Annotated in this window: 113 protein-coding genes and 1 riboswitch (1 of these 114 running past the window's edge); of the genes, 39 read left to right on the top strand and 74 right to left on the bottom strand. The window is 40.9% G+C overall.

The features are described 5' to 3' along the window. The 5 genes from H5186_RS10030 to H5186_RS10010 form a co-directional block, all read right to left on the bottom strand. Positions 1–1,599, bottom strand: the 5' portion of a protein-coding gene (locus H5186_RS10030) for a leucine-rich repeat domain-containing protein (protein ID WP_182794427.1). Its footprint begins 3,924 nt before the window's first position; the window shows 1,599 of its 5,523 coding nt (coding positions 1–1,599); it begins with the start codon at positions 1,597–1,599; its stop codon lies off the left edge, out of view. Positions 1,600–2,094: 495 nt separating this feature from the next. Further along, complete coding sequence (gene acnB, locus H5186_RS10025) at positions 2,095–4,692, bottom strand: bifunctional aconitate hydratase 2/2-methylisocitrate dehydratase (RefSeq protein ID WP_149980473.1); 2,598 nt, start codon at positions 4,690–4,692, stop codon at positions 2,095–2,097. 276 nt (positions 4,693–4,968) lie between these two features. Continuing rightward, positions 4,969–6,033: an OmpA family protein gene (locus H5186_RS10020; protein ID WP_149980472.1), complete on the bottom strand. Its 1,065-nt coding sequence runs from the start codon at positions 6,031–6,033 to the stop codon at positions 4,969–4,971. A gap of 463 nt (positions 6,034–6,496) precedes the next feature. Then, complete coding sequence (locus H5186_RS10015) at positions 6,497–7,912, bottom strand: YdiU family protein (RefSeq protein WP_182794426.1); 1,416 nt, start codon at positions 7,910–7,912, stop codon at positions 6,497–6,499. Positions 7,913–7,920: 8 nt separating this feature from the next. Further along, on the bottom strand, positions 7,921–8,622 hold the full coding sequence (locus H5186_RS10010) for a DNA-3-methyladenine glycosylase I (RefSeq protein WP_149980470.1): 702 nt from the start codon (positions 8,620–8,622) through the stop codon (positions 7,921–7,923). Positions 8,623–8,812: 190 nt separating this feature from the next. Then, a riboswitch (Lysine riboswitch) is annotated at positions 8,813–9,006 on the top strand. A gap of 132 nt (positions 9,007–9,138) precedes the next feature. Here H5186_RS10010 and dapA point away from each other — a divergent pair. From dapA to H5186_RS09985, 5 genes are all read left to right on the top strand, one after another. Next, the gene (gene dapA, locus H5186_RS10005; RefSeq protein ID WP_182718988.1) at positions 9,139–10,023 is read left to right on the top strand and encodes a 4-hydroxy-tetrahydrodipicolinate synthase; all 885 of its coding nucleotides are present in this window, start codon (positions 9,139–9,141) and stop codon (positions 10,021–10,023) included. Between the two features lie 15 nt (positions 10,024–10,038). Continuing rightward, complete coding sequence (locus tag H5186_RS10000; RefSeq protein WP_182735693.1) at positions 10,039–10,779, top strand: 2,3,4,5-tetrahydropyridine-2,6-dicarboxylate N-succinyltransferase; 741 nt, start codon at positions 10,039–10,041, stop codon at positions 10,777–10,779. After that, the gene (locus tag H5186_RS09995) at positions 10,779–11,984 is read left to right on the top strand and encodes a PLP-dependent decarboxylase (RefSeq protein WP_182794425.1); all 1,206 of its coding nucleotides are present in this window, start codon (positions 10,779–10,781) and stop codon (positions 11,982–11,984) included. The genes H5186_RS10000 and H5186_RS09995 overlap by 1 nt, the downstream gene beginning before the upstream one ends. 5 nt (positions 11,985–11,989) lie before the next feature. Beyond that, the gene (locus H5186_RS09990; RefSeq protein ID WP_182768011.1) at positions 11,990–13,111 is read left to right on the top strand and encodes a succinylglutamate desuccinylase/aspartoacylase family protein; all 1,122 of its coding nucleotides are present in this window, start codon (positions 11,990–11,992) and stop codon (positions 13,109–13,111) included. A 285-nt stretch (positions 13,112–13,396) separates the two neighbouring features. Next, the gene (locus tag H5186_RS09985) at positions 13,397–14,437 is read left to right on the top strand and encodes a phospholipase A (RefSeq protein WP_149980465.1); all 1,041 of its coding nucleotides are present in this window, start codon (positions 13,397–13,399) and stop codon (positions 14,435–14,437) included. A 52-nt stretch (positions 14,438–14,489) separates the two neighbouring features. Here H5186_RS09985 and H5186_RS09980 read toward each other — a convergent pair whose 3' ends face one another. Continuing rightward, positions 14,490–15,383: a bifunctional GNAT family N-acetyltransferase/hotdog fold thioesterase gene (locus H5186_RS09980; protein WP_145237973.1), complete on the bottom strand. Its 894-nt coding sequence runs from the start codon at positions 15,381–15,383 to the stop codon at positions 14,490–14,492. 217 nt (positions 15,384–15,600) lie between these two features. On the opposite strand from H5186_RS09980, the gene H5186_RS09975 reads away from it, so the two are divergent. Continuing rightward, complete coding sequence (locus H5186_RS09975) at positions 15,601–16,290, top strand: spermidine synthase (RefSeq protein WP_182718985.1); 690 nt, start codon at positions 15,601–15,603, stop codon at positions 16,288–16,290. Between the two features lie 13 nt (positions 16,291–16,303). Here the strand turns inward: H5186_RS09975 and dtd are convergent, their stop codons facing one another. Genes dtd through H5186_RS09960 form a run of 3 tightly spaced genes read right to left on the bottom strand, consistent with a single transcriptional unit; the run spans position 16,304 to position 18,608 of the window. Beyond that, entirely contained in the window at positions 16,304–16,741 is a 438-nt protein-coding gene (gene dtd, locus H5186_RS09970; RefSeq protein ID WP_182794424.1) for a D-aminoacyl-tRNA deacylase, read from the bottom strand. Further along, positions 16,729–17,682, bottom strand: a complete 954-nt coding sequence (locus H5186_RS09965) for an alpha/beta fold hydrolase (protein ID WP_182794423.1) — start codon at positions 17,680–17,682, stop codon at positions 16,729–16,731. Before H5186_RS09965 ends, dtd begins: the two co-directional genes overlap by 13 nt. 32 nt (positions 17,683–17,714) lie before the next feature. After that, complete coding sequence (locus tag H5186_RS09960) at positions 17,715–18,608, bottom strand: virulence factor BrkB family protein (RefSeq protein WP_145237963.1); 894 nt, start codon at positions 18,606–18,608, stop codon at positions 17,715–17,717. 88 nt (positions 18,609–18,696) lie between these two features. On the opposite strand from H5186_RS09960, the gene H5186_RS09955 reads away from it, so the two are divergent. Continuing rightward, on the top strand, positions 18,697–19,353 hold the full coding sequence (locus H5186_RS09955) for a DUF2959 domain-containing protein (RefSeq protein ID WP_145237960.1): 657 nt from the start codon (positions 18,697–18,699) through the stop codon (positions 19,351–19,353). 177 nt (positions 19,354–19,530) lie between these two features. Next, on the top strand, positions 19,531–20,622 hold the full coding sequence (locus H5186_RS09950) for an MBL fold metallo-hydrolase (RefSeq protein ID WP_182718982.1): 1,092 nt from the start codon (positions 19,531–19,533) through the stop codon (positions 20,620–20,622). Here the strand turns inward: H5186_RS09950 and H5186_RS09945 are convergent. Then, positions 20,617–20,892: a hypothetical protein gene (locus tag H5186_RS09945; protein WP_182718981.1), complete on the bottom strand. Its 276-nt coding sequence runs from the start codon at positions 20,890–20,892 to the stop codon at positions 20,617–20,619. The two genes, H5186_RS09950 and H5186_RS09945, sit on opposite strands and share 6 nt — an antisense overlap. A gap of 194 nt (positions 20,893–21,086) precedes the next feature. Here H5186_RS09945 and H5186_RS09940 point away from each other — a divergent pair, with 194 nt between their 5' ends. Continuing rightward, on the top strand, positions 21,087–21,815 hold the full coding sequence (locus H5186_RS09940; RefSeq protein WP_182794422.1) for a CBM9 family sugar-binding protein: 729 nt from the start codon (positions 21,087–21,089) through the stop codon (positions 21,813–21,815). 446 nt (positions 21,816–22,261) lie between these two features. Here H5186_RS09940 and typA read toward each other — a convergent pair whose 3' ends face one another. Continuing rightward, positions 22,262–24,085 carry a translational GTPase TypA gene (gene typA / locus H5186_RS09935; protein ID WP_182740376.1) on the bottom strand — a complete coding sequence of 608 codons (1,824 nt, stop codon included), beginning with the start codon at positions 24,083–24,085 and terminating at the stop codon, positions 22,262–22,264. Positions 24,086–24,603: 518 nt separating this feature from the next. On the opposite strand from typA, the gene glnA reads away from it, so the two are divergent. The 5 genes from glnA to H5186_RS09910 all read left to right on the top strand — a co-directional run bounded on the left by glnA (position 24,604) and on the right by H5186_RS09910 (position 29,707). Next, positions 24,604–26,010, top strand: a complete 1,407-nt coding sequence (gene glnA, locus H5186_RS09930) for a glutamate--ammonia ligase (protein ID WP_182718979.1) — start codon at positions 24,604–24,606, stop codon at positions 26,008–26,010. A 132-nt stretch (positions 26,011–26,142) separates the two neighbouring features. Next, the gene (locus H5186_RS09925) at positions 26,143–26,655 is read left to right on the top strand and encodes a DUF4124 domain-containing protein (RefSeq protein ID WP_246175485.1); all 513 of its coding nucleotides are present in this window, start codon (positions 26,143–26,145) and stop codon (positions 26,653–26,655) included. A gap of 90 nt (positions 26,656–26,745) precedes the next feature. Then, positions 26,746–27,816 (top strand): nitrogen regulation protein NR(II), encoded by a 1,071-nt coding sequence (glnL, locus tag H5186_RS09920; protein ID WP_145237942.1) that lies wholly within the window; start codon positions 26,746–26,748, stop codon positions 27,814–27,816. Positions 27,817–27,834: 18 nt separating this feature from the next. Next, the gene (gene ntrC, locus H5186_RS09915; protein WP_145237940.1) at positions 27,835–29,220 is read left to right on the top strand and encodes a nitrogen regulation protein NR(I); all 1,386 of its coding nucleotides are present in this window, start codon (positions 27,835–27,837) and stop codon (positions 29,218–29,220) included. Positions 29,221–29,248: 28 nt separating this feature from the next. Beyond that, positions 29,249–29,707 (top strand): cyclic nucleotide-binding domain-containing protein, encoded by a 459-nt coding sequence (locus tag H5186_RS09910; RefSeq protein WP_182718978.1) that lies wholly within the window; start codon positions 29,249–29,251, stop codon positions 29,705–29,707. Here H5186_RS09910 and H5186_RS09905 read toward each other — a convergent pair. Further along, complete coding sequence (locus H5186_RS09905; protein ID WP_182794421.1) at positions 29,704–30,366, bottom strand: hypothetical protein; 663 nt, start codon at positions 30,364–30,366, stop codon at positions 29,704–29,706. The two genes, H5186_RS09910 and H5186_RS09905, sit on opposite strands and share 4 nt — an antisense overlap. 56 nt (positions 30,367–30,422) lie before the next feature. Further along, a complete protein-coding gene (locus H5186_RS09900; RefSeq protein WP_182718976.1) occupies positions 30,423–30,710 on the bottom strand; it encodes a hypothetical protein in 288 nt (95 codons plus the stop codon). A 257-nt stretch (positions 30,711–30,967) separates the two neighbouring features. Between H5186_RS09900 and H5186_RS09895 the strand changes: the two genes are divergently transcribed. The 5 genes from H5186_RS09895 (at position 30,968) to H5186_RS09875 (ending at position 36,017) form a co-directional block, all read left to right on the top strand. Continuing rightward, on the top strand, positions 30,968–31,351 hold the full coding sequence (locus H5186_RS09895; protein WP_182740374.1) for an RNA-binding S4 domain-containing protein: 384 nt from the start codon (positions 30,968–30,970) through the stop codon (positions 31,349–31,351). Positions 31,352–31,434: 83 nt separating this feature from the next. Further along, positions 31,435–31,854, top strand: a complete 420-nt coding sequence (locus H5186_RS09890) for a hypothetical protein (protein WP_149980456.1) — start codon at positions 31,435–31,437, stop codon at positions 31,852–31,854. A 197-nt stretch (positions 31,855–32,051) separates the two neighbouring features. Continuing rightward, positions 32,052–34,799, top strand: coding sequence for an aconitate hydratase AcnA (gene acnA, locus H5186_RS09885; protein ID WP_182794420.1), 2,748 nt, complete (start codon positions 32,052–32,054; stop codon positions 34,797–34,799). Between the two features lie 125 nt (positions 34,800–34,924). Continuing rightward, positions 34,925–35,161, top strand: a complete 237-nt coding sequence (locus tag H5186_RS09880) for a hypothetical protein (protein WP_149980454.1) — start codon at positions 34,925–34,927, stop codon at positions 35,159–35,161. Continuing rightward, positions 35,145–36,017, top strand: a complete 873-nt coding sequence (locus tag H5186_RS09875) for an ABC transporter substrate-binding protein (protein ID WP_182718974.1) — start codon at positions 35,145–35,147, stop codon at positions 36,015–36,017. The genes H5186_RS09880 and H5186_RS09875 overlap by 17 nt, the downstream gene beginning before the upstream one ends. Here H5186_RS09875 and H5186_RS09870 read toward each other — a convergent pair. The 5 genes from H5186_RS09870 to H5186_RS09850 all read right to left on the bottom strand — a co-directional run bounded on the left by H5186_RS09870 (position 36,014) and on the right by H5186_RS09850 (position 41,783). After that, entirely contained in the window at positions 36,014–36,544 is a 531-nt protein-coding gene (locus H5186_RS09870) for a DUF4124 domain-containing protein (protein WP_182740372.1), read from the bottom strand. The genes H5186_RS09875 and H5186_RS09870 overlap by 4 nt on opposite strands. Positions 36,545–36,589: 45 nt before the next feature. Then, complete coding sequence (locus tag H5186_RS09865) at positions 36,590–37,327, bottom strand: transporter substrate-binding domain-containing protein (protein ID WP_182718972.1); 738 nt, start codon at positions 37,325–37,327, stop codon at positions 36,590–36,592. 104 nt (positions 37,328–37,431) lie between these two features. Then, a complete protein-coding gene (locus H5186_RS09860; protein WP_182740371.1) occupies positions 37,432–38,172 on the bottom strand; it encodes a phosphoadenylyl-sulfate reductase in 741 nt (246 codons plus the stop codon). A 42-nt stretch (positions 38,173–38,214) separates the two neighbouring features. Further along, positions 38,215–39,912: an assimilatory sulfite reductase (NADPH) hemoprotein subunit gene (gene cysI, locus H5186_RS09855; protein WP_149980449.1), complete on the bottom strand. Its 1,698-nt coding sequence runs from the start codon at positions 39,910–39,912 to the stop codon at positions 38,215–38,217. A 62-nt stretch (positions 39,913–39,974) separates the two neighbouring features. Further along, positions 39,975–41,783 (bottom strand): assimilatory sulfite reductase (NADPH) flavoprotein subunit, encoded by a 1,809-nt coding sequence (locus tag H5186_RS09850; RefSeq protein WP_182768007.1) that lies wholly within the window; start codon positions 41,781–41,783, stop codon positions 39,975–39,977. Between the two features lie 407 nt (positions 41,784–42,190). Between H5186_RS09850 and H5186_RS09845 the strand changes: the two genes are divergently transcribed. After that, positions 42,191–43,822: an endonuclease gene (locus H5186_RS09845; protein WP_182794419.1), complete on the top strand. Its 1,632-nt coding sequence runs from the start codon at positions 42,191–42,193 to the stop codon at positions 43,820–43,822. A gap of 600 nt (positions 43,823–44,422) precedes the next feature. Here the strand turns inward: H5186_RS09845 and rpsQ are convergent. Genes rpsQ through rpsJ form a run of 11 tightly spaced genes read right to left on the bottom strand, consistent with a single transcriptional unit; the run spans position 44,423 to position 49,389 of the window. Then, positions 44,423–44,680, bottom strand: coding sequence for a 30S ribosomal protein S17 (gene rpsQ / locus H5186_RS09840; protein WP_016709053.1), 258 nt, complete (start codon positions 44,678–44,680; stop codon positions 44,423–44,425). Continuing rightward, positions 44,680–44,871: a 50S ribosomal protein L29 gene (gene rpmC, locus H5186_RS09835; protein ID WP_054552371.1), complete on the bottom strand. Its 192-nt coding sequence runs from the start codon at positions 44,869–44,871 to the stop codon at positions 44,680–44,682. The genes rpsQ and rpmC overlap by 1 nt, the downstream gene beginning before the upstream one ends. After that, positions 44,871–45,284: a 50S ribosomal protein L16 gene (gene rplP, locus H5186_RS09830; protein WP_002957890.1), complete on the bottom strand. Its 414-nt coding sequence runs from the start codon at positions 45,282–45,284 to the stop codon at positions 44,871–44,873. The genes rpmC and rplP overlap by 1 nt, the downstream gene beginning before the upstream one ends. A gap of 12 nt (positions 45,285–45,296) precedes the next feature. Further along, the gene (gene rpsC, locus H5186_RS09825; RefSeq protein ID WP_054206128.1) at positions 45,297–45,998 is read right to left on the bottom strand and encodes a 30S ribosomal protein S3; all 702 of its coding nucleotides are present in this window, start codon (positions 45,996–45,998) and stop codon (positions 45,297–45,299) included. Between the two features lie 11 nt (positions 45,999–46,009). Beyond that, complete coding sequence (rplV, locus tag H5186_RS09820) at positions 46,010–46,342, bottom strand: 50S ribosomal protein L22 (RefSeq protein WP_004588690.1); 333 nt, start codon at positions 46,340–46,342, stop codon at positions 46,010–46,012. Positions 46,343–46,356: 14 nt separating this feature from the next. Further along, positions 46,357–46,635 (bottom strand): 30S ribosomal protein S19, encoded by a 279-nt coding sequence (gene rpsS / locus H5186_RS09815; protein ID WP_010561269.1) that lies wholly within the window; start codon positions 46,633–46,635, stop codon positions 46,357–46,359. A gap of 15 nt (positions 46,636–46,650) precedes the next feature. After that, positions 46,651–47,475 carry a 50S ribosomal protein L2 gene (gene rplB / locus H5186_RS09810; protein ID WP_007376192.1) on the bottom strand — a complete coding sequence of 275 codons (825 nt, stop codon included), beginning with the start codon at positions 47,473–47,475 and terminating at the stop codon, positions 46,651–46,653. 17 nt (positions 47,476–47,492) lie between these two features. Then, a complete protein-coding gene (rplW, locus tag H5186_RS09805; RefSeq protein ID WP_054206127.1) occupies positions 47,493–47,795 on the bottom strand; it encodes a 50S ribosomal protein L23 in 303 nt (100 codons plus the stop codon). Beyond that, on the bottom strand, positions 47,792–48,397 hold the full coding sequence (rplD, locus tag H5186_RS09800; protein WP_054206126.1) for a 50S ribosomal protein L4: 606 nt from the start codon (positions 48,395–48,397) through the stop codon (positions 47,792–47,794). The genes rplW and rplD overlap by 4 nt, the downstream gene beginning before the upstream one ends. Positions 48,398–48,414: 17 nt before the next feature. Next, complete coding sequence (gene rplC, locus H5186_RS09795) at positions 48,415–49,050, bottom strand: 50S ribosomal protein L3 (protein WP_054206125.1); 636 nt, start codon at positions 49,048–49,050, stop codon at positions 48,415–48,417. Positions 49,051–49,077: 27 nt separating this feature from the next. Beyond that, positions 49,078–49,389, bottom strand: coding sequence for a 30S ribosomal protein S10 (gene rpsJ / locus H5186_RS09790; protein ID WP_002957900.1), 312 nt, complete (start codon positions 49,387–49,389; stop codon positions 49,078–49,080). Between the two features lie 419 nt (positions 49,390–49,808). On the opposite strand from rpsJ, the gene plsB reads away from it, so the two are divergent. Beyond that, a complete protein-coding gene (plsB, locus tag H5186_RS09785; protein ID WP_182794418.1) occupies positions 49,809–52,253 on the top strand; it encodes a glycerol-3-phosphate 1-O-acyltransferase PlsB in 2,445 nt (814 codons plus the stop codon). A gap of 14 nt (positions 52,254–52,267) precedes the next feature. Here the strand turns inward: plsB and tesB are convergent, their stop codons facing one another. After that, positions 52,268–53,125 carry an acyl-CoA thioesterase II gene (gene tesB / locus H5186_RS09780; RefSeq protein ID WP_145237887.1) on the bottom strand — a complete coding sequence of 286 codons (858 nt, stop codon included), beginning with the start codon at positions 53,123–53,125 and terminating at the stop codon, positions 52,268–52,270. 76 nt (positions 53,126–53,201) lie between these two features. Between tesB and H5186_RS09775 the strand changes: the two genes are divergently transcribed. Together H5186_RS09775 and H5186_RS09770 are read left to right on the top strand one after the other, a co-directional pair. Next, on the top strand, positions 53,202–53,660 hold the full coding sequence (locus tag H5186_RS09775; RefSeq protein WP_182761254.1) for an EVE domain-containing protein: 459 nt from the start codon (positions 53,202–53,204) through the stop codon (positions 53,658–53,660). Positions 53,661–53,747: 87 nt separating this feature from the next. Further along, a complete protein-coding gene (locus H5186_RS09770) occupies positions 53,748–54,779 on the top strand; it encodes a cytosolic protein (protein WP_149980444.1) in 1,032 nt (343 codons plus the stop codon). Positions 54,780–54,841: 62 nt separating this feature from the next. On the opposite strand, the gene H5186_RS23045 is transcribed toward H5186_RS09770, so the two are convergent. Both H5186_RS23045 and H5186_RS09765 read right to left on the bottom strand, forming a co-directional pair. Continuing rightward, the gene (locus H5186_RS23045) at positions 54,842–55,051 is read right to left on the bottom strand and encodes a hypothetical protein (protein WP_149980443.1); all 210 of its coding nucleotides are present in this window, start codon (positions 55,049–55,051) and stop codon (positions 54,842–54,844) included. Further along, positions 55,051–56,118, bottom strand: a complete 1,068-nt coding sequence (locus tag H5186_RS09765) for a potassium channel family protein (protein WP_182794417.1) — start codon at positions 56,116–56,118, stop codon at positions 55,051–55,053. Before H5186_RS09765 ends, H5186_RS23045 begins: the two co-directional genes overlap by 1 nt. Before the next feature lie 169 nt (positions 56,119–56,287). Here H5186_RS09765 and H5186_RS09760 point away from each other — a divergent pair, with 169 nt between their 5' ends. Next, positions 56,288–57,238, top strand: a complete 951-nt coding sequence (locus tag H5186_RS09760) for a chemotaxis protein CheV (RefSeq protein ID WP_149980441.1) — start codon at positions 56,288–56,290, stop codon at positions 57,236–57,238. 165 nt (positions 57,239–57,403) lie between these two features. Beyond that, positions 57,404–58,717, top strand: coding sequence for a short-chain fatty acid transporter (locus tag H5186_RS09755; protein ID WP_182718558.1), 1,314 nt, complete (start codon positions 57,404–57,406; stop codon positions 58,715–58,717). 51 nt (positions 58,718–58,768) lie between these two features. Here H5186_RS09755 and H5186_RS09750 read toward each other — a convergent pair whose 3' ends face one another. Next, positions 58,769–59,785 carry a metalloprotease gene (locus H5186_RS09750; protein WP_182718563.1) on the bottom strand — a complete coding sequence of 339 codons (1,017 nt, stop codon included), beginning with the start codon at positions 59,783–59,785 and terminating at the stop codon, positions 58,769–58,771. Positions 59,786–59,929: 144 nt separating this feature from the next. On the opposite strand from H5186_RS09750, the gene H5186_RS09745 reads away from it, so the two are divergent. Then, positions 59,930–61,150 carry an EAL domain-containing protein gene (locus tag H5186_RS09745; RefSeq protein WP_149980438.1) on the top strand — a complete coding sequence of 407 codons (1,221 nt, stop codon included), beginning with the start codon at positions 59,930–59,932 and terminating at the stop codon, positions 61,148–61,150. Here H5186_RS09745 and H5186_RS09740 read toward each other — a convergent pair. Then, the gene (locus H5186_RS09740; RefSeq protein WP_182718562.1) at positions 61,147–62,223 is read right to left on the bottom strand and encodes a CNNM domain-containing protein; all 1,077 of its coding nucleotides are present in this window, start codon (positions 62,221–62,223) and stop codon (positions 61,147–61,149) included. The two genes, H5186_RS09745 and H5186_RS09740, sit on opposite strands and share 4 nt — an antisense overlap. A gap of 156 nt (positions 62,224–62,379) precedes the next feature. Here H5186_RS09740 and H5186_RS09735 point away from each other — a divergent pair, with 156 nt between their 5' ends. Next, a complete protein-coding gene (locus H5186_RS09735) occupies positions 62,380–64,875 on the top strand; it encodes a S9 family peptidase (RefSeq protein WP_182794416.1) in 2,496 nt (831 codons plus the stop codon). A 154-nt stretch (positions 64,876–65,029) separates the two neighbouring features. Next, complete coding sequence (locus H5186_RS09730) at positions 65,030–65,737, top strand: response regulator transcription factor (protein WP_149980436.1); 708 nt, start codon at positions 65,030–65,032, stop codon at positions 65,735–65,737. Positions 65,738–65,750: 13 nt separating this feature from the next. Here the strand turns inward: H5186_RS09730 and H5186_RS09725 are convergent, their stop codons facing one another. The 3 genes from H5186_RS09725 to dinF form a co-directional block, all read right to left on the bottom strand. Continuing rightward, the gene (locus H5186_RS09725) at positions 65,751–67,265 is read right to left on the bottom strand and encodes a YifB family Mg chelatase-like AAA ATPase (protein ID WP_182731733.1); all 1,515 of its coding nucleotides are present in this window, start codon (positions 67,263–67,265) and stop codon (positions 65,751–65,753) included. 33 nt (positions 67,266–67,298) lie between these two features. Further along, on the bottom strand, positions 67,299–67,913 hold the full coding sequence (locus H5186_RS09720) for a trimeric intracellular cation channel family protein (protein WP_145237840.1): 615 nt from the start codon (positions 67,911–67,913) through the stop codon (positions 67,299–67,301). A gap of 116 nt (positions 67,914–68,029) precedes the next feature. Continuing rightward, positions 68,030–69,364: an MATE family efflux transporter DinF gene (dinF, locus tag H5186_RS09715; RefSeq protein WP_182731732.1), complete on the bottom strand. Its 1,335-nt coding sequence runs from the start codon at positions 69,362–69,364 to the stop codon at positions 68,030–68,032. Between dinF and H5186_RS09710 the strand changes: the two genes are divergently transcribed. Then, a complete protein-coding gene (locus H5186_RS09710) occupies positions 69,341–70,372 on the top strand; it encodes a polysaccharide deacetylase family protein (protein WP_182794415.1) in 1,032 nt (343 codons plus the stop codon). The two genes, dinF and H5186_RS09710, sit on opposite strands and share 24 nt — an antisense overlap. A gap of 64 nt (positions 70,373–70,436) precedes the next feature. Here the strand turns inward: H5186_RS09710 and H5186_RS09705 are convergent, their stop codons facing one another. The 13 genes from H5186_RS09705 to H5186_RS09645 all read right to left on the bottom strand — a co-directional run bounded on the left by H5186_RS09705 (position 70,437) and on the right by H5186_RS09645 (position 82,940). After that, positions 70,437–71,468: a chemotaxis response regulator protein-glutamate methylesterase gene (locus H5186_RS09705; RefSeq protein WP_149980432.1), complete on the bottom strand. Its 1,032-nt coding sequence runs from the start codon at positions 71,466–71,468 to the stop codon at positions 70,437–70,439. A gap of 10 nt (positions 71,469–71,478) precedes the next feature. Further along, positions 71,479–72,096 (bottom strand): chemoreceptor glutamine deamidase CheD, encoded by a 618-nt coding sequence (cheD, locus tag H5186_RS09700; RefSeq protein ID WP_182718552.1) that lies wholly within the window; start codon positions 72,094–72,096, stop codon positions 71,479–71,481. Beyond that, a complete protein-coding gene (locus tag H5186_RS09695) occupies positions 72,089–72,910 on the bottom strand; it encodes a protein-glutamate O-methyltransferase CheR (RefSeq protein ID WP_182718551.1) in 822 nt (273 codons plus the stop codon). Before H5186_RS09695 ends, cheD begins: the two co-directional genes overlap by 8 nt. Positions 72,911–73,031: 121 nt before the next feature. Further along, positions 73,032–75,719 (bottom strand): methyl-accepting chemotaxis protein, encoded by a 2,688-nt coding sequence (locus H5186_RS09690; RefSeq protein ID WP_182794414.1) that lies wholly within the window; start codon positions 75,717–75,719, stop codon positions 73,032–73,034. Positions 75,720–75,766: 47 nt separating this feature from the next. Beyond that, positions 75,767–76,252 (bottom strand): chemotaxis protein CheW, encoded by a 486-nt coding sequence (locus H5186_RS09685; protein WP_149980428.1) that lies wholly within the window; start codon positions 76,250–76,252, stop codon positions 75,767–75,769. Beyond that, on the bottom strand, positions 76,249–78,336 hold the full coding sequence (locus H5186_RS09680; RefSeq protein ID WP_182718549.1) for a chemotaxis protein CheA: 2,088 nt from the start codon (positions 78,334–78,336) through the stop codon (positions 76,249–76,251). The genes H5186_RS09685 and H5186_RS09680 overlap by 4 nt, the downstream gene beginning before the upstream one ends. A gap of 15 nt (positions 78,337–78,351) precedes the next feature. Next, entirely contained in the window at positions 78,352–78,714 is a 363-nt protein-coding gene (locus H5186_RS09675) for a response regulator (protein WP_145237813.1), read from the bottom strand. Between the two features lie 9 nt (positions 78,715–78,723). Further along, a complete protein-coding gene (locus H5186_RS09670) occupies positions 78,724–78,996 on the bottom strand; it encodes a lipid asymmetry maintenance protein MlaB (RefSeq protein ID WP_149980677.1) in 273 nt (90 codons plus the stop codon). Positions 78,997–79,164: 168 nt separating this feature from the next. Continuing rightward, positions 79,165–79,788 carry an SCO family protein gene (locus H5186_RS09665; protein WP_182718548.1) on the bottom strand — a complete coding sequence of 208 codons (624 nt, stop codon included), beginning with the start codon at positions 79,786–79,788 and terminating at the stop codon, positions 79,165–79,167. Continuing rightward, positions 79,785–80,693: a heme o synthase gene (gene cyoE / locus H5186_RS09660; protein WP_182794413.1), complete on the bottom strand. Its 909-nt coding sequence runs from the start codon at positions 80,691–80,693 to the stop codon at positions 79,785–79,787. Before cyoE ends, H5186_RS09665 begins: the two co-directional genes overlap by 4 nt. Before the next feature lie 8 nt (positions 80,694–80,701). After that, the gene (locus H5186_RS09655; protein WP_145237805.1) at positions 80,702–81,691 is read right to left on the bottom strand and encodes a heme A synthase; all 990 of its coding nucleotides are present in this window, start codon (positions 81,689–81,691) and stop codon (positions 80,702–80,704) included. Between the two features lie 17 nt (positions 81,692–81,708). After that, complete coding sequence (locus H5186_RS09650) at positions 81,709–82,203, bottom strand: transmembrane cytochrome oxidase associated protein (protein ID WP_182718545.1); 495 nt, start codon at positions 82,201–82,203, stop codon at positions 81,709–81,711. Beyond that, complete coding sequence (locus tag H5186_RS09645; protein WP_145237798.1) at positions 82,200–82,940, bottom strand: SURF1 family protein; 741 nt, start codon at positions 82,938–82,940, stop codon at positions 82,200–82,202. Before H5186_RS09645 ends, H5186_RS09650 begins: the two co-directional genes overlap by 4 nt. Before the next feature lie 12 nt (positions 82,941–82,952). Here H5186_RS09645 and H5186_RS23310 point away from each other — a divergent pair, with 12 nt between their 5' ends. Beyond that, a complete protein-coding gene (locus tag H5186_RS23310) occupies positions 82,953–83,267 on the top strand; it encodes a DUF2909 domain-containing protein (RefSeq protein WP_149980424.1) in 315 nt (104 codons plus the stop codon). Here the strand turns inward: H5186_RS23310 and H5186_RS09635 are convergent. From H5186_RS09635 to H5186_RS09610, 6 genes are all read right to left on the bottom strand, one after another. After that, a complete protein-coding gene (locus H5186_RS09635) occupies positions 83,167–84,042 on the bottom strand; it encodes a cytochrome c oxidase subunit 3 (RefSeq protein ID WP_182739924.1) in 876 nt (291 codons plus the stop codon). The genes H5186_RS23310 and H5186_RS09635 overlap by 101 nt on opposite strands. Before the next feature lie 35 nt (positions 84,043–84,077). Beyond that, the gene (locus tag H5186_RS09630; RefSeq protein ID WP_182794412.1) at positions 84,078–84,605 is read right to left on the bottom strand and encodes a cytochrome c oxidase assembly protein; all 528 of its coding nucleotides are present in this window, start codon (positions 84,603–84,605) and stop codon (positions 84,078–84,080) included. Next, the gene (gene ctaD, locus H5186_RS09625) at positions 84,605–86,203 is read right to left on the bottom strand and encodes a cytochrome c oxidase subunit I (RefSeq protein ID WP_145237784.1); all 1,599 of its coding nucleotides are present in this window, start codon (positions 86,201–86,203) and stop codon (positions 84,605–84,607) included. The genes H5186_RS09630 and ctaD overlap by 1 nt, the downstream gene beginning before the upstream one ends. Continuing rightward, positions 86,203–87,345 carry a cytochrome c oxidase subunit II gene (gene coxB, locus H5186_RS09620; protein ID WP_182718542.1) on the bottom strand — a complete coding sequence of 381 codons (1,143 nt, stop codon included), beginning with the start codon at positions 87,343–87,345 and terminating at the stop codon, positions 86,203–86,205. The genes ctaD and coxB overlap by 1 nt, the downstream gene beginning before the upstream one ends. Before the next feature lie 421 nt (positions 87,346–87,766). Continuing rightward, positions 87,767–88,384 carry a transcriptional repressor LexA gene (gene lexA / locus H5186_RS09615; RefSeq protein WP_145237778.1) on the bottom strand — a complete coding sequence of 206 codons (618 nt, stop codon included), beginning with the start codon at positions 88,382–88,384 and terminating at the stop codon, positions 87,767–87,769. A gap of 74 nt (positions 88,385–88,458) precedes the next feature. Beyond that, a complete protein-coding gene (locus H5186_RS09610; RefSeq protein WP_182739926.1) occupies positions 88,459–89,253 on the bottom strand; it encodes a hypothetical protein in 795 nt (264 codons plus the stop codon). A gap of 121 nt (positions 89,254–89,374) precedes the next feature. On the opposite strand from H5186_RS09610, the gene H5186_RS09605 reads away from it, so the two are divergent. Beyond that, the gene (locus H5186_RS09605; RefSeq protein ID WP_149980420.1) at positions 89,375–89,818 is read left to right on the top strand and encodes a PaaI family thioesterase; all 444 of its coding nucleotides are present in this window, start codon (positions 89,375–89,377) and stop codon (positions 89,816–89,818) included. On the opposite strand, the gene H5186_RS09600 is transcribed toward H5186_RS09605, so the two are convergent. Continuing rightward, positions 89,815–90,195, bottom strand: coding sequence for a hypothetical protein (locus H5186_RS09600; protein ID WP_145242456.1), 381 nt, complete (start codon positions 90,193–90,195; stop codon positions 89,815–89,817). The genes H5186_RS09605 and H5186_RS09600 overlap by 4 nt on opposite strands. A gap of 167 nt (positions 90,196–90,362) precedes the next feature. On the opposite strand from H5186_RS09600, the gene H5186_RS09595 reads away from it, so the two are divergent. Beyond that, on the top strand, positions 90,363–91,079 hold the full coding sequence (locus H5186_RS09595; protein ID WP_182794411.1) for a hypothetical protein: 717 nt from the start codon (positions 90,363–90,365) through the stop codon (positions 91,077–91,079). A gap of 112 nt (positions 91,080–91,191) precedes the next feature. Then, positions 91,192–91,845, top strand: coding sequence for an endonuclease (locus H5186_RS09590; RefSeq protein WP_145242452.1), 654 nt, complete (start codon positions 91,192–91,194; stop codon positions 91,843–91,845). A 67-nt stretch (positions 91,846–91,912) separates the two neighbouring features. On the opposite strand, the gene hmpA is transcribed toward H5186_RS09590, so the two are convergent. Both hmpA and H5186_RS09580 read right to left on the bottom strand, forming a co-directional pair. Then, positions 91,913–93,094, bottom strand: a complete 1,182-nt coding sequence (hmpA, locus tag H5186_RS09585; protein ID WP_182739928.1) for an NO-inducible flavohemoprotein — start codon at positions 93,092–93,094, stop codon at positions 91,913–91,915. A gap of 10 nt (positions 93,095–93,104) precedes the next feature. Further along, positions 93,105–94,337 (bottom strand): NnrS family protein, encoded by a 1,233-nt coding sequence (locus H5186_RS09580; RefSeq protein ID WP_182739929.1) that lies wholly within the window; start codon positions 94,335–94,337, stop codon positions 93,105–93,107. Between the two features lie 166 nt (positions 94,338–94,503). Here H5186_RS09580 and norR point away from each other — a divergent pair, with 166 nt between their 5' ends. Together norR and rsgA are read left to right on the top strand one after the other, a co-directional pair. Continuing rightward, positions 94,504–96,072: a nitric oxide reductase transcriptional regulator NorR gene (gene norR / locus H5186_RS09575; RefSeq protein ID WP_182739930.1), complete on the top strand. Its 1,569-nt coding sequence runs from the start codon at positions 94,504–94,506 to the stop codon at positions 96,070–96,072. A gap of 234 nt (positions 96,073–96,306) precedes the next feature. After that, a complete protein-coding gene (gene rsgA / locus H5186_RS09570; RefSeq protein ID WP_145242444.1) occupies positions 96,307–97,356 on the top strand; it encodes a ribosome small subunit-dependent GTPase A in 1,050 nt (349 codons plus the stop codon). A gap of 84 nt (positions 97,357–97,440) precedes the next feature. Here rsgA and H5186_RS09565 read toward each other — a convergent pair whose 3' ends face one another. Next, positions 97,441–98,337 carry a LysR family transcriptional regulator gene (locus H5186_RS09565; protein WP_145242443.1) on the bottom strand — a complete coding sequence of 299 codons (897 nt, stop codon included), beginning with the start codon at positions 98,335–98,337 and terminating at the stop codon, positions 97,441–97,443. Between the two features lie 126 nt (positions 98,338–98,463). Between H5186_RS09565 and H5186_RS09560 the strand changes: the two genes are divergently transcribed. Beyond that, on the top strand, positions 98,464–99,033 hold the full coding sequence (locus tag H5186_RS09560; protein WP_145242441.1) for an NADPH-dependent FMN reductase: 570 nt from the start codon (positions 98,464–98,466) through the stop codon (positions 99,031–99,033). A gap of 5 nt (positions 99,034–99,038) precedes the next feature. Here H5186_RS09560 and H5186_RS09555 read toward each other — a convergent pair whose 3' ends face one another. Further along, on the bottom strand, positions 99,039–99,485 hold the full coding sequence (locus tag H5186_RS09555) for a TerB family tellurite resistance protein (protein ID WP_145242439.1): 447 nt from the start codon (positions 99,483–99,485) through the stop codon (positions 99,039–99,041). 96 nt (positions 99,486–99,581) lie between these two features. Here H5186_RS09555 and H5186_RS09550 point away from each other — a divergent pair, with 96 nt between their 5' ends. Beyond that, the gene (locus H5186_RS09550; RefSeq protein WP_145242437.1) at positions 99,582–99,953 is read left to right on the top strand and encodes a hypothetical protein; all 372 of its coding nucleotides are present in this window, start codon (positions 99,582–99,584) and stop codon (positions 99,951–99,953) included. Between the two features lie 3 nt (positions 99,954–99,956). On the opposite strand, the gene H5186_RS09545 is transcribed toward H5186_RS09550, so the two are convergent. From H5186_RS09545 to H5186_RS09515, 8 genes are all read right to left on the bottom strand, one after another. Next, complete coding sequence (locus H5186_RS09545) at positions 99,957–100,550, bottom strand: hypothetical protein (RefSeq protein WP_149980414.1); 594 nt, start codon at positions 100,548–100,550, stop codon at positions 99,957–99,959. 125 nt (positions 100,551–100,675) lie between these two features. Then, the gene (locus tag H5186_RS23035) at positions 100,676–101,092 is read right to left on the bottom strand and encodes a hypothetical protein (protein ID WP_259400318.1); all 417 of its coding nucleotides are present in this window, start codon (positions 101,090–101,092) and stop codon (positions 100,676–100,678) included. Positions 101,093–101,183: 91 nt separating this feature from the next. Next, positions 101,184–101,642: a hypothetical protein gene (locus tag H5186_RS23030; protein WP_259400317.1), complete on the bottom strand. Its 459-nt coding sequence runs from the start codon at positions 101,640–101,642 to the stop codon at positions 101,184–101,186. Between the two features lie 118 nt (positions 101,643–101,760). After that, the gene (gene leuD / locus H5186_RS09535; RefSeq protein WP_182718532.1) at positions 101,761–102,360 is read right to left on the bottom strand and encodes a 3-isopropylmalate dehydratase small subunit; all 600 of its coding nucleotides are present in this window, start codon (positions 102,358–102,360) and stop codon (positions 101,761–101,763) included. After that, positions 102,360–103,760 (bottom strand): 3-isopropylmalate dehydratase large subunit, encoded by a 1,401-nt coding sequence (leuC, locus tag H5186_RS09530; RefSeq protein WP_145242429.1) that lies wholly within the window; start codon positions 103,758–103,760, stop codon positions 102,360–102,362. Before leuC ends, leuD begins: the two co-directional genes overlap by 1 nt. 75 nt (positions 103,761–103,835) lie before the next feature. Beyond that, entirely contained in the window at positions 103,836–104,912 is a 1,077-nt protein-coding gene (gene leuB, locus H5186_RS09525) for a 3-isopropylmalate dehydrogenase (RefSeq protein ID WP_182794410.1), read from the bottom strand. Further along, on the bottom strand, positions 104,909–106,462 hold the full coding sequence (gene leuA / locus H5186_RS09520; protein WP_145242424.1) for a 2-isopropylmalate synthase: 1,554 nt from the start codon (positions 106,460–106,462) through the stop codon (positions 104,909–104,911). Before leuA ends, leuB begins: the two co-directional genes overlap by 4 nt. 551 nt (positions 106,463–107,013) lie before the next feature. Continuing rightward, positions 107,014–108,228 (bottom strand): ankyrin repeat domain-containing protein, encoded by a 1,215-nt coding sequence (locus tag H5186_RS09515; RefSeq protein ID WP_182718531.1) that lies wholly within the window; start codon positions 108,226–108,228, stop codon positions 107,014–107,016. A 142-nt stretch (positions 108,229–108,370) separates the two neighbouring features. On the opposite strand from H5186_RS09515, the gene H5186_RS09510 reads away from it, so the two are divergent. Together H5186_RS09510 and H5186_RS09505 are read left to right on the top strand one after the other, a co-directional pair. Beyond that, on the top strand, positions 108,371–111,061 hold the full coding sequence (locus H5186_RS09510; protein WP_182794409.1) for a hypothetical protein: 2,691 nt from the start codon (positions 108,371–108,373) through the stop codon (positions 111,059–111,061). Then, positions 111,058–112,413: a tetratricopeptide repeat protein gene (locus tag H5186_RS09505; RefSeq protein WP_182767851.1), complete on the top strand. Its 1,356-nt coding sequence runs from the start codon at positions 111,058–111,060 to the stop codon at positions 112,411–112,413. The genes H5186_RS09510 and H5186_RS09505 overlap by 4 nt, the downstream gene beginning before the upstream one ends. 72 nt (positions 112,414–112,485) lie before the next feature. On the opposite strand, the gene H5186_RS09500 is transcribed toward H5186_RS09505, so the two are convergent. The 5 genes from H5186_RS09500 to H5186_RS09480 form a co-directional block, all read right to left on the bottom strand. Next, entirely contained in the window at positions 112,486–112,929 is a 444-nt protein-coding gene (locus tag H5186_RS09500; protein WP_182718528.1) for a hypothetical protein, read from the bottom strand. A gap of 155 nt (positions 112,930–113,084) precedes the next feature. Next, the gene (locus H5186_RS09495) at positions 113,085–113,333 is read right to left on the bottom strand and encodes a hypothetical protein (protein ID WP_182761237.1); all 249 of its coding nucleotides are present in this window, start codon (positions 113,331–113,333) and stop codon (positions 113,085–113,087) included. A 1-nt stretch (position 113,334) separates the two neighbouring features. Next, positions 113,335–113,931 carry a hypothetical protein gene (locus H5186_RS23025; protein WP_259400316.1) on the bottom strand — a complete coding sequence of 199 codons (597 nt, stop codon included), beginning with the start codon at positions 113,929–113,931 and terminating at the stop codon, positions 113,335–113,337. Between the two features lie 177 nt (positions 113,932–114,108). Next, on the bottom strand, positions 114,109–115,047 hold the full coding sequence (locus H5186_RS09485) for a hypothetical protein (protein WP_259399437.1): 939 nt from the start codon (positions 115,045–115,047) through the stop codon (positions 114,109–114,111). Next, on the bottom strand, positions 115,047–115,343 hold a 297-nt coding region (locus H5186_RS09480; protein WP_404936441.1), incomplete at its 5' end, for a hypothetical protein. The genes H5186_RS09485 and H5186_RS09480, both read right to left, overlap by 1 nt.

Raw genomic sequence — 115,343 nt, 5'->3', positions numbered from 1 at the left:
TTCGCCGCCGTCATCATAGTTAACAATTAAGCTATGGCTGTTTAGCTGCCAAGTAAACGCTTCGCTACTATCAACAACGCCTGTACCGTCAGCATAAAATTGCAGGGTTTCAGGTAGGTTGGGATCGTAGCTAGTATAAAAATCATTATCTTGTACATGAAGTGCCCACTCACCTACCAGCTGTTCAGCTAATAATGAAATGGTTTTATTTTTATATATTAGATTCGTCGTATATGTTTCATCATCTTCAGTCGTCATTGTAACTGAACCGCTGTTGCTATTAACAACCGTTCGCTCTGTTGAACGCGTCACTTCGATGGTTCTAAACACATCGTTTTCAGCCAATACAGTAAAGCTGAATCCAGTTAAAACTACAGACTCTGAACTTTCTGCATCTGAATTTTGATAAATCGTAACTTTTTCAGCAAAGTCTAATGTATAAACGCCTGCATTTTCAGCCCAAGAGATCGCACTACTGGTATTAGAGCTAAACTGCCCGCTTCCATCAGCCCTTAAGCTAAGGTGGAATGCTGTATTGGTATGATAACGAGGTGAGTTAATAATATAATTACCCTCGAGCGTACCTGTTGCGCCGGTTACGAGAGCATCATCTTCTTTAATTTCTTTTTTGGTTTTTTCGATGATTTCAGGATCTTTCTCTATCACTTCTTCTTCAAACTGCTTCGCGACTTGTTCATTCGCAACAAGCTCCAGCGTGCTATTAATACCTTCAGGTAATTGATAATCTGGATTATCAACAACAATCTTAATAAGTGTTGCTAGCTGAATCTTCTCATCCGCATCAACATTTAACAGTGCGCTATTAAGCTCTTCTTCACTCGCAGGCTCTGTACCATCACGTGTTAAAAGTGCAAATTCAGCAGTGGTAACATTAGTGATATTGACACTAAAATTATCATTACTATCAAGCGTATTATCCTCGCCCGCTTGTGCTAAAAGCTTTTCAACTGAACTTAGCTGCGATACAAACTCAACACCTGGGTTTAAGGCATCTAGTCCTTTCGCTTTTACTCTTACCAACTTTTTAGTTGATGACTCATCGATATTTAAAACCGCTGTATAACGACCACTATCATTTGCTTGAACCTGGAACGATTCACCACCAACAACAATTTCAAGTTCAGCATTTGCAATTGGCTCATCAGTAACAAGCCCTGTTATGGTTACATTGGATACTTTACGCTTGATGAGCACCGCTTGAGAGGATGATGCTGAAGCACCATCATTATCAGTAACCGTTACAGTAAAATTAACCGTAATGTCTTCACTGATATCGGGGGAAGTAAAGCTCACTTCAGCACTGGAAAGACCATCACTGATAAAGTCAAAGCTCGCATCGTGGCTCCAACTATATGACGAAATTTCACCATCAGTATCATTTGCTGTCGCTTTAAGAGTGAATGTTTCTTGTTCTATTTGTTCATCTGCAGCCGTTAGTGTAACTATTGGGCCTTGGTTAACTGGGTCAACAGGTTTTGGCGTTGTACTACCGCTATCATCACCTCCGCCTCCACAGCCAGTTAAAAATAGCGCACTGGCTAGTAAGCCTATGCGTAGCTTTATTTCAAAAAAACCCATTTTATTCCCCTTTTAAATGGATGCTATTGAGGGAGCTGTGTTTAAATCATTTCCCTTTAATAATTTAAAAAAGCCTTAGCTTAATGTGGCTTTAAAATTTTGTTTTCGGTTCTTATAACTTTTTATATTTATACTTTAAGAATTACACCTCAGAAGCCTCAAGCTCGAATCATCATTCTCAAGTTATTAAATCTCCCAATCCCCTGATTCTCATAGGCTAATTATTCTTTCGTACACTAAAGATATTGATGCTGCGTAATTTGATGTGGTAAATGAAATTGAAATTAGCTAAGGAGTTTACGATGGTGCCTTTCATTGCTGATTGATTATTTTAATAGCATGAAGGAAGTTATCGCCTTTTCCATGGCAACTAATAACATATGTTAATTTTTTATTGGTAAGATTCTAGACTAAGAAAACTTTTCGTCAAGTGAAAATGAACAAAGGCTTAACAAAAACCCACATATTGTGGGTTTTTTTGCAACAAGTAGACTTTTAAACAGCTTGTTGAATAATCACGTTGTCTGCTTTTTTAGTGTAAGCAGGCATGCGATGGAAGTTCAAGTAACGGTATGTATCTGATGCTGTTGCATTGATCTTCGCAGCATATTCTTGATACTCAGCAGATGTTGGTAACCTACCTAAAATTGCAGCGATTGCAGCAAGTTCAGATGAAGCTAAAAATACGTTTGCGCCATTACCTAAACGGTTCGGGAAATTACGTGTAGAGGTAGACACAACTGTTGCTTGATCTGCAACACGTGCTTGGTTACCCATACATAGTGAACAACCTGGAGTTTCGATACGTGCGCCAACACGACCAAAAATACCGTAATAACCTTCTTCTGTAAGTTGGTCTTTATCCATCTTAGTTGGTGGAGCAACCCAAAGCTGAGTCGGTAATTGACCTTTAAAGCCATCAAGCAACTTACCAGCAGCACGGAAGTGACCAATGTTAGTCATACAAGAGCCGATGAATACTTCATCAATTTTCTCGCCTGCAACATCAGAAAGAAGACGCGCATCATCTGGATCATTTGGTGCACAAAGAACTGGCTCTTTAATTTCGGCTAAATCGATATCAACTATATGAGCGTACTCAGCGTCTTTATCAGCTTCCATAAGTTCTGGGTTAGCTAACCACTCTTGCATTGCTGTAACACGACGTTCAATCGTACGTACATCACCGTAACCTTCAGAGATCATCCACTTCAGCATCACAATGTTTGATTCTAGGTATTCAGAAATAGATTCTTTAGATAACTTAACAGTACAACCTGCCGCCGAACGCTCTGCAGATGCATCAGATAATTCAAATGCTTGCTCAACAGTTAGGTGCTCAACGCCTTCAATTTCTAGTACACGACCAGAGAATTCGTTAATTTTTCCTTTTTTCTCAACGGTTAATAAGCCTTGCTTAATACCGTAGTAAGGGATTGCATGTACTAGGTCACGTAATGTGATACCAGGCTGCATTTCGCCTTTAAAACGGACTAAAATTGATTCAGGCATATCAAGTGGCATTACACCAGTTGCTGCTGCGAATGCTACTGCACCCGACCCAGCTGGGAATGAAATACCTAATGGGAAACGTGTATGTGAATCACCACCAGTACCGACGGTATCTGGTAATAACATGCGGTTTAACCATGAGTGGATAATACCGTCACCTGGGCGAAGTGAAACACCGCCACGGTTCATGATGAAATCAGGAAGCGTATGGTGAGTATTTACATCAATAGGTTTAGGGTAAGCTGATGTATGACAGAAAGACTGCATTGTTAAATCTGCAGAGAAACCTAAACAGGCTAAATCTTTAAGTTCATCACGCGTCATAGGACCGGTTGTATCTTGCGAACCAACAGTTGTCATTTTAGGCTCACAGTATTGACCTGGGCGAATACCAGCAACATTACATGCTTTACCAACCATTTTTTGCGCTAGTGTGAAGCCTTTATCAGAAACTTCTGTTGCTGTTGGTACTTTAAATACATCTGTTGCACCCAAGCCAAGAGATGTACGCGCTTTGTCAGTTAAACCACGACCAATGATTAGTGGGATACGACCACCAGCACGAACTTCATCTAAAATTACCTCAGATTTAAGTTCAAAAGTAGAAATAATTTCATCAGTACCGTGACGCTTAACAACACCTTCGTAAGGGAAGATATCGATTTGCTCACCCATGTTAAGTTCATCAACATTTAATTCGATTGGTAATGCGCCTGAATCTTCCATTGTGTTGAAGAAGATTGGCGCAATTTTATTACCTAAACATACACCGCCAACACGCTTGTTTGGTACAAACGGGATATCATCGCCCATAAACCAAAGTACAGAGTTAGTTGCTGACTTACGAGAAGAGCCAGTACCAACAACATCACCTACGTAGGCAAGTGGTAAGCCTTTCGTTTTTAGTTCTTCAAGTTGTGTAATTGGACCAACTTCACCAGCTTTATCAGGTGTAATACCGTCACGTTCAATTTTTAGCATTGCTAAAGCATGCAATGGAATATCAGGACGTGACCAGGCGTCTGGCGCTGGTGATAAATCATCAGTATTTGTTTCGCCTGTTACTTTGAATACCGTAACTGAGATTTTTTCAGCAACCGCAGGTTTATTGGTAAACCATTCTGCAGCAGCCCAAGATTCAATAATTTGCTTAGCGTATTCATTACCCGCTTTTGCTTTTTCTTCAACGTCATAAAATGCATCAAACATTAATAACGTATTTGCAAGACCTTTAACAACGATTGGCGCAAGCGCTTCTTCGTCAAGTAGCTCAATCATGGGGGCGATGTTGTAACCGCCAAGCATTGTGCCTAATAGTTCAGCTGCTTTTTCTTTTGAAATTAGTGGTGAAGTTGCCTCACCTTTAGCAACTGCGGCTAAAAAGCCAGCTTTGATGTAAGCTGCGTCATCCACACCTGGCGGCACGCGATTTACTAATAAGTCTAAAATAAACTCTTCTTCACCTGCAGGTGGTGTTTTAACTAGCTCGATAAGATCAGCCGTTTGCTGAGCATCCAATGGCGCTGGTACGATACCTAACGCGGCACGTTCTTCTACGTGTTTACGATAATCTTCTAGCACAATATTGCCCTCTTGGTGACGTGAAAGTATTCAGTAATACACATTCTCGCGAAAAATTACTCAATACTTATAGTATTCTGACGATTAATTATAAAGCTTTTAAATATAGATGAAAATCCGTGCAATCAAGCAAAATTCTATACTCATTATAAATACTGTGAATAACCAATTAGGAAAAAACCATTCACATGAATGTTAATTAACTGCGAATCATTGCTATTTTTTAGGCATAAAAAAACCCAGCATCTTGCTGGGTTTTTAATAAATCAAATGCTATTAACGCTTAACTTTCACGCGCTCAATTGACTTAAGGTGTGCTTCTACACGACGGTTTTCCGCGTGTGCAGCAGGTGTGTTGTCTGTATTTTTAAGACGCTCTTCGCCTAGACCAACAGTAGTAATACGATCTTCAGCAATGCCATCAGCAATTAGCTTAGCAGCAACTGCATCAGCACGCTTTTTCGATAACCACTTGTTATACTCAGCTTTACCAACAGCTGAAGAATGACCTTCAAGTAATACTGTTGTGTCTGTATGCTCTTTTAAGAAGCTAGCAACTTGGTCAATACCGCTGTCATATTTACCAGCAACTTTTGAGGCGTTGTTAGGGAATGTTACTAACAAGCTTTTAGTTACTTCACGGTCTTCATATAAAGTACAACCTGTACCATCAACAGCATCTGTCATTGGTGTGTTTGCACATTGGTCATCTGCATCAGGGATGTTATCACCATCGCTATCTACCGGGGCAACTGCTACAGGTACTACTGTAGCTGGAGCTGGAGCAGCTTTAACTGGCTCAGCAGCTGAACTTTGCTTGCCAAATAAATAGCTAAGACCAAGTTTAGCACCTACATCTGTGTAACCACGGTCAAGACCTTGATAAATAGATGTTTCAGCATTAAATGCGAAATTATCAGTGAAATAATGTTGGTAACCAGCACCTAGATTAGCAAAAGTTAGGTTTTCTGTAATATCGATTTTCTTAAGACCGAAAATACCATAGAAAGGACCGCCGTTGATGTGATAAAGACCATCAATACCTAAACGGTCGCCGTCCATGCTTGTTGCGTTCATGGCAGGATTTGCATTTGAAATGTCAAAATCCATATCAGCATATTCTAGACGTGCACTCCAGTAATCGTTAAAACGATAACCAATTTCTGCACCCCAACCAGTTGAATCATCAACGTTGGTACCTGCGCTTCCACGGACATTTTCCCATGAAGCATCGTAATAATCGCCAAAAGCACCGATAAAGAAACCTTCTTTTTCAGCAGCGAAACTTGAAGCGCTAGTTGCAGCTAGTGCTAAAGCAATAGTAAGTGATTTTAATTTCATTGTTTCCTTCCCATTTTCACAATTAAAATTGTAGCTAAGAGACCCTAGCTCAATAAGTTTAACCATAGAGTACCGTATCTTTAGTTAATCATTACTTAACGAAAATATTTAAATGCATATTTTGCAATTTAACTATTTATTAAAATAAAGCGCCCTACATTATAGTTCAGATAAAAAACTTTACCTAACTTGCACATCTATCGATTGTCAGCATTGTAGTTGCTATCACTGCAATTTCAGCCACAACGTTTCTAATATCTTTGGCTTTAATAATTTAAATGCTTAAGCTAATGAGTGCATTATATTGGTTAATTTTAAATCAACAAGTAGTTAAGCATATTTATTTCTTATAATTATTAATAAATAACAGCTTTTAACTAAAGATCTGGATGTATAAGTCACATCAATTCATTAATCGTCGCTCAATTTACGAACAATACGCCTAACAATCAGCACTGCGTTATTATGTTCCGCAGAATGTTTGGTAATTAGTATCCCCATCAACAGGCGGGGAGTACCAAAATGCAGGGCTTGCCAACAATTGGTAAGGCGACCTCAAGGCCGTTAAATATTCATCTAACATGCTGCTTTCACCAGTACTTTCATACTGCTGTATTATGCTTTCAACAATATGATTACGCGGGATCAAGCGTGGGTTGGCTTGGCGCATCAGCTGATAGCTTTGCGTATTTGTTCTGGCTAACCACTTAATAGACCAACCAGCCAAGTCACTCGGAATGGCAGTCTGACCTTGCAATGATTCTGTTAAGGAGTCAAAAGTATTGGTGTAATCAAGCTGATGGGTTTTCAGTAAAGTTAATAACTCGGATACTAATTCAGCATCGCCATCTTGATGACCATCAAAGCCCAACTTTTTCGCCCACATCTGTGTAAAGGCTTGATGAAACTGCTCAGCAAAACCATTTATTAATGGGCTTAATAGCTCAACAGCCAGCTCTTCGTCATCGCTAATTAAAGGAATTAAACTTTCAGCTAAACGTGCACAATTCCAATTAGCAATATTAGGTTGATTGCCAAAAGCATAGCGACCTTGGCGATCAATAGAACTAAATACAGTATCAAAATCAAACTGATTCATCATTGCACAAGGGCCATAATCGATGGTCTCACCACTGACGAGCGTATTATCAGTATTCATTACTCCATGAATAAAACCAACGCGCATCCAGCTAACAATCAGGCTAACTTGCTTTTCAATTACCGCACTTAAAAATGCCAAATAACGCGCAGAGCCCGTAGACTTTATCTCAGGATAATGACGCTCAATAGCTAAATCAGCTAAGGCTTTTAAACCAGTAACGTCACCTTGCGCAGCTAAATACTGAAACGAACCGACACGTATATGACTACTAGCAACGCGGGTAACAATGGCTCCTTGTTGTGGTGGTTGACGGTAAACTGTTTCACCACTGGCAACAACTGCCAAACAACGTGTCGTCGCTATGCCAAGCCCGTGCATTGCCTCACTCATTATATATTCACGTACCGCAGGACCGATTGCACAACGGCCATCACCTCCACGTGAAAATGGCGTAGCACCAGAACCTTTGAGTTGAATGTCCCAAAGCTGTTGCTGCTGATCAGTGACAGCCCCTAATAAATGTGCTCGCCCATCACCTAAACGCGGTGAAAAATGTCCAAATTGATGCCCTGAGTAACCTAATGCCACAGCAGCAACATCGCTGTTATTAAGATTACCAGAAAAAATTACCGCACGTTCTGATGTGACAACCTCAATATTAAGCTGCCTAGCTAACGTATCGTTCCACAGCAGTAAGTTTGGAGCAATAACAGCACTTGGCTGATCAGCCACAGCAAAATCATCAGCAATCTGGGTGTAACGAGCAACTAATTTCATAGTATTCCTTAAGCTTGGGTTGTTTGTATACCAACGCGATTATCGCCCACGCTGTATGCAACTAACAGACTGAGCTCTTGTAGGCTTAATCCGCTTTGTTGCTGCAATTCATTAAAAAAATGTTGAGCGCTGGCAAGTGACTTTTTAGTTTGTAAACCGCCATCAATTATTTTATGAGCACGGAGATAACTTTCTACATCACGCGATAATAAAAAAGTATCTTTCCCTAAGGTTCGCAATGCATAAGGGCCGGTGTTACCACCTAAACGCGCCCCATGCTTTTTTAAATACCCCCACAAACCAATAATATCGTCGCTCGGCCAATCTGCAATAAACTGACTAAAACTGCCATGTTCACTTGCCACTTCATGGATCATATACGCATTTTCTGGGATCGTTTGCACTTTTTTAAAGTTACGAACGATTCGCTCATCGGTGGCTTTTTGCTCAAGCATATCTGGCGGCATCATTAATAATTTAGCCACACTAAAATCCCAAAATACTTCCCGAAAACCTGGCCATTTATTGTTGATCACTGACCAATAAAAACCACTTTGAAAAATTTTGCGGGTAAACTCTTCAAGCCATGCATCATCAGGTAAAGCAGTTAATTGCTTTGCATTTTGAGGGGCAACAAGTAATTGCTGTAACATTACTTCGCTACCTTTTCGCTGTGCCGCTCGTTGATATATATCTTGAAATTTTTCCATTACTCACTACCACTGCTTGTTATTACGCTTACTGTAACGCTATTTACGTTGTAAAAAAATGTCAGGAGCACATTGCAGCTAAAAATAAACTTAAAAATATCCAGCCTTGACACCTAGACGGCTAAAATGCTTTAATCTTTCGCATTACCCCTATTAAAGGTTTGAGTTTTAAACGATAAAACTTACACCATGGGCTAGAAGAGGTGCGTTATTCAGGTAACGTATGTGAGGAGCACATACTCCAGTGATCATACGTGAGGGGAATTAACGCCGAGAAGTAACACTTTTTGTGAAGTTTTACTTCGGGCGACTGGGTTGAATCCCAGCGACTGTCACCAATAACAGCTTGGCTGTTAAAATATTTGGTGGAGAGCTTCTGGTCTTAGCGTAATAAGGCCATAGCGCCCTATTATATTAAGCCCATTCGCTCTTCGAATTATTAGTTCGAACGACGTTAATGTGGCTCCAATCATAAAAGCTTATTAACTCCTCGAATCACTTATAAGTTCGTGAGAGATGATCAATAACTTCAATTTAAATGACTACCCTTTGTGGACGGCACTCGTCACGCCATTTACTGACGCTGGTGAAGTCGACTATGCCACTCTTGATCAGTTAGTTGCACAGCAGCAAGTGGCTGACAATGGTATTTTATTACTTGGTAGCACCGGCGAAGGCCTCGCACTAACACTCAAAGAGCAACAAGCGATTGTTGAACACGTGTGCCAATTAACGCCAACAGTACCGCTGATGGTTGCAGTAGGCGGTATAAATCTAAAGCAACAACTTGCCTGGGTTGAATACTGTAATCAGTTACCCATTCATAGCTATTTACTGGGCACTCCCCTATACGCTAAGCCCGGCGTGGTAGGCCAAACACATTGGTTTGAAAGCTTACTTAATACCAGTAAACATCCTTGCATGCTTTATAACGTACCAGGGCGCAGTGCTGTTGATATTCCATCGGCCGTAATTAGCAACTTGAAAGACCATAAAAACTTGTGGGCACTCAAAGAAGCCAGTGGCGACATTGCTAAATTTGAAGGTTTTAGAAAAGTCGCACCTAATTTAGCTATTTTTAGCGGTGACGATGCACTGATGCCTTACTTTGCCCAGGCTGGCGCAAAAGGTTTAGTCTCTGTGGCTGCTAATGCATGGCCTGTGCAAACCCATGAGTTTGTAAAACGAAGTCTCAGCGGTCAACACCCCAATTTATTTGCCGACTGGTCACAAGCCATTCAAAGCTTGTTTGCTGTCGCAAACCCTATCCCCGTCAAAGTATTGATGCATTTACAAGGGCGAATTAACAGCCCGTACTTACGTCCACCTTTGACGCATCTTGAGTTAACGCAAACTGATTGTATTAACAACGCAAACAACACCATTTTATCTTGGCATTAAATACAGGTTTTTATAATGAGCTGGTTAGAACTACTAAATAATTTAGAATCGGGCGCTGTGCGCGCAGCAACACAAGACGACAACGGCCAATGGCATGCTAACGTTGCAGTAAAACAAGGTATTTTAGAAGCGTTTAAAAATGGCACTAATACCGAATTTCCAGGTGGCTTTGTTGATAAACACAATTTAGCACCACAAGGTTTTGCAGCCGATGCTGGAGTGCGTATGGTACCTGGTGGCTCAAGCGTTCGCCGTGGCGCACACGTTGCTAAGGGCACGATTATTATGCCACCAGCATATGTAAACATTGGTGCGTTTATCGACGAAGGCACGATGGTTGATAGCCACGCGTTAGTGGGGTCGTGTGCGCAAGTAGGTAAAAATGTACATTTAAGCGCTGCAGTACAACTAGGCGGTGTACTTGAACCTATTGGTGCAAGCCCGGTGGTGGTAGAAGACGATGCATTCATCGGTGCAGGTTGCGTGATTGTTGAAGGCGTAGTAGTGAAAAAAGGCGCGGTGCTCGCACCAGGTGTACGCTTATCAGCAACTATTCCTGTTTATGACTGTGTTAATGAGCGCCAGCTGGCTAAAGGCGAGCCTATTCCTGAATACGCGATTGTTATTCCAGGCTCTCGTCCAGCTTCTAATACTTGGGCCCGCGAGCAAGGATTAAGTATGTCGTGTGCATTAATTGTAAAATACCGTGATGAACAAAGTGATGCATCATTGCTGCTTGAAGAGGTTTTACGTTAATGAGCTTTTTGAGCACGCCAGTTAAAACCGCCATTGATGAGCTATCAACTACGCTTGATACACCATTTTTTATTTACGACCTTGATACATTAAACGCACACTTAACGCGATTAGTGGCGCAAACTGAGGTAAAACTGTGGTATGCCGTAAAAGCTAATCCATTATCTAAAGTCATTCAAAGCTTAGATAACGTGGGTTTTAACTTTGATGTAGCAAGTAAAGGCGAACTTGAGCAAGTTCTGGCACAAGGTATTAACAGCGAGCGCGTGCTCAATACAGGGCCTGCCAAAAGCCCAAAACAAATTAAACACTTTATTGCGCGCGGCGTACGTACCTTTGTTGCCGAAAGCCTTAATCAAGTACGCTGGCTTAACGAGCAAGCAAGCTTACAAAACTGTCAGTTACAGGTATTACTGCGAGTGCAATTACGCTGGCCTGAAGGGGAAAAAAACCCACTTGGTGGCGATAGCCTTACTCCATTTGGTTTAAGTTGCGATGAATGGCAAGCGCTAAATACTAGCGACTACCCAGCGCTTAATTTTGACGGCCTGCATATTTTTCAGTGGGGCAACATGCTTAGCAGCGACAAACTCGCTGAACTTTGGTCACAAATGATTACGCCGTTAACAAAGCTTGCCAACGACTTAGGTATTCACTTAAAAGTACTCGACTTAGGCGGTGGTTTAGGTATTCCTTACACTCTTGATGCACCAACCTTAAGTTGGGATGCGCTCATTGATGCATTAGCTAACATTAAACATGCCGCAGGCGTACAAGAACTCTGGATGGAGCTTGGCCGTTATGCTGTGGGCGAATGCGGTCATTACGCAACGCCTGTCGTTGAGCGAAAACTTAACTATGCCCAACAACAAGTGATCTTAAGCGGCGGTATTAATCATTTATTGCGCCCTGCAGTCACCAGCCAAGATTTCCCAGCACGATTATTACGAGACTCAACTGCTGCATACCAAACTATGAGCTTATATGGGCCATTATGTACAGCACTTGATTACTTAGGTGAACACCAATTACCTAGTGATTTAAATGAGCAAGACTGGTTGGTGTTTAGCCAATGTGGCGCGTACGGCTTTACCGAAAGTATGCCGTATTTTTTATGTCATGAGCTAGCAGCTGAATACACATTACAAAATGGCGAGCTTAACTGTATTCGCACAGCTGAAGATGCCAGCTACTACTTAAGGTAATTGAGATGAGTACGACTAAAGCTATAAGCCAAGAAAACATAGTAGTTGGTGAAGTTGCCAACGGCCTACCGCTCACAATTCCTGTCTATCGTTTAAAAGGCGATGGCACTGGGCCAAGTGTGTATGTGCAAGCTAATATGCACGGTGCAGAAGTACAAGGCAATGCGGTTATTTACCAATTACTTGAGCAGCTTAAGCACCTTGAACTCAAAGGCGATATCACCCTAGTGCCTTACGCGAACCCAATTGGTTGCAATCAAAAATCGGGGGAATTTACCCTTGGTCGTTTTGATCCAATCACCGGCACCAACTGGAACCGCATGTATCACTGTAATAGTAAGCTCGCGAGCCAATTTGCTGAGCAATATAGTGATGCCGATGAGCAAACCTTAAAAAGTGCGTTTAAAGCCGCACTGATTGATGAAGTAGACCAACAACTCAGCGGTCCAGCTTATCGCCTAACTACAGGCAAACGCATTGCACTTAACTTGCAAAAGTTGGCACACCAAGCTGATATCGTGCTCGACTTACACACAGGCCCCATTTCGAGTCAGCATTTATATTGCCCAGATTATGCCAAGGCCAGTGCCAACTACTTTAATATTCCTCATGTATTAATCATCCCTAATGATTTTGCAGGAGCAATGGATGAAGCAAGTTTTTGCCCATGGTGGCAATTAACCGAGGCATTAGCTCAACAAGGGCGTGAGTTTAAAGTGCAGGTTGAAGCTTTTACGGTCGAACTCGGCAGCCAAGAAAAAATCGATTTAACTGCGGCCCTTGATGATGCTAATAGTATTTTAAGTTACCTAAATCATAAGCAGGTATTCGTTGATGCCCCCTATCAGCCAAAAGTAATGAAGCGCTACGGCTGTGATTTAAATGATTACCTTGCTTACTATGCACCTATGGGCGGCATGGTTGAGTATATAGCGCCACTTGGCGGCCATATCAAAGCTGGCGAGCCGATTGCTAGAGTATTGCGAATGGAGCGCTACCTAGCAGAGCAACCATTACAAACCCTAACACTTGATTGTGACGCCATCGCGATTTTGCATTTTGCTTCAGCAAGCGTAAACCAAGGCACCGAACTATATAAATTCTTTACTAACGTATTTGAGCTTTAATTTTTATATCAAGCTCAACCCTTCTCATTGCGTGAGAGCACGACTATCCAATTGGAAAAAGTGCATTGAACAAGCGGCTTCGGCCGCTTTTTCTTTGTATTTATGGGCAAAAAGCGCCACAATCAACTAAGTTCAGTAACAATTCACTGATATTCAGTTAAAGTAAATGCTGGATAAATGTATGGGATAGGTATCTTAGTCGTTTTATGATACTGAAATTAGCCTATTCTCATTTACGAAAAACACAATAGCTACTCTCTATTTGATTTTATCAAAGGAATAATAATGACTTGGCACTATGGGATCCTATTTACTGCACTATTATCAAGCTCTGCATTCGCACAATCAGAATCAACAGCAAAAACCAACGAGCAAGATGATGATGTCGAGCTAGTAAAGCAATGTATTTTAAATGAGGCAATTGGCGGGGCTGGCGAGATGACGCTAGCACAACTGCGTGAAAAATGCTCATCACTTGATGAAAGCAAACAACTTACCGCACTCGATAAGCGCCAAGCACGCGAAGAAGTAAGTAAAGAAAACCGTAATGTTATTACCCCACACAAACGTAACTACATTTTACCTGTTTCTTATGTATCCCACCCAAACAATAGCTCGTTTGAAGCGTATGACGAACTAACCGGTGAAAAACAAGATGAACCACTCGATAACTTAGAAGCAAAATATCAGCTTTCAATTAAGGTACCTATTTTCGATGATTTTTCTGATGAAGACCAGGCTATATTTTTTGCCTTTACATTACAGTCATATTGGCAGCTTTATAACAAAGAAAGTTCCTCACCATTTCGTGAGACCAACTATGAGCCTGAAATTTTTTGGGTTAATTATTTAGATAAAAAGCACGTTCCATGGGGCGACGAAATGGCAGTAGTCCTTGGTATTTCGCATCAATCTAACGGTAATAGTCAGCCTGATTCGCGCTCATGGAACCGTATTTATGCAAACTTTTTGTGGGAAAACGATGGCTATGTGTTTAGCTTTAAACCTTGGTACCGTATTTCAGAAAGCGAGAAGGAAACGCCATTAGATCCAAGAGGTGATGATAACCCTGATATTTACAAATACATGGGTTACTTTGAATTTAGCGGTGCATATCGACTTAATGATCATGAATTTAGTTTTATGACCCGCAATAATTTAAATTCAGATAACCGCGGTGCAATTCAGCTTGATTGGTCATTCCCATTATGGGGCCGAGTTCGCGGTTACGCCCAATACTTCAACGGCTACGGTGAAAGTTTAATTGATTATAACGCTGACATAGAACGTATTGGCGTGGGTATATTATTAACTGATTTACTATAAAAAAAGGCCAAGCAATTGCTTGGCCTTATCTTTTGTTTGCTCTGAATTCTAACTACTTAATAATTCTAAATGTACCTTCAAACTCAGCAACCAGTAACTCACCATCGTAGATTTCCACTGGCACTACATAGCTCGCTTTACCTTCTGACTCTAACTCGGCTAATTTACCCTTACAGCCGCTTAAATCAACGCTGCCACGTGGGTCGTTATTAAGCGGTTTTAAATATTTAATATTAGCATCAGCTAACACAATATTACCTTCAAGCCCGGCTTCTTTGAGTGCTAAATAAGTCGCGCCCCAGCCGGTTAACGTCGCTAAACTATAAATAGAGCCAGCAAACATAGTGTTATGCAAGTTTAAGTTCGCATTTAAATCTGCACTGGTGGTAAATTGCCAATCAGTGTAACTTTCAACTTTAATGCCCATAGCATCGCTGATCGGAATAGATTCGCGCCAGGTATTTTGCAGAACTTGGGTCCAATTGGGATGGCGGAACCAGCCTGGCTCAGACGGTTTTTGTTTCACCATTTTCCAGTGTTGTACATCATCGTAAGCTAAGTGAGCCTTTTCTTTTAATTCATAACCATGACGTTTGTAAAATTCTAATGCTCGTTCACGAGCGAATAAAACTAACTCATCGGCGTCTTGAGTCCAGGCTATTTTCTCGAGCTCATGCAATAAACGGCTACCAATGTGTTGATTACGGTTACCTTGTGCAACGGCCATATAACGGACTTGCGCTTGTTGTTGATTATTAAAATGCAGTCGTGCAACACCTAACACTGCCCCCTCTTTATTTTTAATAAAGCGATGCTCAGCATCTTGCTCTAAATCATCCTGCTCAGAACCACGCGGTTCATTCCAAGGCGCGCGCAATACTTGCCAACGTAATTGATAATACGCTTGCCAATCTTCGCTACTTTGTGGTGTTGTCACCTGAAACATAATCACTCCTGTTGCTACCAAGGCCGCAAACGCTTGCTAATTCAAGATGCGTTTATCTAACTAAAAATGCGGTCAGTTATTATTTGCAAACTACCATACTCCATCTGGTAAAAACTTGGAATACGACTTTGGTGAGCAACGCAAAATAACTGCTTTACCTGTAAAACTTGATAGACATATTGGCACTTTAGATTGACTCGTCTATGCTGATGTAACTATGGAACATTTTTTTGAAGACAACGGGGCAGTAAAACACAGCTTTATCGAAGATTGTCACCGTATCGGGCAACTACTCTATTGGCACAAATATGGCGCCGATTGCATTCAGGTACGCCAACATAAGCAGTTACGTTGGTTATTGATCAACGAAACACTACAGTCAGTGGTCGAGAAAAGCAGCCCAAGCCATTTGCTGTTTCCGCATTTGCAATATTTAGCGCAATTATGGCAACCACTCCCGGCACCAAACGCCGTACTTGAACTGGGCTTAGGTGGCGGCGCTATCCGCAATTACTTACAACACACCTACCCTGATAGTCAGCTACTTTCTGTAGAGAAAAATCCGAATATCATTCATTGCTATAAGCGTTTTTTTGGTGGTGAGCATGCATCGAATTTACGCTGTTTTGATGCTGAAGCTGTATTAGAGCATGGCCCACAATACGATTGGATCATTCTTGACCTATTTAGCCAATTAGATGCGCCGTTATTTTTATACAAACACCGCTTTTATGAAAAACTGCGCTGTGCTTTAACTAAAAATGGCTATTTATTTATTAATTTTTTATCTGGTCATGAATCACAATTAAAGCAGTTAGAACATTTGCTGATCACCACTTTTGGTAAAATACCTGGCATCGAAAAAATTCCAGGTTATGCCAACAACATCGTGGTGATCAGAAAATAACTGCTAGCCTTAACTACACTGTTAAATTAAATGTCACCGGCCCATCATTACATAAACTGACTTGCATATCCGCAGCAAATTGCCCTGTAGCTACGCTTAACCCCATAACTCTAGCTTGGCTAACAAAGTATTCGTATAGCTGATTAGCTTGTGCAGGTGTGGCTGCTGATGAAAAACTTGGCCGCATGCCTTTTTTAGTATCTGCCGCCAGAGTAAATTGCGATACCACCAATAACTCACCTTGAATATCTTGCAGGCTTAAATTCATTTTGTCGTTTTCATCGCTAAATACGCGGTAATTGCTAACTTTATGTAGCAGCTTATCAGTGCTTTGTTGATCATCATGCTTTTCAACTCCAAGCAACAATAAAAGCCCCAGCTCAATTTGCCCAACCACCTGACCATCCACTTCAACTTTTGCGTGTTTTACGCGCTGAATTAATCCTTGCATCTATTCCTCGATAATTTGATCCACATAAGATCGGCTGCACGCCGCACTGCCGCTAAATATACATTACTATCAACACCATGCCCAACACCATCTAAAATAAGTAACTGTGCGTTGAGTTGCTCAGCTAAATGCTGTACGGCATTAAAACGACACACTAAATCATGCCTGCCATGAATAAACCAAGTAGGAATTTTACTAATTTTTTTATAGTGTTCACCAATGAAGTTATCAGTAATAAAACACTGAGCAGTAAAGTAATGGACCATTAAACGCGCCATATTAAGCCCCAACTGTGGTGAACTTAACCCCCATTGATGTTGCTGTTTACCATGGCTTAATACGTTTTCCCATTGGCACCATAATTTAGCAAAGTGATTTGCATTAATTTGATTATCATCATTTAATTGCCGCCGATAAAACGCAAAAATGCTGGCAACATCAGGTAACTCCTGAGAAAAACGCGCATATAATTCAGGATAAAAATGTGCAGCAGCACCATGACGACTATATAGCCACTGAAAATCGGCTGAAGTAGCTAAAAACGTGCCTCGTAAAATTAACCCATGTACATGTTGAGTGTGTTCGATGGCATACAGCAAACACAGAGTTGCTCCCCACGAACCACCGCTTAACACCCACTTTTCTAGTCCTAAGTAAGTGCGTAAATAATCAAGGTCAGCGACCAGTTCTGTGGTTGTATTAGCGCTAGTTAAATGAGGCGTTGATTGCCCGCAGCCGCGTTGGCTATATAAAATAATACGATAACGGGTAGGATCAAAGAAACGGCAATTATCAGCATGTAAACCTACGCCGGGCCCGCCATGGCAAATTACCACCGGCAAGCCAGCTGGATCACCGAACTCTTGTACATGAATTTGGTGCCCACTTCCCACACTCAAATGAAAATCATGGTATGGGGTAATATTTGGATATAACTGCATAATGCCGATTCTCCTATCAGCGATGCAGTGAATTACTTATTAGCATCGCCCTCATCAAGGATAATATCGGGTGTATCTTCGATATTTTTAGGGCCAATACATACTGTAAACTCTGCACCGAGTAACACAACCACCCACGACAAATACACCCACACAAACAAAATTGGAATAGTTGCCACCGCACCATAAATCACTTCGTATGAAGGAAAGTGACTGATATAAAGTGCAAAACCCTTTTTAGTTAATTCAAACAACAAGGCTGCAAATAAAGCACCTGGTACTGCAGCTTTAAAAGATACGCGAGTATTAGGCACTAAAGTATAGAGCATAATAAAGCCAGCCATAGAAATTAAATAAGGCAGTAATTTTAATAAAAAGCCACTAAAGCCCGGAATACCCTGATCGGCAAATGATACTAACGACACAATATATGAAGTAACACCAATACTTGCGCCTAATAACAATGGCCCTAAACTCAACACCATCCAATATACCGCGAAAGAAATCATCATTGGTCGCTTGGTTTTAATCCGCCAAATTCGATTCAGTGTCGCATCAACATTACGGATCAGTAGCAATGCTATCGCTGCAAGAAAACCAATACCTACAGCAGTCATTTGATTCGCATTACCTGCAAAAGACGTTATATGCTCTTTAATTACATCTGATGAGGTGGGCACAAAGTTAGTAAATAAAAAGTTTTCAATAGCAATACGGGTATCTTCAAAGCCAGGAAAAGCCGAGAAAATAGCCACGCCAACTGCAATTAAAGGAACCAATGAAAGTAAGGTTACATAGGCTAAATAACCAGCATTTACAGTAATTTGGTCGTCAATACAGCGATTAATATACTGCATCCACCACGTTGGCTGCTGACGTATAAGTACCCTCAACTGCTGTTTATAATGTGCGACCTTTTCATTCATAAAGTTAACTTTCTGCTAAAATAGTTTTGATTATCATAGCAATCCACCACATAATTTACAGCACTAACGGATTTAAAAAGGGATCTCGATGAAAAAACTGACTTTACTCAGCGCACCAATATTGGCCTTATCACTGGCTTTATCTGGCTGCCAATCTGCATATTACTCGGCTATGGAATCAGTTGGTGTGCATAAGCGTGACATTTTAGTGGACCGCGTAGAAGCAACTAAAGAGTCTCAAGAAGAGTCTCAAGAGGAATTCCAATCTGCACTTGAGCGTTTAACAACATTGATTAACTTTGATGGTGGAGATGTACAAGCAGCCTATGACCAACTCAATGATGACTACGAATCTAGCCTTGCGGCTGCTAATGACGTTACGAATAACATCAACAAAGTTGAAGATGTAGCTGAAGCATTGTTTGAAGAATGGAGCGATGAATTAGAACAGTATTCTAACGCCTCACTTAAACGTGAAAGTAATAAAAAGCTCACCGCAACCAAACGTGACTTTGATAAACTATTACGCTCTATGCGTAATGCTGAAAGCAAGATGGAGCCGGTACTGTCATCACTGCATGACAATGTTTTATACTTGAAGCATAACCTTAATGCACAAGCTGTATCAGCCATTCAAGGTGAATTCACTAATCTTAAGCGCGACATCAAAGTGTTAATGGATGACATGAACAAGTCGATTGCTGATTCAAATAAATTTATTGAGCAAATGAGTAAAGCAGGCTAAATCAGCTGTGAGTTTGCCTGTCACTTATCAAGAGCGCTAGTTTGCTAGTCGCAAAGTAATCAAAGCCTACATTTATGTAGGCTTTTTTGTTGTTATATCTTGTTACTTTTTAAGTGTTTTTTCATCGGCTATTTTTGCTACAATTCTACCTAATTAGAATTATAAAAACATTAAACAATGAAAATACGTGCAGTTAGTTTAATTATCGCATCAAGTTTATTAGCTGCGTGTAGCACTGCCAATCATGTGCAAAGAATTGCAGGCGCTGATACTGTTGTGCCACTTCATCAAGAGGGTGAACAGGCTGGGCGCTACCACAACCTCTATCCAGGGAAAAAAACCTATCCGATTAGCTGCGAAAGTGATTGTTACCCAAGTAATGCTAACTTGATATGTGAAACTCCGGGTGAAAACTGCCTCTATCAAGGCGCGCAACTAGCACCACAACTAAATACCGGCTACACAGTTCGCTGGCTCGGTCACGCCGGGTTTATGATCAACACTCCTAACGGCCAGCAAGTTGTATTTGACCCAGTAAAAGAGCAATTTGACTCCCCTGTTGATTTAGCTTTTCGGCTTGCATCTGGGTTTTATCGTAAACCTGGGGACTGGCTTAGCGAAAGCGAACTTAACAATCTAGACGCAGTAATTTATTCTCATATTCATTACGATCACTTCAATAAAGCAGACATTGAAAGCATCGGTAATAAACCTCGCTACTTAACACCACTTGGTATGGCAGATAACTTTCCTACCGGTGGTTTTAATATTAGCGAAATGGCGTGGTACGCAAACACTAACATTGATGATTTAACCATTCATGCGCTACCTGCACATCATTTTAGCGCCCGCGTGCTGGTACCTTTTATTTATGAAGATCGCGATAAAGATTTATGGAATGGCTGGTTACTTGAGCAAAATGGCAGCACTTTATTTTTTGCAGGCGATACTGGCTACTCCCAACATTTTAAGGATATCCAACAAAAATACGGTGATATTGATATCTGTTTAATGCCGATTGCCTCTTATTACCACGAAGAGAATGGCAACTGGTATCGTTATGTACATACTACTCCTGAGGATGCCTTAACAGCTGCACAGCAGCTTAATTGTAAAGTTATGATACCTTGGGGCTATGGCAACTCAAGTTGGAAGATGGGCGATCACAGCAGCCATTCTGCATTGCTGCGCTTATTGCATATGTATGATGAGATGAAGTCACAAATCCCGCTGTATATTTTAAATGAAGGGCAAAGTGTCGCACTATAAAACAATACTTGGGTACTGATACGATTGCTCTTCCGCCTTACATTGACCATCACCGAGAGAGCGATGTATTGGCCCAAGTAACATACTAAAAAAACCATTAATTATATTCGCTGTTTGGTGTGTCTCTGAGCTATCAAGCGAGTGGTTCTGCACTTGCCGTTGCTGACTTTGCGCACTACCAACAACAAAGTCACAACCTGAGCTCATTACTTGCGACGAAGTACAGCCAGATAACAACATAGCCACAATCAACAACAATACGTTAGCCACAATTATTCCTTTTATATTAATTCTAGTAGTGCCATTACTTTAGCTGTTAATTACACTCAACAATGTAAAAAACTGTACTCACTTACGATCCATTACTACCAGTAATTTTATACCTGAACATTATGTCTGTTGTTTTCAATTTTTGTTTCAGTCACTATTAAGCCATAAACAAAATAAGAAACTTTGAGAATTAGATGAAAACAGCCGCGCTTACCTTAAGCCTATTAATGAGCAACGCCGCTATGGCTATCGATGTAGAGCATACAGCAACACCAATTACTATTGACGGTGTATCTGAAAGCGCATGGGACCAAGCAAAATGGCAGCCTATGCCTTTTCTTATGGATGGCACCTTGCCTGACTCAGATAAAGACTTTATAGGCCGCTACAAGTTACTTTGGGATGAAAACCACCTGTATTTACAAGCCGATATTGTGGATGATGTACTAATTGATACCCATCCAGATCCTACCGATAAGTACTGGGACGATGATGCCTTAGAAGTGTTTATTGATAGCGACGCATCTGGCGGTAACCATCAGTTCAATCATACTGCGTTTGCCTATCACATTGGTCTTGATAACCAAGCTGCCGATTTCGGAGCTGATAAAAAACCCCATTTATACACAGATCATTTAATCAGCCACTGGCAACGAAACAGTACCGCCCCATATAACATCACATGGGAAGTAGCCATTAAGCTCTACCCGAATGATTTCCAAGAAGGCGCGCCAAACACCCCGCTTAAGTTAACGGCAAAACAAGTAATCGGCTTTATGCTCGCCTACTGCGATAACGACGGCAGTAAAATTCGTGAGCACTTTATGGGTTCGCATGAAGTACAACCCGTAAATGGCAGCCGCAACCTAGGCTATATCGACGCCAGCGTATTTGGAAAGATTACGTTATTACCGAAAAAGTGATAGGAGTTGGCGAGTCAACTAGAGTAAAGTTATCAAGTTAAGCAAGGTTGGGTTGAGCGCAGCGAAACCCAACGAAAAAATACCCCGCTAACAAAAACAGGGGCTTTGCATTATCAGCTACTTTAAAAGCCCTTCCTCTTTTACTGCTCATTTTCTTCTCCTTGTGCAAAAAATCTTTAAGTCAGTTATTCACAAAGAGGATAAGAGGCGCTGCACTTTTAGAGGAAAGAGGTTATGTTGCATGGTTTATAAAATCTAGCGGTTTTTACCTAATAGCTATACAAACACCAATCTAGCCAACTACGCTGTTCTAATCTGACAGCTGACCGCTTATAGCTTACAGCTCTTCCCCTCACAAACTTTACTCTCGCTAACTAATAACCACAAAAAAGCCGCTGTATTTTGTAATACAGCGGCTTTTAAAATCATTGTTCTAAATTAATAGATTATGATTTAGGCGCACGACCCGCACGTTTACGCTCATTTTCAGTTAAATGACGTTTACGAATACGGATGTTTAATGGCGTTACTTCTACTAACTCATCATCAGCAATGAACTCAAGCGCTTGCTCAAGTGAATAGTTAAGTGCTGGTGTTAATGTTTGTGCTTCATCTGTACCAGATGCACGAACGTTAGTAAGTTGCTTACCTTTAAGCGCGTTAACTGTAAGGTCGTTATCACGGCTATGAATACCGATAACCATACCTTCGTAAACTTCAATACCGTGACCGATGAATAAACGGCCGCGCTCTTGTAAGTTAAACAATGCGTTAGTTAGTGCTTTACCTGTTGCATTTGCAATCATTACGCCGTTCTTACGAACACCTAGCTCGCCACCTTTGTGCGGACCGTAGTGATCGAAAGTATGGTACATAAGGCCTGAACCTGATGTAAGCGTCATGAAATCAGTTTGGAAACCGATTAAGCCACGGCTTGGGATCATAAAGTCCATACGCATACGACCTTTACCATCTGGTGCCATGTCAGTAAGCTCGCCTTTACGAAGACCGATTTGCTCCATGATAGAACCTTGGTGCTCTTCTTGACAGTCAATCGTTACTGTTTCATACGGTTCTTCAAGAACGCCATCAACAGTACGTAAGATTACTTCAGGACGAGAAACCGCTAGCTCGTAACCTTCACGACGCATGTTCTCGATTAAGATACCTAAGTGTAATTCACCACGGCCAGAAACACGGAAGCTATCTGGGTTTGCAGTATCTTCAACACGAAGTGCTACGTTGTGTACTAATTCTTTGTCTAAACGTTCACGAATATTACGTGATGTTACAAACTTACCTTCTTTACCACAGAAAGGAGAGTTATTAACAGAGAACGTCATTGTTACTGTTGGCTCATCAACACTTAGTGGTGGTAATGCTTCAACATTAGTAGGACAACAAACAGTGTCTGAAATCTTAAGTTCGCCGATACCAGTAACAGTTACGATGTTACCAGCATAACCACGTTCAGTTTCGATACGCTCAAGACCTAGGTAGCTTTGTACAGAACCGATTTTACCGTTACGTTTAGTGCCATCAGCACTGATGATAGTAACTTGTTGGTTTACTGCAACAGAACCACGCTTGATACGGCCAACACCGATTACACCAACATATGAGTTGTAATCAAGTTGCGAAATCTGCATTTGGAAGTCACCTTCAGGATCTGCATCCGGTGGTGATACTTCGTCAACGATCATCTTGAACATAGGTTCCATGTTCTCTGATGGCTCGTCTAAATCTAATGTTGCCCAGCCGTTGATTGCTGATGCATAGATAACTTTAAAGTCTAACTGTTCGTCAGTTGCGCCTAGGTTGTCGAATAAATCAAAGATTTGATCCATAACCCAATCAGGACGTGCACCTGGCTTATCAATTTTATTGATAACAACGATTGGCTTTAAGCCTTGCGCGAATGCTTTTTGCGTAACGAAACGCGTTTGTGGCATTGGACCTTCTTGAGCATCAACAAGTAGTAATACTGAGTCAGCCATCGAAAGTACGCGTTCAACTTCACCGCCAAAGTCGGCGTGTCCAGGGGTGTCTACGATATTGATATGGTAGTCATTCCATGAAATGGCTGTGTTTTTAGCCAAAATGGTAATACCACGTTCTTTCTCAATGTCGTTTGAGTCCATCACGCGCTCTTCGTTACCGCCGCGTGTTTCTAATGTACCTGATTGCTCAAGTAGTTTGTCAACCAATGTTGTTTTACCGTGGTCAACGTGCGCGATAATCGCTATATTTCTTAACTTTTCGATGCTCATATTTTTACTCAGAGAAATTAATTCTCAATGATCCTGCAAGATCTACGCACTCACCTGCGTTTTCACGAGATGTCCCAGCATAGGATTTAAAAGGGCGCATATTATCCCTCATTAATGACATGGATGAAAGTTTATCCAATATATATTTCACAACTTTCTTCATACTTCTAATAAGTATCTGTTTTATATATGACATTTTAATTAATTTAATTTTTCAATTTGTCACTATTTTGCTCATTCCTAGCTATTATTGTCATAATTTGGCAGTATTTGGTGAGTAAGTTAGCTTTATGTTGGTGTTTATAATCTATACAATTTAGCGCAAAGAGAAGTGACCACACTGACGCACCAAAATGATCACAAGCCGATCCAATATGGTGCAAAATATATAACAGCTGGATGTAGAACTTATTTTTTAACCTTAAAAAACAATGCACTATAAAAATGGCATAAAAGCCGCTTACTATAAAAGCAAAAGCAATTATGCAGCAAAATAAAACCCAACAGTTGGAGGACACATGTCACAATCGGTTTTAGATTTTATTAAAGAAAATGACGTTAAGTTCGTTGATTTACGCTTTACTGATACCAAAGGTAAAGAGCAACATGTTTCTATTCCTCATCACCAAGTAGATGAAGATTTCTTTGAAGACGGCAAAATGTTTGACGGTTCTTCAATTGCTGGTTGGAAAGGCATTAACGAATCAGACATGGTATTACTACCTGTTGCTGAGTCTGCTAAATTAGACCCTTTCACAGAAGAAGCTACTTTAATTTTACGTTGTGATGTTGTTGAACCTGGCACATTACAAGGTTATGAGCGTGATCCTCGTTCAGTTGCTAAGCGCGCTGAAGAGTACATGCGTTCTACTGGTATTGCTGATACCGTGCTATTTGGTCCTGAGCCAGAGTTCTTCGTATTTGATGACATCAAATACAAAACTGATATGTCAGGTTCAATGTACAAAATTGATTCTAAGCAAGCAGCTTGGAACTCAGATAAAAGCTACGAAGGCGGCAACACTGGCCATCGTCCAGGCGTGAAAGGTGGTTATTTCCCTGTTGCTCCAGTTGATGATTTCCAAGATTGGCGTTCAGCGACGTGTTTAGTTCTTGAAGAGCTAGGTCAAGTTGTAGAAGCGCATCACCACGAAGTGGCTACAGCTGGTCAAAACGAAATCGCAACTCGCTTTAACACTATGGTATTAAAAGCGGATGAAATCCAAGAAATGAAATATGTTATCCATAACATGGCTCATTTATATGGCAAAACAGCTACCTTCATGCCTAAGCCAATAGTTGGTGACAATGGTTCTGGTATGCACTGTCACCAGTCTTTAGCTAAAGACGGTGTTAACTTATTCGCAGGCGACAAGTACGGCGGTCTTTCTGAAGAAGCGCTTTACTACATCGGTGGTATTATCAAGCATGCTAAAGCAATCAATGCTTTTGCAAATGCGTCTACTAACTCTTACAAACGTTTAGTACCAGGGTTTGAAGCGCCAGTAATGCTTGCATATTCTGCACGTAACCGTTCTGCATCAATCCGTATCCCAGTGGTTCCATCAGAAAAAGGTCGTCGTATCGAAGTACGCTTCCCAGATCCAACAGCTAACCCATACCTTGCTTTCGCTGCAATGCTTATGGCTGGCCTTGATGGTATCAAAAACAAGATCCACCCTGGCGATGCAATGGATAAAGATTTATACGACTTACCAGCAGAAGAAGCAGCAGAAATCCCAACAGTTGCAACTTCACTACAAGAAGCGCTTGCGTCTCTAGATGCTGACCGTGAGTTCTTAAATCAAGGTGGTGTATTCACTAACGATTTAATCGATGCTTACATTGCGCTTAAGTCTAAAGAAGTTGAAAAGCTTAACATGACGACTCACCCTGTTGAGTTCGAAATGTACTACAGCTGTTAATTAGGCTGTAGAAAAATTATCTTATAGATAATATATGTGTGTTCTCAAGGCCCGTTCTGCGGGCTTTTTTTATGGCTAATTTTCCCATTCTCCACTAAAGTTTAATTAGTGCAAAAAATGCAAGGTGACAAGGTGAAAAAGACGCTTTTATTACTAGTAACTCTGATTTTAATCAGCTTTTATGGCTATTCTGGCGATAAGAAAATTTATTCTTGGAAAGATAAAAATGGCGTATCAGTATTTTCAGATACTCCTAAACCAGGTGCGCAAGAAATCAAGCTCACCAATCAAAGTTTGTCGATGCCGACTGTTGATACAAGCATTTTAGATGAACAGCAACCAGCGGCTGTGAAAAGCTATAAAGCGGTTATTTCTTCCCCTGCCGATCAAGGCACTGTTCGTGAAAATACCGGTTCAGTGTATGTAACTAGCCGTATAACACCACGCTTTGAGAATGGTTTTAAAATTCAACTACTAGTTGATGGCGCACCGTACGCAGAACCTAGCAATATCAGTACTTTTGCTCTGCGCGAGGTAAACCGTGGCGAACACACATTGCAACTGAAGCTATTTGACCCACAAGGCTCTGTTGTCTCTGTTAGTCCAGTGAGCACATTTTATATGCATAGAGCATCGTCTTTATAAAAACCATGTATTTCTATCAAAGACCATAATTTACTTAAAATATTTGTGCTAAGCTGCTAACAATCATCAACGCACTAAAATGGTGCAATCATGCCCGATAATAAAAATTTTAACCCTGAGTTACTAACTAGCATTTGGCAAAACCTGTCAACGGCAGTGATCTTACTTGATCAACAATTCACCCTTATTTACGCTAATAATAGCGCCAGTGAACTGTTAGGATTAGGCCCTAAACGTATCCTCAATCAACCGTTTGACAGTCTTTTTAATTACCATTCCATTGACCTTAAACGCATTGCACAATACTCTTTGGTAGATGGTGTAGATTGCCACCAGCACAGAGCTGACGTGGTTTTTGTTGATTCTCGTCATGCCAAACTGGCAATTAGTTCGCGTCGCGTGAAGTTACAAAATGAGTATTTTATTTTATTCGAGTGTCGCCAAACTGATGATGAAATTCGCCACGATCAAGCTTCTAATCAAATGCATCAATATCAAGCAGCACGTAACCTAATTAGAGGGCTTGCTCATGAAATCAAAAATCCTTTAGGCGGAATTCGCGGAGCGGCGCAATTATTGCAGTATGAGGTTGATCAGCAAGAACGGGATGAATGTGCAGAATTAATTATTGAACAAGCCGATCGCTTACGAGAGCTTGTTGACAGGCTACTGGGCCCGAATCAATTACCACAAAAGTCATACGGTAATATTCATCAAACCTTAGAGTCTGTAATTAAACTAAGTACATTAGATAATTGCGCCAATATTAGCTTGGAGAAAGATTACGACCCAAGTATACCTGATGTCTATATTGACCAAGGTAAAATTCAGCAAGTAGTACTTAACATCGTTCGAAATGCACAACAAGCGTTAGTCGGTGGTGGCGTGATAAAAATTAAAACACGTATTAATCACCAGCAACGTCGCCCCGGAAAAGCCCCTAAAAAGGCACTGCTGATCCAAATTTCAGATGACGGACCAGGTATCGATTCCAGCATCAAAGAGACATTATTTTACCCGATGATCACTAACAAAGAAGGTGGTTCTGGCTTAGGTCTCTCGATTGCACAAACCTTGATCGATCAACACAACGGCTATATAGAATGCGATAGCTGGCCAGGTCATACAGAGTTTAATATATATCTGCCTTTTGCGGATTAATCGGTTTTTGGAGTTTGCATGAAAACAGTTTGGCTGGTTGATGATGATGCATCTATTCGCTTTGTACTTGAAAAAGCACTAACTCGCGCAGGATTTAATGCTGAAAGTTTTTCTAATGCACAAGACGTGCTGTCAGCATTAAAGTTTAGCCAACCTACGGTACTGGTGTCTGATGTACGTATGCCTGGTATGGATGGTATGGCATTATTAGAACTGATCGCTGAACAAAACCCAGGCTTGCCAGTGATCATCATGACTGCGCATTCAGATTTAGATTCAGCGGTAAATGCGTTTCAAAAAGGTGCTTTTGAATACCTAGCTAAACCATTTGATTTAAATGAAGCCGTTGCGTTAGTAGAAAGCGCGTGTCGCGCTAACTCAACTAAAAAAGTAAAACGTAAACCCGCACCACCTAAAAGTGCCCATATCATTGGCGAAGCGCCAGCCATGCAGGAAGTATTTCGGGCAATAGGTAAGCTGTCAGCATCAAGTATGAGCGTACTTATCAATGGTGAATCTGGTACCGGTAAAGAATTGGTAGCCAGTGCTTTACATAACCACAGCCCACGCAAAGAAAACCAGTTTATTGCCTTAAACATGGCAGCTATTCCAAAAGAATTGGTTGAATCAGAGCTATTTGGCCATGAAAAAGGCGCTTTTACTGGTGCTGATAGCGTACGTAAAGGTCGCTTTGAGCAAGCCAATGGCGGTACGCTATTCTTAGATGAGATTGGTGATATGCCGCTGGATGTACAAACCCGTTTGCTGCGTGTTTTAGCTGATGGTGAGTTTTATCGTGTTGGTGGCCATCAAAGTATTAAAGTTGATGTCCGGATCATTGCCGCGACTCACCAAAACCTTGAAGACTTAGTAAAACAAGGCAAATTCAGAGACGATTTATTTCATCGCTTAAATGTTGTGCGCCTGCGCCTACCTGCACTGCGTGAACGTACCGAAGACATTGAACGCTTAGCACAGCATTTTTTACATAAAAGCGCCAAAGACTTACAAGTCGAAAGCAAAATTCTCAGCTCAAAAGCCACCGACTTACTACGCTTGTTCAACTGGCCTGGCAATGTTCGTCAACTAGAGAACACCTGCCGCTGGCTTACTGTTATGGCTCCCGGCGAGCTTGTGAGTGAGCAAGACTTACCTCCAGAGATCTTAGCAATTGACGAGACTCAACAAGAGGGTGATTGGCTTGATGCCTTTCAACAATGGCTTAACCTAGAGCTTAAGCAAGGCAAAGAAAACATCTGGCCTAATGTACAAGCGCAATTAGAAACCCGCCTAATTAAAACCGCATTGGCAAACTGTGCAGGACATAAACAAGAAGCCGCAGTAAAAATAGGCTGGGGCCGCAATACATTGACCCGTAAATTAAAAGAGCGCAATATCAACTAACTTCCCTGCTCAAACGAAGGAAAATAAGTTGAAGTTAATCGAGCATATTCCATTAATAAAGCAGATGGAGATACTTAATAGGCTGAGTTTTTTTAGAGAGTTCAGCCTCAATGAGCGCCAAGTATTACTGGAGTCATTCAGTCACTTATACTTAATCAATAAAGATCGCTTTGTGTTTAAACAGTTTGATAACGACAAACAACTGTATATCGTGCTCAGCGGCGCTATTGTGGTATTTAAACATAGTCATTTGATGGATTTAGGCACCATTGAACCCGGCGAATTTATTGGTGAAGGTGCGTTTATAAATAACCGCGAGCACAGCACCAGTGCTCGTGCTAAAAGCGATACCATAGTACTGGCGATTACCAGCGAAGCACTAATACGTTTACCAAATGTGATCCGCGAAAAAATTAAAGACCGCATTATCGAAGGGATGAGTGGACGTATTGCTAAATTAAGCGATTACCTCGAGTCACGCGGCTAATCCATATACACAACCTGTAGCGAACAGTTTAACCATTGCGGCCCTGCAATGTGTGCGTTATAGCGAAATGTATCTGAGGGTTTTTCACCAAAAGGCGTTGCAACCAAAGGGGTTGAATGCGTGTATGACTGCGCAGTATCTCTATAATTGATGACTAAATAATTTTCATAACGCTGCCAAACTAACTGAGCGCGGGCACCGTTTAGTAAAGTAAATTCAACCAAGTTATCAAAAAATCTGACTTTAAGGTTATTGTAGCGGTCTTCAACGCAACCAGTAGTATGCAGCTGTTGCGGCATCTCAAAACCTTGCTCTATTTGCTCACCACGTAAGTAAAAGCCAATATTGCCATCGCTATAGTGATGACTTGCCGCCGACACATAGTGTATCTGTGGCTGATAGCCCATTGCTTGCATAATATCAGCAAGCTGCTCGGTTTCAGCTGTAAGTAACTTATCTTCGGAAGTTAACAGTGTCGCAGCGACAAACTCTTTGGGGATTGGTAATTGAATAAACTGATACGGTAATGGTTGTTGCTGTAAGCGTATTGTTAGCTGTTGTTTTTCTAGCTCTGTTAACGCTTGCGTGTACACATATATTGTTGGTTGTTGGCACGCAGTTAGTAATAACAACATGCCAATTAAAATGCCATATTTCATAGTCACCTCAAATAGATTACATCTGTAGTCTATTTGGGGTGACTATTTATAGCAAGTTAATTTACCTGGCTTTTGAGCCAAGCATCCACACTTTTACGGGTATATAGAATATCCTTGAACAAGCGGTGACGTTGAAACTCAAGTAGTTTTTCTTTACTATTTTCACCACAACTTAATTGGCTGTGATTGTCGTTAAAACGTGAAATTAAAGAAAAACCACGATCTGACCTATCAGGCGCTTTTTTTACAATCTTGCTAAGTTCAGACCTTACATCATCAGCGGTCATAAACCCTGAACCCTCCAGGCCCATTAACTCTTTTTTCATGGCTGATCTAACACCCATTTTAAATCTCCAGTACTGCGGCATTTGTAATAAAATGACCAACTAAATATCGAATACGACACGAATAGCAAATTACAGGCCAGCTACTGACGCGGATACTACGCTTGAATTACTACCGTTTTTTTAAAGACGGTAGAAAATTCAAAAAAGTTTCAGGTTAATTCTATTTAATGCCCTGTATACTTTTGGCAGCTTGATGCAAAAGTCGCGCACAGCCTTTATACTACAGGCTGTGCCCTACCTTAATGAGATCAAACATGAACGACGAATATATTGAAATTGAATTAGAAGAAGAGCCAATTGAGCTATGCAAACTCTTAAAAGTTCTTGATTTAGTCGAAGGTGGCGGCCAAGCCAAAAACCTTATCACTGAAGGCTATGTTGGCGTTAACCATGAAATTTGTACAATCAAGCGGAAAAAATTATACAGTGGCGACATTCTTGAATTTGATGGTGAGCAATTTCAACTGACATTAAGCGAAAGTGCTATTCCAGCAGAGCGCGCTGTTACATCAACGCAACCTGAACCACAACAAAGTGCAGAGCCTGCTACTAACGCGCCTGCTAAAGCTAAGCGTAAACGTACCAAAAAACCAAAAGTGGATGAAAAAACAGGCCGTCGCCCTATTTCATTCGGCTAATCCAATTTAGACTACGTGCAACTTGTAAAAGTAGCCGTAGTCGCCTTTAATAACTTTTTAAATAATAGTTTAAAAGGTAATGTATGACTCCTCCGCACTGGTTAAAATCTGTCGCTTGGGCAGCCCTTATTTGGAACTTGCTAGGGGTAATTGCATTCATTATGCAAATGCTCATGACTCCAGACATGATAAGTAAACTCCCTATAGAACAACAAGCTGCATATTCAAACACACCAATTTGGTCAACTATTGCATTCGCTACCGCGGTTTTTGGTGGGGTATTAGGCTGTATTTTATTATTACTTAAAAAAGCCCTTGCTCGAGTGCTTTTTGCGCTCTCACTCGCTGGGATTTTTATCCAGCAATTTTATAATTTCATTGTTATTAATAGTATTGAATTACTCGGTGCCAGCGCGGTGTTTATGCCAATATTCGTAGTCGTAATTGCAATTATCCTGCTACTGCTAAGCCACAAAGGCAAACAGCAAGGTTGGCTACTGTAAAACACGCTATTGAGTTGCTATTGTTTTACTGCTGACGCTTGAAATATAAATTTTCAGCATCATATATACCCTATTACTTGTATAAAAATCGTGCAAAGACACACTGGTATGTACTTTGCATTTTAATTATTCAAAGAGAGGTTACATTTACCACTTAAGTACCATTTAAGGATATTCATCTAACTTAGGGGCACATAATGAACAATAGTTTTGACACCCAAAAACAACTCACTATCAACGGTGAGCAGTTTCATATCCATTCACTGCAAGGTTTAGGCGATAAAGCCAAGCGACTGCCATTCTCGCTCAAGATCCTACTCGAAAACTTACTGCGCAATGAAGACGGCGTAAATATTAAAAAACAAGATATTGAAGCGTTGCTAAACTGGGATTCACAAGCCAAGCCCAGTGCTGAGGTAGCATTCACACCCGCCCGCGTGGTGATGCAAGATTTTACTGGCGTACCAGCAATCGTCGATTTGGCCGCAATGCGTGATGCTATGGAAAGACTTGGCGGCGATCCTGCGAAAATAAACCCATTATCCCCTGCGGAATTAGTTATCGACCACTCAGTACAAGTAGACGGTTATGGTGAAGATGGCTCATTTGATTTAAATGCCAAGCTTGAGTACGAACGCAATAAAGAACGTTATGAGTTTTTACGCTGGGGCCAAACAGCCTTTGATAACTTAAAAGTTGTGCCACCAGCAACGGGTATTGTTCACCAAGTGAATTTAGAATACCTTGCTCGCGTTGTCTTTAATGAAGAGCGCAATGGGCAAAAATTTGCTTACCCTGACACCTTAGTCGGTACTGATTCACATACCACTATGATCAACGGCTTAGGCGTACTTGGTTGGGGTGTAGGCGGCATTGAAGCAGAAGCTGCAATGCTAGGCCAGCCAATTAGCTTACTGATCCCGCAAGTGGTGGGTATGAAGCTCAACGGCCGTTTACCGGAGGGCACCACAGCGACCGATTTAGTGCTGACCGTTACTGAAATACTGCGTAAGCATGGCGTTGTCGGTAAATTTGTAGAATTTTATGGCGATGGTCTTGCTGATTTACCACTGGCCGACCGCGCAACCATAGCCAACATGGCACCGGAATACGGCGCTACCTGTGGTATTTTCCCTATTGATGATGAAACAATTAATTATCTTCGTTTAACCAACCGTGATGAAACACAGCTAAAACTGATAGAAGACTACGCAAAACACCAAGGCCTATGGCGTAACGATGGCGATGAAGCAAATTACACCGACAAGCTCGAATTAAATCTAAACGATGTAGTGCCAAGCCTTGCCGGTCCGAAACGCCCACAAGACAGAATTGCCCTTGATCAAGCTGGCGAAGTTATTGCCAATCATTTAAAAACCTTTCAAGATGAACGTCTTGCTAAACGCGACAATAGTGATGAACAGCAATCACGTATCGAAAGTGAAGGCCCTGTCACTAATCCTGATGAGCCAACCAACGAAGCGCAATTTATGGGCGCAGCAAAGGTTAACTTTAAAGGCCAAGAATTTGAGTTAAAAGATGGCGCTTGTGTAATTGCTGCCATTACTAGCTGTACCAACACTTCAAACCCAAGCGTTATTTTAGCTGCGGGTTTAGTCGCGCAAAAAGCTCGCCAATTAGGAATTAACGTAAAACCTTGGGTAAAAACATCACTGGCACCTGGCTCGCAAGTGGTCACTGACTACTTAGAAAAAGCAGGCTTGATGGACGATTTAGATGCCCTTGGCTTTAATTTAGTGGGTTATGGCTGCACTACCTGTATTGGTAACTCAGGTCCGCTTGCCGATGAGATCAGTGAGGCAATTCAACAGCACAAATTAGTAGTAAGCTCTATTTTATCGGGTAACCGTAACTTTGAAGGACGTATTCACCAAGATGTGAAAATGAACTTTTTAGCCTCACCACCTTTAGTTGTCGCCTATGCGATTGCAGGTCGTACAGATATCGATGTTTATAACGAACCACTTGCGCAAGATGCTAATGGTAACGATATTTACCTGAAAAACATTTGGCCTAGTGTCAGCGAAGTGAATGAACTGGTGAAAAAAACCGTCACTAAAGAAATGTTCGCTACCAGTTACGGTAATGTTTATAAGGGTGATGATCGCTGGCAACAAATCAAAATTCCTGATGGTAAACTTTATGACTGGGATGATGCCTCAACGTATATTAAAAAAGCGCCGTTTTTTGATGGCATGACGACAGAACCACCAGGCATCCCTACTATTACGGGTGCTCGCTGTTTAGCAAAACTTGGCGATTCCGTCACTACTGATCATATATCCCCTGCTGGTGCAATTAAAGCAAGCGCGCCTGCTGGCGAATACTTACAAGAAAATGGCGTAGATAAATCGCAATTTAACTCATACGGTTCTCGCCGTGGTAATCATGAAGTAATGATGCGCGGTACATTTGCCAATGTACGCTTAAAAAACTTGCTTGCACCAGGCACCGAAGGCGGTGTAACGCGCACTCAACCTGATGATGAGCTTGCCAGTATTTACGATGCTGCAATGGCGTATCAACAGCAAGGCGTGCCACTCGTTGTGCTTGCCGGTGCTGAGTATGGTACGGGTTCATCACGAGACTGGGCAGCGAAAGGTTCGCTATTATTAGGTATTAAAGCGGTCATTGCGCAAAGTTATGAACGTATTCATCGCTCGAACCTAATTGGCATGGGCGTGCTACCACTGCAATTTAAAGCAGGTGAGAGCCATGAATCACTGGGGTTAACAGGTCAAGAGCAGTTCGATATCGAAGGTCTCTACGATAAAACCAAGGAAGTTAGTGTCGTTGCCACCAATAGCGAAGGCAAAAAACTAAGCTTTAGTGCCGATGTCCGTATTGATACCCCCAAAGAGTGGGATTACTACAAACATGGCGGCATTTTACAGTATGTATTGCGTAATATGTTAACTAGCTAATTAATCTATAATATTAGGGCTTTGCAAAATTAATTTGCTTAGCCCTTAATTTTTTGATGTAAAACAAGTCAGCTTACTCATTATTAACTACACTTAATTCATCTTATCATTAACGCCTGCATACTATGACCGAGCAAAAGATCATCAAAGTACTAAAAGTATTTATTGTCCTTGGCATATGCCTTATTGTGACTGGACATTATTTATTAGTGTCTGATCTGTTTGGTGAACAAAATAGTATTCATGGCATTATTATCAGCGCCGCTTTTATTGCTATTGGGGTGCTATTTTCTCTGCCTACAAAAATTTACCTCACTATTGTTTTAATGAACATAGAGGCTGTACATGACCAACATGTATAGCAGCAAGGTCTTGCAATTAATCAAACCATTTAACACCTCTAAAACTTTATTAATAGCGGCACTTTTAGTGCTTTGCTTACCCACTCAATTACGTGCAAATGAAAAACTGATTATTGCATCCGGTAATTTTGCACCTTATTTCATGCAAGATAACGTAACCGGTAATGGTTACTTCGATCAGCTTGTGGTTCAAGTGTTACGGATACAAGGCTATCAAAACCCGCAGTTGGTGCCGTTAAATAATGATGCTATTCAACGCTACTTCAACAATAAAGTCGCTGATATCGCGATCAACTATACGGCACAACCAGCTGCACACGCCTTTACTTCTCGTTATCGTGTGCGATTTATGAACCGCGTGACCATGCTCCGTTCTGCATGGACCGAGAAAGTAACTACGCTGAACGATTTGAAAAATTTAAGAGTCGGTAGTTTTATAGGGGCGAGCGATATCTTTGGTGCTGAGTATAAAAACATGGCGACACAGGTATTCACTCACTATAGTGAAGTAGGAAATCAACAAGCCCTAAATAAACAGTTACTTACCAATAAGATCGATGTCCGTATCGGTGATTATTTAATGCTCTACTGGCATACATCAACAAACACCCAACTTGACCCTACAAGTTTTATATATCGCGATATTTTAAACTATCAAGGCTCTTACATTGTTTTTCAAGATAAGTCTGTCAGAGATAATTTTGATGAAGGCCTGACAAGGTTAGTTGCTTCAGGAGAACTAATGATAGCTACTGAGCGTTGGTTAAAAGCTTATAACCTGCCAATCATTAAGCAACAATTTTTTGTAACACAGCCCGAAAAAACACAGCAAAACAACGCTATTGAAGCAAATTAATGCGTCTCATCTAACGATTTAGTGCGATGCTCTAACTGTTCTTTCACTTGCTCTGCATCTTCAAACAGCTTTTTCATCACCACGGGATCATAAACACTGCTTGAGTTTGGCATTAAAGACATATTAGTTGTTTTTGAGGTACCTTTTAAAATAGACGTATCTTCTGCGGCAGTTACCGTAATATCACGCGGATCTAGAATTACTTTTTCACTTGTACCGTTAGGATTAGGCTGATCGGAGTAATGCCATTGCCCTTGCTGATCTTGCCATTTATAAATAACGGTCGTTGCTACTGAGCTTTCATCGGTAATTGATTCAACAACTTTTTGACTAGTCTCACTGACCAATTTGGCAGCTATAGCAAAGGTGTCACTTGATAACTCAACCATTTGCTCTGTTAGCTGATTTGATTTACTACTAATACCATCACTGGTTAACCACGTTTGGCCATCGGGTCGTTGCAAGTAAAATAATGCCGCGACACTGATCAGCAATACCATAATCGCTAGGTACGCAAAATACTTCATCTTCAATCCTTTGAGTTAAATTTTTTTCTTTCTATTTTCTTACTATCATTGATAGCGAGCTATGATTTTAGCTAGGTCACCATTATCTTTCAAGCTTTGTAAAAAATCATTAAATTCTTTTGCCCGCTTCTTGCCACGCTCAGTATGTGCAAATTGTAGCTGCAAAGGCGCCTCACCGACATTAAAAGCACTTACACCAAGAGCTGAGAATTTAGGGTATTTATTGACGTACCAATCAAAAACCGCGCGCGACATAATAGTAAAACGTCTACTAATATGGTTATCATTATAAAGACTCTGTAATACATCTAGATCCGAATAAAAGTTCTCACGATGTAGGATTTGATCACGCACCAATGGCTCATATTCAGGATATACATAACCAAAGCGCCCTAGCAGTACACCATTATGCAGCACTTTTTCATCTTGAAAATCACTGGGGTTTGCACCATGGGTCACCACCATGACATCTTCAACCATCACAATTTCTTGACTCCAATAATACTTATGGGCTGTCAAGAGCCAACTTTCAGATTCCATACGCGCATCAACCTCACCATTACAAACCATTTTCTCCGAGCGCATTTCAGGGACATATGTATACTCAATAGTAAGGGAGTGCTGCTCAGCAAACTGGGTTATTAACTCATTCAACAGTCCTTTTTTAGCGCCTCCAATAATGTGATATGGGGGATAATTCTCATCAGGTAACGCAACACGAAAGGTGTCAGCAAAAGAGTGGTTTGGAAAAAATAAAAACAAGATAGCAAAGTATCTATTCATCAATGATGCACACAAAGCTAATGGCTACTTACTTTATACTGTAGTCAAAAAAATAAAGCACAGCTAGTAGGCTGCGCTTTAGGAATTTAATGATAACCGTAAGATTAGATCCCATCACCATCAATGTGTAGGCCACATTCGCGGTTTAGACCAAAAAAACGGGTCTCTTCTTCGGTCATACCTGGCTCTAGTTTACGCGTAGTATGCACATCGCCCATTGACACATAACCTTGCTCCCATAATGGGTGGTATGGTAAGTCATGTTTAGTCAGGTACTGATAAACATCGCGATTTGACCATTCAATGATTGGATAAACCTTTACCGTGCCACGGCTAATTTCAACAACTTGCTTGTCAGCACGTGTCGATGATTGGTCACGACGCAAGCCGCTAAACCAAGTACCTGCATTTATATCTTTTAATGCGCGAGTCATTGGCTCAACTTTATTAAGCTGGTTATATTGTTTAATACCCGCTTCGCCTAGCTCCCATAACTTACCAAACTTGGCTTCTTGCCAAGCTGGGCTTAACTGCGACTTATACACTTTCAAATTTAGTGATAAGCGTTCGGTCATTTGCTCAATAAACTGATAAGTCTCTGGAAATAAATAACCTGTATCAGTTAGCACCACTGGAATATCGGCTTTTTGTGACGTTACTAAATGCAACATTACCGCGGCTTGAATACCAAAGCTTGATGATAAAAACTGCGTATCTGGCAAGTTTTCCAGTGCCCATGCTACACGCTGTTCAGCGCTCATATCTTTTAATATGCCGTTAGCATCAGCAAGCAGTGTTACTTGGCTTTCTTTATCAAGCTGTAAAATGTTTTTAAATTCACTCATAGTAAATTCCAAACCTTAGCAAGCGCGAACGCTTGCTTTAAATTATGCGTAGAAATCGGTGACTGAGACTTTAACTTCAGCAACAATGCCTTTGCGGATCACAAAATCACCAAAACATTCGCCGTCGTTACGCTCACTTGCCCATTGACCTATTAATTTATCAAAGGCCTCTAAATACACGTCTTCACCGACATTCTCTAAATACAACTTAGGAATACGAGTACCTTCAAGATTGCCACCTAAGTAAACGTTATATTTGCCAGGTCCTTTACCCACCAACCCTGCTTCAGCCAACATTGCGCGGCCACAGCCATTCGGGCAACCAACAACACGCATGATAATACTATCATCAGGAATACCGTGTTTAGCAAGCAGCGCTTCAGTTTTTTCAATTAAGCTTGGTAAATAACGCTCGGCTTCCGCCATCGCTAAAGGGCAAGTCGGCAGTGAAACACAGGCCATTGAGTTTTTTCGCTGCTCTGAATCTTTGTCATCAATCAAACCGTGTTCACGCGCTATTTTTTCAATTATTGCTTTTTGATCAGCAGGCACACCGGCAATGATCAAGTTTTGATTTGCCGTCATACGAAAATCACCTTGGTGAATTTCAGCAATTTTACGACAACCTGTTTTCAGTGGTTTACCCGGAAAATCTAAAATACGACCACTTTGGATAAATAAGGTTAAGTGATGCTTACCATCAATACCTTCAACCCAACCAATGCGATCGCCACGATGAGTAAACTCATAAGGGCGGCTTGGTGCAAATTTAACCCCTGCACGTTGCTCTACTTCCGCTTTAAATACATCAGTACCTACACGATCTAAGGTGTATTTAGTTTTTGCATTTTTACGGTTTGAGCGATTACCCCAGTCGCGCTGTACAGACACCACATGCTCAGCAATTTTTAGCGTATCTTCGAGTGCGATAAAACCAAAATCATCGGCTTTACGTGGATACGTTGCAGTATCGCCGTGAGTCATAGCAAGACCACCACCTACTAGCACGTTAAAACCAACTAATTTACCGTTATCAGCAATCGCGACAAAGTTTAAGTCATTCGCATGCACATCCACTTCGTTGTTCGGTGGAATAGTCACTGTGGTTTTAAACTTACGTGGTAAGTAAGTTGAACCTAAAATTGGCTCTTCTGTGGTTTCGCTTTTTTCGCCGTTTAGCCAAATTTCAGCATACGCTTTAGTTTTTGGTAACAAGTGCTCAGAAATTTTCGCTGCCCACTCATACGCTTCTTGATGCAGCTCAGATTCAACCGGATTAGTAGTGCATAGTACGTTACGGTTTACATCACCCGCTGTTGCGATTGAGTCAATGCCCACGCTATCCAACATTTGGTGCATGCCTTTTATATTTGGCTTTAACACACCATGAAACTGAAACGTTTGGCGAGTTGTTAAACGAATACTACCGTAGCTGGTTTTTTCATCTGCGAACTTATCAATTGCTAACCATTGCTCTGGCTTGATGATACCGCCAGGCATACGTGCACGTAACATGACGTTGTGTAATGGCTCAAGCTTTTGCTTAGCACGCTCACCACGAATATCACGGTCATCTTGCTGATACATCCCGTGGAAACGAATTAACTGAAAGTTATCCGCAGTGAAACCACCGGTGATCTCATTTTTTAAGTCTTGTTCAATTGTGCCACGTAAAAAGTTACTTTCTCTTTTCAAGCGCTCGTTATCAGAAAGCTTTACGTTTTTATCTTGTTCGCTCATGTTTAATCCTAAATTTGTTACAGTGACGGCTGTTAGCTTTTAATAAAATAAACAACGTGCGCTTAGTACACGTCTTTCTGATAGCGGTTAGCGCTGCGCAAATCTTTCAAGTATTGATCTGCATCTTCATAGCTCTTACCTGTGTTCTCGCTAATAATATCAACCAACGCATTGTGCACGTCTTTTGCCATTCGATTAGCGTCACCACAAATATATAAATGCGCGCCCGCTTCTAGCCATGCAAATACGTCTTTGCTGTTTTGGCGTAGCTTGTCTTGCACGTAGACCTTCTCTGCTTGGTCACGGCTAAACGCCACATCAACTTTACTTAGTAGCCCTGATTTTAAGTAACCTTGAATTTCTACTTGATATAAGAAATCTTGGGTAAAGTGTGGGTTACCAAAGAATAACCAGTTTTTACCGGATGCTTCGCGGGCATCACGTTCTTGTAAGAAAGCACGGAACGGCGCAATACCAGTACCAGGGCCGACCATGATCACTGGCGTTTCGTCGTTAGCAGGTAAACGGAAGTTATCGTTATGCTCGCTATATACTTTTACTCTACAGCCTTCTTCGGCACGACGTGCTAAATAACCCGAACAACCACCTAAGTGCTCACTACCGAATGCCTCAAATTCAACTAGACCAATGGTTAAATGCACTTCATCTTCAACCTCAGCTTGGCTTGAAGCGATAGAATATAAACGCGCTTGTAGTTTGCGTAGGCAATCAACTAAAGTTTGTGCTTCAAGCTTGGCTGGATTTTGGCGGATCACATCATAGATTTGACGAGGCTCGATGTATTCACGCATTGCCACTTTATCTTCAACCAGCTTTAATAACTCAGGTGTGCCTGTCGCTATCGCGTACTTTTCCACAAAACCTGGGTATGATTGAGTCAGCTCTAACTTTTCAATTAAGGCATCACGAATGCTTAGCTCTTCATCAGCGATTTTAACTTGGCTTGCAGCATCAATTTGCGTCAGTGTCAGTACTTCATCAACCAGTGCTTCATCATTTAAGAAGTACACACCCAGCGAGTCACCCGGTGTGTAAGTAATATCAGACCCTTCCAGTGAAATCTCAACATGGCGCACATCTTTGGTTGAATCTCGACCGGTGATCTTTTGCACTAGGCTAAGCTCTGCTGGAAATGGGTTTTGCTTGGTATATTGGCTGGCAGCTGTTGCTGGTGTACCAAATGACACCACTTGCCCACCTGTTGCGCCTTGCTGTGCTTTTAAATCAGGTTCAAATGCATCAAGTGCTCCGCTGATCCAGCTGGCGGCTTCATCATCGTAATCAACGTCTAAATCAGCACGCTGGTAAATGGTTTCTGCACCGAGCTTATTTAAGCGCTGTTCAAAGTCTTTTGCTGTTTGACAGAAGAACTCATAGCTTGAATCACCTAAACCTATAACCGCAATTTTAACGCCATCAAGCTTAGGTGCTTTTTTGGTTGCTAAAAACTCATGTAATGTTTCGGCATCTTCCGGCGGCTCACCTTCACCGTAAGTAGAAACAACGACAGTTAAGAATTTTTCTTTTTTCAGGGCCGTTGGTTTGTAATCAGCCATGCTAACTAACTTAACAGCTAAACCACGAGACTCCGCTTGCTCTTTGAGCTTAGTCGCTACACCTTTTGAATTACCGGTTTGTGAGCCATATAAAATGGTCAATGCAGCTGCATCTCCAGCACTTGGCGCAGCACCTACAACACCACCTAAGGCCGCCGTATTGGCATTCGCAGCAAGATAGCCACTTACCCAAGCTTGCTGAATTGGATTAAGCTCAGCCACTAAACCTTGCAGCTTTTGTACTTGCTCTTGCGATAGCGGACTTGCCGCGGCATTGAGTTGACCTAACAACATGAATTAATTCCCCGTAACCCTGAAAGTTATCTGCAAAATGATCACTGATTACAGTAATCACTTTGCCTAAAATTTGTGTCGCCTTTAAGGCAAATAACTCAGGCCCTAAAGATTTCTCTGAGTGTGAAGAATAACGGGGTACGCGCCAATAAAAAAAGAATAGAATCTGCTTTGTTATTCCATTTAGTTATTAATTTATAAATTAACCAGTAAAAACAGATTAAAAGGTAAAAATAACTGCTGATGATTTCAGCACCACGCTTAGCCGATCAGAAATATCATACAAAAATTTATTCACTTCATTTTTTTCAAAATGCAAATTAACTTTTTTGCAACAAACCTCGAGTAGGCTATAGTGGATTTGGCCACATTCTGTGCGCCGACTATAAATACAATAAGGAAACACTATGTCACACGGGGCATATAGAAAACTCATACTCAGCAGTGCTATGTTAGCTACAGCACTTCCCTGCATGGCCAGCATTAATAATGGTGACTTTGAAAACTGGTCAAGTAATAGCCCAAACGGCTGGAGTACGATTGACTCAGGCATTACACTATCAGCTTCAAATACCATAGTGAATTCAGGATCTCTTGCTGCAAAAGTAGTGGTTAATACCGCTAGTCAAAGCAATACTGATTTACTGCAAGAAGTTACTGTTGAGGCCGGCAAAAGCTACTTATTCTCAAGCTGGGTTTATCACACCGAAGGCGGCATTAAAGCGCGCTTAATTGCCGACGGCTATCAAGGCTATTCAAATCCAGCGTTATTAAATCAGTGGCAACAAATAAGCTATACATATACAGCAACCAGCAATGCTACGATTACCGTGGGCCTGCGTTTTTACGATGTCAGCGGCTTTGATGGCAGTGAAACTATTTATGTGGATAGTTTTACACCAGGTTCTAGTGATACCACCCCACCGCCACCAGTCGGTTGTGCTGATAACACCGTTAACTTAGCACTGACAACTGATAACTATGGCGAAGAGACTAGCTGGCAAATCACTAACGCCCAAGGCATAGCAGTTGCGTCAGGTGGCAGTTATAGTGGCAACAACAGCTATACAGAGCAAGCTTGCTTAGTTGATGGCGATTACACATTTAGTATTTTTGATAGTTACGGCGACGGTATTTGCTGTTCATTTGGTAATGGTAGCTACGCGCTAACATCTGCCCAAACAACATTGGCTAGCGGCAGTAGTTTTCAAAGCAGTGAAGCAACTCCCTTTATACTTGGTGATAATACCAACCCAGAAACGCCGCCCAGCGAGCCAACTGGCTACTATGTTACAGTACAAGGTTTAACGGGCTATACACTTAAAACCGCGCTTTATAACATTATTAAAGGTCACAACTCACAAGGTTATTCAGCTATTTGGAGTTTTTACGATCTTGCTTCACGGGATAAGTACTTTGAAAATGACAATTCAATACTCGATCGCTATTCAGAAAATCCCACCGGTCAAGACAGCTATAACTATGTCGCTGTAAGTGATCAATGCGGCACTTACAATAGTGAAGCTGATTGTTATAACCGCGAACATTCATTTCCGAAAAGTTGGTTTGGCGGCACAAATGAGCCTATGAACTCAGACGTACATCATATTTTTGCAACCGATGGTTATGTTAATTCAAAACGTAGCAATTACCCATTTGGCGAAGTAGGCAGCGCCAGTTTCACCTCAAGCAATGGCAGTAAACTTGGCAGCGCAGCAAGCTCGATTAATTACTCAGGCACAGTATTTGAGCCAATCGATGAGTTTAAAGGTGACTTTGCTCGCGCCTACTTCTATATGGCAACCCGCTACGAAAACGTCATTGGTACTTGGCAAAACAACACCACGGCTAGTAATGCCGTGCTTAACGGCTCTAGTAACCAAGTGTTTGAGAATTGGGTAGTGACTATGTTGGTTAATTGGCATAACGACGATCCAGTCAGTCAACTTGAACTAGATAGAAACCAAGCCGCTTATGAGCATCAAGGCAACCGCAATCCATATATCGATCATCCAGAATTTGTTGAGATGATTTGGTAAAGGTCAGCGGTCAGCGGTCAGCGGTCAGCGGTCAGCGGTCAGCGGTCAGCGCAGAAAAACATCAGCCTTTGCACTTGCAAAGGCTTTTTTGCTCTCTAATTTTATAACCCAATTTATGCAGTAAGAATATAATTAATGCTCTTTTGTTTGTCATTGTTGGGCATCTTTTTTGTTGCTCAACCCATGCTAACGCAGCAGTTGCAAATTCACTGTTATTTGCAATTGAGTGATCCACCGCTTCTGCAAGCTTCACAATTTGCAAAATAGATTGTCTATATTCGGTAAGGCCTAGGCTTAGAAGGTAATTTTGAATCGGACACATAGCATTTAATCAGAGTGAAAAAATACAGCATAAAAGCTGGAGCTAGGTTAAGGTCAAGTAGTTTTTTATCAGGGAAATTTATCGACGTGCTTTTTCTATGGTATGAATTTTTATACCTGCATATTCGTGACGTTCTTTTCTTCAAGGCCCTCAATAGACTCAGGCGTTCAACTTCACTCCGAGCGGCTTACGGCTTAAAACTTACCGCTTATAGCTTTTTAAAAACAAAAAGCCCCAGCTAATGCCGGGGCTTTTTATAAAACAGACTTAATTAAAAATTAAGCTTGTTTTGGACTAGAAATAACGTCTACTAATGTCCAAGACTTAGTCTTAGAGATTGGAGCGCATTCACGGATAGTAACAACGTCACCCGCTTTTGCTGTGTTATTTTCGTCATGTACGTGTAATTTAGTCGTACGTTTGATGAATTTCCCATAGATTGGGTGCTTCACGTAACGTGCGATAGCGATAGTGAAAGATTTTTCCATCTTGTCGCTGATTACAGTGCCTTGAAGAGTACGAATTTTATCACTCATTATTGACCTGCCTTCTGGTTAATAACTGTTTTTACACGCGCGATATCGCGACGTACTGTTCTTAGCGTGTGAGTTTGAGCTAACTGACCAGTGCTTGCTTGCATGCGCAGGTTAAACTGCTCACGAAGAAGACCTAGAAGTTCAGCATTAAGCTCTTCTACGCTTTTATCTTTTAGTTCGCTTGCTTTCATCACATTACCGTCCGAGTTACGAAAGTTGTTTTGAATGGCAGTTTACGAGCAGCAAGGTCGAATGCTTCACGAGCAAGCTCTTCAGAAACACCTTCCATTTCGTAAAGTACTTTACCAGGCTGAATTTCAGCAACCCAATATTCAACAGAACCTTTACCTTTACCCATACGAACTTCAAGAGGCTTTTCTGTGATCGGTTTGTCAGGGAAGACACGGATCCAGATTTTACCTTGACGTTTCACGTGACGTGTCATGGCACGACGAGCTGCTTCGATTTGACGAGCAGTCATGCGGCCACGGCCAGTAGCTTTCAAACCGAAAGTACCGAAGCTTACTTTGTTACCGTTTTGCGCTAAACCACGGTTGCGGCCTTTGTGCATTTTACGGAATTTTGTACGTTTTGGCTGTAACATTACTCGCTACCTCTACTTAGCACTTTTTTTGGCTTTCTTTGGTGCGCGTTTAGCTGGCTTCTCTTGCTCTTGTACTAGTGGTAAACCACCAATAACTTCGCCTTTGAAGATCCAAACTTTAACACCAATGATACCATAAGTGGTTAAGGCTTCAGAAGTTGCGTAGTCGATATCAGCACGAAGAGTATGTAGAGGTACACGACCTTCACGATACCATTCTGAACGTGCGATTTCTGCGCCGCCAAGACGACCGCTAACTTCAACTTTGATCCCTTTAGAACCGATGCGCATTGCATTTTGTACCGAACGCTTCATAGCGCGACGGAACATAACACGACGCTCTAGTTGAGAGGCAATGCCGTCTGCTACTAGTTGTGCATCTAGTTCTGGTTTACGTACTTCAGAAATATTGATCTGAGCAGGTACACCAGCAATCTTAGTTACCGCTTGACGTAATTTTTCTACGTCTTCGCCTTTTTTACCGATAACAACACCCGGACGAGCCGTGTGAATTGTTACGCGGATTGATTTTGCTGGACGCTCAATAACGATTTTAGACACAGAAGCCGCTTTCAATTCCTTAGTAAGGAATGTACGTACTTTGTGATCGCCAAAAAGCTGTGCAGAGAAATCTTTTGAACTCGCGTACCAGGTAGAAACCCAAGGTTTAGATATACCTAGGCGAATACCAGTAGGATGAACTTTTTGTCCCATTACTTATACTCCTAGCTATCTGAAACCACAACAGTGATGTGGCTTGTACGCTTAAGGATGCGGTCTGCGCGTCCTTTAGCACGTGGCATAATACGTTTCATTGTTGGACCATCGTCCACAAAGATCGTTGTTACACGTAGCTCATCAATGTCAGCACCTTCGTTATGCTCTGCGTTAGCAATAGCAGACTCAAGTACTTTCTTAACTAATACAGCCGCTTTCTTAGGGCTGTACGCCAGGATTTCTAGTGCGCGATCGACAGGTAACCCGCGGATCTGATCTGCAACTAGACGTGCTTTTTGCGCCGAACCAGAGGCGAATTTATGTTTAGCTAATGCTTGCATTTATCATTCCCCTCTTAACGTTTCTTCGCTTTCTTATCCGCAGCGTGGCCACGGTAAGTGCGAGTTGGTGCAAATTCACCTAGTTTGTGACCGATCATTTCGTCAGAAACGAAAACTGGTACATGCTGGCGACCATTATGGACAGCAATGGTCAATCCGATCATGTTAGGTATGATCATTGAACGACGGCTCCAAGTTTTAATTGGCTTCTTGTCACCGCTTTCCAAAGCTTTCTCTACCTTCTTCAGCAAGTGTAGGTCTATAAAAGGACCCTTCTTGAGAGAGCGTGGCATGGCTATTCCTCAATATTACTTAGTACGACGACGTACTATAAATTTATCCGTACGCTTGTTCTTACGCGTCTTAGCACCTTTAGTCGGCTTACCCCATGGAGACACAGGATGACGACCACCAGATGTACGACCTTCACCACCACCGTGTGGGTGATCAACCGGGTTCATGGCAACACCACGAACTGTCGGACGAATACCACGCCAGCGATTTGCACCTGCTTTACCAAGTGAACGAAGCATATGCTCAGCATTGCCTACTTCACCTAGCGTCGCACGACAATCTGATTCAACTTTACGAACTTCGCCTGAACGAAGACGTAATGTTACATACTGACCATCACGAGCAAGGATTTGAACGTATGCACCAGCAGAACGTGCGATTTGAGCACCTTTACCTGGTTTTAATTCTACGTTGTGAACAGTCGAACCTACAGGCATATTGCGCATAGGTAATGCATTACCAGGCTTGATTGGTGCATCAACACCAGACTGGATTGCATCACCAGCTTTTAAGCCTTTTGGTGCGATAATGTAACGACGCTCACCGTCTGCATATAATACAAGTGCGATGTTTGCGCTACGATTTGGATCATATTCTAAACGCTCAACAGTGGCTGGAATGCCATCTTTAGTACGTTTAAAATCGATTAAACGGTAATGCTGCTTATGACCACCACCGATATGACGAACCGTAATACGACCATTGTTATTACGACCACCTGATTTAGAGTTTTTCTCTAATAGTGGTGCGTATGGCTTGCCCTTATGTAGATCTGGGTTTACCACTTTAACTAGGTGACGACGACCCGCAGAAGTTGGCTTACACTTTTGAAGTGCCATAATTCTAACTCCCCTTATTACTCGGCGCCGCCGACAAAGTCTAGTTCGCTGCCTTCTTTAAGAGTAACGTAAGCTTTTTTCCAGTCGCTACGACGACCGAAACGTGCGCCAGTACGTTTTGTTTTACCCTTAACATTAAGTGTGCGAACACCAGTTACTTCCACTTCAAAAAGCTTCTCTACAGCTGCTTTAACTTCAGCTTTAGTTGCGTCATTTACTACTTTGAAAACGATAGTGTTGTTTTCTTCAGCAGCAATAGTGCTTTTTTCAGAGATATGTGGAGCAAGGATCACTTTTAAAAGACGTTCTTCACGAATCATGCTAGCGTCTCCTCAAGTTGCTTAACAGCAGCTGCTGTAATAAGTACCTTATCGAAAGCGATTAAGCTTACAGGGTCGATACCAGCTACATCACGCGTGTCAACCTTGTACAGGTTACGTGCCGATAAAAATAGATTCTCATCTACTTCTTCAGTTACGATTAGAACATCTTTAAGCTCAAGTTCTTTAAGCTTAGCAACTAGTTCTTTAGTTTTTGGTGCTGCTAGAGCAAAACTTTCAACAACGATTAAACGCTCTTGACGAACTAATTCAGATAAAATGCTTTTGATCGCACCGCGGTACATTTTACGGTTTACTTTTTGGCTGTGGTCTTGTGGTTTAGCTGCGAAGCTAACGCCACCTGAACGCCAAATTGGACTACGGATTGTACCAGCACGTGCACGGCCAGTACCTTTTTGAGCCCATGGTTTTTTACCACCACCGCTTACTTCAGAACGTGTCTTCTGAGCACGAGTACCTTGACGAGCACCTGCTGCGTATGCAACAACTACTTGATGTACTAATGCTTCGTTAAACTCACGTCCAAAAGTAGCTTCAGAAACTTCAAGACCGCCAGAAGCGTCTTTAATTGCTAATTCCATCACTAAATCTCCAGGACTTATGCTTTAACAGCAGGTTTAACGATAACGTCACCGCCGATAGCGCCAGGTACTGCACCTTTAACTAAAAGCAAGTTACGCTCAGCGTCAACGCGTACTAGTTCTAAGTTTTGAGTCGTTACACGCTCAGCACCCATATGACCGGCCATTTTCTTACCTTTAAACACCTTACCAGGTGATTGGTTTTGACCGATTGAACCAGGAGCACGGTGAGATAGAGAGTTACCATGTGTAGCGTCTTGCATGCTGAAATTCCAGCGCTTAACACCACCTTGGAAACCTTTACCTTTAGAAGTACCGGTTACGTCAACTTTGTTGATTTCGTTGAATAATTCAACAGTAAGCTCAGCGCCTACTTCAAAATCGCCTTCACCACCATTTAGGCGGAATTCCCACAGACCGCGACCCGCTTCAACACCAGCTTTAGCGAAGTGACCCGCTGTTGCTTTGTTTACACGGCTTGCTTTTTTAGTGCCTGCGGTTACTTGAAGCGCGTTATAACCGTCTGTTGCGTCAGATTTGATCTGAGCAATGCGGTTAGGTGTCGCTTCAATAACTGTCACAGGGATAGATACACCATCTTCAGTGAAGATACGTGTCATACCCACTTTACGACCGACTAGACCTAATGCCATTTTCCTAAAACCTCTCTAATCTTTCGATTAACCCAGGCTGATTTGAACATCAACACCAGCAGCAAGATCTAAACGCATAAGTGCGTCAACAGTCTTGTCAGTTGGTTCTACGATGTCGATCAGACGTTTATGGGTGCGGATCTCGTACTGATCACGCGCATCTTTATTAACGTGCGGTGATGTAAGTACAGTAAAACGTTCAAAGCGTGTAGGTAGTGGAATTGGACCACGTACTTGTGCGCCAGTGCGTTTCGCAGTTTCCACGATTTCCGCCGTTGATTGGTCAATCAAACGGTGGTCAAAAGCTTTTAGGCGAATACGAATGCGTTGATTTGACATTCTTAAACCTCAATATAAAGAGCATTTAAAAGAGCATAAAAAAACGACCGAAACAATCTTAAAAACATAAGATGCCGGTTGTTGATTTATATCTACGTTGAGTTCCAAATCGGAACTCCTGTTTTATTAGCTTGAAATCCAAGCTTAATGTTCCTTCCAAGTTCCCGGGGGAATTTTGAAAGCCTGCGTATTATAGTGATATTGGTGATAAATGCAACAACTATTTCAAACTACCAGAATGAGGATTATTTATACTGTAAAAAAGGGTTGTCACTATGTCGTCATTACTGGGAATTTACTATAGTTAGGAAGCCATGCAATCGTACTTGGCACTAATGATAATGGTCAGTCCAGTTTTTAATTGTTATTATTCATCCTTATTTTGCTTTTATCTCTTAATCCTTAACCTTGGTGAGTTGATGCGTATTTTTAATTATTGCTTGAATTTTGTGTCTATGGTGATGAATCGCCTATTTGTGAAAAGCAAAGTACTGCCCGAGAACCCAATTGAACAATACGGTCTTAATCCCGCCTACCCTACTTTTTATATAGTTAAACTTAATGCTCGCTCAGATTTAGCGGCTCTTGACCGAGTTTGTAAAAAGTACAATCTGCCCAGACCAACTGAACAACAGCTGTTGGGTAATGCAGAGTTAGACCGCTTTATTGGCCTACAAAATCCACCACCACTGTTTGGCAGCCAAGCGAAGCCAACTGACGCGCTAAACCAGGGTAAACAAATAATTGCTCAACTATTTACCAGTGGCGAAAAAAACGTGCAAGTCATTCCGGTCACTATTTTATGGGGTCGTAATCCAGGTAAAGAAAAACCAGGTTTAGGTACGCTGGTTTCGCACTCACTTACACCTAGCTGGTTTCGTAAGTTTTTTGTATTACTGTTTTCAGGGCGTGATAACTTTATACGCTTTAGTCAACCGTTGGATTTATCGTTATTAGTAAATGAAAAAGCCGATGTTGATGAGTTACCTCATAAATTACTTCGCGTCGCTAGGGTGCATTTTCGTCGTCAAAAATTGGCGGCAACGGGCCCTAAAATGCCCTCACGCGAGCAACTATTTAATTCATTGTTAGCATCACCGACTATAAAAAAAGCAATTAACGATGAAGCAAAAAGCAAAAAAATCAGCCATGAGCAAGCACGGCAAAATGCGTTAAAGCTATTAGATGAGATTGCTGCTAACTACAGTGATGCCACCATACGTGTTGCAGATCGTGTATTAACCTGGCTATGGAACAAGCTCTATAACGGCATTGATATAAAATACACCGAACAAATCCATGATCTAACCAATAAAGGTCATGAAATTATTTATATGCCGTGTCATCGCAGCCACATGGATTACTTATTACTTACCTACTCGATTTATCATCTTGGTTTAGTACCACCACATATTGCTGCAGGTATTAACTTAAACTTCTTCCCAGCAGGCGGCATATTCCGCCGCAGTGGCGCATTTTTCATCCGCCGCTCATTTGCTGGCAACAAGCTTTACTCCGCTGTATTTAAAGAGTATTTAAGTCAGTTGTTTATCAAAGGTTACTCAGTTAAGTTTTATACTGAGGGCGGACGTAGCCGTACCGGGCGTTTACTACCACCAAAAACAGGTATGTTGGCGATGACACTACAAGCTATGTTACGTGGTATTGATCGCCCTATTTCGATTGTGCCGGTGTACATTGGTTATGAACACGTCATGGAAATAAATACTTATCTGAAAGAACTCGCAGGTGATGATAAAAAAGGCGAGTCGATTTTCGGTATTTTCAAAGCCATTAAAAATCTCAAAAACTATGGCCGCGGCTATTTGAATTTTGGCGATCCGATTTCGGTTAATCAATATTTAAATGAGCATCAACCTGATTGGCGTGAATCTATTCACCCAACTGATGTTCAAAAACCACAATGGCTTGGTCCGCAAGTGGCGACTTTAGCGGATAAAGTGATGGTTAATATTAATAGTGCCGCCGCGCTTAACGCAGTTAATTTACTGGCAATGATCTTACTGGTAAATGATAAGCAAGCATTGAGCAAGCCTAAATTGTTAGCACAACTAGACTTTTACTTACATTTACAACGTAGCGCTAGTTACAGTGAAAAAATCACCACCCCAGATGAAACTTCATCACAGTTACTCGAACATGCTTTAAAGTTGAATAAATTTGACGTTATAAGCGATGAGTTTGGCGAGATTATCGCGATTAACGATAAAGAGAAAATCCTCTTTAACTACTACCGTAATAATATTCTCCATGTGTTTGCCGTACCAAGCTTACTGGCACTGCATATATTTAAAAGCCATAAAACGACAGTATCGCAGTGCCAAAAATTGGTTAACTGTTTTTACCCGATGTTTGCTAAAGAATGGTTTTTACACGAACTTGATGAAAATTATATCACCCGCATACTGGCCAGCTTTGTAGATCAAGATTTAATAGAAATTGATGGTGATAACATAAAAATCACCAACAGTAATGATTGCTTAGCCAAGCTGGAAATTCTAGGTCGTGCGCTTAGCTTAACCCTGCAACGCTACGCCATTGTGATTGGCTTTATTCAAACCAGTAAAGAAATTGAACGCGCAGAACTTGAACGCGAAAGCCAAGTATTAGCGCAGCGCTTAGGTACCTTGCATGGTATTAAGACTCCTGAGTTTTTTGACAAAAAAGTATTGGTAGGCTTTATTAGCAACTTGCGCGAACAAAATTTAATTAGCGAAACCGAGAATGGCTTACAGGGCAGTACTGAACTTTGTGAAGTGTATATTCATCTTAAAGCCTTGCTGCCAGCGCGAGTCTGGCAGTCAATTAGTGATATTATGCAAGGACAATGTAAGCAAAAATAACTGCAAGCGGCATATTAACGCTGACGCATTACACCTTCTTGGATCGTTGAGGCAACTAAATTGCCTTGACGGTCAAAGAACTGACCACGCACCAACCCCCGCCCTGAGCTCGCACTTGGGCTATCAATGGTATATAAGATCCAATCATCCATTCGAAACGGACGATGAAACCACATCGCATGGTCAATTGTTGCTACTTGCATGTTTGGCTGCATAAACGAGACACCATGGGGCTGTAGAGCCGTTGGTAAAAACTCAAAGTCAGACGCATACGCCAATAAATAGTTATGAATACGTTGATCATCTGGCATCTCGCCATTGGCTTTGAACCAAATATGTTTAACCGGCTCCATTACCTCTGGCTTAAATGGGTTATGAAAGGTGACCGGACGCATTTCAATCGGCATTTCGCGAATAAACTTATTGCGGATCACCTCAGGTATATGAGATGCGTGCTCTTGATAAAACTCCAGTGATGAGCGCAGCTCCTCAGGAGCAGGTACATCCGGCATAGTAGCTTGATGCGACAAGCCATCTTCAGCACCTTGAAATGATGCCGTCATATAAAAAATAGGTTTTCCATATTGAATAGCACTAACTCGGCGAGTACTAAAGCTCTTACCATCACGGATCGTTTCAACATCGTACACAATTGGCTTTGCAGCATCACCAGGGCGTAAAAAATAAGAATGCAGTGAATGAACAATACGGCCTTCCGGTAAGGTTTCTTTAGCTGCAGACAGTGCTTGGCCCATGACTTGACCACCAAATACCGCACGAAAACCCAAATCTTGGCTTTGCCCTCGATACAAGCCCTGCTCTATTTCTTCTAACGTTAATAACGACAATAAATCATCTAAAACTTGGCTCATAGTTGCTCCTCAATCCCATTTAGATTTTAATGATACTATAGACAAGTATGATGTAAATATTTCAAGGATCCTAGTTATGGCGTATTGGTTATTTAAAACTGAACCCGATGCATTTTCAATCGACGATTTAAAAAGCGCCCCTGCACAAACCACTGCATGGGAAGGTGTGCGCAACTACCAAGCCCGTAATTTTATGCGCGAGGGCGTAAAGCTCGGCGATTTAGTAATGATTTACCATTCTAGCTGTAAACACGTCGGCGTTGCAGGTATCGCAATAGTGACTGCTGAAGCCTACCCAGATCCTTGCCAGTTTGATTTAAGCAGTGATTATTACGATCCTAAATCAACCTGTGATAAACCGAGATGGGTTGTGGTTGATGTAACCTATCAGCAGCATTTAAATAAATTAGTCAGCTTAAAAGCGATTAAAGAAAACGACGCCATCACCGAAATAGCTCTAAAAAAAGGTGGTCGATTATCGGTAATGCCAGTGACTAAAGCGGATTGGCAAGCAGTTATAAAAATGGCAGAGTAACAACAATAATTTGCTGCTAATACATCACGTTTTCCTTCTTTTTCCAAATTTGCTAAAATAGTTGGCTTGTTTTAGTTAGGGGGTTAGATGAAATTACTGTATTGGTTAGATGAGTGGTTAACTCTACCTCAAGATGAACAGCAAACCAGATTACCTATCTCTGGAGGCGATTTACTTGGCGATGTTTTTGTTAAGTATCACTTTATTGATATAAATAAGCCTTTATTGTTCACCTTTTCTCCTGCAGGTACTAATTACCAAGAGCATGATCTCAATGATGATTTTAGCCCTTGGGGATTTCAACTAGCGCAAAAACAACATGTGAATGTTATTTCTTTTCAGCACTTAGGAATAAGTAATTGGTTTAGACACCGTAATTTACTGTTTTTCCTCGAGCAACTCGCTCCCTTGCTAACACCCTTTACCCAGAGATTAGGCTACGGCTTAAGCCGAGGTGGCTTTGCTGTGGGTGCATTTGCTAATTTACTAAAGCTAGATAAGGTACTGTTATTTCACCCTGTTAGCACCAAAAATAAAGCACTTGCTCCTTGGGATGACCGCTCAAGTACCGATATAGCACAACAATTCGATTGGGAGCAAGATTACCACGATCTCGATTTAGGCAATGCTAAAGGCTATATAATTTACGACCCGACCAATCGTATTGACCGTGGCCATGCTAAGCGCTATTCGCAACTAACCCACTTACGCGTGTTTGGTATGGGTCACAGTACCCATGCCACCTACCTAAATAAATTTGGCTTCTATAAACAAGTGGCCGTCGACTTTATTAGCCATCAACAAGTCGATATTGCGCAATTTCGCCTACAAACCAAAACCCTGCGCTTTAAAGAAGACTATTATAGAAGGCTCAACAAGGCGAATGCTAAATCGGCACACCGCCAAGTATTATTAAGCAAAGCGCACAACATACTAATTGATGAAAAAGCAGCGCATGTGCAAGAGCATCAAGCAAAAATTGATATTCAACCATTGATTGATGTCGCGCTAAAGCACCAAGATGAACACCCTAAGGATGCCATTCAGCTGCTGGAAGTTGCTCAGCAACTTGCCCCTGATGATCCTTTAGTGGAGCACAAACTAAAACAGTTAAAATAAAAAACCGTGCTTGTTTAATCAAGCACGGTTGGCAAATTTATATGTAAACTGACAACTCAATTTTAACCTTTCTTTTTCTTGGTAGTTTTCTTTTTGTGCCCGTGCTTGGGCACTATCGCAAAGTACATTATCAGTGCGAGCCAGGAGAAAAGGATAATGCCGATTAACCAGCCATTTTTTTCATGACCTTGCGTGCGCTTACTGTTAAGCACAATTACCACTGGTAAAATATAAGCACTCAAAAGTAGAATTAAAAACGCCACTTCATTCATTACTTAGCAAGCCCCTGCCAATCGACTTCGCTGCTTAAAACACGATCAACCGCGATATAATGTAAAATATCACCACTGTTAACCGGATAATCCAGTGGTGGATTTAAATCCATATTTTGCGCACTTAGATTGTGTGCAACACCAAGTAAAATAGCATCATGGTCGTGTTTAAAATGATGAAATAATTTACCAAATTCCATTACCGCTAAATCATCAGGAATAACTAAACTAAACTGGGTATCACCATGCAAAGTAGATAATAATTCCTCTTGTACACGACTAGAGCCTGGGTCTTGCATTGAGCGTACTAGAATTTCGGCTGACTTAGCCGTTGAACATTCCACGTTGTAACAATGTTCTAGTAGCATTTCGACTTTACTCTCATCGTTAAAGTGCGCACTAATATGGCAGTCATCTTTTACTAATTTACTAATGCGCAGGGCGGTGGTAAAAGTTTCGTCGTCGTCTTGCCCGTCAATAATAATTTTATCTGCCAGTTTAATTGCGACCCTTTCCAGCTCGCTTAAATCTGTAAAACTAGTTAAGCGCACAAAATCAACATGGGCATTAGCTAAAAACGGATGCTCCATTGACTCTGTGACCGCAAGCAAAATTCGTCGATCCAAACGCTTTTGGTCAGCGAGAATATAATCAATCATTTTTTTAGTACGAATTTGATGCCAGCCAAAAATAATAATGTGATTGTGAAAATGTGCAAAACTTTTATCACCCGTCATAGCGCGCCTAATTAAATAAGTAACTGTTTGCCCTGTTTTACCTAACAGGACACCAAATAAAGCTAAACCAAATGGAATTTGCAGTATCGCCACAATCCATCTACCCAGATCTGTAGTTGCACTAAAATCACCATATCCTACCGTTGAGGTAGTAACGATATAGTAATAAACAAAGGTGCTAACGGGCCTTAGTGCGGCTTCTCCTGCGAAGATTAACAACAACCAGATCAAGACCATATGTAATAATGTAGCAATAGCGACAGCTTGCCAACTAACCTGATCAATATGATTTCTGACTAGTAAAAATAATCGTTTAAATATAAAAGGCATGCCCACACTTGGTTATTCAGCTATCAATTATCCGATAAGTTACTGTAATGCTGAAATGAAGGCAATGCTTGAAATACCTTTGAGGATCAAGATTATTATCTAGACTGCTTTTTTAAAGTAGAACAGTGTAAGCTATACTTGAATTATTAATTATAAAGTCGAGCGTGTTATGTCAGGTGTATTAGCTTCTGTTGATCAACGAACTCAACTCGTTGGTGAAAATCGCTTAGAGTTATTATTGTTTTATTTGCACAGTCGTCACTTGTTTGCTCTTAATGTCTTTAAAGTTAAAGAAGTAGTGAAACTGCCGCATCTTAGTATCATTCCACATGCCCATCCTAAAATATCAGGCGTGGCCAATATTCGTGGTGAATCAATCCCTGTTATTGATTTACGCCAAGCGATTTGCATGTCTGCGGCTAAGAATACTGAAGATAGTAACTTAGTGATCACTGAATACAATCGTACAGTACAAGGGTTTTTAATTGGTAAGGTTGATCAAATCGTTAATATGACATGGTCAGATATAATGCCACCGCCTTCCTCTATCGGTAAAAATCATTATCTAACTGCGCTCACTAAAATTCAACGTGATGGCCAAGAGCAGTTAGTAGAGATCATTGATGTAGAAAAAGTACTAGCAGAGATTATTGAGTACGAAGTGCAAATCTCTGATGAGGTACTTGACCAAAGTATCGTAAACGAATTTGTTGGCCGAAAAATACTCCATGCTGACGACTCACCTACAGCACGAAAACAAGTGAGCGATACATTAACGCAGTTGGGTATTGAGATTATCCCAGCCAGTAATGGTCTTGAAGCACTCAATATGCTTAAAGCCTGGGCTGATAAAGGCATGGACGTAGAAAAAGAATTACTGATGGTGATCACCGATGCAGAAATGCCAGCAATGGATGGTTATCGCTTAACGCACGAGATCCGTAACGATAACCGCTTAAAAAATCTGCATGTGGTACTTAACACATCCCTCAGTGGCAGCTTTAACCAAGCCATGGTCGAGAAAGTGGGTTGCAATGCGTTTTTATCTAAATTTCAACCAGACTTACTCGTAGAAGAAGTACAAACACGTTTAAAAGCGGTCCTCGCACCACAGAAATAGCACTGTATCTAAGCGTGGCTTATGCCACGCTAGTGCTTGAATTAACGTTTGTTATAATGACGAAGAAATACGCGATTTAATACCACGACTACAACTCTATTTGCCAATTAAACGCTTTCGTGATTAATTGGCAATATGTAGCAATAATCAAAACACACAATCATTATGCTAAATCATGTTGCCAAACCGTTCACTAAATTAGTGGAACGTTACCTACCCGATCCATTTATTTTTGTTATTTTACTCACACTACTTACCTTTATAATTGCGTGTGTAGTGACACCTTCAAACCCACAACAAGTGCTGAGCGCGTGGGGCAGTGGTTTTTGGAACTTACTAAGTTTTGCCATGCAGATGCTGTTGGTATTACTCACCGGATATATGCTGGCAAGTACACCGATGATGAGCCGACTGCTCACGCAATTAGCAAAACTTGCCAATACTGCGCCAAAAGCTATTTTATTAGTGACTTTCGTATCATTACTCGCCAGTTGGATTAACTGGGGATTTGGCTTAGTTATTGGCGCTTTATTTGCCAAAGCCATTGCCCGCCACACACTCGTTGATTATCGCTTACTGGTTGCCAGTGCGTATTCTGGCTTTATTGTTTGGCATGGTGGCTTGGCAGGCTCAATTCCTTTAACTATCGCAACGTCAGGGCATTTTGCACAGCAAAGCATTGGTGTGATAAACACCAGCGAAACACTGTTTTCAGGATTTAATATAGCTATAGTTATTGGCTTATTTATCATTATGCCACTGGTTAATCGTTATATGTTACCCAGCGCAAAAGACAGCATTTATGTTGATAAAACGCTATTAGCAGAACCGATACCTAAGCCCTACAATGTTAGTCGCCCTGCCGATAAAATTGAACACAGTAAGTTATTAGGACTAGGCATTGGAGTACTTGGGCTAGTTTATTTAGCTAATTATTTTGTGTTTAGTGGCGGCTCACTTAATTTAAACAGTGTGATTGCACTGTTTTTATTTTCTGCGATTTTACTGCATCAAACGCCGTATAATTTACTTAATAGCCTGCAGCAAGCAGTCCCCAGCGGCGCAGGGATTATTATCCAGTTTCCATTTTATGCAGGGATCATGGCAATCATGGTACAAACGGGTTTGGCGCAGCAGATATCACAAGGATTTATCGCCATCGCCAGTGCACAATCATTGCCATTTTGGAGCTTTTTAAGTGCTGGCTTAGTAAATATATTTGTGCCCTCAGGTGGCGGCCAATGGGCTGTACAAGCGCCTATAGTGATACCCGCAGCACAAGCTCTGGGTGCAGATATGCCGCGCGTCGCGATGGCAGTAGCGTGGGGGGATGCGTGGACTAATCTTATTCAGCCATTCTGGGCTTTACCGGTATTGGCAATTGCCGGCCTAAAAGCCAAAGACATTATGGGCTTTTGTTTAGTGCAGCTAATTATAACCGGCGTGTTTATATCATTGATGTTGAGTTTTTATCCGTAACGCTTGCTGCAAAAATACAGCGTGAGTAACACCTCACGCTATTTAAATTTGTTAACTCGATAGAATTTTCATTGGCAGGCTTAAAATTGCGTTTTCAGAATCAGCAAAATGCATCATCACAGCCACATGGCCTGCAACTACCAAAGCGTACATCACAGCCGAAAAACCTTGCCCGTATTTATCTAGTGGCAGTAAATGCGAATAGTGGCGGCCGCGCCATTCAAAGGCGATTTCCAGTGCACCGATAAATAAGAAAAACACTAATAGCATTAAACCAAAGGTGTAGCTTAGCCATAAGCCAAATAACACGCCTAAAATACAAATACTTAAACCAACCCATGAACGCATTGAGAAGCTAATACTTTTTAATACATGCCCGCCATCAAGCGGTAAAATAGGCAGCAAGTTAAATAAATTCAATAATGCGCTGAGTACTGCGACCCCGGCAAATATTTCCATCTCGGTGGCATAATAAAGCACCACACCAAGTACGGAGGTGATCAAACCAAATGCAGGCCCCATTAAAGAAATCACCACATCTTGCCAGCGGGTGGTAATTTTATCGTCGCTTACGGCAAGCCCGCCAACAAATGGGATTAAATAGATACCCTTGGTTTTAATACCAAAATATTGCATTGCTCTGACATGGCCGTACTCGTGGATCACCAAACAAGCAATTAGCATAAGCGCAAACTCAAACGTAAATAACCAAGCATAACCAGCCACTGAGGCGCCCGCTAATACTACCTTGACGACTTTCGCACTTTTAAAAATCTTAAAACCGAGCGCAAATAATCCAAGCAGCCCCTGCTTAGGTTTAGTTTTTTCAATAGGCGGTAATGTCAGTTGTTTTACAAATTCATTATCAATATGTAGCGCTATACTATGCTCAATGACCGTACTGGTGTCTAAACCAATCACTTGATTATTTAGCTTAAATTCAAAATAGTTAACACGTGGATTATCAAATCCGATTGCCTGTTGTTGCTGAAAAATTTTTACAATTTGTTGCCCCGCGAGCACTAAACTAAATTGTTGATCAGCAAGGGTCAGCTGTATTTGCATGATGTCACTTCAAATCTTAAAAATTATATCGTTAGTATACCCATTTTTTTAGCTAGATTATGGAATATATTTGCAACTATAAAGCTGACACCTTCGCTATTCTCGACTACTTTTAATTAACGAGTAAATTTTATTTCAGGGAAGAAAATGACAAAGCTAGCACGCAGCATTTTGGTCGTTGATGATTCAAAAGCTATTTTAGTAGTGATGCAGGCTATCTTAAATGAGCTTGATGTGCCCAATGTAACAACCTGTTTAGATGCGCAAGATGCCCTCAATAAAGTAAAAGCGCATCCATATGCTTTTGATGCCGTATTTACTGATCTGAATATGCCGAACATGGATGGCATGGAGCTTATTCGTCACCTTGGCGAGTTACATTACCCTGGGGCAATTGTCATTATTTCTGAAATGAATTCAAAAATCATTGATTTAGCGGCTGATTTAGCGCGTAAAAACAACGTACATTTAATTGGTAATATCGCCAAACCAGTACAACTCAACCAAGTTTATACACTGCTACAAAAACTAGAGTATTTAGCTTGTCATACTGAAAAGCCCACAGAACCAATTTCTGAAACGCAATTACTGCATGCGATAAGCCATAATGAGATAACGCCGTTTTATCAACCAAAAATAAACCGTACTAATAATAAAGTTGAAAGCGTAGAAGTATTAGCCAGAATTGTGACCGCAGCACAAGGTGCTATATTTTTACCTGAACGGTTTATTTGTGTTGCTGAAGATTTAGATTTAATTAATCTGATCACGTTTCAGTTGTTTGAAAAGGCAACAGGCGATTTCTCAGAAATAAAAACTCGTTTAGGCTACAAACTTAAACTGGCTTTTAATTTGTCCCCCTGCCAGCTAGAAGATTTAAGCTGCCCGGATAAGCTGGCTTTAATTTTACATCTTAATCAACTGACCCCAAGTGAGATTATTTTAGAGATCACAGAACAGCATGCTTTATCCAGTTCTGCACAGCTAGAAACTCTAAACCGTTTACGAATGCGCGGTTTTGGCATTTCTCTTGATGATTTTGGCACCGGCTTTACCAATGTACAGCAATTAAAAACATTGCCTTTTACTGAGGTGAAAATAGATCGTACCTTGATCAGTAATATTGAAAGTGATTTATTTTCTCAAGTCATTGTTAGTAGCTTAGTAAATATAGCCATTCAAGATGACTTAACAATTGTCGCTGAAGGCATTGAGCGCGTTGAAGAGCTTGAATACTTAGATCGTTTTAAAGAGCACATCTTAATGCAGGGCTTTTTGATCAGTCGCCCAAAAGGCAAAACTGAATTTATTCGTTGGGCGCAATCATGGCTACATATGGTTTCATTAAATAGTCATAGCCGACGTTAATTTTTTCGTTTCGCCATGGTATTCTCAGCACTTAACAATTTATTGCTACTTTCCAAGCGCTGACGCCAGCGTTGCTTAGCAACTGCCTGCATATTAGCTGATTGATCATGCTCATCGACTATTTCAAAGCCCATTAACGCTTCGATCATATCTTCGAGTGTCACAATCCCCTGCACATCACCATATTCATCTATCACTAAACAAATATGAGTACGCTCAGCTAGCAAAGTATGCAATAAAGTAGGTACGTATAAAGTCTCTGGCACAGTATAAATAGGTTTTATCAACTTACTGATTTTATAGTTTTCACCCAACCTATGATACGCCAGCATAATATCGTTTTTATGCACAAAACCGATAATATCATCACCATTTTTATCATATACCAACACCCGAGAAAACGACGCTGAACCATGCTCAGCCAAATATTGATTTACGGTTAAATCTTTATGTACTTTAAACAAAACGGTACGCGGGGTAATTAACGCATCTAATTTGGCGTGACGAAAATGCAATAAACTACGGATGATTTCAGACTCTTCCTGATGTAAGGCACCTGATTGCGATCCCATATCAGCCATGGCTTCAATTTCTTGGCGAATATAGTACTCTTCGTTGTAATTACGACCCAACATACCGGTGAGTTTTTCAGCAAGCCACACAAAAGGTTTGAGTGCGATAACTAAATACTGTAATGCTTTGGTCACCATAGGAGCAAGCGTTCGCCAATGCTTTGCGCCCAGAGTTTTTGGAATGATTTCCGACAACACTAATACTAACAAAGTCATTATCGCCGAAGCAATTCCCACCGCCGCATCAGAAAAAACTACGGCAGCTTGTGCCCCTACACCGGCAGCTCCAGCAGTATGGGCAACCGTATTTAAGGTTAAAATAGCAGCTAAAGGCTGATCAACATTGGTTTTCAAGTGCTCGAAACGCTTGGCTAGTTTAGGCTTTTTTTTACGTAATACTGCAACATAGCTAGGCGTTATACTCAATAATACGGCTTCCATAATCGAACATAAAAAAGAAATCGTAATCGCCGCTACCATGTAAACGATTAATAATGTCACTGTTACCTCTACGCTACTCAATTGCTCAACACCTTACCAAGTGTCAGCCCTAACCTCAAACCTTATACTGCTGAGCAATGGAATCCATCGCAGAGCACTTTTTGACATCACAACCACATGCTATATTAAATTAAATTCCCTACATCAGGCTCAATAATGAATTTTAGTTCACTATGGCGCGGAAAAACACCTCGCCTAACAACCACACTCGCGGTGTTAACTTTAAGCACGTTAAGTAGCGCTCTAGTGGCTGCACCATTAGATAAAGCAGATATTAAGTTTATTGGCCCAATTGCAGCCGACATGCAGCTAAAGCCATACCAAACTGAGCATCAAGATGCGATTATTAACGCCCTATTACCTAGCATTCAACAACCAACAACAAGCATTACGGTATTTGGCGAAAAATTAAAATGGCAAACCTTAGATAAAGTAAATGCATTAACCCTCGGCGGTCTACAAGCATTAAAGTTTACCACTCATGCTGAGCGCTTTAGCCAAGGCACATTGACACTTAAAGGTATCGAAAAAGCGCAGTTGTTTATCAATGGTGAAAAACAAACAGCCACAAAAGAAAGCTATGAACTGGCATTACCGCAAGGCGATCACCAAATAGTGATTATTGCTGAACAAGTTGCTAATTGGCACGATGTTGACGTTGATTTCGAGCCTAAAGCAGCAATTGATCGATTAACTTTTAGCAATAAAGAGCAACATGGTTTATCTGCCAAGCAACTGTTTGATGCCACAACGGTCAGTTCACTATCTTTAGCACCTGATGCCAAACACTATTTAGTGGCAAAACGCCATTATCAAGATAGCACGGGTAATCAAGCAAATGTGATCACTGAGCTAAAAAATGATGATAATCAAATAGTTTACCGTTTTGAGTCGGGTCAACCGAGTAACATTATTTGGAGCCCTGATAACAATTATTTAGTCTATCTATTAGATGGAAAATTAAAGCAATTAAACCGCAAAACCCTTAATCTTAAAGTGATTGCCAACAACCTAGAGGGCGCGGGTGACTTTGCTTATTACGATAACAACAGCTTAATCTTCAGCTGGTCCAAATCACCAGCAGCTGATAACAGCCTAACTAAACACTACCAAGGTTTACAAGATCGCTGGTCATATGCCCGCACAACCTCACAAGCTTACTTATTAGATATAAGTACAGGCCTGAGTAAAGCATTGAGCCAAGGACCACTTAGTCACAGTATTGAAGATTTTAATAGCAAACGTGGTACGGTATTACTGAGTCGTGGTGTGCAAGTAATGCAAGCGTCGACTCACCCCACCACAGAGTTAGTGGAACTGAATATTGCCAATGCGAGCAACACAGTTATTGGTCAGTTTACTACGTTTAATCAAGCTAAATACACAGGTGATGACATTTATGTCACTGCGGGTCCTGATTTTAAAGATGGTTTAGGCAGAAACCTACCTGAGAATATGCTTGCCAACAACTATGATGGACAGCTTTACCTATTAACTGATCATGGTAAAAATGCAGCACCATTAAGTCGTGAATTTGATCCTGCCATTGGTCAACTTGAAGTACTCGCTAATGGCGATGCCCTCGTTAAAGTCACTGAGCAAGATACGATTGCTTTATACCTGTACGATAAAAGCAAACAACGCTTTAGCAAACTCAAAACAGGTTTTGATGTAGTTGAACAATTCAGTTATTCAAACAACCGCAGCCCAGCTATTTTAGTTAGCGGCTCTAATGCATCATCTCCACAGCAATTAAAACAGTTAAGTATTAATAAAAACACCGCAACCACATTGTGGGATTCTAAACCACAAGCGTATGCAAATACCGATATAGCCAGCTTAGATGAATTTAACTTCATCAATACCGCAGGTGTTGAAATTAAAGGTCGTGTTTACTTTCCAAGCAATCTTGATAAGAACAAACACTACCCAGCATTAGTATATTACTATGGCGGTACATCACCGGTTACTCGTGGTTTTACTGGGCGTTATCCTTTCAATTTATGGGCAGAGCATGGCTATGTGGTTTATGTAGTGCAACCGACCGGTGCAACTGGATTTGGCCAACAGTTCTCTGCTAAGCATGTGAATGCGTGGGGTCAATATACTGCTGACGATATTATGCAAGGTACCCAAGCACTATTAAAACAGTATCCATTTATTGATAAAAATCGTATAGGTAATTTAGGCGCATCATACGGTGGCTTTATGACTATGTTACTGACCACTAAAACAGACATGTTTAGTGCCTCAATCGCACACGCGGGGATTTCTAATATTACCTCGTATTGGGGTCACGGTTGGTGGGGCTATTTATATTCTGGCGAAGCCTCTAAAAACAGCTATCCTTGGAATAATAGTGAACTATACAGCCAACATAGCCCGGTTTTCCATGCAGACAAAGTAACCACACCGCTACTGCTATTACATGGTGATGCTGATACCAATGTACCTGTAGGCGAAAGTCACACTATGTATACTGCGCTGAAACTACTAGGCAAAGATGTTGACCTTATTGAATATAAAGGGGCGGACCATCAAATTTTTGCTCGCGATCAACGCTTTGATTGGTGGAATACTATGTTTGCCTACTTCGATAAGCATTTAAAAGAGCAACCACAGTGGTGGCAGTACTTATACCCTGAAAAGTAGCTTTTATTCTGTTCAACAGGTAAACCTAGTATGTTTACCTGTTGATAATAATTAAATAATCACCTAAATAGTGCATAAATACTAAAAATCGCCCTTCTCACCTTTTACGAATGAGTGATAACATAGAGGCATCATTAAAGGTAATTAAGATACTATGACTATTCATGTTTTATTGGTTGAAGATGACGAACTATTAGTTAAACGCATAATCAATCATTTTGCAGAGACTGAATTTTGCATTGAGAATGATGCAACTGGCGCTGATGCCTTAGCTATAGTGCAATCTCGCGCTAATAATTATGATGCCATATCATTAGCAATTATTGACATAGTATTACCTAAACGTGATGGCTTACATTTAGCAAAAGAACTCAACACCCTCACAGACATTGGTGTGATCATGCTTTCAAGCCGAGATTCTCAAGCCGATCGTATTGCCGGACTTGCTCAAGGCGCTGATGACTATATTTGTAAACCTGTTGATTTATTAGAGCTTGAACTGCGTATAAGAGCACTTTATAAGCGCTTAAAAAGCAATAATAACAGTAGCGATGAAAGCGAAGAATTTATTGAATATGCTGACTTCAAACTGCATCCAGACAACCGCACTTTAATCACTGCTAATGGCATTGAATCTAGGCTCACTGAAGCGGAACATAAAGTGTTAATTTGTTTGATCTCAAACGCAGGAAAAGCCACGTCTCGTGAAAAAATATCAGAAGAAATTGGCCAGCCAGATTGGAGTCCAAATGACAGAACTGTTGATGTTTTAATTGGTCGCTTACGTAAAAAACTGAGCGATGAAAAAGACCAAAAACGCATCGTTACGGTACGCGGTAAAGGCTACATGCTGTCAATTTAATGCAATCTAACCACTAATACTGGGTTAATTGTGATAACAAACGTTCAAATGCACGATAATTGAGTGCCTCTTTTAGTTCATCTAAACTAATATTATCTTGCCCTTTTAGATCACTAATTGTTCGCGCTACTTTGATCACTCGATGATAAGAGCGTGGCGATAATGATAGCTTTTCACTGGCTTTAGCTAAAAACTGTAACTCCGGCGCTGCAAGCGCACAATGCACACTCATTTCTTTATTATTAAGTCGCGCATTGACTTTACCTTGGCGACGCAATTGCAGATTATATGCCGCCTCGACCCGCGTGCGCACAGTCGCACTACTTTGTTCTTCTTGAGTGCTTTGCAATTGCGCACTGCTTAAACGTGGTAGCTCTATTTGTAAATCAATACGGTCAATAAATGGTCCTGATACCCGCGATAAATAACGCATAACTTGATCCGGAGTTGCGCGCTTATCATTATGACAACCCGTAGGACTTGGATTAAGAGCCGCAATTAATTGAAACTGTGCAGGAAACTCCATTTGCCTTGCCGCTCTTGAAATCGTTACAGTGCCTGTCTCCATTGGCTCGCGTAATGAGTCAAGCACCTTACGTTCAAACTCAGGTAGTTCGTCAAGAAATAATACGCCATTATGTGCCAGTGAAATCTCCCCTGGTTTTGGGTTTGAAGAGCCTCCGACTAGCGCCACAGCGGAGCATGTGTGATGAGGATTACGAAATGGTCGCTTGCGCCAGTTAGTTAGATCGACACTTTGACCAATAATTGAATACAACGCTGCGGTGGAAAGTGCCTCATCATCGGACATGCCCGGCATAATAGTCGGCATACGTTGCGCGAGCATTGACTTCCCCGTACCAGGTGGCCCCAAAAAAAGTAAATTATGGCCACCCGCCGCAGCGATTTCTAACACTCTTTTCGCGCCCGGCTGGCCTTTTACATCACTTAAATCAATTAAGAATTCAACACCGCTATGTTGCTGTTCTGGGTAGCTAATATTAAGAGGTAAAGGCTGCTGATTGAGTAAATCACTCCATACTTCTTGGATAGAAGAGACCGCTTTGCGCTCAACGCCATTTACTAAACTCGCTAAACTGTCATTTACTAAAGGTAAAAAACAACAACGCCCTTGTGCTTTAGCTGCTAAAACTGATGGGAGTATTGCATTCACGCCACGCACTTCGCCATTCAGTGCCAGCTCACCATAAAATTCATAGCGTTCAATATCAGTGCAAACAATTTGCTCTGAAGCGATGAGAATACCAACCGCAATCGCTAAATCAAAACGCCCCCCCTCTTTGGGTAAATCAGCAGGTGCTAAATTGACTGTAATGCGTTGGTCTGGAAAACCAAATTTAGAGTTTTCTAATGCGCTGCGTACACGATCTTTGGCTTCTTTTACTGAGGCTTCGGGCAAACCTACAATATGAAATGCTGGTAAACCATTACCTAGATGCACCTCAACGATCACTTCAGGTGCTTGAATACCCACTTGGGCACGAGAATAAATTCGAGCTAATGACATCCTTTGTCCCTGTAACGTTCTGTTCTTTACAGTCTAGTCAGGATATTTAAAAATATGTAGTGTTAGTTGCCATTTCATTGCTGCAAGGCGTAACAGCAAGGTGGTTAACATCGCTAACACCATCGCTATCTCTGTCTCAATGTTCAATACAATTGCTTGGGTATAAACAATACCACCAGCAATACAAGTAATTGCATATAGCTCACCTTTTAATAGCATAGGAATATTGCCTGCCAACACATCTCGCGTTACTCCGCCAAAGCAACCGGTGATCACTCCCATAATAATTGCGGTTGTAGCTGGCATCCCCGCGAGCAATGCTTTTTGCGCCCCCATTACAGCAAAGAACGCTAAACCAAACGCATCTGCAACTTGTAAATGATATAAAGGAATTGATTTTTGCTTATTGATCAATCGCGTGGTAACAAAGACAGACGCAAATATCGCGATAAAATAACTTTGGTCGTGTAACCAAAATACCGGAACATCTAAAATCAAATCTCGAATTGTGCCACCACCTATCGCGGTGACCGTCGCCAGTACCACGACTCCAAAGCCATCCATTTTTTTATCATAGGCAATTAAAGTGCCTGACATGGCAAATACGGCGATGCCAATTAAATCAAACCAATGATAAAGTTCAGTCATATATCCAAGCCATCCCAAGATGCGAATCGAAGTTAAAATAAACAGTGCTTAACGACGCCGTTTTAGCACAATAAATCCAAAGTTATAAGTGAACTTTAGATTTATTGCTATTTCTATTAATTCAGTAACTGCTGCGCTGTTTGCAACTGCTTATAACGTACGACCAATGTAATGCCACGCAGTAGCATAAAGCAGGTCATTGCTAACCAAAGCGCATGATTTTGCCAAGCATTAAACACCCAAAACACGCCAAAGAATCCAACTAATGCTGAAATTAGCATGGTATTTCGCATATCTTGAGCTCTGGTTAGGCCAACAAAAATACCATCAAACAAAAAGCAACTCATTGCCGCTAATGGCATAAAAATCAACCATGGTAAGTATTCATTAGCGGCTTTGATCACTTCAGGAATATCTGTTAATAAGGTAATAATTTGCGAACCAAACAATGCAAAAAACACGCTATAACAAAAAGCAAATAGCATTCCCCAAAATACGCTTATTTTTACCCATAAGTTTATACGCCGTACGCTATGTTGACCTTTTGCTTGGCCAACTTTTGCTTCACTTGCATAGGCAATACCATCAAGAGCAAAGCTCACAAGCATTAAAAAGTTCAGTAATACAGCATTTACCGCAAGCGTTACCTCGCCAATGCGTGCACCATAGAAGGTCATAAAGCTAAAACACAGTTGTAAAATTAAGGAGCGAATAAAAATATCACGGTTAAGACTTAATAACGCCCACATTTTATCTCGGCTAAACCACCCACCTAAAAATAGCGGCACAGTCATTTTTTTCGCTAACCTAAAAACCAAGAATAATGCAAATAATAGCGCGGTATAATCGGCAATCAACGATGCCCAAGCAGCTCCGGCGACTTGCCAATCTAAGTACACAACAAAATAAATATCTAAAACAATGTTGGTGATATTAGTAACTAGTAATAAATAAAAAGGCCCTTTACCGTAATGAATCCCTAACATCCAAGCTAATAATACCAAGTTACATAATGCCGCTGGTGCACTAAAAATACGAATTTCAAAATAACTATAAGCTTGTGCGAGCACCTGCGCACTGGAACCAGAAAGGTAAGCTATGGCATTTTTAATAAGTGGCGATAAAGCAATTAAAGAAAATGCCACGATAAGCGCTAATACTAAACTGCGCTTTAATAATCCGGCTAATTGAGGATAATCTTTCTTGCCATAAGCTTGCGCAACCAGCCCTGTGGTACTCATGCGTAAAAAGCCCGCCAACCAAAATAGCAATGAAATTACCGTGGCGCCCAAGGCAATTCCGGCAAGAAAATGAGCACTACCAAGATGCCCTATTACTGCAGTATCAACTATTCCTAACAGTGGCACGGTTATATTTGATAATATCATTGGACCAGCTAACAACAGCAAGCTTTTATGGTGTGCTTTATGACGATTAAGAAATTTTTTCACAGTCTGCTATCGATCCTCTTTTGTCTATCTTTATCTGCTCACAGCGCAGTTATTTTACAGTATCACCATGTCAGTGAGACCCTGCCAGCAGTCACCAGTGTCAGTGCAGAAACCTTCACTGAGCATTTAAACTATCTAAAACAGCATGACTTTAACGTAGTGCCACTGAATGAATTACTATCTGCTTTACAACAAGGCCAAAGTTTACCAGATAAAACCGTCGCTATTACCTTTGATGATGGTTACAACAATAATTATGAACAAGCAGCGCCGATATTAGAAAAGTTTGCTTACCCCTATACGATTTTCGTTAATCCAAAATTGATTGATGAAGGTAAAGGCTATGTAATGGGCTGGAATAAACTCAGAGAACTTGCCAAAAAAGGTGCTCTGATCAGCAATCACAGCGCACAACATGATTACCTACATCGTAAATTAGCCGATGAAACACCCCAACAATGGCAGGCGCGTATTAAGCAAGATATTTTGTCATCACAACAACGGATCAAAGAAGAAATTGGCCATGACTATAAATACTTAGCATATCCATATGGCGAGTTTAATAACCAATTACAAAGTTTAGTGAAAGAGTTGGGCTTTATTGGTATTGGCCAACACTCTGGTGCCATCAACAAAGATTCTGATTTTAGCCGTTTACCACGCTTTCCGGCTTCTGGGTTTTATAGCAAGCTTGATACGCTAGTGACCAAACTAAACTCTCGCGCATTTTCAATCCAAGAGCTTACTTATATTGATAGCGTGACCAGCCAAAATCCACCTCAGATCAGCATTAAATTTAATATGGGAGACTTTCATAAAAGTCAGCTAGCTTGTTATGTATCGGGCATCGGTCAGGCAAAACTAGACTGGTCAGCAGCTGATACTGTGACCATAAATTCACCGAAAAATTTAGCTCAAGGGCGATCACAATTTAACTGCACAGCGCCATCAATTGCTCATAAGAATAGCTATTATTGGTTTTCACAACCGTGGGTAATTGTGCAGTAAAAATATAATCCCTTGATAATTATCAACCTGAGCCCGGGATAATCAGCTCAAGTTTATAAGGTGACTACTTTTTCATTGCTTGGTTTAGTAGATGCTGCGTCACTTTATCAAGCGAGACCACCGCTAAAGCTGCTCCGATCTCTACAGCGGCTTTAGGCATGCCCCATACCACTGACGATAGTTCATCTTGCGCTACGGTATAAGCACCATGCTGTTTTAGCGCCAGTAAACCTTGCGCACCATCGCTCCCCATACCCGTTAATAAAGCTGCGATGGTATTTTTAGGGCAAACTTTAACCAGCGAGTTAAACAATACATCAACCGCAGGACGATGACGGTTAACCGGCTCGCTCTCATCAAGCTGACAATATAAGCTGCCTCCTTGCTGTATAACGCTTAAGTGTTGACCACCCGGGGCGATAAACGCCCAGCCAGCTTTTAACTTATCGCCTTGCTGCGCCTCTTTGACATTAATAGTACATGTCCTATCCATGCGCAAAGCAAATGAACTACTAAACACAGGTGGAATATGCTGCGTGATAACGATCGGAGGGCAGTTTTCTGGCATTCTTATTAGCACCTCTTTAATCGCCTCTGTTCCTCCTGTTGAAGCTCCAATCGCCAAAACCTTATTGATACTAAACTGTGCATTACTTAGCGTTTCGATAGGTTGTACTTGGCTTAATTTAAAAGGCCGTACTCGTGCCGCCGCTGCCGTACGGACCTTTTGTTGCACTAATTTAGCATACTGGCTTAATTGCTCAGATACATTGACTGTCGGCTTAGCTATAAAATCAACTGCTCCTAATTCCAGCGCCTCCAAAGTTATCGGTGAACCTTTTTGGGTGAGCGTTGATATCATTACCACAGGCATAGGCCGTAGACGCATTAGGTTTTTCAAAAAACTAATGCCATCCATTTTCGGCATTTCAATATCTAAAGTCAGCACATCGGGATTAAGCTGTTTAATCATTTCTCGTGCTTGATAAGGGTCTTCTGCACACCCTACGACCTGAATATCATCAGCCTGGTGTAGTACCTCCGTCAATACTCGTCGAATCAATGGCGAGTCATCAATCACTAACACCTTGACCATTTTTTACCCCTTAAAATAACTCAATATCGGTTTTAGAATCTTGTTCTTCAATATCGTGTAAATAACGGACTTCGCGTTTTTCAATCACATCAGTGTGCATGTCGCGCAATTTTTTAACCTGTGCTTTGCCTGTTTGAGGGTTAAAATTGACCTTACGCGGCCAAGGCCCCCCCACATCATGAGACACTAATTCTAGCCCTTCTTCTTGCACATAAGAATAAGCAAAGCGAATATTACCAAGGCCAATATCTGTCATCGAGCGAATAATTTTACCGCCGCCAAACAGTTTTATTTTTAGATTTTGCCTAGAGGCGCCATTTTTAAGTACTTCATTAATTAAAAACTCCATCGCCCAGTTACCATAACGACAATTTAAGTTATGCGCACTAGTTGGCTCTGCGCCTTTTTCAATCGGTAACATAAAGTGATTCATGCCACCCACACCAAGCTTGTCATCATAAATGCAAGCTGCAATACATGAACCTAGCACAGTGGAAATCATCTCATCGTTTTTTGACACGTAAAATTCACCGGGCAATACTTTAGCAATAACTTGCCGCTGACCTGAGTCCCAAAACCGCTTAATATGCTCAAAGCCATGTAATACTGGCTTAAAATGACTATCCATAAATCACCTTCTGATACATAGTTTTACCTAAGTTTTTAAACTCACTATGCTCCTTTCCCATGGTTTCAGAATGACCTAATAATAGGTATCCATGATCAGCTAAAATATGACAATAACGGTGGAATAGCTGATCTTTTGTTTCTTTATCAAAATAAATCACCACATTACGACAAAAGATCACATCAAAAGGCCCTTTCATTGGCCAGTCTTGTAATAAATTCAACCGCTTAAAATGAATTTTTTGCTGTAATTCAGGTTTAACTTTGAATAACTCACCATCTTTAGTTTTTAAAAACCAGCGCTGTAATTGATGTTGTTCAAGTCCATTCACATTAGCCGCAGTGTAGGTACCTGATTGTGCTTTAGCTAATACGTTTGAATCCAAATCAGTGGCTAAAATTTTCACATCCCAATCGGCTGGAAATAACCCATGTAAGGTCATAGCTAAAGAATAGGGTTCTTCCCCAGTTGAACAACCTGCAGACCATATCCGAACTCGCCGAGTACTTTTATTTGTCACTAATAACTTTGGTATTACATGGGATTGCAAATAATCAAAATGATGTGATTCACGAAAAAAAGAAGTCAGATTAGTTGTTATTGCATTGATAAAATCACTAAATTCTTGCTCTTTATGTGCCTCTAAATAAGCTAAATACTGTTTAAAATTTGTCAGCTGCAATGTTCTGAGCCGACGAGCAAGACGTGAATAGACCATTTCTCGTTTATGATCACCTAATACAATGCCACACGCGTCATAAACTATTGCAGCTATTTGCTTGAAATCATGGTCGGTTAGTAAAAACTCTTTCATTACAATTACTCGCAATAGGCGTGACTGAGCTGCGATTGAATATTAACAAAATTGCTAAAAGTTAAGACTCTGGATTTTTCAAAGTACAGAGGCTTAACTAGTAATCCGATTGCAAAAAACGTTAAAATTCCTCCCATTCATCAGCTGAATTAGCAAAGTTATTACCTCGCGCTTTACTACGGATATTATTACTACGTGGTGGCGCGGTAGTAGGAGTTACTGATGCAGTATTAATTACAGCGTCTTGCTGACTTATAGTAAAAAAGTTCAGTAACCGGGTCATATCATTCGCTTGCTCTGACATTGACTCGCTGGCCGCGGATGCTTGCTCAACTAAGGCCGCATTTTGCTGGGTCATTTCATCCATTTGCGAAATAGCTTTGTTGACTTGCTCAATACCTGAACTTTGCTCTTCGGATGCTGCTGCAATATCAGATATCATTTCAGTTACTTTTTGTACTGCAATAACAATTTCTTTTAAAGTGGCTCCTGATTCATTAACTAATAAAGTGCCATCTTCAACTTTACCAACGCTATCTCTGATCAACTCTTTAATTTCTTTTGCAGCCCCCGCGGAACGCTGCGCTAGATTACGCACTTCGCCGGCAACGACAGCAAAGCCACGCCCTTGTTCACCAGCTCTAGCAGCTTCAACAGCGGCATTAAGAGCTAATAAATTAGTTTGAAAGGCAATCTCGTCAATCACGCTAATAATATCGGCAATTTTTTTACTCGACTCATTAATTGCCGACATGCTGATCACCGCGCGATTAACAACTTCGCCCCCTTGCTGCGCTTTGTCGCGCGTTTCTTCTGCTAATTCATTAACCACTTTTGCATTATCAGCATTTTGACGTACTGTACTGGTCATTTCCTCCATGCTAGATGCTGTTTCTTCAAGCGATGAGGCCTGCTCTTCTGTACGCTGGCTTAGATCAGCGTTGCCTTGAGATATTTCCTCTGCCCCACTTGCCACTAAGGTTGCCGAGGTATTAATACGATTAATGACTTCCGTTAATTTATCAGCCGTGGTATTGGCATCACGCTTGAGTTTTTCAAACGACCCCTGATACTCTTGCTCTATCCGTTTTGATAAATCACCATTGGCCATCGCATCAAGCATATTAGCAGTACCGGTGACAGCATCATCAACAATACCAATTAAACCATTTAGACCTTTAGCTAAACGTAAAAAGAAACCGCCCTTACCTTGCTCTGTAACACGAGCGTCTAGATTACCTTTGCGTGCAGAGCTGACTAAGTCAGCAATTTCTTTTTCTATTGCGACTTCGGCTGTTCGATCTTCCCACTCCACCACAGTGCCGATTCGTTCATTTTCTGAGTTAAAAATAGGGTTAGCAACTAAACCAAAAGTGCGCCCGCCAACCAGTATCTCTGCACTGTAAGTATCGGTTAGCTTGCTTAACAGATTGCGTTGATGCGCTGGATTTTTATGAAATACATCAATGTTTTGCCCTAATAACTGGCTACTATCAAAATTAGGTAAATCGCGACGTAAATCTTGCTCAGCGTTGCGCATCATATTTTGCACTGCTTCATTCATATAAATAATATCGTTTTTAGTATTTGCAATCATGGTATTTGTTGCAACTCGATCCAGGGCTTGACGCACCCTAAGATTTTCTTCAGCAGCACGTTTTTCAGCAGTCGCTTTTTTAATACTTTCGGTTAAATCTTGCCACTCAATTATAGTTCCTAATCGTTTACCTTCTTTATTAAACCAAGGGGTCGCAATAATATTAAAAATTAACGATGCAATTTCTAGTTTTGATTCAATAGAGTCGGTCAAGTTTGTATACAACTGAGCCTGCTGTGCTGTATTTTCAAAAAATGCCGTAATACTTGAGCCCACTATACTATTGACGGAAAAATCACCTAGTACACTCTGCAGCTCACCTTGTCTGGCTTGGAGCATTTGTTTTAGTTGATTATTAGCAAACACTATCTGTAAATCATTGTCTGCCATCATCACACTCGCCTGGCAGATCGTTAATGCGCTCGATAGATCAGCATCCCTTTTTGATTCTTTTTCTAATTCTTTTTGAGCTGTGATGTCTGTCGCATATTTAACCACCTTATAAGGTTTGCCACTGAGATCAAATATTGGATTATAAGATGCTTGGATCCATACTTCACTGCCATCTTTAGCAATACGTAAATACTCACCGGAGTCAAATTCACCACGGCCTAATTTTTGCCAAAACAGTTGGTATTGCTCACTTTTAGCAACCTCAGGCTCAATAAATATACGATGATGCCGTCCGACTATTTCCTCTAACTGATAACCAAATGTCTGCAAAAAGTTGTCATTCGCGGTCAACACGCTGCCATCTAAATCAAACTCAATCACCGCTTGAGATTTACTAATAGCAGCAATTTGCCCCGCAGCTTCAACAGCGACCATCTTTTGCGCCGAAATATCACTGGCAAATTTCACAACTTTTATAACATTTCCATGCTCATCCTTAACGGGGTTATAAGTTGCTTGGATCCACACTTCTTTGCCACTTTTACTGATCCGCTTAAACTCATCAGCAATAAACTCTCCGCCTTTCAAGCTTTGCCAAAAGCTTTTATATTCACTGCTCTGAGCTTCTTTTTTAGATACAAATATTGAATGATGCTGGCCCTGAATTTCTTCTAAGGGGTAACCCATTACATCTAAAAAGTTATTATTCGCCGTAATAATTATGCCGCTAGGCTCAAACTCAATCACCGCAAGTGACTTATTTAATGCCGTAACGATTAAATCATTATTTGATTTTTTAGAATTACTAAACCACCCCATGCCCATCACCTTCTTGTTGATCACCATTTGCTATATTTAGTATTTGGCTAAATATCCATTGTTTTTTGCAGGTCCAATAACGCGACCATCTTCTCACCGACATTCACTAACCCTGCGATAAATTCAGCATTCTCTGAGCCGCTAAAGTTAGGCACCGTCTTCGCATCTTGCTCTACAATACTGTAAACATCAGATACGGCATCGACTACCATTCCCATAATCTTGCTATTTTGCTCAAAAATTACTTTCACTACGATCACCACTGTTAACGGTCCATAGTCAATCGTCGCTAAGCCAAACCGTAATCTAAGATCTAAAATAGGTACTATGGTGCCACGTAGATTAATCACCCCTTTTACATAATCTGGGGCATTCGGGATCTCGGTGATCTCCTCCCAACTACGAATTTCTTGAACAGTTAAAATATCAACACCGTATTCTTCATCAGCCATAATAAAGGTTAAAAACTGCTTAACTCCTTGGCCCTGTTCAAGCATTATTTTGTTATTTAATTCGCTGTGCGCAGAGATCATGAAGCCTCCAAGTTAGCTTGCGATTCAATAATCAATTCTTGGCTACCGGGTTTTCTTAATCCTGATAATTTAATTAAGCCGCTGATATCGACAATCAACGAAACCCGACCATCCCCTAATATAGTGGCACCTGACACGCCATCTACTTTTTGGTAATTAGCTTCTAAACTTTTAATCACTACTTGTTGCTGTGACAATAAATCATCAACTAACAAACCAATTTTTTGATTATCGCTTTCAACTACCACTAACAAGGTTTTATCAAGCGCTTCTATCGCACCTTGATGATTGAAAATACTGTATAAACGCAAGATAGGAATGTATTCATCACGCAGTCTAAGTACGTCTAAGTCTTTACCCACTCGACTGACTTTATTGATATCAATTTGTAATGATTCAACAATAGATATTAATGGAATAATATAGGTGTGCTTTGCAACCCTCACTAACTGACCATCTAAAATAGCCAGAGTAAGTGGCAAGCGAATAGTAAAGGTAGACCCAACACCTGCAGCAGATGACACTTCAACCGAGCCATTAAGTGATTGGATATTACGCCTGACCACATCCATACCAACACCACGTCCGGATATGTCACTTACCTCATCTGCGGTTGAAAAACCGGGCATAAAAATGAGCTCATTAATTTCATCATCATCTAACTCATCAGCTTCGCTTACGAGCCCATTAGCAACCGCTTTTTGTTTAATCTTTACAGTATTAAGGCCTTGTCCGTCATCCATGATCTCTATAACAATATTGCCACCTTGGTGAAATGCATTAAGTGTGACTGTACCGACTGGGTCTTTACCTGCAGCAAGGCGCTGTTCAACCGTTTCTAGCCCATGATCCAGCGAATTTCGTACTAAGTGCACCATAGGATCTGATATTTTTTCCATTACGGTTTTATCAAGCTCGGTCTGTTCACCTAACAGTTTTAGCTCAACTTGCTTATTCAGTTTTTGCGAAATATCTCGCACCAAACGCGGAAAACGACTAAATACAAAGCTGATTGGCAGCATTCGGATACGCATTACATTTTCTTGTAAATCACGAGTGTTATGGGCCAATTGCGCTAAGCCTTCCTGCAAAGAGGCGATAGTCGCTTCGGTGATCTCTTGTTGACCAATTTGGCTCAACATGGCTTGAGTGATAACCAGCTCTCCAACCATATTGATCAATGAATCAACTTTATCTATGCCTACTCTGATTGAAGTAGATTCTGCAGCTGGAGTGCTTGCTTTGACCGCAGTGCCTTTTTTTATTGGTTTAACCGCAGCAACATTGACAACTGCAGGGGCTGAAGTTGAATTAGAGTTTTCCTCAATTACATCAGGTGTTGTAATTTGCGCATCATCATCAGCAAATAACCCTCCACACAACGCGATGGTAATATCAGCATCATCTTCAACCCACTCAAATATTTCTCGAATCGCACTCTCATCTTTTGCTGTGTTTAAAAAGAATCGCCAAGATAAAAAACAATCGTCGGGACTTAAATCAGCAATGTCAGGGATCTCATTATTGAAAGCTTGAGTCTCTAAATCGCCCAATTCAGCCAACTCACTGATCATATAAAGTGGCTCATTGCCTGTTTTAAATAAATGATGATGTGGTTTAAAATCAATCTGATAGGTGTTTAGCGCAAGTTGAGCGGGGCTAGCAGTGACTTCCAGTTTATTTTGTTCGGCTTGGTTTACTCCTAAAATCTGTTCAAACTTAATTCTCAGTGCAATTGCTTCTTCTAAATTAGGTTCTTGCTCTGCTTGTAAGCCACGAAGTAACTCCCGCAAGCAATCAACAGATTTAAGTAATAGGTTAACATGCTCTGCGGTAAGCTCTCGTTTCCCCTCACGAATTTGATCTAATAGGGTTTCTAGCACATGAGTAAAGTCAGACACAGAGTTAAAACCAAATGTACCACTGCCGCCTTTGATAGAATGCGCAGCACGAAAAATGGTATTGATTGTTTCTAAATCTTCTTCGCCAGGTACTAAGTTTAATAACTCAGCTTCCATCGCATCTAAGCCTTCAAAACTTTCCTCAAAGAAGACTTCAAAAAATTGACTTAAATCTATACTCATACCCCGTCCCCTAGATTAGCGAATTACTTTTTTTAAAACCGCTAATAACTGTTCAGGATTAAAAGGTTTAACTATCCAGCCTGTTGCACCAGCAGCTTTCCCTTCTACTTTTTTGTCCATACCTGATTCTGTTGTTAGCATTAGCAATGGCGTAAATTTATAGTTTGGTAAGGTGCGTAACTCCCTGATCAAAGTAATACCATCCATCACTGGCATGTTTACATCTGAAATAACAGCATCAAAACCTTGTTGTTTTGCGATGCTAAGTGCTTCACTTCCGTCCTTTGCCTCAGTGACATCAAAACCCGCCTTTTTCAGTGTAAAACTCACCATTTGACGCATTGATGCCGAATCATCCACGGCTAAAATTCTTTTCATATGAACCCCTTAATCTACATTTTCAAGTATCAGATATTCACTTAGGCCTAAGCGACTAATGGCATTTTTTAAAGGCTCACTTTGCCCAACCCAAATAATTTTGTGATGGACGCACAGCAAGTGCTTTTGCAGAGCACACAATAGTTGAATAGAGGCAGTATCTACGCGTACAACTTCACTAATGTCTAAACAAACATCATCATTGCGGTGTAATTCTTGTAATAAATCTTGGTGTAAGTTTTCAACTTGGGTGATTGCTAGTTCAGCGGGAAGCTTCATCATATTGTTCGCACTTTCCATGTTTAACCAATTCATAACAAAAGCTTAGACTGAGTTAGTAAAAATGCCATAAATGCGTTGAAAAAAGAGTGAAATTATTTGCTGGGGATAAAAGAAAAACAAAAAAGGAGCTCATCGCTCCTCGAAAAGAATTAAAGTATACTTATGCTATTAATAATGATCCGCAATCTGTTTAAACTCAGTTATTAATAATTTAGCATTAATTAACGGCACACTGCCTTGTTTAAATTCAGGTTTAAATATGGCTCTTACCGCTCCTTGAGGGTCAACCATCGCAATTGAAGCACTATGGTCAACGGCATATTCTTGCTCATCACTATTGCTAATTGCGTAAATTAAACCTAGCTCTCTAACTAGTGGGAATAAATCTTTATGCTCCCCTGAGACCGCTAAAAAATCAGGATTAAAATAATCAATGTAGGCTTTACGTTTAGCGACTGTATCGCGTTTTGGATCGACCGCTAAAAACCAAATTTGTAATGGGTATTCATCTTTCAACGCTTTATAAACACCATTGAGTTTAGCTAATGTCAGAGGGCAAATATCTGGGCAACTGGTATAACCTAAAAACACTAAATTCCATTGACCTTGCAATGTTTGCTTAGTTACTGGCTGAGCATTTTGATCTTGTAAAGTAAAATCACTCAAAGGTTTGGCTTGTTCATATACCAAAGCTTCAACGTCAGGCATAGCGCTGTCACTACAAGCTGTTAACAGCAATAAACTTAACGCCAACCACACTCTCCCCCCACGCTTAACTGCTAAGCTATTCATATAACGAACCATTTATCTATAAATAAGGCGACAAAGAGTATCATTAAATGAATAATTGAAAAACGGAATAAATCCATTGCTTTATCGTCATTCCCCGCTATTTTTAGTTTTACCGCTTTATAGATGAAAATCCCATTAAGTAATGTCGCAGCAATTAAATAAATGAGCCCCGACATACCAATTAAATAAGGCAATACACATACCAAAGCCAATAAAATAGAGTATGCAACTACACAGGTTTTACAAAAATCAATACCATGAGTGACTGGCAACATGGGGATCTTAGCGCGTTCGTAATCACTTTTGCGAGCAATTGCCAGCGCCCAAAAATGCGGCGGAGTCCAAGTAAATATGATCATCACCAATAACCAAGGAGCCGCTGCCATATGCCCGGTTTCTGATACCCACCCTAACAACGGCGGCATGGCACCGGCCAGCCCTCCTATAACAATATTTTGTGGCGTTGCACGCTTTAAAAAGGAGGTATAAATAAACGCATAACCAACTAACGCAAATAAGGTTAATACAGCGGTTAAAGTATTAGCCCAGATCATCAACATAATGAAACCACTCACCCCAATAACAGTAGCAAAACTTAAAGCATGCAGTTTAGATAACCGCCCCTTCGCCACTGGCCGATGGCGTGTACGTGCCATTTTGCTATCTATTTCGCTATCAACCACATGATTGATCACCGCAGCTGCTGCGGATAACAAGCCAATCCCCAGTAAACTAATAAACTGTACGCCAATACCACGACCAACATCGGGTGCCAGCGCTAAACCAACCCATGCTGTTAATACCAACATCGCGACTACTTTAAATTTACTGATCGCTAAATAATCATTTATTAAGCCGCTAATTTGGCTAGGTGCTAACTTTGTTATTGCTATTAATGGTGTCATAACTGCCCCTATGTACGTGCTTTTAAGTAAAAACATAAACGAACGACTGTTAACAATAGTATGGCAGCCATTAAATTATGTGCCAGCGCAACGCCGAGCGGGAAATGCCAGTGCACAACCGCCAAGCCCAAACAAATTTGACACAGCAACGCGACCAATACGGAGACTGTACAATGCTTTATTTTTCTCGACACAGCACGGCTATAAATGCGCCACATGATCAGCGCTAATACTACACAGGTAACTAACGCCCACATTCGATGTAATAAATGGATCGACATTCTAGCCTGCTGTGAAAGTACACCATATTCATAAGTACTTTGCTCTAATGGCAACTGAAATACACTACTCAATGAAAACGGCTGTCCGTAACTACACAATGGCAAGCCATTGCAGTGCGGCGCCGCATAATTAGCAGCAAGCCAACCGCCTAGCGCTATTTGCAATACCAACACCACTAATGCGACTAGACTAAGTTTAAAGTAACGCCGAGCTGGGGCGTCGCCGCCAAAAATTGGTTTTGCCGTTAGCCGTAAATACAATAATGTAACCAATGATAAAATACTAAATCCACCTAATAAGTGCCCCAATACAATCAGCGGCTGTAAATTCATGGTGACGGTCCACATCCCTAAAGCCGCTTGAAACACCACCAGTATTAGTAATAGTAAGGGTAATTTAATTGGCGTGGTTGGATATTGACGTTTTAATAAAGCCAATATAAATAACGCTAAAATAAGTAAACCTAACGTGCCGGCAAAATAGCGATGGATCATTTCTTTCCACGCTTTAGCGGTTTCGAACATCATATCTGGGTAGGTTTGCTCTACATGGGCTAAATCAGCCTCATGCTTGGGTACCGTCAAAAAGCCATAGCAACCGGGCCAATCCGGACAACCCAATCCGGCATCACTCAAGCGCGTATAAGCCCCTAAGCCAACAACTAAGATCGATAACATAAAAGTGGCTAATACCAAATGTTTATAGTTTTTATACATAATTGGCACTCCTTAAATTAGCTAGAACGCGAATAGTTAAGTAATTTTTTTAAATCTTTTAACAGTCCTTTTTGAGTCAAACGGTTTTGCTGTGGCTCACTATGGTAAGGATACTGCAAGACCACTAAGCCCATATGATCAATTAGATATAAACTAGCTGGTTGCAGTACATCAACCTCAGGTAACTGACGCCATGGCAGCTCTTTTTGCTGTGTCTGGCCAAGGATGGCTACATCGACTTTACCTTGATTTTTACCAAGAGCGATGTAGAGGTTCTCTAGTGCTTGTAACTGCTGTGCACAAGCTTGTTGGCATTGTGCTGGGTGATTTAAAGCAATAGTCCATTGTTTATGCTCCGTTTTTTTCCAATCTTGTAGTTTTATTTCCTGTTTTAAAAATTCCCCTTTATTACTCGATGCACTAGGTATCCACTCAAGCTTTAACGCCAAATACGCCAGTATTAAAGGCACTAAACAACAGCCAATAAATATTAATAACGGATTGTTTTTCATTGTAATTCCTTCTTTTTAAAAGCAAATACAGCAATAACAAGGCAGGCAATCGCAATCAATAACCATTGCACTGCGTAGGCTTGATGTTTTTCGGGGCTCATCACCACAGCTTGGTAATGCGGCGCAGCAATCTCATCCGCGATACCTTGCCGATAACCAATAAAGTCAATCATGTCGCGACCTGTTTGCTGTGAAAACAATGCTAAATCGATAATTTGTACGCGCTTGGGCCATGCTGTATCCGTCTTGTGTTGTGCATCTTGCAAAGTAAAGCCACTGAGCTTTCCTTGCTTTAATTGCACGGTCATTGCCAAAGGAGTCGATGGTAGGTTTATACTAGGGAGTTGCTGGCGAGTAAGTGGTGCTTTAACCCAACCCAAATTCACCAACAGAGTTTGCTTACTTTGCTGTAAACGCAGCAAGGTAAGTACATCGTAGCCAACCTGACCTTGGTAAACTTGATTATCTAACAACCAATATTGCTGCGTATCTAGCACTCCAGAGATACTTATCTGCAAGCCCGTTTTATTCCAATCACTAGGCAGTTGCTGCATTTGCTGCCAGCTCATTACTCCCTGACTTTGCAGGGCTGCTATTTGTGTTAATTGCTCAGTTTTACTTTCAGCTCGCTGTAATTGCCAATACCCTAGGCGTAAACATACCAATACCACAATGGTTACCACGCAAATGGTAATAATTGAGCTAAGCTTTTGTTTACGCCATAAAATTAACTGCATAAAGGTGACCCAGTGATTATTAAAATTATTATCGTACTGTTGCTACTATTTATACTTTTTAACTTGTTCCGTGCCTTATTTATTATGGTATCGGGTAAAACAGATGGACGGCCTATGTCTCACTATTTAGGCCGTCGTGTGCTGTTTTCTGTTATCGTCTTAGTAATTGTTATTGCAGCCCTTAAACTAGGTTTCATCCACAGTAACTCATCACCAATTGATAAAGTTACAGCACATATACAAACACAAATAAACACAACCACACCACATCAACAAAATGCCAATACCAAGCTGCGGCTTGAAACGCAAAATGTTTATCTGGGCTAAAGTGGCCCTTTAAAATACGGATCAGCATGACTAATAATAAAATAGTTCCTAAGGTCACATGCATGCCATGAAAGCCGGTTAGTAAAAAGAAAGTATTGCCATATACGCCAGCATCTAAGGTCAGTCCTAAATCCTGATAAGCATGCATATACTCTACGACTTGCAGCCCTAAAAAACAGACCCCTAATAAGATTGTCAGTGCCATAAATACTTTTAATGGCCCACGCTTATTGTTCTCCATGCCTACATGAGCAAAATGTAAGGTAACCGACGAGGTTAGTAATATTAATGTGTTGATCAGCGGCAATCCCTGCCAACCCATAGCCTGTGTCGTACTACCACCAGGTGTAGTAACTAATGGCCAGATTGCTTCAAAAGTAGGCCACAGTACCTCATTGGTCATGGCATTATTTCCGGCGCCGCCAAGCCAAGGCACAGAGATCATCCGGGCATAAAAAAGGGCACCGAAAAAAGCCATAAAAAACATTACTTCAGAGAAAATAAACCAGCTCATACCTTGACGAAACGAGCGATCCATTTGCGCTGAATATAAGCCTTGATCAGACTCTTCAATGACATTTTTAAACCAGCGAAATAGCATAAACAGCAACACACCAATTCCTGCGTAAAGCACATAATGGCCAGCACCACCGCCGCTGCTTGCTTGCATTACGGTAAGACCTGCACCAACAGCAATAAAAAACATCGCAAATGCGCCAACTATTGGCCACGGACTTTGCGCGGGAACATAATATTTTTCGTAATTTTTATCCATTTTGTTTGCTCCTAATTAGCTATTAGCTTGGCAACCTAATTACTAGCCACTACCTGCCCGCTAATATCAAACACGGTATAAGACAAAGTTAACTCTTCAACATCTTCAGGTAATTGCGTATCAACATAAAAAAGCAGTTTAAATTCCACTTCTTCACCTGCTTTCAAAGGTTGTTGATCGAAACAAAAGCAAGCCATTTTATGCAAATACTTAGCTGCTTTGCCTGGAGACACCGACGGTACCGCTTGCATAACTTTATCTTCATTACTGGTATTTTTTGCTCTAAACAGCACTTCGCGCATAGCTCCGGGCTTTACTACCACACTATACTCATGTGATTGCACCTCAAATGGCGCTCCACTTTGCGCATGAGTTGTGAAGCTTACGTCGATTTCTCGTGCCTCATTAACACTCGTACTTTGCTTTGCTTGCTCTAACGAAGGCTTACCATTAAGGCCTGTTACATCACAAAAAACGTCGTACAACGGCACCAAAGCAAACGCAAAAGCGAACATGCCAAGACATATTAAAACTAAGCGCTTAAGCAGTGGTGCATGACTCATTACTTAATCTCCGGTGGCGTTTCAAAAGTATGATAAGGCGCAGGCGATGCCACCTCCCATTCCAAACCCTCAGCACCATCCCACACTTTGGCGGGCACTTTATCGCCGCCTCGTGCACACTTAAATACTACAACCACAAATAACAATTGTGATAAACCAAAAGCAAAGCCACCAATACTAATAATCGCGTTAAAGTCTGCAAATTGCAGTGCGTAGTCAGGAATCCGGCGTGGCATACCGGCCAAACCAACAAAGTGCATAGGGAAAAACAATACATTCACGCTCACTAACGACAACCAAAAATGCCATTTAGCCAAGGTGATATTGAACATATTTCCCGTCCATTTTGGCAGCCAATAATACGCCCCGGCCATAATTGAAAATATCGCCCCAGTCACTAACACATAATGAAAATGCGCCACCACAAAATAAGTATCATGGTATTGAAAATCAGCAGGAGTAATCGCCAGCATCAACCCAGAGAAACCACCTAAAGTGAATAACACAATAAACGCAATACTAAATAACATAGGCACTTCAAAACTAATCGAACCACGCCACATGGTGGCTACCCAGTTAAATACTTTGACCCCAGTTGGCACCGATATCAGCATAGTGGCATACATAAAAAATAATTCGCCAGCAACAGGCATACCTGTGGTAAACATATGATGCGCCCAAACTATAAAGCTCAGTAAAGCAATCGAAGATGTGGCATATACCATAGAGGCATAACCAAATAATTTTTTACGTGAAAAGGTCGGCACTATAGTCGAGATAATGCCAAAGGCTGGCAGTATCATAATGTACACTTCAGGGTGACCAAAAAACCAAAATATGTGCTGGAACATCACCGGATCACCGCCCCCAGCAGCATCAAAAAAGCTGGTTGCAAAATACTTATCAGTCAATACCATAGTCACAGCACCGGCCAATACCGGCATCACAGCAATCAATAAAAAAGCGGTGATAAGCCATGTCCACACAAACAGCGGCAGCTTCATCCAAGTCATACCTGGCGCACGTAAATTAACGATAGTTACAATCACATTGATTGCGCCCATAATTGAACTAATACCCATGATGTGAATAGCAAAAACAAATAATGCGGTATTATCGTTACTGTAAGTTGTTGACAGTGGTGCATAAAAAGTCCAGCCAAATGCCGGGCCACCACCTGGCATAAATAGGGATGCCAGTAAAATAATAAAAGCAAAAGGTAAAATCCAAAAGCTCCAATTATTCATCCGTGGTAATGCCATATCTGGTGCGCCAATCATGAGTGGTACCATCCAGTTAGCCAATCCTGTAAAGGCCGGCATAACGGCACCAAAGACCATGATCAAGCCATGTACTGTGGTCATTTGATTAAAAAAGTGAGGCTCTACTAACTGTAAGCCAGGTTGAAATAACTCTGCGCGGATCACCATCGCCATGGCGCCACCAATTAAAAACATCGTCAACGAAAAAATTAAATATAAGCTTCCGATATCTTTATGGTTAGTAGTATAAAGCCAGCGTTTAAAACCTTTCGCAGGATGATGATGTCCATCATGGTGTGCAGCTTGATCATGTTGTTGCTCTGTTACGCTACTCATTATTTAGCCTCCGAAGTTGCATCAATCGCGGCTTGTATCTGACTCGGTTGAATTACATCCCCAGTGTCATTGCCCCATGCATTACGCTTATAGGTGATCACAGCTGCTAGCTGCTTGATTGATAACTGCTTGTCAAATGCTTGCATAGCGGTACCTGGGCGACCATGAAGCACTACATCAATATGATCTTTAATATCTCCTAATACTACCGGACTGCCTTTGAGCGCAGGGAAAACCCCCGGTAAGCCCATACCTGTTGGTTGGTGACACGCAGCGCAACTGGCCATATAGACTTGCTCGCCGAGTGTCATTAATTCTTCTTTTGGTAATGTTTGATCTAATAAGGCAGCATCAGCAATTGCAGCGTTTGCTTTTGCCTGCTTAGCTTCGCTCAGCCAGTTTGCAAATGCTTGCTCAGATTTAGCTTCAACCACCACAGGCATAAAGCCATGATCCTTTCCGCATAGTTCTGCACATTGCCCTCGATAAATGCCCTCTTCATTAATTCTGGTCCAAGTTTCATTGATAAACCCAGGGTTAGCATCTTTTTTCACTGCAAAATCAGGCACCCACCAAGAATGAATAACGTCGTCTGAGGTCATTAAAAATCGTACTTTTTGATTAATTGGCAACACCAAAGGTTTATCAACCTCTAGTAAATAGGTGCTTGATTTATCTGCTTGGTTGGTAATTTGTTCTTGCGGGGTAGCTAAAATAGAGTAAAAAGAAACATCTTCTCCCATATACTCATAATGCCACTTCCATTGAGAACCAGTAATTTTAATGGTGAGATCAGCCTTACTGGCGTCTTCCATCGAAATTAAGGTTTTAGTGGCGGGAACAGCCATGGCAATTAAAATCACAAATGGGATTGCCGTCCAAAGGATTTCAACTTTAGTACTTTCATGAAATTGGGCTGGTTTTGCCCCTTTAGATTTACGGTGGTGGATCAGTGCCCAAAACATCACGGCGAACACGATGACCCCAATCACACAACATATAATAAATATTGTCATGTGCAGCTGATAAACATCATTACTTATATCTGTTACGCCCTTACGCATATTAAACTGGCTATTAGCCAATACTTGCTGCGGTAGAACAAACAATATAAGCCACAAGGTAGAGCTCAATTTACCCATGTGACGGCTCCTTTAAATGCTATTGCAAAACGCAAAGCGAAAAGGCGGCACAGCTTTATTCGCGCCAATTCGTTATTTTTTATTGTTACTGAATATTAACGCAACCCTAAATTATGCTATTGAGCAAAATTGTTAGACTTTTAAAGTAGCTGTTAACACAGTGTATTAACCAATTAGTTAAAAAACGAACAATTAGCAAGTTTTAAGAGCAATTAAATTCTTTTTTGGTGCATAAATAACAGCTAAAAATCAGCGCGTTATTTTGTAATTAGGGATAATATTAGAGGGCTAAAAGTAGCTGGTAAGTAGATTTGATAGGGCTTAGGACGCTATAGCTAAGTATAAAATCTAGCCATTAAAGCGGTAAAAAATTAAATGCACCAAACTTCACCAATTTGGTGCAAAATATAGATCAAAAAATTTACATCCAATCAGCGTTGCGGATCACCCCAACAGCCAACCCTTCAATATTGAAAGATTCATGTTCAAGATCCACTTCAATCGGTGAAAATTCATCATTTTCAGCATGTAAAAAAACTTTTTTACCTGCTTTTTCAAGGCGTTTTACTGTTACATCGTCATCAACACGGGCAACCACCACCTGGCCATTTTCAGCAACTTGAGTGCTGTGTACAGCCAATAAATCGCCATCCATAATACCAATGTCTTTCATACTCATGCCTTGCACACGCAGTAAAAAATCAGCAGCCGGTTTAAACAAGAGTGGATCTATTTTGCAATGACTTTCAACATGCTGCTCTGCCAAAATAGGCTCACCAGCGGCAACTCTGCCTATTAGAGGTAAACCAAGTTGTTCCGGCTCATCCTCTTCAACTAACTGAATACCTCGACTGGCACCGGGCTTCATTTTAATAACGCCCTTTTTCGCTAATGCCTTTAAATGTTCTTCCGCTGCATTAGCACTTTTAAAACCTAACGTTTGCGCAATCTCAGCACGGGTTGGCGGCATACCGGTATCTTTAATAAAAACTTTAATAAGTTCGAGAATTTGAGCTTGGCGATTCGTTAATGGGCGCATACAACTGGTTTTCCATACAGTACATTTAACTGTGAGTATATACAGTTATCTGAAAATCGCAAATATAAATTGGCTTAAAATCGCGCCGTTAATAACAAGCTCATACTATTTAAACCACTTCCAGAATCAAGCGCAGATCCAAGACCAAACTTTAATGCTACATGTTGATTAAACCAATATTGCGTTTGCAGTTCATAGTTGTCTTTTAGATTTTTCTGATTACGAATATTAGCAACGACTCCCACTGACCATGCTTGATTTACATAATAAACCGCCTGCCCCTGCACATAACGATAACGCCCTGCCAATTGCTTTAGCTCTAAATCCCAACCTTGATTGCTAACTATATTTGTCCAACGAACATAAGGAGCATAAGTCCATTCAACCGCGACTCTTTCATTATCTTTGCCAAACCACATATCATGGCGCTCTAAGCGACTGTAATATATATTGAACCCTAGTTGTAACTGCTCATTCATTTGCTTACCAACAGCGGCACTCACTAAATAATCAGTATTTTGCCAATAGCTATTATCCTCACAGAGGCGCTGCGCGCTGGCACTAATAACTAATCCTGCGGGACCATAGATGGCAGCATCGGCATTTAAATAGCTAAAATCATCATTAGCAAACCCACCAATAGCATAATTATTGACTTGATTTAAATACGCTTTTAGCTCGTATGGACCAGTCAACGATTCAAGATCTTGCGCAAAATATCGATACCGTGCGCCTAAAAAAGATTCATCTAAACCAGCTAAATCGGTAAAACCAATATCGAGTTGATGTTGGGTACTAGCAACAGCCTGCGGCTGAGCAACAAGGCTCATTAATAATATTGCACCACATCCAAATACCTTTACTTTCATCCTTAAGATCCATTAACAGTTAGATAATATAGGTACATTTTATCTATTTTTATGATCTTAACTGTAGGAAAATGTTTAAAAGTGTAGACTGATTTAGTAAATAACTTAGTGAGGTAGACAGATGAGTATTTGGTATCAACCGATCACCCTAGCACAATGTAAGCAACTTGATGACGGCATAAGTGGTCAAGGCACATTGATGAAAACCATGGGCATTGAAATAAGTGAAATAGGCGATGATTATTTAGTAGCAACGATGCCCGCGATCCCAGCTCATCATAACCCTATGGGTATGGTGCATGGCGGCGCAAATGTTGTACTTGCAGAAACGGTGGCGAGTTATGCTGCAAACTTTGCTGTTGATTTTACAAAGTTTTATTGTGTTGGCCAGGAGATCAATGCCAATCATCTAAAAGCATCACGTAATGGTATATTAACCGCGATAGCAACACCACTACACTTAGGCAAGCGTACATCCGTATGGGAAATAAAAATCACCAATAGTCGTGGAGAACTGTGCTGCGTATCAAGAATGACCGCAGCAATTGTAGAGCGAAAAGGCTAACTTGAAAGTGGATAAATTGTAATTTCAATACCTGCGCCAATAGCAGAAATACGCAATAAAGTATCGGCACTGAGCGCTTGATTAAAGCATTTTGGCGAAGTGCCTGATTCAAAGCCAATATCAAAGGTGCGCTTTGAGCATGATAACCACTGCTTTAATGCATTGCGTGAGCAAGATTCAATTAACTCACATAAGTGGTTAATCGCTTTATCTGGTGAGATAACGTCTTCATTAGACTCAATACGTGCTAGTTGACGGTACTCATCTTTATCGTAATGCAAAACCACAGCACTTTTTTTTAAGTCTGCAACTAACAAACTAATATCTTGCTTTGATTCAAGCTCTAGATCTACATTTAAAAATTGAATTTCCGACATTGTTTCATTTTTACCCTGCGTTAATAACAACGCAAACTTTAACCTAATTTTGCGTATATACCAAATCTAGAGTAGCTAGTTTTATTTTGTTGATGCGACAATTTGCCACATTGGCAAACTCAATATAATTTATAGAATACCGCACTAATAACAAACAGGTAGTCACTATGGATAAACGCATTTTTAAACATGCGCGTAAGTTTCACAAATGGTTAGGTTACTTATTAGCGCTACAAATTTTTGCATGGTTACTCGGTGGTTTAATTATGAGTGCTATACCGCTTGAAAAAGTTCACGGTAAACATTTAGCTGCGCGGCAATTAAATAACCCATTCAAACAAGCTGATTATCTAGCCTCAGTTGATAATATCGTTGCAAAAATTACTCAACCAAGACAAATTAGTTATAGTCACTTTTTAACAATCCCTACCATTATTGTGAGCAACAGTAACGGTGAGTACAGCTTTAACGGAGTTACTGGCCGTCCTTTGGTAGCACCGAGTAAAGCGCAAATTATTGCCAATGCCCAAGCTCATCTATTAATTAATGCGCAAGTAACAGACGTGATCAAACTAGCTAAAGGTACTCGCGAAGTTGGCTTTAAAGAAAATATTTGGCAAGTAAATTTTGACGATACGTTTAACACCACACTATATTTATCCGCTGATAGCGGCCAAGTTATTACTGTTCGCAGCACAATTTGGCGAATTTTCGATTTTTTCTGGATGTTACACATAATGGACTATGAGCAACGTGAAGATTTTAATAACCCATTATTAATAAGTTTTGCAGCCAGTAGCGTATTGTTTTGTTTAACTGGCTTTATTTTATTACTACAGAATATCCGTTTTAGAAAACGTACTTCCCGTCGCCCAAGTAGCTAACCTTACCTTAGAGATGAGTTAAAATTCCCACTACATCACACAGTTAAGCGATTTACTTTTTGAATAATCGCTCTAAACTAGCGCTTCCTGTAGTTCACTAAAGTGATTGGATATGCCGCATTTAATTATTGCGCTGGTATTGTGTTGTGTGAGTTTTAACCTTTATGCAGAACAATTCACCAGTTTTTACAGCGCAAAAAAACACCTCATCAAAACCCTTCCTGATAACGCCACCAGCCTCTATTGTGGCTGTAATATTAAACGCCAAGGTAAAAAACTGGTGCCCGACCCAAATGCATGTGGTTATGTGCCTCGCAATGCGGTTACTCGTTCAGGCAAACCAAATGCGCGCGCAACTCGGATTGAGTGGGAACATATTGTGTCTGCATGGGAATTTGGTCACCAGCTACAATGCTGGCAAGATGGCGGCCGAAAAAATTGCATTAAAGTCAGTGCGCAATTTCGGAAAATGGAAGCTGATATAAATAATCTCGCTCCGGCAATTGGTGAAATAAACGCAGACCGATCTAATTACAGCTTTGGCATGATTGCAGGTAATGCAAGCCAATATGGTCGCTGCCAGGTAAAGGTAGATTTTAAACAGCGTGTGGTAGAGCCGCCCTTTTATGCACGAAAACGCATTGCCGATGCTTATTTTTATATGCAAAAAACCTATGGTTTAAAAATTTCCGACAAGCAACAAAAATTATTTACCGCATGGCAAAACCAAGCTTTAGCAGCGAAAAATAGCAATGCTGTACTTTAAGTAGCCAAAACCATAAAAAAGGCGCATTTAGCGCCTTTTCACTTAAAACCTACATTTAGTTTCGTCATTAAATATCTTGATGTGGGCCAAACACCTCGTAGTGAATACGCTCAGCAGCGACTCCTAATACGAGTAATTGCTGTTTAATTGCAGCCATAAACCCCGTAGGGCCACAGATGTAGAAGTCACCTTCTTCAAGCGGAAGCTGTTCAGCAACAGCACTGACATTCATCAATCCAGTAAACTCAGCTCCCTCGCCACCTTGATTAAACCAAGTGTAGTAATTTAATCGAGTATGCGCCGCGGCTTGCTCCGCCAAAAACTGACTAAATGAATGCTGCAGGATATTTTCACAGGCGTGTAAATAGGTGACCGCTTGATTCGATGTATCACATAATAATGTTTGTAACATTGCCAGCATCGGTGTTTGACCAACGCCCGCAGAAATTAATACCACAGGTTTTTTATTTGCGCGTAAAAAGAAGTCTCCAGCCGGTGGATAAAGCTCCACAACGCTGCCCACATCAAGTGAGTGCAAATAATTAGATACAATCCCCGCTGCTGGCAATAACTCTTTTTTCACGCTAATACGGTAATTTTCACCATTACTTTGCTGAGAAATAGAGTATTGGCGTATCTCACTATACTGTGCATAAGCTGGTTTTACTTTGATACCTAAATACTGCCCTGGTTTATGAGTCATTACCGCTTTACCATCGACTGGCACTAAAGTAAAACTGGTTACTAACTCTGATTCAGGCTGTTTTTTAGCAATAACAAATGCTCTAGTACCCGACCAGCCACCGTGGTTATTTTTACTGTGCTCGTATAGCGCCGCTTCTTCGGTAATACAAATATCAGCAAGTAGTGCGTAAGCCTCACGCCATGCATATTCAACTTCAGCTGTAAATTGCTCAGGGATCAATTCTTTTAAAGTGCCAATCAGGTGTCCGCCAACTATTGGATAATGCTCAGGTAAAATATGCATGCTGGTATGCTTATGATTAATGCGTGCCAGCGCCTCTTTTAATACGGCTAAATTATCAATATTTTGAGCATACGCAGCCAAGGCATTAAATAATGCAAATTGCTGACGGCCACTACGTTGATTGGCCATATTAAAAATATCCTGCAGCTCAGGGTTATGACTAAACAGCCGGTTATAAAAATGCTCCGTGACAACGGTGCCCGCCTGCGCCAATAAAGGCGCTGTGCTTTTTACTATTTCAATGGTTTTATCAGATAACATACAACTTCCTTTAACCACGACGCCCATCAACACGACGCCGCGTTAAAATAGGAATACAGTGGAATAAGAACAATAAAAATGCCACGATCCACAGTACAGCACTCAGCTGCCATGCGATGTGTGGCCCAATAACAACAGGTAATAACGAACGAATAATTGCTGCAATAAACACTAAAGCAAACGCCACAGCCATAAAGTGAGGAATAGTTAAAGGGCGGCCAGTATGACCATGAGATACCCGCGTCATCATCGCTAAGATCATCATGCCAATCGTACCTATAGTGATCATATGCAGCGCGTCTTTAAACAAAATAACCGAGCTGTAAAAACTCAGCGCAAGCAATACTAAACCAAGCCCAAGAGCTAGATAAGAGAAGTGCAACGACCATAACAGTGGTACTTTGAGTATTTGATTATTCCACCACAACAATGAGCGACTTAAATGCACTACAGCAACAACAGCCAATGCCCAACCAGGATTAACGCTTGCTATAAATAATTGGCTGATAAAATAAAGCGCGACAGCAAACAATGAGCTGTAAAGCAGCACTTTATCTAAACGAGGAGTACGCACTTGCTCCGCTAAACCAAGACCACGAGCAGTAAAAAAAGGTAATACCCGCCCAGCCACCACACCGACAAGTAAGGTCATTACTAGTACTGCGGTATCGGCGACTGCCAATGCAAGTAGCATGTTTTGTTGTATTGCTAAGCATAAATAAATAATATTGAGCACACACAATGCGCTTAGCATCAGTAAAAATTGGTAGTTATTTTTATTGCCAGCTTTAAGGAGCATATTAGCCAGCGCCATAACTGCACCTAACCACCAAAGCAATTGGAACAATAACACCGCATATAAACTAAAGTTTTCAATACCTGCACTGGTAATAAAAAACGCAACACGAGCTGCTAGCCACACTAGGGTTAGCAACATCAATTTACGACCATTAATACTCGCAACCCCGCTCCAAGTTTGTGCTGCGGTTAATAAAAACCCCACAGCTACAGCGCCTGCAAAGCCAAACATCATTTCATGGGCATGCCAAAGTGTTGCTGGCATAGTCAATTGCCATCTGGCATGGCCTGTTAAAATGAGTAACCAATAACTAATCGACAAAACGGCCAATAAGCCAGCTCCTAAAAAGTAGGGCCGAAATGCTAACATCCATAACGGCCATTGACTGACTTGATAAAAACGCATTTTTTTGGGCATTGGTTCGGTTAAATTGATTGCTCGCATCAGCGTATTAGACTCATCTATCTAGGTATTTATAACACGCTATTGCACAAGCCGAGCCAAGATTTAAACTGCTTATTATTCAACATATTAACTATTTTGCTATTGACAAAAAAGTCTTTATGACTCACCTTTAAATAAGATAAAAACACATTTGAGTCATTTTGACATGGTAGATAAACAAAGCTTACTTAATGTCGCCCTTGTGCTTGCTAAAGTGAGCGACCAAAAGCAGCCTTTTCAGCAGTTAATTCAGTGTATCAAACAAGTAATACCCAGTGACGCTATTGCACTGCTTACCTTACAAGGCGATGTGTTAAAACCACAAGCTATTCATGGACTGACGCCTGACACCCTAGGACGACGCTTTGTAATAAACGAGCATCCACGTTTACATGCCATTTGCAACGCTAAGCAACCATTACAGTTTGCCCATGATTGCCCAATTCCTGATCCGTACGACGGTTTACTATCGAGCAAAGCTGGCGATATTCCTGTTCATGCTTGCTTAGGCATCCCTCTACTTGATAGCGACGATAACTTACTCGGGGTGATCACCCTCGACAGTCTCGATGCAAATGCATTCGACAGTTTTGACCTTGAGCTATTTACTCAACTAGGTACGCTTTGCACCGCGCATTTGCAAACTGTATTAAAACTGCAGCAATATCAAAACCACGCGCAACATAGTAGCGCTTTAGTGCAAGAGCTAAACCGCGAAGCGCTTACCCGCGATGGTGCAGAGATCATCGGCCAAAGCACGGCCATGCAAGCCCTTCGAAGCGATATAAAACTAGTGGCGGCTTCTGAGTTTAGTGTCTTGATCCAAGGTGATACCGGGGTAGGTAAAGAGCTAGTAGCACGCAATATCCATCTTCATTCAAAGCGTAGCGAAATGCCGTTAATTCACTTAAATTGTGCATCATTACCAGAGAATCTCGCCGAAAGTGAATTTTTTGGCCACGCCAAAGGCGCATTTACTGGCGCCCATAATGCACGTCAAGGCAAGTTTCAGCTGGCTGATGGTGGCACCTTATTTTTAGATGAAATTGGTGAACTGCCACTTGCCATGCAAAGTAAACTATTGCGCGTCTTACAAAGTGGTGAAATCCAAACGGTTGGCGAAGATGAAGTAAAATACGTCGATGTAAGGGTTATTGCGGCTACAAACAGGCATTTAAAAAACGAAGTCGCTCAAGGGCGTTTTCGAGCCGATTTATATCATCGGTTAAGTGTTTACCCGCTCAACGTTGCGCCACTTAAACAACGCGAAAACGATGTAATTTTACTTGCAGGTTACTTTGTTGAAAGAACAGCCCGTAAGCTAGCTATCAAACAACTCAAACTCAGCGTCGAAACGCAACTACTACTCACTCAATATGACTGGCCGGGAAATGTGCGAGAACTTGAGCATGTGATCAGCCGTGCAGCATTAAAAGCCAAACAAAGCCAGTGGCAGCAAGCAATAATTACTATTGAACCTGCTCATTGTGAACTTAACCTAAGTACAAATAACCCAACGCCTGTCGCATTAACAACTGCCGATAACAATAACATAAATAAACAAAATTTCTCGCTCAAACAAGCAACGGATACATTTACTCAGCATTTAATCAGCCAACAGCTAGAACAACATAATTACAACTGGGCCAGTGCAGCACGAACATTAAAAGTTGATCGCGCTAACTTAGTGCGATTAGCCAAACGTCTTGGTATTACAGTAAAAAAATCTATTTAATGTGTATTTTATTCACCCAAACTTGGCTATAGTGCCAACTGGTGTAAAACCACAATAAACATCTAAACAGGAGATATTTGATGATTGTATTAAACCCCCTTGCTGGGCAAGTAAGTGCTTAATTTTATTTTTTAATATTAAGTTTTGCCCGGCCATTAGCCGGGGCGCTGTTGATAGCTAAAATTTAACAGCAAACCCCTTTGTTATTTTTACTCTTTGCAGTAATGGGGTTATATGAATACTAATTTAAGTTTAAGCCAACTGGGTTGGCGCGCATTTTTCCAACAACAACTTACGCTCAATGATTTAGAGCACACACTGATTGCACGGATCATTACCTACCATCGCGACCACTTTGTTGTACAGAGTGAGCAGGGTTGCCACAAGGTATTGGTAAATTCAGATCATCCCCCCTTAACTGTGGGTGACTGGATATTACTTACGCAACACAACGAACACTGGCTGTTTACCCGATTGCTTGAGCGCTTAACATTGCTCAGTCGCAAAAGTGCGGGAAGTAAATTAAGTGAACAGCTTATTGGCGCTAATATTGATACTTTGTTTATTGTCAGCTCGCATAATCAAGATTTCAATCTAAGCCGCTTTGAACGCTACTTAGCGTTAGCATATCAAAGTGAGTGTTTACCCGTTGTTGTACTGACCAAACGCGATCAATGTGCAGCACCAGAGCAACATATAGCACAACTAACAGCGCTTGATAATCACTTAACCGTGCTGTCTGTTAATGCATTAGAGCGTGGCAGTGTTGAGCAATTAATGCCATGGTGCGGCAAAGGTCAAACATTAGCTTTTGTTGGGTCTTCGGGTGTAGGTAAATCCAGCTTAGTTAATAGCTTATGTGAACAGCAGCTAAGTGACACTGGTGCAATTCGCGAGGACGACAGCAAAGGTCGCCACACCACGACTCATCGAGCATTGCATGTTCTTAACGTAGGAGCGCTGTTACTCGATACTCCCGGCATACGCGAGCTGCAACTAAGTGACTGTCAACAAGGTGTAGAGCTTACTTTTAACGATATAAGTGAACTGGCGCAGCAGTGTCGATTTGCCGATTGTAGTCATCAGCTAGAACCCGGTTGTCAGGTGCTAGCTGCGTTACAAAAAGGCTTATTAACGCAGCGGCGTATCACTAATTATCAAAAACTGTTAAAAGAGCAGCAACGCAATACTCAGAGCCTTGCGCAATTACGTAGCCAAGATAGAAGCTTAGGTCGGTTTTATCGTAACGTACAAGCAGACATGCGTAATTTAAAAGGACGTTAATTAATTTTTCTCAGTCGTTAAACAAAACGTGGCTAAATACTGTTTAGCCACGTTTTTGCTGATAGAAAGATTAACGCAGCTAAATTACGCGAGCTTATGCTCCTTAAAATACGCTTTTAAAAGCTGACTGAACGCCTGTACCTTAGCTGTTCGGTGCACTAAGTGATGGGTTACTAGCCATAAATCCGTTGGCCAACTCAGTTCATCCGCTAGTATTGGTACTAAATCAGCATACTGCGCCGCCACGTCATGCTGCATCCCGCCAATTCCCAAGCCTTTAACAATTGCACGGGTTGCCTCTGAGGTTTCAGACACGCGTAATTTCACTTGTGAAGTTGGTATATTTTCATCAACCCAAACAAAATAAGGCACTTTGCCATTATAGCCGGCCACCCCCGAAACAAAATTATGCAACGGCAATTGCTTAATACTTTTTGGCACGCCATGCTTATCAATATAACGCTTTGATGCATAAAATCCTGACGACAAATGCGCCAAATGCTGGGCGATATAATCACCTTCATCAGGACGAGGACCTGCGCGTACCGCTATATGTGCTTGGCCGTGATCAAGACGTAACCGGTTTTGATCAAGTATCACTTCCAGCTGTACTTGCGGATGTAAACTTTGAAATTGTTCACACACATCACTCAGTACATCAATAAAACCACTGACCGTTGTAAGCAATAAACTACCACGCAAAGTACTATCTGCGGCAATAATATCATTGTGTAAGCGTTCAAGTTCACTATTAATAGACTGCGCTGCTGTAAAGAGTTTAGCGCCAATCTCAGTTACTTTATAACCCCGGGCATGACGATGAAATAAACGTGCATTTAAACTTTGCTCTAGGTTATTAATGCGCCTAAGTACCGTACTGTGATGGACGTTGAGCTTTTCAGCCGCCGCTGTTAACGTTCCTAACCGCGCAACTTCATAGGCTACTTTTACATCTTGCCAGTCATCAAATTGAATCGCCATACCTGCCCTTAACCTTAAGTGTGCGTATATGCACATAAGTTTTGCGTTTATTTGGCTTTTCTGCAAGTAAATATTTGCTAAAGTAGTTAACAGGCAAACCCAACTACGTTATTGAAGGCGACCACCATGACAGCACCAAAAATTATTGCCTTAGCAGGCAGCTTACGTAAAGACAGCTTTAACCAAAAATTGATCAATGAAGCAGCCCGCTTTGCATTAGAAAGCGGTGCAGAAGTTGAAGTAATTAAACTGGCAGATCTAAACTTACCCATGTTTGACGAAGACGTTGAAGCGCAAGGCACACCAGTAGGCGCTCAGTTATTAAAAGACAAACTACGCGCTGCAGATGGCATCTTACTTGCGAGCCCTGAATATAACGGTTCAATTACCGCGGTACTAAAAAATGCCATTGATTGGGCATCACGTACTGAGCAAGGCGCAGTTCCAGCATTTCGTAACAAGGTAACGGCTTTATACGCCTCATCACCGGGAGGCTTAGGTGGCTTGCGTGGTCTAAATCACGTTCGCGATATTTTATCGGGTATCGGCAGCTTGGTATTGGCAGATCAACTTGCCGTACCTGCAATTCACACTTTGCTTGATGAAAATGGCCGCATTAGTGACCCTGTGACAGCAGAACGAATTGCAGGCCTTGCTCAGCAGCTCGTCAGCGTTGCCAGCAAATTAAATAAATAAACCGCTTAAGAAAGCTTTGTCGCTGCTAACTTGGCAGCGATAAAATCCTCATGCGCGACATACAACAAGTTAGAAACACGGCGAATTACATACTCTTCTTGCGGATCTAACTCACCATCGGCATACGCTAAGCGCCATAGCAGCTCTATAATTTCAATGCGTTGCTCTGCGCTGCATTGATCATTAATTTGTTTAGAAAACTGAAAGTAATCAATCGCGTCATCCAAACTTTTTCCTGCGCTTTGCATTAGCTCACTAACGTCTTCATCACTCAAATTAAAATACTTTTTTAAAGTCAGAGATAACGTTTTCAATTCATCGTCTTGCTGCTCGCGATCAGCACGCATGACTTCAATCAATAATGCCGCTACAGCCGTTTTCAAATCATGCTCTTGCAGCTGAGCTGGTTGCTCATCAAAAGCTGAAAATAGTTGTTTTATTTGTTTGAACATCACATTTTCCCTTTTTGGGTGTTAGACTTACAGCATAACTCGTTGCATCACTGTAATTAAATAGTGCGCTCAATACAATAATGGAGTTAAAGGTTTATGAAAGGAAAAACAGCAAATAGGCTAGTAATTATCAGTGCACTGGCACTATTAATAGGCAGTAATGCGGTATTAGCAGAAAAAGGTGAAACCGAAAAACTCTATGACTTTGATGAAAAAGTCCATTATTACCAAACAAAATTAGACGCAAATAACTATCATCTAGAAATTCAATCTGACGACTATCAGCACTTTAAAAATCAAAGTGTATTTTTATTGCGCCATGCTGACCGTTTATGCCGTGGTAATCCGTTTATGCTAAAAGTGACTGATGGTGTACAAGAGTATGATCGTTTCCCAACCAAACCCCGCGCCTATCAGCCACCTTTAACGGTATTACTACAATGTGAGACAAAGCCCAGCAAAGACTAATCTTTAGTCTTTATAACCCCAAGGCGCTGGCGGTGGTGTAATTGGTTTTGTTAAATCAAAATCAACGCGAAACTCGCGGCCTTGGCGAATTAAACGATAAGTAAACTTTTCAGGGTAAATATACATCTGCCATGTATTACCGATAGATTGTGGAATACCTTGGCTAACAAACAATTCTTTTGAATACTGATCCGCAGGGAACGACTGCACGTTAGCAAACCCAGCATCAACCGTATGACCACCGTACATAGTCGATACATCATCAGTCCCATCTTGATGGCGATGATCGTGTTTTAAACTCAAACCACTACCGGTTTTGGTAATGATCCACGTACGTGATGCATCATCACCTACATGAAACGGTACTTGTAACTCGCTATCAGTGCATTTACGAACATGCATGACTAATTTTTTACCCGCAAACGAGCTAGGACCAGTGGCATTATCAACCGTTACTTTACCCTCAAAAGCTTTACCACAATAGGCGGCAATATTATCAAAAAAGCCATCATGAGTTGGGATAGATACCAAAGGCGCAGGGCGAGCAAACGCCGCCGTAGACGCCAGCAATAAAGTTGCCGCAGTTAATAATTTCATAGCATGTTCCTAAAAGTATAAAGTTGCAGCTTAGCCTGTTAATAAATACAAAGGAAGTAATCGCGGTGAATGGTGGTCCAGCGGTGAGTAAGCTAAAAAAGTTTGCAAGCCAACCATAAAATAGCTTAAACGGCTTTTTCAGCTCGGCTTTTCATCAACTTTAATAGTGAATTATGAAAGTCTTGAAAAATAACCTCACCCCATAATCGAGAGTAAATAGTAAAGTTGGTATTATCTTCAACAGTGGTTTTTAACGTTAAAACGGTTTGTCCATTAGCGGTTTCTGCTAAATAATAGCCACCATAAAGAGGTGAAAAATATTCCCCGCCTAGCTTTACATGTTTATCTAGTGCGTTGTCTGGAATCAAATCAGGGTCGATATCAAACTGGTAGAGCATTTGTTTATTTGGCTGCCAATCCGTTATAACCTCTTTAAATACAACACCATTTTGCCATTTACTAGTTCTCACTGCTCCAACACCTTGTGCATTCATATCCGCCTGCAAAGGGCGAGGAATACCTATTAATTGCGAAAATGACATTGGGAACTCTCCTTCGGCAATGTAACTCACATTCGCTAATTGCCGCCAAACAACGTCTATTGGTGCATTGATAACAATTGAGTTTTTAACTTCATATGTTTGCGATAGCTTTAAAAAAATTCACCTCTAGCGGTGATAAAATCAAAGGTATTAATGCCACTGACATGACGACTTTTTTACTTTCTTTTTCTAATTTACGATGTACAAATCCAGCTAGGACTCCTCCTATACTTGCAAATAACATAAATGCAGGTAGCGCCATGGCGACACAGATACTCCCCTCTAAAAGAGTGACTATACTGACCAGTAAAAATACAAAAATAGGCTGCCAAGCCTTAACTGCCATGTGCTTATAAGACATTGATTTATTGAGCTTGCATTCAAAATAAATACGAATATAGCCAATCGCAATGGGGACTAAAAACATAAAAGAAATAGTGACTAAACTGCCGAAGTTAAACGCATCACTAAACTCTAGAAATACCCGTATAGATATGCCGTAAAGCACACCTAAAATAATGCCTATATATTTTGGAGAAAGCGTTCGCATAAATAGTTCTTTCAATGTTTAATTGCCAATAATGTTCCGAAGTTAACAACTATTTCTAACCGCAGCAATAAAAAACGCGGCCTGAGCCGCGTTTCATTGTTTAATAACTTTTAAACCTTTACTGCCAAGGGCGCTCAGCGTTAAGCTTTGCCTCAAAGGCGTCAATTTGTGGGTTGAGGGTTTCGGTGACGCCGATAAAATCTAAGCCACTTAATAAACGCTCTTTTACGTCTTTGCGAATATCAAAGCAAATTGGTGCAAACTTGTTACTGATAAGTACCTGATTTTCAAGATCGATGTCGATATGAATATCGTCGTGTTGCTCGCTCAGTACAAACAAGTCTTCCAATGTTTGCGCTGGTAGTGCAATAGCTAGCATCTGGTTATTGCCACAGTTATTAAAGAAAATATCAGCAAAGCTTTCCGCTAAAATCACTTCAAAACCATATTGCTTAAGCGCCCATGGTGCATGTTCACGTGATGAGCCGCAGCCAAAGTTATCGCGAGTTAGTAATATTTGCGCGCCTTGGTAACATGGCCGATTTAAAATAAACTCAGGGTTTGGCTCGTCGTTATCTAAATAGCGCCAATCATAAAACAACGCCGCATCAAAACCATCACGGCTGGTTGAGGTTAAAAACTGCTTTGGAATGATTTGGTCGGTATCGACGTTGTTTTTATCAAGTGGGGCCATTAAGCCACTAAAAAAAATGCTCATTAGGCTTCTCCTCTAATATCAACAAAGCGACCATGAATAGCTGCCGCAGCGGCCATTGCAGGGCTTACTAAGTGTGTACGACCACCACGGCCTTGGCGACCTTCAAAGTTACGGTTTGAGGTGGATGCACAGCGCTTGCCTGCACCTAAGCGGTCATCGTTCATCGCTAAGCACATTGAGCAACCCGGTTCACGCCACTCAAAACCAGCAGCTTTGAAAATATCAGCTAGGCCTTCATCTTCAGCCTGTTTTTTAACAAGACCAGATCCCGGTACAATTAACGCCTCAACACCAGCAGCCACTTTTTTACCTTCAACAATCTGTGCGGCGGCGCGTAAATCTTCAATTCGGCTATTGGTACATGAACCAATAAATACCGTATCTACGCTCGCTGACGATAACTTATCACCGGCTGTTAAACCCATGTATTTAAGCGCGCTGCGAATCGCATCAGCTTTAATTAAATCTGGCTCTTGATCTGGATCTGGAATGCATTCATCAACACCAATAACTTGCTCAGGGCTAGTGCCCCAAGTAATTTGCGGCTGAATGCTACTCGCTTCTAGTTCAACTTCTAAATCAAACTGCGCACCTTCGTCAGTTTTTAAAGTTTCCCAGTAGGCAACTGCAGCTTCAAAATCATCGCCTTGTGGAGCAAATGGGCGGCCTTTTAAGTAATCATAAGTGATTTGGTCTGAAGCGATTAAACCCGCTTTAGCGCCCATTTCAATACTCATGTTACACAATGTCATACGCGCTTCCATTGACAGTGCTGCAATGCCTTCACCACAAAACTCTGCCACATACCCTGTACCACCAGCGGTACCTAGCTTACCAATCACCGCCATGATCAAATCTTTGGCTGTAACCGTTGGACGTAGTACACCATTAATTTGAATTTTTAATGACTTGGCTTTTTTCTGTTGTAGTGTTTGCGTCGCGAGTACGTGCTCAACCTCAGACGTACCAATACCATGGGCCAGCGCACCAAATGCACCGTGAGTAGAGGTATGGCTATCACCACAAACAATGGTAGTGCCAGGTAAAGTAATACCTTGCTCAGGCCCCATTACATGCACTATGCCTTGGTTAATTGAGTTTAAATCGTAAAGTACAATACCAAACTCTTTGCAGTTGGCATCAAGCGCCATCAATTGGTTTTTTGATACTTCACTGGCGGCATCTAATGAGCGGCTTTTGGTCGATACATTATGATCCATCGTTGCGATGGTTTTTTCAGGACAACGCACTTTACGGTTTTTCTCTCGCAGGCCAGCAAAAGCTTGCGGCGATGTCACTTCGTGTACTAAATGACGGTCAATATAAAGTAAATCGGTTTGCTCATTAATACTAGCAACTACATGTGCTTGCCAGATTTTATCGTATAACGTTTGGGCCACTTGCTGATCCCCTAATTTGTTTGACTCGCCGCGTGACGGTGCAGCGAGTGAATAATTGTTTAAATACGTGCTGTTTTATATACGAGCGACAATTGCTGCGGCAACGTCTTGCGTTGTATAACCTGCATTTGGGTAAATATCCGGTGTACCTACGCCTGCTTCGACCGCTTCGGCTACTGCTTTTTCAATGCTGCGCGCCGCTTCATCTTGGCCTAGTGAATAACGTAGCATTAACGCGGCACTTAAAATTTGTGCGATTGGGTTTGCAACCCCTGTGCCAGCAATATCAGGTGCCGAACCACCAGCAGGTTCATACATACCAAAGCCTGACTGATTTAAACTTGCCGATGGCAATAAGCCCATAGATCCGGTGATCATCGCGCATTCATCTGACAATATGTCACCAAATAAGTTATCACACAGTAACACATCAAACTGGCTAGGTTGTTTAACCAGTTGCATTGCCGCGTTATCAACGTAAATATAATCAAGGCTTACTTCTGGGAAGTCTTTGCTTACTTCGGTTACTACTTCGCGCCATAATACACTTGATGCTAATACGTTGGCTTTATCAACCGACGTTACATGGTTATTACGTAATTTTGCTGCTTCAAAGGCAAAACGTGCAATGCGTTCAATTTCTTTGCGTGAATAAGTTTGTGTATCAAATGCGGTTTCTTCAGCCCCTTCGCCACTGCGGCCTTTTTCGCCAAAGTAAATACCGCCCGTTAGCTCGCGCACGCATAAGATATCAAAGCCTTTTTCGCTTATATCGGCACGTAATGGCGATGCAGCGCTCAGTGCTGGTAATAGTTGCGCTGGGCGTAAGTTACAAAACAAACCAAAGTGTTTACGTAGTGGCAAAAGTGATGCGCGCTCTGGTTGCTCATTGGCAGGAAGATGCTCCCACTTTGGACCGCCCACTGAACCAAACAAAATTGCATCGGCACTTTCACACGCTGCAAGGGTTTGATCGGGTAACGCTTTACCAAATTGATCAATCGCAGCGCCGCCAATGGCATGATGATGACGAGTTAAAGTAAAACCAAATTTACTGCTCACAGCATCCAATACCTGCTCTGCTGCTGCCATTACTTCTGGGCCGATACCGTCGCCTGCTAATACTGCAACGCTATAATTTGATTGACTCATCCTGCTTTCCTTTGTTGTTTTAAATCAGACACTTTTTGTGCACGATAAATTAAGTTATAAACGCGGATCATGGCGCGTACTGACGCCTCAACCACATCCGCGGCAATGCCCGCGCCGTGATAAGGGCGGCCATCGTATTTAGCTATTATATTTACTTCACCTAATGAACTGGCGCCTTCACCGGTCGCCTCTAGATTAAATTCAATCATTTCAACAGCCATACCCGTTAAACGTTCAATCGCTAAGAATGACGCCTCTACAGGGCCATTGCCGGTAGCCGCTTCTTGTTTAGACTCACCATTAATCGTCATCCCAATCGTTGAGCTTGCTACTGATTGCGAGTTAGACGTTGAGTTAACAAACTCTAATTGGTATTTGTCGTCTTTATCACTGATTTGGTTAAAATAAATCATCGCTTCTAGATCGTAGTCGTACACTGTGCCTTTTTGATCTGCAAGGGTTAAGAAGCTTTCATACAGGCTATCCATATCGTAATCAGATTTTTGATAGCCCAATTCTTCAAGGCGGTGCTCAATAACATGGCGTCCTGAACGAGAGGTCATATTTAATTGGTTATTTGGCACACCGACGCTTTCTGGCGACATAATTTCATAGGTATTTTGCGCTTTTAGTACACCGTCTTGATGAATACCTGAACTGTGGGCAAAAGCATTCTCGCCAACAATCGCTTTGTTAGGTTGCACTGGCATATTACAAATTTTCGCCACTTGGCGTGATGCGCGATAAATCTCTTCACTGCGAATATCGGTATACACTTTTAAGTGGTCTTGGCGCATCTTCATGATCATCGCCACTTCTTCAAGTGAACAGTTACCCGCACGCTCACCAATACCATTAATAGTACATTCGATTTGCCGTGCACCGGCTTGCACCGCTGCAACAGAATTGGCAACAGCCAAACCTAAATCATTATGACAATGTACACTTAACCGCGCTTTATCAATATTTGGCACGTTATTCATTAAATGGCGGATCATCGCCGCGTATTCGTCTGGCGTAACAAAACCAACTGTATCTGGTAAGTTGATGGTTGATGCACCGGCATTAATCGCCTGCTCAACAATTTTGCATAAATCCCAATGCGGTGTACGGCCTGCGTCTTCGCATGAAAATTCCACATCATCAGTATAATTACGGGCAAGCTTAATTGATTTAACCGCCATGGCTGTCGCATCATCTAAGCTCATACGTAGCTTGTGTTCTAAATGCAAAGGGCTGGTAGCAATAAAAGTATGAATTCGACTTTGTTGTGCTGTGCGAAGTGCTTCGCCACAGGCTTCAATATCTTTAGCAACAGCGCGTGCTAAACCACAAATAATAGGGCCTTTCACTTCTGTAGCTATACGTTGCACTGAACGAAAATCGGCAGGGCTCGAAACCGGAAAACCTACTTCCATCACATCCACATTTAGGCGGCTAATAGTATGCGCCAGCTGGATTTTATCTTCTTCAGTCAGGCTCGCTTTAAGCGCTTGCTCACCATCACGTAAAGTGGTGTCGAAAATCCATACTTTATCTTGTTCTTGCATAATCTACCCTTAATTCTCTGCTGCCCTGGATGCGAGATAAAAAAAACCCCGCGATATGCGGGGTTTTTTGTGTTTACTTAATGCAAATACACTAATCCCCGCTCACGTGCGCTTGCAGTAAGAGGTTCAGTTTTAATGTAATTAAATGAGTGTTTTGCATCGTCTTTACTAAATGTGTGTGTTCAGTGAGCCCTATTTTTAACACTTCAAAACTGCGCATGCAAGCATAATCTCACCTTTAAATGGAATGAAAAACCACAATAAAAGAAAATAAATTTCGTATAAAACCAACTTTAAGGTTATATAATTCAAACCAAACCTAAAGCAACCATAATATACTTTACTTTATGGCCGATCCTGCTTAGATAAGTTTTCTATTTTAATGTCAACCTACTCGCCGATAATACAATCCCGATATGCTCAATTAACAACGCCAACTTACTTATTGCATCAATTGCAGCTTTACTCACAGATACTTGAAGTGTCATGTTAGAAATAAAAGGCTAGCCGACATAAAGCAGCCTCTCTAATTGTCACTCATTCAATAAGTGTTATTTATATACATAAAGAGAATATTCTTTTAAAAGCTCTAAACTCGCTTTTTCTACTTTTAAGTTATTTACTTTTTTATGCGAGCCATACCATTGGATGGAGCCTTGGAATTCATCATCAAATGGTAACACTATAAAAGAAGATGTTTCTGAACCAATCGGTGAATTTGGCTCATACCAAATAAGATTACTATCTTGAGAGTAAATCCTCCCAGACTTGCCAGTAATGAGGTAATGGTAATACTTCCAATCCGGGCAACCTCCAAAAACAAATGCATCCATTCCTGTAGACATACTCAGCGTATTATTCATTTGTTCATTGAGCGTTATCCCCTGAGGACCATTCCTTGGCCCACCCATTAAACGAAAAGAACAACTTAAATCGAGGTTGTGAGCATTTATAAAATTTGTCCAATAATCCATATATTTAGACCAAGAAGCCTGCCTTTTTTTCTGCCTTTCTAAAAACTCTTGCTCGCGCTTATTTTGTATCTTTAATTGCAAGGCATTATTGACAACTTCACCATTAATATAGCTCTGCGCGCCTTTAGATTTTAAAAGATCGATGACTTTTGAATTATCATTTGTAATAGCAATGCCTAATGCTGTACTGCGGTCCATGTTTTTATAATTTAAATCAGCACCATACTTTATAAATATCTCAGTATGTTTTGCGTTCCCGCTATTATTGATAGAGTACATCAAGGGTGTGTCGCCAAATACATTCTGATGATTAATATCAACGCCTAGTCTTACTAACTTATCAATATATAACGCCAATGTTCTGTAATTCAAAGAACTAGACATTATATGAAAAGCATTTTCACCCACTTCATTTTCATATGAGTAGTTACAACCATTACTAGCCATGTAGTTCATTAAAGTAAGGTCAGTGGTATCTTTTAAAAGAGTTTCCATACAGACAGGCAAGCTGTCACGACTCTCTTTGCAATTAGGGTCAACCCCACCTTCAAGCGCATATTTAATCAAAGAAAAATAACTATGTTCAATGCCTTGGCTAAGCGTTCTGCAGCTTTTAGCTATTTTTTCATCATCCATAAAATCTTGTAATCGAGGAGTAACTTTTTTACCACCTCGAATAATCTCTACATCTAAAACTCGCTCATAATAACCACTGTTGTTTTTTTTATAATACAAATAGCTCGCCCAAGCGATAAGGCTCAGTAATACAAAACTTAAAAATATTTTTTTCATCTGTTATTCCTTAACGTAATTTATTAGAAGTTCCTTTTTTTTACACAACCGAATAGTGTATTATATTTACCGAAAATACGATATTACTTTTGCATTTTCAATAGTCATGTAAGACACGGAAACATTTTATAAAGGATTATTTATGCCAAAGCATACTGCTTTTAAGATCATTACATACCTCATTTTTGTCACTTTGCTTGGTTGTGAAAAGACTGACCCTGACCCTGACACACAAAAAAACGAATCTAAAGCAACCCAACCCATAGCTTTAAAAGAAGATATCACCGACGCTGCACAATTTGATCAAGAGCGTATCCAGTTTTTGTGGCAGGGACCTCAGCAAGAAAAAAGAACGATATGGAGCATCAAAATAGATGGAACAGATCTTCGCCAGGTGCTTGATGAGAAAGAACTTTCATTCAACACCCCTCCTGGCGGTAATGGTGGGCACATAACATACCTTTCTCGCTCACCAAATAACCGCTATTTAGCGCTAATTATGTACCAAGAAGTCATTGTTTATGATCTGTTAACTCGAGATCACCTTATCATCGGTGAAGCAGTAAGAGGCCAACCACAACTGATAATTTGGAAAGATAATACCTTCAATGTTTACATGTCTAAATTTGGCGACCACTCGCGAAACTTATATGTCGACTTGAACAACCTAACAGTAACAGAGAAAAAAGAAAATAGTGATACGGTCTATTTAAAAGATGGTTCAACTCTCTCTTTTCACAAGTTTCATATGAGTAAATACAAGGACGATAAAAGGCTCTTTAAAATTGATCTAGATGGGTATGATAAACTTAACAAACCATATCTAAATGGATACGATAAACTTAATGAACTATATCTTAATAATGAACAAACACATGGGCTACTGCACACTAAAGAAAGGTCTTTTTACTTTAATATAACAACTGGAAAAATACTCAGCACCTTCGATAATAACTTTTTTACACCGTGGCATATTAACCATGCTAATAGCCAACTAATAGGCACTGACAAAGAGCATAAACAGTTAACCTTTTATAATATAACGACAAAAAAAACAACAAACATTTTAACCTCCGCCACCAAATTAAGAATAATAAGCCCACTTAAAGCAAGTGCCTACAATCAAGAAAAGCCCTCCCTTTTACCTAAACTCTCAAACTTACCAAAAGGGTACATTTACGGAGACCGCAAAGTCGATGAAAATTATTATTTTGGAGAAAAAGTTGATGGAAAAGCAGAAGGTTATGGGGAAATGTATCAACGTTACACTCACCTTTGGCAATATCAAGAAAAAAACAATACTCTGATACCGCTTCACTATAAAGGAAATTGGAAAGCGGGTGTATTTGAGGGTAATGGCGAGGTTATTTATACAAACGGTAGTCGCTATAAAGGAGAGTTTTCTTCTTACCTTCATCACGGTCAAGGACGTTTTACTGATAAAGACGGAAACGGCTTTGATGGAAGCTGGAACAAAGGACAAAAACATGGCCGTGGCCTCTGCCTTACCTACCGTAAACCAACTCCATGTGAATACTACTACAATGCAATAGTTACTTATGAGGGAGAGTTAGACGACAACGGCATACGTAACGGTACGGGTACTTTTAGTTGGGTACCTTACATTAAAAAAAACATCTATAAAGGTAACTTCAAAAATGATTTATTTCACGGTCAAGGCGTGCTAACCAAGACCTATTATAGTAACGACGTTTATAAAGGGCAATGGCAATTGGGCCTGCGCCACGGTCAAGGCACACAAACCAATGGCGAAACTCATTATGAAGGACAATGGAAAGCCGATAAGCGCCATGGTAAAGGTACACAAACTAAAGGCAACATTCGCTACGAAGGCATGTGGCGAGTCGATTATTATAATGGTCAAGGAACATTAAATGAAAATGGTAATATCTACAGTGGACTATTCAGTGCTGGCTGGCTATTTGGTCAAGGCACATATAAAAACAAAAATGGAGACAGCTATAACGGAGAATTTGAATACTCCCGTTACAATGGATATGGAGTAATGAACTACGCAAATGGTGATCAATACAGTGGCCAATGGCTATCCCACATGAGGTGGGGTAAAGGCAAGTTAACCTTAGCAAATGGTGACTTTTATGATGGCGATTGGGACAACGATACAAAGCATGGCGAAGGAGTCTGTCAAGAGAATTCAGAGGAATACCCATGCCAATACTTTCGTGGTTATAAATTACATAATATACGTGATGGTTATACAAAATCTAGAGTTATCATAGACGATGGCTACGGTGAGGTGTTGGGCGACTATATTGGGGAGCTTGAAAACAATATCCCCCATGGACAAGGGTCATTTATAAATAAATATCAACGTTTTTATATTGGTCACTTTGACCACGGTCTATTCAATGGTCAGGGGATATTACTAACTTCACATCATGGCATTATCTATGATGGTATGTGGATCAAAGGCAAACCTAATGGCTACGGAAAAACGAATATATTTGAAGGGCACTGGAAAGATGGCGTGGCTCATGGAGTAGGTAAGTTACATATAGGTATTAACAGCACGAGGCGTATTATTAAAGGTAACTGGCAAGATGGAGAAATCAGTGAGGGAACTATTATATACCAAGATGTTGATTATATAGAAGATAAAGCTATTTACACTAATAACTGTGTTTATACTGGGAGGTTATCGTTATCTATTAATACAAAAATTACCTATTCAACAAGTGACATGACTTTTGTTAAGGTCACCCCACAAGGGAAATGTGTACGTGTAGAACAAGAAAAAGAACACAACACTAATGCTTTGAGTAAAAACCATTTACAAAAGGATAGCAAATGAAACGTATTATAGTATCGATATTAGTCATTTGTTTTAGCTTAGGCGAGTGCGAACATGAAGCTCGAGCTCAAGTCCCACCTAAAATGGAAGCACAGCAAATCAAACAACCATTACTTGACTTGTTTGCCAAGCCAAAGTTGACAACTGAAAAAGCTAAACTAGAGGAAGCGCTTATTCTAAAAGCAATAGCAGATGACCCTTCGGCCCAAATCGCATTAGCAAATATGTATGAAAATGATAACCAACAAAAACGCGCCTTATTTTGGTATCAGCAAGCAGTTGAACATGGCGGTATAGATGAAGAAAATGCCATTCTTAAATTTTCTCAACAAAAACTAGCACAAAGTAACGACCCTAAAGATATATTTATGTGGACAAAGTATGCAGCTGAACACGGCGATATTAGCGCACAAGAAAAAACAATGGAATACTATCGTAGGGGTCAAAAAGTTAAAAAAAACCTTATTGAAGCCGAAAAATGGCTAAGAAAACTAATTAGCCACGAAGCCAAAAAACCTACATTTAAACTGGTAGAGCTACAGTTAGATACAATTAATTCAAATAGAGAAAAGAACATCCCTAGCGCGATTGCCCTAGCCAAAAAACTCGCTGAATCGGGGTCTGTAGACGCGGCTTATTTTTTAGGTTGGTTGCACCAATTTGGCTCATTGTTGGATAAAGATATTACCAAAGCGATTTACTGGTATAAAAAAGCAGCCGAGTTAGCTGATATTCGTGCATATCGCAGTTTAGGGTGGATATATCACTCTCACTATAACGATAATAAAGCAGCCGCTCACTGGTATGAAAAATCTGCTTATTTAGAAGATCAAGTATCTCAGTTTAATTTAGCCGTTTTATATCACTTAGGGAAAGGGGTAGATAAAGATTTAAAAACTGCAGCCCAACTGTATGAAAAAGCAGCTTATACAGGGCATAATTCCGCAAGAATTAATTTGGCTAATATGTATGCGAATGGTATTGGGGTGAGCAAAATTAAAGAGCTGGCCGAGCAATATTATAACGGTTATCAGCATATAAACCTCGCGACTGAAAAAAAACAAAGTCAGCTAAATATAGAACCAAATATTGATTATATAAAAATAGATATAGCAGATTTGGATTTATCAACGCAAAAATTTTTTACACTCCATGAGCGTTTAGGAATTTATAGCCACTCAATTGATATAAGCAAACTTCCCGTTTTAGAAGATAACTCAGTGATCCTATTATTTGTTAATATACCAACTTTAGGGCATTACTCTGTAAGTAAAGGAACAAAAAGTAGCTTATACCAACGAACTCTTATTAATGATGTAACTATTAATAATTTTAGATCTGGTAATTTATAACACAATAAAACGTTGGTCCATTATCATGGGTCAACGTTCATAATAAGCGCTTAAATAGGATAATTAAAAACATCACTCCAGTATTATGGACGGCATTACGGGCACATCCGAATACGGATTGTAAAGATCTTTATAGGCTACACCTTTTAAAATGTAAGTAGGATCTTCCCCATTTCTAAGATCTTGTAATAAATCAAAATCACCACTTTTAGGTATGTCGGTAAATTTTATATTTACATAAGCATTACCATCGAAAACACTAGATATTGACCTAATCTGCTGCCAGTCATGTTGTTTGTTTCTAAAAATCAATTGCGCTTGGCCATAATTAGGGTTACTGGCATTAACTTTGTAAACGTATTCATAATCACTGCTGGTAATTATTACTTTATTCAATTGGTTAACTTGGATTGGCACCAGCGGCGAAGCTTTAATACTAGCCGCCCCGAGCGAATTTTGCGATAGTAGCGCACTTAAGGCAACAATGACTGTTGTGTATCTTTTCAAAAAAAGCATTTTTCCCTCCTTGGTAAATTAAGATATGTTTATACTTTCACTTAAACTTTGTAGTAGAGCAACAACCAGCCACTATACTACGGCATAACATTAAACCATTGTTGTTCCTACTAGGTTTACCCATTAATGATAGTCGCACACTCTTCTCAACTGTTCTAGCAATCGTTTTTCCGATTTATTTTTGCACAATGGCTGTCAAGACAATAGTAAAGCTTTTTATCATCGTCATAGCATTGTTGCATTAATCTGGCTTGATATTCGCTATCGCTCAACGTTAATAGATTATTCAGCTCAGATATTACTGATTTATTTTGCATGTCCCACTTTTGCGTTCTCAGCTTTTGATCATTATTATTAATTACAGCGGTGTAAACTTTACTATCAGCAGCAAGCTCATCCTCCATATTAAAAAAATCCTGCAATGGGCCTTTCAGCGTCTTTTACTACTTCAACATTACCATCGCCGGCTGCCAACGGAATAGAGCGATTTACACTGAGCAACAGCGCACGTGTTTTAGGTATTACATAACCATAAATATGGGTTACCTTGCTCTTAATAATGTGGTCGTTATACCAATCGCTGTAGGTTTTATCTTTACTATTAATATCAGGGCGCTTTAAATCTGCAACTGCAATTTTTTTGTAGCTAAGAGTATTGGTTTTACCCTTATAGCTTTCTAGTTGAGTTTTAAACGTATCAAACCACTTATCACCTTGGCTTGCCGCTAACAAGCTTATCGCATCAACCGGCGGCACAATAATAGGTCGGGTTTTATGGGCATGAAACGGGTTTCGTGTTGTTAACTGCTTGCCATCAACAGCCTCAAGCACGGCGCCTTCATCACTGCTTAACAGTATTGGCGTGGCTTCATTGCTATCAGCCACCACCACACGGTTAAAAAGCGGGCTTAACTTACTGATTGGCTCGCCTCTATTAACATAACCTGTGAGTAAATACGCTTTAGGGAAACTAGATTGCCCAGTATAAAGTTGCTCTGTCATTGTTCATCCTTGATATTAAACACGCCATAAATATATACTCGCATCAAGCCCCAAATATTACTTTCTTTAATCGGTATTTCTCGTGTTTGCTGAGTATTTAAATCGAATTCATAAAAAAATAATCTAAATAAGTCTGACCATTTCCCATTAAATCAGTCGAATCTTTAAACCTCCTAGTTAACACTTTATTTTTTTATCTGAGAAAAAAAACGTCCCTGCTTTATCAGGCTTTATAATACGCTTGCTGGGGTCTGATAAATTAATCCAATAATTTTTTGGATAGCCAAGCCCTTCTGATACAAAATAAATATAATCACCAAAAGGTGATACCTTAAAACTACGCATAGAAAGGTGATTGTTAAAACCTAAATCAACCTTCTCTATCACGTCGCCATTAAAGTCATGTAACCAATACTCATTTTTTTTATGTGCTAAAAAGGTTTTGCCATCTGGCAATAAATACAAGCCATTAGAGTAAATAATTGGCCGCTCAGTAAGTGTTTTAGTGGGCACATGGTAGTTATAATGCTTACCACTGGCGTAAAAAATCACATTTTCACTGTCTTTAGTCCAATTAAAATGGGCGTAGCCATAGCCTTTACTCATAAAAATAAACTGTTGGGTTTTAGTATCCCAAAGCTCACGGGTAAAGCCGTGCTCTGTTGTATCCATAGATAAAGCAATGTAGCGGTTATCTGGCGAGCGCTCAGGTTTATGTAGCCCAACCATCCATTTATCTTCAAATGCAGTTTCGGGAATAATCCGGCGCCTATCAGAGAGATCCATGCGCGCAGAAAATAATGTAGTTTGCCCCGTCCACTCTATGTCGGCTTTAAATAAAATACGCGGGGTTGAAAACGTTTCTTTATCGCCATACACCTCATTACGTACCTCTTTTGGCCACTCAGGGTGGTACGTATGGCGATACGCCATTTTATCTTTACTAAATCGGCTGGGTTGCTCTTCAACAACTTGTTTAGCAGGTGGATTAGGCTCATCACCACAGCCAGTTAATAGCAATGTAGCGACACTTAGTAACATTATTACTGCACGGCGTGAAAATGACTTAGTTAACAGTGGCGTTAGAAGTGAGTTTTTTACTGAGATTAATGACATCAATAGTCCTTGATTGTACGGTGTAAATTGGTCGTAGAGGCAGCAATGCGAAGCATGAACGGGGTAGTTTTATGGGCATGAAACGGGTTTCGTGTTGTCAACTGCTTGTCATCAACAGTTTCTAACACCGCACCTTCATCACTACTTAATAGTATTGGTGCGGCTTCATTGCTATCAGCCACCACCACACGGTTAAACAGCGGGGTGAGCTTGCTGATTGGCTCGCCTCTATTAACATAGCCCGTGAGTAAATACGCTTTAGGAAAACTAGATTGCCCTGTATTCAATAGCTCTGT

The organism is Pseudoalteromonas sp. SG41-2 (assembly GCF_014164535.1).
GTDB lineage: Bacteria > Pseudomonadota > Gammaproteobacteria > Enterobacterales > Alteromonadaceae > Pseudoalteromonas > Pseudoalteromonas rhizosphaerae.
Note: the sequence above shows the minus strand (reverse complement) of the source record. Positions and strands in the feature narration are given on the sequence as shown.

Bases quoted from the DNA above. Each gene is read 5' to 3' on its own strand.
- H5186_RS09695 (WP_182718551.1), bottom strand. From the start codon at position 72,910: ATGAAAGAGTTTTTACTAACCGACCATGATTTCAAGCAAATAGCTGCA.
- H5186_RS09895 (WP_182740374.1), top strand. From the start codon at position 30,968: ATGAACGACGAATATATTGAAATTGAATTAGAAGAAGAGCCAATTGAG.
- cheD (WP_182718552.1), bottom strand. From the start codon at position 72,096: ATGGATAGTCATTTTAAGCCAGTATTACATGGCTTTGAGCATATTAAG.
- H5186_RS09880 (WP_149980454.1), top strand. From the start codon at position 34,925: ATGACCGAGCAAAAGATCATCAAAGTACTAAAAGTATTTATTGTCCTT.
- H5186_RS09495 (WP_182761237.1), bottom strand. From the start codon at position 113,333: ATGGAGGATGAGCTTGCTGCTGATAGTAAAGTTTACACCGCTGTAATT.
- H5186_RS09845 (WP_182794419.1), top strand. From the start codon at position 42,191: ATGTCACACGGGGCATATAGAAAACTCATACTCAGCAGTGCTATGTTA.
- H5186_RS10010 (WP_149980470.1), bottom strand. From the start codon at position 8,622: ATGGAAAAATTTCAAGATATATATCAACGAGCGGCACAGCGAAAAGGT.
- glnA (WP_182718979.1), top strand. From the start codon at position 24,604: ATGTCACAATCGGTTTTAGATTTTATTAAAGAAAATGACGTTAAGTTC.
- acnA (WP_182794420.1), top strand. From the start codon at position 32,052: ATGAACAATAGTTTTGACACCCAAAAACAACTCACTATCAACGGTGAG.
- H5186_RS09755 (WP_182718558.1), top strand. From the start codon at position 57,404: ATGCTAAATCATGTTGCCAAACCGTTCACTAAATTAGTGGAACGTTAC.
- rplP (WP_002957890.1), bottom strand. From the start codon at position 45,284: ATGTTACAGCCAAAACGTACAAAATTCCGTAAAATGCACAAAGGCCGC.
- glnL (WP_145237942.1), top strand. From the start codon at position 26,746: ATGCCCGATAATAAAAATTTTAACCCTGAGTTACTAACTAGCATTTGG.
- H5186_RS09965 (WP_182794423.1), bottom strand. From the start codon at position 17,682: ATGCAGTTATATCCAAATATTACCCCATACCATGATTTTCATTTGAGT.
- rplB (WP_007376192.1), bottom strand. From the start codon at position 47,475: ATGGCACTTCAAAAGTGTAAGCCAACTTCTGCGGGTCGTCGTCACCTA.
- leuA (WP_145242424.1), bottom strand. From the start codon at position 106,462: ATGCAAGAACAAGATAAAGTATGGATTTTCGACACCACTTTACGTGAT.
- H5186_RS09950 (WP_182718982.1), top strand. From the start codon at position 19,531: ATGAAAATACGTGCAGTTAGTTTAATTATCGCATCAAGTTTATTAGCT.
- H5186_RS09980 (WP_145237973.1), bottom strand. From the start codon at position 15,383: ATGTTTCAGGTGACAACACCACAAAGTAGCGAAGATTGGCAAGCGTAT.
- rplD (WP_054206126.1), bottom strand. From the start codon at position 48,397: ATGGAATTAGCAATTAAAGACGCTTCTGGCGGTCTTGAAGTTTCTGAA.
- rplW (WP_054206127.1), bottom strand. From the start codon at position 47,795: ATGATTCGTGAAGAACGTCTTTTAAAAGTGATCCTTGCTCCACATATC.
- H5186_RS09770 (WP_149980444.1), top strand. From the start codon at position 53,748: ATGAAATTACTGTATTGGTTAGATGAGTGGTTAACTCTACCTCAAGAT.
- H5186_RS09555 (WP_145242439.1), bottom strand. From the start codon at position 99,485: ATGTTCAAACAAATAAAACAACTATTTTCAGCTTTTGATGAGCAACCA.
- dtd (WP_182794424.1), bottom strand. From the start codon at position 16,741: ATGCAAGGATTAATTCAGCGCGTAAAACACGCAAAAGTTGAAGTGGAT.
- H5186_RS10015 (WP_182794426.1), bottom strand. From the start codon at position 7,912: ATGAAATTAGTTGCTCGTTACACCCAGATTGCTGATGATTTTGCTGTG.
- H5186_RS09995 (WP_182794425.1), top strand. From the start codon at position 10,779: ATGAGCTTTTTGAGCACGCCAGTTAAAACCGCCATTGATGAGCTATCA.
- coxB (WP_182718542.1), bottom strand. From the start codon at position 87,345: ATGGGTAAATTGAGCTCTACCTTGTGGCTTATATTGTTTGTTCTACCG.
- ctaD (WP_145237784.1), bottom strand. From the start codon at position 86,203: ATGAGTAGCGTAACAGAGCAACAACATGATCAAGCTGCACACCATGAT.
- H5186_RS23045 (WP_149980443.1), bottom strand. From the start codon at position 55,051: ATGAATGAAGTGGCGTTTTTAATTCTACTTTTGAGTGCTTATATTTTA.
- H5186_RS09595 (WP_182794411.1), top strand. From the start codon at position 90,363: ATGGATAAACGCATTTTTAAACATGCGCGTAAGTTTCACAAATGGTTA.
- cyoE (WP_182794413.1), bottom strand. From the start codon at position 80,693: ATGACACCATTAATAGCAATAACAAAGTTAGCACCTAGCCAAATTAGC.
- H5186_RS09545 (WP_149980414.1), bottom strand. From the start codon at position 100,550: ATGAAATTATTAACTGCGGCAACTTTATTGCTGGCGTCTACGGCGGCG.
- H5186_RS09515 (WP_182718531.1), bottom strand. From the start codon at position 108,228: ATGAAAAAAATATTTTTAAGTTTTGTATTACTGAGCCTTATCGCTTGG.
- H5186_RS23025 (WP_259400316.1), bottom strand. From the start codon at position 113,931: ATGACAGAGCAACTTTATACTGGGCAATCTAGTTTCCCTAAAGCGTAT.
- H5186_RS23035 (WP_259400318.1), bottom strand. From the start codon at position 101,092: ATGTCATTTTCGCAATTAATAGGTATTCCTCGCCCTTTGCAGGCGGAT.
- H5186_RS09745 (WP_149980438.1), top strand. From the start codon at position 59,930: ATGACAAAGCTAGCACGCAGCATTTTGGTCGTTGATGATTCAAAAGCT.
- H5186_RS09690 (WP_182794414.1), bottom strand. From the start codon at position 75,719: ATGGGGTGGTTTAGTAATTCTAAAAAATCAAATAATGATTTAATCGTT.
- rpsQ (WP_016709053.1), bottom strand. From the start codon at position 44,680: ATGAGTGATAAAATTCGTACTCTTCAAGGCACTGTAATCAGCGACAAG.
- rplV (WP_004588690.1), bottom strand. From the start codon at position 46,342: ATGCAAGCATTAGCTAAACATAAATTCGCCTCTGGTTCGGCGCAAAAA.
- H5186_RS09955 (WP_145237960.1), top strand. From the start codon at position 18,697: ATGAAAAAACTGACTTTACTCAGCGCACCAATATTGGCCTTATCACTG.
- norR (WP_182739930.1), top strand. From the start codon at position 94,504: ATGGTAGATAAACAAAGCTTACTTAATGTCGCCCTTGTGCTTGCTAAA.
- H5186_RS09590 (WP_145242452.1), top strand. From the start codon at position 91,192: ATGCCGCATTTAATTATTGCGCTGGTATTGTGTTGTGTGAGTTTTAAC.
- ntrC (WP_145237940.1), top strand. From the start codon at position 27,835: ATGAAAACAGTTTGGCTGGTTGATGATGATGCATCTATTCGCTTTGTA.
- H5186_RS09860 (WP_182740371.1), bottom strand. From the start codon at position 38,172: ATGAGTGAATTTAAAAACATTTTACAGCTTGATAAAGAAAGCCAAGTA.
- H5186_RS09635 (WP_182739924.1), bottom strand. From the start codon at position 84,042: ATGGATAAAAATTACGAAAAATATTATGTTCCCGCGCAAAGTCCGTGG.
- H5186_RS09775 (WP_182761254.1), top strand. From the start codon at position 53,202: ATGGCGTATTGGTTATTTAAAACTGAACCCGATGCATTTTCAATCGAC.
- rpsS (WP_010561269.1), bottom strand. From the start codon at position 46,635: ATGCCACGCTCTCTCAAGAAGGGTCCTTTTATAGACCTACACTTGCTG.
- H5186_RS09985 (WP_149980465.1), top strand. From the start codon at position 13,397: ATGACTTGGCACTATGGGATCCTATTTACTGCACTATTATCAAGCTCT.
- H5186_RS09710 (WP_182794415.1), top strand. From the start codon at position 69,341: ATGACGATTAAGAAATTTTTTCACAGTCTGCTATCGATCCTCTTTTGT.
- H5186_RS09505 (WP_182767851.1), top strand. From the start codon at position 111,058: ATGAAACGTATTATAGTATCGATATTAGTCATTTGTTTTAGCTTAGGC.
- H5186_RS09680 (WP_182718549.1), bottom strand. From the start codon at position 78,336: ATGAGTATAGATTTAAGTCAATTTTTTGAAGTCTTCTTTGAGGAAAGT.
- H5186_RS09650 (WP_182718545.1), bottom strand. From the start codon at position 82,203: ATGAAAAACAATCCGTTATTAATATTTATTGGCTGTTGTTTAGTGCCT.
- H5186_RS09675 (WP_145237813.1), bottom strand. From the start codon at position 78,714: ATGAAAAGAATTTTAGCCGTGGATGATTCGGCATCAATGCGTCAAATG.
- H5186_RS09940 (WP_182794422.1), top strand. From the start codon at position 21,087: ATGAAAACAGCCGCGCTTACCTTAAGCCTATTAATGAGCAACGCCGCT.
- H5186_RS09645 (WP_145237798.1), bottom strand. From the start codon at position 82,940: ATGCAGTTAATTTTATGGCGTAAACAAAAGCTTAGCTCAATTATTACC.
- H5186_RS09850 (WP_182768007.1), bottom strand. From the start codon at position 41,783: ATGTTGTTAGGTCAACTCAATGCCGCGGCAAGTCCGCTATCGCAAGAG.
- H5186_RS09890 (WP_149980456.1), top strand. From the start codon at position 31,435: ATGACTCCTCCGCACTGGTTAAAATCTGTCGCTTGGGCAGCCCTTATT.
- H5186_RS09720 (WP_145237840.1), bottom strand. From the start codon at position 67,913: ATGACTGAACTTTATCATTGGTTTGATTTAATTGGCATCGCCGTATTT.
- H5186_RS09665 (WP_182718548.1), bottom strand. From the start codon at position 79,788: ATGAATAGCTTAGCAGTTAAGCGTGGGGGGAGAGTGTGGTTGGCGTTA.
- H5186_RS10000 (WP_182735693.1), top strand. From the start codon at position 10,039: ATGAGCTGGTTAGAACTACTAAATAATTTAGAATCGGGCGCTGTGCGC.
- H5186_RS09735 (WP_182794416.1), top strand. From the start codon at position 62,380: ATGAATTTTAGTTCACTATGGCGCGGAAAAACACCTCGCCTAACAACC.
- H5186_RS23030 (WP_259400317.1), bottom strand. From the start codon at position 101,642: ATGCGAACGCTTTCTCCAAAATATATAGGCATTATTTTAGGTGTGCTT.
- H5186_RS09875 (WP_182718974.1), top strand. From the start codon at position 35,145: ATGACCAACATGTATAGCAGCAAGGTCTTGCAATTAATCAAACCATTT.
- H5186_RS09500 (WP_182718528.1), bottom strand. From the start codon at position 112,929: ATGCTTTTTTTGAAAAGATACACAACAGTCATTGTTGCCTTAAGTGCG.
- H5186_RS09765 (WP_182794417.1), bottom strand. From the start codon at position 56,118: ATGCCTTTTATATTTAAACGATTATTTTTACTAGTCAGAAATCATATT.
- H5186_RS09760 (WP_149980441.1), top strand. From the start codon at position 56,288: ATGTCAGGTGTATTAGCTTCTGTTGATCAACGAACTCAACTCGTTGGT.
- rpmC (WP_054552371.1), bottom strand. From the start codon at position 44,871: ATGAAAGCAAGCGAACTAAAAGATAAAAGCGTAGAAGAGCTTAATGCT.
- H5186_RS09560 (WP_145242441.1), top strand. From the start codon at position 98,464: ATGACAGCACCAAAAATTATTGCCTTAGCAGGCAGCTTACGTAAAGAC.
- H5186_RS10020 (WP_149980472.1), bottom strand. From the start codon at position 6,033: ATGAAATTAAAATCACTTACTATTGCTTTAGCACTAGCTGCAACTAGC.
- H5186_RS09655 (WP_145237805.1), bottom strand. From the start codon at position 81,691: ATGTATAAAAACTATAAACATTTGGTATTAGCCACTTTTATGTTATCG.
- rpsC (WP_054206128.1), bottom strand. From the start codon at position 45,998: ATGGGACAAAAAGTTCATCCTACTGGTATTCGCCTAGGTATATCTAAA.
- H5186_RS09605 (WP_149980420.1), top strand. From the start codon at position 89,375: ATGAGTATTTGGTATCAACCGATCACCCTAGCACAATGTAAGCAACTT.
- rplC (WP_054206125.1), bottom strand. From the start codon at position 49,050: ATGGCATTAGGTCTAGTCGGTCGTAAAGTGGGTATGACACGTATCTTC.
- leuB (WP_182794410.1), bottom strand. From the start codon at position 104,912: ATGAGTCAATCAAATTATAGCGTTGCAGTATTAGCAGGCGACGGTATC.
- H5186_RS09730 (WP_149980436.1), top strand. From the start codon at position 65,030: ATGACTATTCATGTTTTATTGGTTGAAGATGACGAACTATTAGTTAAA.
- H5186_RS09630 (WP_182794412.1), bottom strand. From the start codon at position 84,605: ATGAGTCATGCACCACTGCTTAAGCGCTTAGTTTTAATATGTCTTGGC.
- H5186_RS09580 (WP_182739929.1), bottom strand. From the start codon at position 94,337: ATGCGAGCAATCAATTTAACCGAACCAATGCCCAAAAAAATGCGTTTT.
- H5186_RS09510 (WP_182794409.1), top strand. From the start codon at position 108,371: ATGCCAAAGCATACTGCTTTTAAGATCATTACATACCTCATTTTTGTC.
- H5186_RS09550 (WP_145242437.1), top strand. From the start codon at position 99,582: ATGAAAGGAAAAACAGCAAATAGGCTAGTAATTATCAGTGCACTGGCA.
- H5186_RS09485 (WP_259399437.1), bottom strand. From the start codon at position 115,047: ATGTCATTAATCTCAGTAAAAAACTCACTTCTAACGCCACTGTTAACT.
- tesB (WP_145237887.1), bottom strand. From the start codon at position 53,125: ATGAGCCAAGTTTTAGATGATTTATTGTCGTTATTAACGTTAGAAGAA.
- lexA (WP_145237778.1), bottom strand. From the start codon at position 88,384: ATGCGCCCATTAACGAATCGCCAAGCTCAAATTCTCGAACTTATTAAA.
- hmpA (WP_182739928.1), bottom strand. From the start codon at position 93,094: ATGTTATCTGATAAAACCATTGAAATAGTAAAAAGCACAGCGCCTTTA.
- H5186_RS09725 (WP_182731733.1), bottom strand. From the start codon at position 67,265: ATGTCATTAGCTCGAATTTATTCTCGTGCCCAAGTGGGTATTCAAGCA.
- dapA (WP_182718988.1), top strand. From the start codon at position 9,139: ATGATCAATAACTTCAATTTAAATGACTACCCTTTGTGGACGGCACTC.
- H5186_RS09600 (WP_145242456.1), bottom strand. From the start codon at position 90,195: ATGTCGGAAATTCAATTTTTAAATGTAGATCTAGAGCTTGAATCAAAG.
- H5186_RS09960 (WP_145237963.1), bottom strand. From the start codon at position 18,608: ATGAATGAAAAGGTCGCACATTATAAACAGCAGTTGAGGGTACTTATA.
- H5186_RS09670 (WP_149980677.1), bottom strand. From the start codon at position 78,996: ATGATGAAGCTTCCCGCTGAACTAGCAATCACCCAAGTTGAAAACTTA.
- H5186_RS09870 (WP_182740372.1), bottom strand. From the start codon at position 36,544: ATGAAGTATTTTGCGTACCTAGCGATTATGGTATTGCTGATCAGTGTC.
- rpsJ (WP_002957900.1), bottom strand. From the start codon at position 49,389: ATGTCAAATCAACGCATTCGTATTCGCCTAAAAGCTTTTGACCACCGT.
- H5186_RS09705 (WP_149980432.1), bottom strand. From the start codon at position 71,468: ATGGTCAAGGTGTTAGTGATTGATGACTCGCCATTGATTCGACGAGTA.
- H5186_RS09865 (WP_182718972.1), bottom strand. From the start codon at position 37,327: ATGAATAGATACTTTGCTATCTTGTTTTTATTTTTTCCAAACCACTCT.
- H5186_RS09610 (WP_182739926.1), bottom strand. From the start codon at position 89,253: ATGAAAGTAAAGGTATTTGGATGTGGTGCAATATTATTAATGAGCCTT.
- H5186_RS09685 (WP_149980428.1), bottom strand. From the start codon at position 76,252: ATGATCTCTGCGCACAGCGAATTAAATAACAAAATAATGCTTGAACAG.
- plsB (WP_182794418.1), top strand. From the start codon at position 49,809: ATGCGTATTTTTAATTATTGCTTGAATTTTGTGTCTATGGTGATGAAT.
- H5186_RS09975 (WP_182718985.1), top strand. From the start codon at position 15,601: ATGGAACATTTTTTTGAAGACAACGGGGCAGTAAAACACAGCTTTATC.
- typA (WP_182740376.1), bottom strand. From the start codon at position 24,085: ATGAGCATCGAAAAGTTAAGAAATATAGCGATTATCGCGCACGTTGAC.
- H5186_RS09900 (WP_182718976.1), bottom strand. From the start codon at position 30,710: ATGGGTGTTAGATCAGCCATGAAAAAAGAGTTAATGGGCCTGGAGGGT.
- H5186_RS09905 (WP_182794421.1), bottom strand. From the start codon at position 30,366: ATGAAATATGGCATTTTAATTGGCATGTTGTTATTACTAACTGCGTGC.
- cysI (WP_149980449.1), bottom strand. From the start codon at position 39,912: ATGAGCGAACAAGATAAAAACGTAAAGCTTTCTGATAACGAGCGCTTG.
- leuD (WP_182718532.1), bottom strand. From the start codon at position 102,360: ATGAGCATTTTTTTTAGTGGCTTAATGGCCCCACTTGATAAAAACAAC.
- H5186_RS09565 (WP_145242443.1), bottom strand. From the start codon at position 98,337: ATGGCGATTCAATTTGATGACTGGCAAGATGTAAAAGTAGCCTATGAA.
- rsgA (WP_145242444.1), top strand. From the start codon at position 96,307: ATGAATACTAATTTAAGTTTAAGCCAACTGGGTTGGCGCGCATTTTTC.
- H5186_RS09990 (WP_182768011.1), top strand. From the start codon at position 11,990: ATGAGTACGACTAAAGCTATAAGCCAAGAAAACATAGTAGTTGGTGAA.